This is a genomic window from Flavobacterium sp. KY-23415, assembly GCF_055384985.1.
In genome coordinates, this window is sequence record NZ_AP044001.1 from 1,095,761 (window position 1) to 1,211,103 (window position 115,343).

General features: G+C 31.3%; 93 protein-coding genes, 2 tRNA genes, 1 pseudogene and 1 riboswitch (2 of these 97 running past the window's edge). Of the genes and pseudogenes, 32 read left to right on the forward strand and 64 right to left on the reverse strand.

The annotated features are described in order from the left end of the window. Nucleotides 1-50 carry the 5' end (the start) of a crossover junction endodeoxyribonuclease RuvC gene (gene ruvC / locus ACZ49Z_RS04960; protein WP_464307083.1) on the reverse strand. It extends 505 nt beyond the left edge of the window, so the window shows 50 of its 555 coding nt (coding positions 1-50); its start codon is at nt 48-50; its stop codon lies beyond the left edge, outside the window. Nucleotides 51-104: 54 nt separating this feature from the next. On the opposite strand from ruvC, the gene ACZ49Z_RS04965 reads away from it, so the two are divergent. Together ACZ49Z_RS04965 and ACZ49Z_RS04970 are read left to right on the forward strand one after the other, a co-directional pair. Then, nucleotides 105-1,064: a lysylphosphatidylglycerol synthase domain-containing protein gene (locus ACZ49Z_RS04965; RefSeq protein ID WP_464307084.1), complete on the forward strand. Its 960-nt coding sequence runs from the start codon at nt 105-107 to the stop codon at nt 1,062-1,064. After that, entirely contained in the window at nt 1,058-2,158 is a 1,101-nt protein-coding gene (locus ACZ49Z_RS04970) for a glycosyltransferase family 2 protein (RefSeq protein WP_464307085.1), read from the forward strand. Before ACZ49Z_RS04965 ends, ACZ49Z_RS04970 begins: the two co-directional genes overlap by 7 nt. A gap of 1 nt (nt 2,159) precedes the next feature. Here the strand turns inward: ACZ49Z_RS04970 and ACZ49Z_RS04975 are convergent, their stop codons facing one another. The 3 genes from ACZ49Z_RS04975 to ACZ49Z_RS04985 all read right to left on the reverse strand — a co-directional run bounded on the left by ACZ49Z_RS04975 (nt 2,160) and on the right by ACZ49Z_RS04985 (nt 4,462). Then, on the reverse strand, nt 2,160-2,678 hold the full coding sequence (locus tag ACZ49Z_RS04975) for a hypothetical protein (protein ID WP_464307086.1): 519 nt from the start codon (nt 2,676-2,678) through the stop codon (nt 2,160-2,162). Nucleotides 2,679-2,781: 103 nt separating this feature from the next. Next, nucleotides 2,782-4,101 (reverse strand): energy transducer TonB, encoded by a 1,320-nt coding sequence (locus ACZ49Z_RS04980; protein ID WP_464307087.1) that lies wholly within the window; start codon nt 4,099-4,101, stop codon nt 2,782-2,784. After that, on the reverse strand, nt 4,094-4,462 hold the full coding sequence (locus ACZ49Z_RS04985; RefSeq protein WP_464307088.1) for a BlaI/MecI/CopY family transcriptional regulator: 369 nt from the start codon (nt 4,460-4,462) through the stop codon (nt 4,094-4,096). Before ACZ49Z_RS04985 ends, ACZ49Z_RS04980 begins: the two co-directional genes overlap by 8 nt. Nucleotides 4,463-4,576: 114 nt before the next feature. Between ACZ49Z_RS04985 and ACZ49Z_RS04990 the strand changes: the two genes are divergently transcribed. Beyond that, a complete protein-coding gene (locus tag ACZ49Z_RS04990) occupies nt 4,577-5,077 on the forward strand; it encodes a DUF456 domain-containing protein (protein ID WP_464307089.1) in 501 nt (166 codons plus the stop codon). On the opposite strand, the gene ACZ49Z_RS04995 is transcribed toward ACZ49Z_RS04990, so the two are convergent. Together ACZ49Z_RS04995 and ACZ49Z_RS05000 are read right to left on the reverse strand one after the other, a co-directional pair. After that, entirely contained in the window at nt 5,074-5,448 is a 375-nt protein-coding gene (locus ACZ49Z_RS04995; protein ID WP_464307090.1) for a hypothetical protein, read from the reverse strand. The genes ACZ49Z_RS04990 and ACZ49Z_RS04995 overlap by 4 nt on opposite strands. Before the next feature lie 119 nt (nt 5,449-5,567). Continuing rightward, on the reverse strand, nt 5,568-6,692 hold the full coding sequence (locus tag ACZ49Z_RS05000; protein WP_464307091.1) for an agmatine deiminase family protein: 1,125 nt from the start codon (nt 6,690-6,692) through the stop codon (nt 5,568-5,570). A 172-nt stretch (nt 6,693-6,864) separates the two neighbouring features. Here ACZ49Z_RS05000 and ACZ49Z_RS05005 point away from each other — a divergent pair, with 172 nt between their 5' ends. Together ACZ49Z_RS05005 and ACZ49Z_RS05010 are read left to right on the forward strand one after the other, a co-directional pair. Further along, on the forward strand, nt 6,865-7,848 hold the full coding sequence (locus ACZ49Z_RS05005) for a sensor histidine kinase (protein ID WP_464307092.1): 984 nt from the start codon (nt 6,865-6,867) through the stop codon (nt 7,846-7,848). Then, the gene (locus ACZ49Z_RS05010; RefSeq protein ID WP_464307093.1) at nt 7,845-8,561 is read left to right on the forward strand and encodes a LytR/AlgR family response regulator transcription factor; all 717 of its coding nucleotides are present in this window, start codon (nt 7,845-7,847) and stop codon (nt 8,559-8,561) included. The genes ACZ49Z_RS05005 and ACZ49Z_RS05010 overlap by 4 nt, the downstream gene beginning before the upstream one ends. A gap of 35 nt (nt 8,562-8,596) precedes the next feature. On the opposite strand, the gene ACZ49Z_RS05015 is transcribed toward ACZ49Z_RS05010, so the two are convergent. The 6 genes from ACZ49Z_RS05015 to dnaE all read right to left on the reverse strand — a co-directional run bounded on the left by ACZ49Z_RS05015 (nt 8,597) and on the right by dnaE (nt 15,710). Then, nucleotides 8,597-8,670 (reverse strand) — tRNA-Asp (locus ACZ49Z_RS05015). Nucleotides 8,671-8,944: 274 nt separating this feature from the next. Further along, nucleotides 8,945-9,018, reverse strand: a tRNA-Asp gene (locus tag ACZ49Z_RS05020). 85 nt (nt 9,019-9,103) lie between these two features. Beyond that, complete coding sequence (locus tag ACZ49Z_RS05025) at nt 9,104-10,030, reverse strand: DUF58 domain-containing protein (RefSeq protein WP_464307094.1); 927 nt, start codon at nt 10,028-10,030, stop codon at nt 9,104-9,106. Between the two features lie 84 nt (nt 10,031-10,114). Next, nucleotides 10,115-10,432, reverse strand: a complete 318-nt coding sequence (trxA, locus tag ACZ49Z_RS05030; RefSeq protein ID WP_464307095.1) for a thioredoxin — start codon at nt 10,430-10,432, stop codon at nt 10,115-10,117. 110 nt (nt 10,433-10,542) lie between these two features. Then, nucleotides 10,543-11,127: a peroxiredoxin-like family protein gene (locus ACZ49Z_RS05035; RefSeq protein ID WP_464307096.1), complete on the reverse strand. Its 585-nt coding sequence runs from the start codon at nt 11,125-11,127 to the stop codon at nt 10,543-10,545. A 62-nt stretch (nt 11,128-11,189) separates the two neighbouring features. Beyond that, entirely contained in the window at nt 11,190-15,710 is a 4,521-nt protein-coding gene (dnaE, locus tag ACZ49Z_RS05040) for a DNA polymerase III subunit alpha (RefSeq protein WP_464307097.1), read from the reverse strand. A gap of 210 nt (nt 15,711-15,920) precedes the next feature. Between dnaE and ACZ49Z_RS05045 the strand changes: the two genes are divergently transcribed. From ACZ49Z_RS05045 to ACZ49Z_RS05060, 4 genes and pseudogenes are all read left to right on the forward strand, one after another. Further along, the gene (locus ACZ49Z_RS05045) at nt 15,921-16,151 is read left to right on the forward strand and encodes a hypothetical protein (protein WP_464307098.1); all 231 of its coding nucleotides are present in this window, start codon (nt 15,921-15,923) and stop codon (nt 16,149-16,151) included. 67 nt (nt 16,152-16,218) lie between these two features. Beyond that, nucleotides 16,219-17,040, forward strand: coding sequence for a GLPGLI family protein (locus tag ACZ49Z_RS05050; protein WP_464307099.1), 822 nt, complete (start codon nt 16,219-16,221; stop codon nt 17,038-17,040). Next, nucleotides 17,041-19,650, forward strand: a complete 2,610-nt coding sequence (locus tag ACZ49Z_RS05055) for a peptidase associated/transthyretin-like domain-containing protein (protein WP_464307100.1) — start codon at nt 17,041-17,043, stop codon at nt 19,648-19,650. Between the two features lie 99 nt (nt 19,651-19,749). Continuing rightward, nucleotides 19,750-21,261 (forward strand): annotated as a pseudogene (locus tag ACZ49Z_RS05060) (IS1182 family transposase); the annotation flags it as partial. Nucleotides 21,262-21,480: 219 nt separating this feature from the next. Here the strand turns inward: ACZ49Z_RS05060 and ACZ49Z_RS05065 are convergent. Beyond that, nucleotides 21,481-22,182 carry a DUF6252 domain-containing protein gene (locus tag ACZ49Z_RS05065; RefSeq protein ID WP_464307101.1) on the reverse strand — a complete coding sequence of 234 codons (702 nt, stop codon included), beginning with the start codon at nt 22,180-22,182 and terminating at the stop codon, nt 21,481-21,483. A 170-nt stretch (nt 22,183-22,352) separates the two neighbouring features. Here ACZ49Z_RS05065 and ACZ49Z_RS05070 point away from each other — a divergent pair, with 170 nt between their 5' ends. From ACZ49Z_RS05070 to ACZ49Z_RS05080, 3 genes are all read left to right on the forward strand, one after another. After that, the gene (locus tag ACZ49Z_RS05070) at nt 22,353-22,880 is read left to right on the forward strand and encodes a 30S ribosomal protein S16 (RefSeq protein WP_464307102.1); all 528 of its coding nucleotides are present in this window, start codon (nt 22,353-22,355) and stop codon (nt 22,878-22,880) included. A 22-nt stretch (nt 22,881-22,902) separates the two neighbouring features. Continuing rightward, entirely contained in the window at nt 22,903-23,430 is a 528-nt protein-coding gene (rimM, locus tag ACZ49Z_RS05075) for a ribosome maturation factor RimM (protein ID WP_464307103.1), read from the forward strand. Between the two features lie 78 nt (nt 23,431-23,508). After that, nucleotides 23,509-24,168 (forward strand): tRNA1(Val) (adenine(37)-N6)-methyltransferase, encoded by a 660-nt coding sequence (locus ACZ49Z_RS05080; protein ID WP_464307104.1) that lies wholly within the window; start codon nt 23,509-23,511, stop codon nt 24,166-24,168. A gap of 79 nt (nt 24,169-24,247) precedes the next feature. Here ACZ49Z_RS05080 and ACZ49Z_RS05085 read toward each other — a convergent pair whose 3' ends face one another. From ACZ49Z_RS05085 to ACZ49Z_RS05155, 15 genes are all read right to left on the reverse strand, one after another. Beyond that, nucleotides 24,248-24,874, reverse strand: a complete 627-nt coding sequence (locus tag ACZ49Z_RS05085) for a response regulator (protein WP_464307105.1) — start codon at nt 24,872-24,874, stop codon at nt 24,248-24,250. A gap of 103 nt (nt 24,875-24,977) precedes the next feature. Further along, a complete protein-coding gene (locus tag ACZ49Z_RS05090; protein WP_464307106.1) occupies nt 24,978-26,006 on the reverse strand; it encodes a hypothetical protein in 1,029 nt (342 codons plus the stop codon). Nucleotides 26,007-26,173: 167 nt separating this feature from the next. Further along, a complete protein-coding gene (locus ACZ49Z_RS05095) occupies nt 26,174-28,135 on the reverse strand; it encodes a leucine-rich repeat domain-containing protein (RefSeq protein WP_464307107.1) in 1,962 nt (653 codons plus the stop codon). A gap of 36 nt (nt 28,136-28,171) precedes the next feature. Continuing rightward, the gene (locus ACZ49Z_RS05100) at nt 28,172-28,639 is read right to left on the reverse strand and encodes a hypothetical protein (protein ID WP_464307108.1); all 468 of its coding nucleotides are present in this window, start codon (nt 28,637-28,639) and stop codon (nt 28,172-28,174) included. 102 nt (nt 28,640-28,741) lie between these two features. Next, complete coding sequence (locus ACZ49Z_RS05105; protein WP_464307109.1) at nt 28,742-29,398, reverse strand: DNRLRE domain-containing protein; 657 nt, start codon at nt 29,396-29,398, stop codon at nt 28,742-28,744. An 18-nt stretch (nt 29,399-29,416) separates the two neighbouring features. Further along, nucleotides 29,417-29,632, reverse strand: a complete 216-nt coding sequence (locus tag ACZ49Z_RS05110; RefSeq protein ID WP_464307110.1) for a hypothetical protein — start codon at nt 29,630-29,632, stop codon at nt 29,417-29,419. Between the two features lie 140 nt (nt 29,633-29,772). Beyond that, nucleotides 29,773-30,261: a hypothetical protein gene (locus ACZ49Z_RS05115; protein WP_464307111.1), complete on the reverse strand. Its 489-nt coding sequence runs from the start codon at nt 30,259-30,261 to the stop codon at nt 29,773-29,775. Nucleotides 30,262-30,350: 89 nt separating this feature from the next. After that, nucleotides 30,351-31,805, reverse strand: a complete 1,455-nt coding sequence (locus tag ACZ49Z_RS05120) for a T9SS type A sorting domain-containing protein (RefSeq protein WP_464307112.1) — start codon at nt 31,803-31,805, stop codon at nt 30,351-30,353. A 127-nt stretch (nt 31,806-31,932) separates the two neighbouring features. Further along, on the reverse strand, nt 31,933-34,770 hold the full coding sequence (locus tag ACZ49Z_RS05125; protein ID WP_464307113.1) for a sensor histidine kinase: 2,838 nt from the start codon (nt 34,768-34,770) through the stop codon (nt 31,933-31,935). 118 nt (nt 34,771-34,888) lie between these two features. Next, entirely contained in the window at nt 34,889-35,506 is a 618-nt protein-coding gene (locus ACZ49Z_RS05130) for a response regulator transcription factor (RefSeq protein ID WP_464307114.1), read from the reverse strand. 79 nt (nt 35,507-35,585) lie between these two features. Continuing rightward, a complete protein-coding gene (locus ACZ49Z_RS05135) occupies nt 35,586-37,043 on the reverse strand; it encodes a T9SS type A sorting domain-containing protein (protein ID WP_464307115.1) in 1,458 nt (485 codons plus the stop codon). A gap of 90 nt (nt 37,044-37,133) precedes the next feature. Next, nucleotides 37,134-38,180 carry a T9SS type A sorting domain-containing protein gene (locus ACZ49Z_RS05140; protein WP_464307116.1) on the reverse strand — a complete coding sequence of 349 codons (1,047 nt, stop codon included), beginning with the start codon at nt 38,178-38,180 and terminating at the stop codon, nt 37,134-37,136. A gap of 44 nt (nt 38,181-38,224) precedes the next feature. Then, nucleotides 38,225-41,050, reverse strand: a complete 2,826-nt coding sequence (locus ACZ49Z_RS05145) for a sensor histidine kinase (protein WP_464307117.1) — start codon at nt 41,048-41,050, stop codon at nt 38,225-38,227. Between the two features lie 11 nt (nt 41,051-41,061). Beyond that, nucleotides 41,062-42,405, reverse strand: a complete 1,344-nt coding sequence (dgt, locus tag ACZ49Z_RS05150) for a dGTP triphosphohydrolase (protein ID WP_464308046.1) — start codon at nt 42,403-42,405, stop codon at nt 41,062-41,064. A gap of 199 nt (nt 42,406-42,604) precedes the next feature. Beyond that, nucleotides 42,605-42,799, forward strand: a riboswitch (cobalamin riboswitch). Beyond that, nucleotides 42,761-42,913, reverse strand: a complete 153-nt coding sequence (locus ACZ49Z_RS05155; protein WP_464307118.1) for a hypothetical protein — start codon at nt 42,911-42,913, stop codon at nt 42,761-42,763. Its footprint overlaps the riboswitch before it by 39 nt. A gap of 69 nt (nt 42,914-42,982) precedes the next feature. On the opposite strand from ACZ49Z_RS05155, the gene metE reads away from it, so the two are divergent. Then, nucleotides 42,983-45,307, forward strand: a complete 2,325-nt coding sequence (gene metE, locus ACZ49Z_RS05160; RefSeq protein WP_464307119.1) for a 5-methyltetrahydropteroyltriglutamate--homocysteine S-methyltransferase — start codon at nt 42,983-42,985, stop codon at nt 45,305-45,307. Nucleotides 45,308-45,380: 73 nt separating this feature from the next. Here the strand turns inward: metE and ACZ49Z_RS05165 are convergent, their stop codons facing one another. From ACZ49Z_RS05165 to ACZ49Z_RS05180, 4 genes are all read right to left on the reverse strand, one after another. After that, nucleotides 45,381-45,605, reverse strand: coding sequence for a hypothetical protein (locus ACZ49Z_RS05165; protein WP_464307120.1), 225 nt, complete (start codon nt 45,603-45,605; stop codon nt 45,381-45,383). 113 nt (nt 45,606-45,718) lie between these two features. Beyond that, nucleotides 45,719-48,106, reverse strand: coding sequence for a ribonucleoside-diphosphate reductase subunit alpha (locus tag ACZ49Z_RS05170; RefSeq protein WP_464307121.1), 2,388 nt, complete (start codon nt 48,104-48,106; stop codon nt 45,719-45,721). Nucleotides 48,107-48,283: 177 nt separating this feature from the next. Next, complete coding sequence (locus ACZ49Z_RS05175) at nt 48,284-49,261, reverse strand: ribonucleotide-diphosphate reductase subunit beta (protein ID WP_464307122.1); 978 nt, start codon at nt 49,259-49,261, stop codon at nt 48,284-48,286. 268 nt (nt 49,262-49,529) lie between these two features. Then, a complete protein-coding gene (locus ACZ49Z_RS05180) occupies nt 49,530-50,096 on the reverse strand; it encodes a DUF3109 family protein (RefSeq protein WP_464308047.1) in 567 nt (188 codons plus the stop codon). Nucleotides 50,097-50,232: 136 nt separating this feature from the next. Between ACZ49Z_RS05180 and ACZ49Z_RS05185 the strand changes: the two genes are divergently transcribed. From ACZ49Z_RS05185 to ACZ49Z_RS05195, 3 genes are read left to right on the forward strand one after another with little or no spacing between them, the layout of a single operon-like run. Beyond that, on the forward strand, nt 50,233-50,808 hold the full coding sequence (locus tag ACZ49Z_RS05185; protein ID WP_464307123.1) for a MarC family protein: 576 nt from the start codon (nt 50,233-50,235) through the stop codon (nt 50,806-50,808). A gap of 15 nt (nt 50,809-50,823) precedes the next feature. Continuing rightward, the gene (locus ACZ49Z_RS05190) at nt 50,824-51,024 is read left to right on the forward strand and encodes a hypothetical protein (protein WP_464307124.1); all 201 of its coding nucleotides are present in this window, start codon (nt 50,824-50,826) and stop codon (nt 51,022-51,024) included. A gap of 24 nt (nt 51,025-51,048) precedes the next feature. Beyond that, nucleotides 51,049-51,657, forward strand: a complete 609-nt coding sequence (locus ACZ49Z_RS05195) for an FAD-dependent oxidoreductase (RefSeq protein ID WP_464307125.1) — start codon at nt 51,049-51,051, stop codon at nt 51,655-51,657. A 284-nt stretch (nt 51,658-51,941) separates the two neighbouring features. Here the strand turns inward: ACZ49Z_RS05195 and ACZ49Z_RS05200 are convergent, their stop codons facing one another. From ACZ49Z_RS05200 to ACZ49Z_RS05220, 5 genes are read right to left on the reverse strand one after another with little or no spacing between them, the layout of a single operon-like run. Continuing rightward, nucleotides 51,942-53,303, reverse strand: a complete 1,362-nt coding sequence (locus tag ACZ49Z_RS05200; RefSeq protein WP_464304430.1) for a transposase family protein — start codon at nt 53,301-53,303, stop codon at nt 51,942-51,944. Next, nucleotides 53,291-53,641 (reverse strand): hypothetical protein, encoded by a 351-nt coding sequence (locus ACZ49Z_RS05205; protein ID WP_464307126.1) that lies wholly within the window; start codon nt 53,639-53,641, stop codon nt 53,291-53,293. Before ACZ49Z_RS05205 ends, ACZ49Z_RS05200 begins: the two co-directional genes overlap by 13 nt. Continuing rightward, nucleotides 53,628-55,211 (reverse strand): S41 family peptidase, encoded by a 1,584-nt coding sequence (locus ACZ49Z_RS05210; protein WP_464307127.1) that lies wholly within the window; start codon nt 55,209-55,211, stop codon nt 53,628-53,630. The genes ACZ49Z_RS05205 and ACZ49Z_RS05210 overlap by 14 nt, the downstream gene beginning before the upstream one ends. 7 nt (nt 55,212-55,218) lie before the next feature. Then, a complete protein-coding gene (locus ACZ49Z_RS05215; RefSeq protein ID WP_464307128.1) occupies nt 55,219-55,644 on the reverse strand; it encodes a deoxycytidylate deaminase in 426 nt (141 codons plus the stop codon). Further along, nucleotides 55,644-56,237, reverse strand: a complete 594-nt coding sequence (locus ACZ49Z_RS05220) for a HupE/UreJ family protein (protein ID WP_464307129.1) — start codon at nt 56,235-56,237, stop codon at nt 55,644-55,646. The genes ACZ49Z_RS05215 and ACZ49Z_RS05220 overlap by 1 nt, the downstream gene beginning before the upstream one ends. Nucleotides 56,238-56,412: 175 nt before the next feature. Between ACZ49Z_RS05220 and ACZ49Z_RS05225 the strand changes: the two genes are divergently transcribed. Beyond that, entirely contained in the window at nt 56,413-56,844 is a 432-nt protein-coding gene (locus ACZ49Z_RS05225; protein WP_464307130.1) for a tellurite resistance TerB family protein, read from the forward strand. Between the two features lie 46 nt (nt 56,845-56,890). Here the strand turns inward: ACZ49Z_RS05225 and fbp are convergent, their stop codons facing one another. Beyond that, nucleotides 56,891-57,895, reverse strand: a complete 1,005-nt coding sequence (fbp, locus tag ACZ49Z_RS05230; protein ID WP_464307131.1) for a class 1 fructose-bisphosphatase — start codon at nt 57,893-57,895, stop codon at nt 56,891-56,893. A gap of 178 nt (nt 57,896-58,073) precedes the next feature. On the opposite strand from fbp, the gene ACZ49Z_RS05235 reads away from it, so the two are divergent. The 6 genes from ACZ49Z_RS05235 (at nt 58,074) to ACZ49Z_RS05260 (ending at nt 69,014) form a co-directional block, all read left to right on the forward strand. Then, entirely contained in the window at nt 58,074-59,144 is a 1,071-nt protein-coding gene (locus tag ACZ49Z_RS05235; protein WP_464307132.1) for a T9SS type A sorting domain-containing protein, read from the forward strand. Nucleotides 59,145-59,341: 197 nt separating this feature from the next. Continuing rightward, complete coding sequence (locus ACZ49Z_RS05240; RefSeq protein WP_464307133.1) at nt 59,342-59,821, forward strand: N-acetyltransferase family protein; 480 nt, start codon at nt 59,342-59,344, stop codon at nt 59,819-59,821. Nucleotides 59,822-59,845: 24 nt separating this feature from the next. Continuing rightward, nucleotides 59,846-61,099: an aspartate kinase gene (locus ACZ49Z_RS05245; RefSeq protein WP_464307134.1), complete on the forward strand. Its 1,254-nt coding sequence runs from the start codon at nt 59,846-59,848 to the stop codon at nt 61,097-61,099. Between the two features lie 191 nt (nt 61,100-61,290). Further along, on the forward strand, nt 61,291-64,689 hold the full coding sequence (locus ACZ49Z_RS05250) for a hypothetical protein (RefSeq protein WP_464307135.1): 3,399 nt from the start codon (nt 61,291-61,293) through the stop codon (nt 64,687-64,689). Nucleotides 64,690-64,755: 66 nt separating this feature from the next. Continuing rightward, complete coding sequence (locus tag ACZ49Z_RS05255) at nt 64,756-68,256, forward strand: T9SS type B sorting domain-containing protein (protein WP_464307136.1); 3,501 nt, start codon at nt 64,756-64,758, stop codon at nt 68,254-68,256. A 2-nt stretch (nt 68,257-68,258) separates the two neighbouring features. Beyond that, nucleotides 68,259-69,014 (forward strand): enoyl-CoA hydratase/isomerase family protein, encoded by a 756-nt coding sequence (locus ACZ49Z_RS05260; protein ID WP_464307137.1) that lies wholly within the window; start codon nt 68,259-68,261, stop codon nt 69,012-69,014. 13 nt (nt 69,015-69,027) lie between these two features. Here ACZ49Z_RS05260 and ACZ49Z_RS05265 read toward each other — a convergent pair whose 3' ends face one another. Beyond that, complete coding sequence (locus tag ACZ49Z_RS05265; RefSeq protein ID WP_464307138.1) at nt 69,028-69,630, reverse strand: 2OG-Fe(II) oxygenase; 603 nt, start codon at nt 69,628-69,630, stop codon at nt 69,028-69,030. Between the two features lie 88 nt (nt 69,631-69,718). Here ACZ49Z_RS05265 and ACZ49Z_RS05270 point away from each other — a divergent pair, with 88 nt between their 5' ends. Then, nucleotides 69,719-70,171: a 6-pyruvoyl trahydropterin synthase family protein gene (locus tag ACZ49Z_RS05270; protein WP_464307139.1), complete on the forward strand. Its 453-nt coding sequence runs from the start codon at nt 69,719-69,721 to the stop codon at nt 70,169-70,171. Nucleotides 70,172-70,224: 53 nt separating this feature from the next. Here ACZ49Z_RS05270 and ACZ49Z_RS05275 read toward each other — a convergent pair whose 3' ends face one another. The 5 genes from ACZ49Z_RS05275 to ACZ49Z_RS05295 all read right to left on the reverse strand — a co-directional run bounded on the left by ACZ49Z_RS05275 (nt 70,225) and on the right by ACZ49Z_RS05295 (nt 76,986). Then, entirely contained in the window at nt 70,225-70,911 is a 687-nt protein-coding gene (locus ACZ49Z_RS05275; RefSeq protein WP_464307140.1) for a hypothetical protein, read from the reverse strand. Between the two features lie 84 nt (nt 70,912-70,995). Continuing rightward, nucleotides 70,996-73,128 carry a prolyl oligopeptidase family serine peptidase gene (locus tag ACZ49Z_RS05280; protein ID WP_464307141.1) on the reverse strand — a complete coding sequence of 711 codons (2,133 nt, stop codon included), beginning with the start codon at nt 73,126-73,128 and terminating at the stop codon, nt 70,996-70,998. 276 nt (nt 73,129-73,404) lie between these two features. Beyond that, entirely contained in the window at nt 73,405-73,977 is a 573-nt protein-coding gene (locus ACZ49Z_RS05285; protein ID WP_464307142.1) for a type 1 periplasmic binding fold superfamily protein, read from the reverse strand. Between the two features lie 26 nt (nt 73,978-74,003). After that, nucleotides 74,004-76,382, reverse strand: coding sequence for a TonB-dependent receptor plug domain-containing protein (locus tag ACZ49Z_RS05290; protein WP_464307143.1), 2,379 nt, complete (start codon nt 76,380-76,382; stop codon nt 74,004-74,006). Nucleotides 76,383-76,653: 271 nt separating this feature from the next. Then, entirely contained in the window at nt 76,654-76,986 is a 333-nt protein-coding gene (locus ACZ49Z_RS05295; protein WP_464307144.1) for a hypothetical protein, read from the reverse strand. Between the two features lie 143 nt (nt 76,987-77,129). On the opposite strand from ACZ49Z_RS05295, the gene ACZ49Z_RS05300 reads away from it, so the two are divergent. Next, on the forward strand, nt 77,130-77,930 hold the full coding sequence (locus tag ACZ49Z_RS05300; RefSeq protein WP_464307145.1) for a TIGR00266 family protein: 801 nt from the start codon (nt 77,130-77,132) through the stop codon (nt 77,928-77,930). Nucleotides 77,931-78,015: 85 nt separating this feature from the next. Here ACZ49Z_RS05300 and ACZ49Z_RS05305 read toward each other — a convergent pair whose 3' ends face one another. The 3 genes from ACZ49Z_RS05305 to ACZ49Z_RS05315 are packed head-to-tail and all read right to left on the reverse strand — an operon-like array spanning nt 78,016 to nt 86,727. Beyond that, on the reverse strand, nt 78,016-79,881 hold the full coding sequence (locus ACZ49Z_RS05305) for an OmpA family protein (RefSeq protein WP_464307146.1): 1,866 nt from the start codon (nt 79,879-79,881) through the stop codon (nt 78,016-78,018). Between the two features lie 17 nt (nt 79,882-79,898). Then, nucleotides 79,899-80,834 (reverse strand): PorP/SprF family type IX secretion system membrane protein, encoded by a 936-nt coding sequence (locus ACZ49Z_RS05310; protein ID WP_464307147.1) that lies wholly within the window; start codon nt 80,832-80,834, stop codon nt 79,899-79,901. 55 nt (nt 80,835-80,889) lie between these two features. Beyond that, a complete protein-coding gene (locus ACZ49Z_RS05315) occupies nt 80,890-86,727 on the reverse strand; it encodes a T9SS type B sorting domain-containing protein (RefSeq protein ID WP_464307148.1) in 5,838 nt (1,945 codons plus the stop codon). Between the two features lie 159 nt (nt 86,728-86,886). Between ACZ49Z_RS05315 and ACZ49Z_RS05320 the strand changes: the two genes are divergently transcribed. Further along, entirely contained in the window at nt 86,887-87,648 is a 762-nt protein-coding gene (locus tag ACZ49Z_RS05320) for a UDP-2,3-diacylglucosamine diphosphatase (RefSeq protein ID WP_464307149.1), read from the forward strand. Here ACZ49Z_RS05320 and ACZ49Z_RS05325 read toward each other — a convergent pair. The 3 genes from ACZ49Z_RS05325 to recJ form a co-directional block, all read right to left on the reverse strand. After that, complete coding sequence (locus ACZ49Z_RS05325; RefSeq protein WP_464307150.1) at nt 87,637-88,296, reverse strand: peptidoglycan-binding domain-containing protein; 660 nt, start codon at nt 88,294-88,296, stop codon at nt 87,637-87,639. The genes ACZ49Z_RS05320 and ACZ49Z_RS05325 overlap by 12 nt on opposite strands. A gap of 84 nt (nt 88,297-88,380) precedes the next feature. Next, nucleotides 88,381-89,649, reverse strand: coding sequence for an MFS transporter (locus ACZ49Z_RS05330; RefSeq protein WP_464307151.1), 1,269 nt, complete (start codon nt 89,647-89,649; stop codon nt 88,381-88,383). Beyond that, nucleotides 89,642-91,342 (reverse strand): single-stranded-DNA-specific exonuclease RecJ, encoded by a 1,701-nt coding sequence (gene recJ / locus ACZ49Z_RS05335; RefSeq protein ID WP_464307152.1) that lies wholly within the window; start codon nt 91,340-91,342, stop codon nt 89,642-89,644. The genes ACZ49Z_RS05330 and recJ overlap by 8 nt, the downstream gene beginning before the upstream one ends. Before the next feature lie 677 nt (nt 91,343-92,019). Here recJ and ACZ49Z_RS05340 point away from each other — a divergent pair. Together ACZ49Z_RS05340 and ade are read left to right on the forward strand one after the other, a co-directional pair. Further along, the gene (locus tag ACZ49Z_RS05340) at nt 92,020-92,463 is read left to right on the forward strand and encodes a hypothetical protein (RefSeq protein ID WP_464307153.1); all 444 of its coding nucleotides are present in this window, start codon (nt 92,020-92,022) and stop codon (nt 92,461-92,463) included. Nucleotides 92,464-92,865: 402 nt separating this feature from the next. Further along, nucleotides 92,866-94,488 carry an adenine deaminase gene (gene ade / locus ACZ49Z_RS05345; RefSeq protein WP_464307154.1) on the forward strand — a complete coding sequence of 541 codons (1,623 nt, stop codon included), beginning with the start codon at nt 92,866-92,868 and terminating at the stop codon, nt 94,486-94,488. Between the two features lie 55 nt (nt 94,489-94,543). On the opposite strand, the gene ACZ49Z_RS05350 is transcribed toward ade, so the two are convergent. From ACZ49Z_RS05350 to ACZ49Z_RS05400, 11 genes are all read right to left on the reverse strand, one after another. After that, nucleotides 94,544-94,876, reverse strand: a complete 333-nt coding sequence (locus tag ACZ49Z_RS05350; RefSeq protein WP_464307155.1) for a HopJ type III effector protein — start codon at nt 94,874-94,876, stop codon at nt 94,544-94,546. After that, nucleotides 94,876-95,301 carry an OsmC family protein gene (locus ACZ49Z_RS05355; RefSeq protein ID WP_464307156.1) on the reverse strand — a complete coding sequence of 142 codons (426 nt, stop codon included), beginning with the start codon at nt 95,299-95,301 and terminating at the stop codon, nt 94,876-94,878. The genes ACZ49Z_RS05350 and ACZ49Z_RS05355 overlap by 1 nt, the downstream gene beginning before the upstream one ends. Before the next feature lie 554 nt (nt 95,302-95,855). Continuing rightward, on the reverse strand, nt 95,856-96,464 hold the full coding sequence (locus ACZ49Z_RS05360) for a hypothetical protein (protein WP_464307157.1): 609 nt from the start codon (nt 96,462-96,464) through the stop codon (nt 95,856-95,858). Continuing rightward, on the reverse strand, nt 96,454-97,728 hold the full coding sequence (locus ACZ49Z_RS05365; protein ID WP_464307158.1) for an RHS repeat-associated core domain-containing protein: 1,275 nt from the start codon (nt 97,726-97,728) through the stop codon (nt 96,454-96,456). Before ACZ49Z_RS05365 ends, ACZ49Z_RS05360 begins: the two co-directional genes overlap by 11 nt. Before the next feature lie 265 nt (nt 97,729-97,993). Further along, a complete protein-coding gene (locus tag ACZ49Z_RS05370) occupies nt 97,994-98,419 on the reverse strand; it encodes a hypothetical protein (RefSeq protein WP_464307159.1) in 426 nt (141 codons plus the stop codon). Then, the gene (locus ACZ49Z_RS05375) at nt 98,406-102,002 is read right to left on the reverse strand and encodes a DUF6443 domain-containing protein (protein WP_464307160.1); all 3,597 of its coding nucleotides are present in this window, start codon (nt 102,000-102,002) and stop codon (nt 98,406-98,408) included. The genes ACZ49Z_RS05370 and ACZ49Z_RS05375 overlap by 14 nt, the downstream gene beginning before the upstream one ends. A gap of 75 nt (nt 102,003-102,077) precedes the next feature. Further along, entirely contained in the window at nt 102,078-105,122 is a 3,045-nt protein-coding gene (locus ACZ49Z_RS05380) for a hypothetical protein (RefSeq protein WP_464307161.1), read from the reverse strand. A gap of 145 nt (nt 105,123-105,267) precedes the next feature. After that, nucleotides 105,268-105,780 (reverse strand): hypothetical protein, encoded by a 513-nt coding sequence (locus ACZ49Z_RS05385; RefSeq protein ID WP_464307162.1) that lies wholly within the window; start codon nt 105,778-105,780, stop codon nt 105,268-105,270. An 845-nt stretch (nt 105,781-106,625) separates the two neighbouring features. Next, nucleotides 106,626-107,303, reverse strand: a complete 678-nt coding sequence (rsmI, locus tag ACZ49Z_RS05390; RefSeq protein ID WP_464307163.1) for a 16S rRNA (cytidine(1402)-2'-O)-methyltransferase — start codon at nt 107,301-107,303, stop codon at nt 106,626-106,628. 7 nt (nt 107,304-107,310) lie between these two features. Then, a complete protein-coding gene (locus ACZ49Z_RS05395) occupies nt 107,311-107,670 on the reverse strand; it encodes a DoxX family protein (RefSeq protein ID WP_464307164.1) in 360 nt (119 codons plus the stop codon). Between the two features lie 4 nt (nt 107,671-107,674). Then, complete coding sequence (locus tag ACZ49Z_RS05400) at nt 107,675-108,547, reverse strand: hypothetical protein (RefSeq protein ID WP_464307165.1); 873 nt, start codon at nt 108,545-108,547, stop codon at nt 107,675-107,677. 184 nt (nt 108,548-108,731) lie between these two features. Between ACZ49Z_RS05400 and ACZ49Z_RS05405 the strand changes: the two genes are divergently transcribed. The 4 genes from ACZ49Z_RS05405 (at nt 108,732) to ACZ49Z_RS05420 (ending at nt 113,409) form a co-directional block, all read left to right on the forward strand. Further along, nucleotides 108,732-109,328 carry a thymidine kinase gene (locus tag ACZ49Z_RS05405; RefSeq protein WP_464307166.1) on the forward strand — a complete coding sequence of 199 codons (597 nt, stop codon included), beginning with the start codon at nt 108,732-108,734 and terminating at the stop codon, nt 109,326-109,328. Further along, nucleotides 109,329-111,767: a bifunctional UDP-N-acetylmuramoyl-tripeptide:D-alanyl-D-alanine ligase/alanine racemase gene (locus ACZ49Z_RS05410; protein WP_464307167.1), complete on the forward strand. Its 2,439-nt coding sequence runs from the start codon at nt 109,329-109,331 to the stop codon at nt 111,765-111,767. A 95-nt stretch (nt 111,768-111,862) separates the two neighbouring features. After that, nucleotides 111,863-112,264: a large-conductance mechanosensitive channel protein MscL gene (mscL, locus tag ACZ49Z_RS05415; RefSeq protein ID WP_464307168.1), complete on the forward strand. Its 402-nt coding sequence runs from the start codon at nt 111,863-111,865 to the stop codon at nt 112,262-112,264. Between the two features lie 155 nt (nt 112,265-112,419). After that, nucleotides 112,420-113,409 carry an aspartate-semialdehyde dehydrogenase gene (locus tag ACZ49Z_RS05420; RefSeq protein ID WP_464307169.1) on the forward strand — a complete coding sequence of 330 codons (990 nt, stop codon included), beginning with the start codon at nt 112,420-112,422 and terminating at the stop codon, nt 113,407-113,409. A 75-nt stretch (nt 113,410-113,484) separates the two neighbouring features. Here ACZ49Z_RS05420 and mtgA read toward each other — a convergent pair whose 3' ends face one another. The 3 genes in view from mtgA to ACZ49Z_RS05435 are tightly spaced (at most 3 nt apart) and all read right to left on the reverse strand, a layout consistent with a single transcriptional unit that may run on beyond the window. Continuing rightward, nucleotides 113,485-114,216, reverse strand: a complete 732-nt coding sequence (gene mtgA, locus ACZ49Z_RS05425) for a monofunctional biosynthetic peptidoglycan transglycosylase (protein ID WP_464307170.1) — start codon at nt 114,214-114,216, stop codon at nt 113,485-113,487. A gap of 3 nt (nt 114,217-114,219) precedes the next feature. After that, nucleotides 114,220-115,332, reverse strand: a complete 1,113-nt coding sequence (locus ACZ49Z_RS05430; protein ID WP_464307171.1) for an NAD(P)/FAD-dependent oxidoreductase — start codon at nt 115,330-115,332, stop codon at nt 114,220-114,222. Then, nucleotides 115,332-115,343, reverse strand: partial view of a DedA family protein gene (locus tag ACZ49Z_RS05435; protein ID WP_464307172.1) — the 3' end only. Its footprint extends 681 nt past the window's final position; the window shows 12 of its 693 coding nt (coding positions 682-693); its start codon lies off the right edge, out of view — the gene reads right to left on this strand; its stop codon occupies nt 115,332-115,334. The genes ACZ49Z_RS05430 and ACZ49Z_RS05435 overlap by 1 nt, the downstream gene beginning before the upstream one ends.

Below are 115,343 nucleotides of genomic sequence, written 5' to 3' on the forward strand. Positions count from 1 at the left end.
ATTATTGTTGTTCCTGGGTCTATTCCTAATATGATACGTTCGTTTGCCAATATTTTAGTTTAAAAGTTTTAAGTTTAACGCGTAAAGTTTGTTACTTTGCGGTAATGATTTCAATTCCTCACAAAGCTAAGCAATTCCTTGTATTATCAATTAAACTTTTAATTGTATGTATAGCTTTTTATTATATTTATTGGCATTTTCAAGAAAAAAAAAGCATCAACTGGTCTGTAATTCATCATTATTTAAATTGGAAAACACTGCTTATTTTACTTTTACTTTCACTATCAAATTGGTTACTAGAAATTTTAAAATGGCAAAATCTGGTTGATTCATTTAAAAAAATATCGTTCCTAGAAGCTACTAGACAAAGTTTAGGTTCATTAACTGCTTCCATTTTTACTCCTAATAGAATTGGAGAATATGGAGCCAAAATGCTTTATTTTCCTAAAGATGAAGCGAAAAAAGTGCTGTTTCTAAATTTTATTAACAATTGCTCACAAATGTTAGTTACTTGTTTTTTTGGGCTTTTAGGTTTTGTTATTTCTACATTAACAATTAAATCGAATTATGCTTCTTCTTGGCTTTCCTTTAAATTAAAAACAAGTCATTTTTTTATTTTTACTTTATTAATTATACTTTCTTTTTTAGTGATTAAGTACCGAAAAATTGAACTCTATGGTTTTTCACTTCAAAAATTAATAAAAAAAATTAGAAAAATGCCGTCACACTTATGGAAAACAAATTTCCAACTAGCTATAATGCGGTATTTACTTTTTTCGCATCAGTTTTATTTTTTATTAGTTACTTTTAATTGCGAAATCGATTATTCTAATGCTTTAGCTACAATTTTTATCATGTATTTTTTGGCTTCCATAATTCCGAGTATACAATTTATTGATGTAGCGATAAAAGGTAGCGTGGCTCTTTATTTATTTAGTTTTCTAGGTATTGAAAACACAAAAATTATTACTATAACATCGTTAATGTGGGTATTCAATTTAGTAATTCCTGTATTAATAGGTGTTTATTTTGTTTTACGTTTTAAAACACAAAAAGAATGCTAACACTCCTTTTTATCTTATTAATCATTTACACGTTTGCTATTGGCTTACTTATTTTTGGTTTTCTCAAAATAGCAAAACAAAAACACAATACATATAGCCCGAAAACGAAATTTTCAATTGTTGTTCCTTTTAGAAATGAAGCTGAAAATTTACCCAAATTATTACATTCCATTTCACTATTGAATTATCCGAAAACGCTTTTTGAAGTTATATTAGTAGATGATGATTCCGAAGATGAATTTCTTATTAAAGAATCATTATTTCTTTTGTCTATTGTTAAAAATGAAAGAAAATCTAATTCTCCAAAAAAAGACGCTATTGAAACCGCTATTAAAATAGCAAATCACGATTGGATTATTACAACAGATGCAGATTGCTTAGTTCAAAAAAACTGGCTGTCTTCATTTGACAATTTTATTCAAGAAAAAGACCTTAAAATAATTGCTGCTGGTGTTTGTTATTTGCCCAAAAAAGGATTTTTACACGATTTTCAAACTTTAGATTTCCTCAGTTTGCAAGGTGCCACTATTGGAAGTTTTGGAATTAACAAACCTTTTATGTGCAATGGTGCTAACTTTGCCTATAGAAAAGATTTCTTTATCGATTTACATGGCTTTGATGGTAATGCTACAATTGCAAGTGGTGATGATGTCTTTTTACTACAAAAAGGAGTACAACATGACGCAAAGTCAATTGGCTTTCTATACAATCGAGATAGTATTGTAGCTACGCAAACAATAAATAACTGGAAAGAATTATTCATGCAGCGTGTACGTTGGGCTGCAAAAAGCACAGGTTATTCTTCTCTTTTTGGAAAAGGAATTGCTATTCTAGTATTTTTCACTAATCTATCTTGGGTAATTATATTCTTATTATGGCTATTCCAATGCTTCAATCAAAACTTTTTTATGTTGTTTTTTGGCATTAAATTTTTAATTGATTTTATTTTAATCATGCGAGCTTCTAGGTACTTTCAATGTAAAACAAATTGGTTTTTACTTGGATCTCTTTTTTATCCTTTCTTTAGCACAAGTGTTGCTTTGTTTTCTTTATTTGGAAGTTATAATTGGAAAGGAAGGCATTTTAAAAAATAGTTTATTCCGCTATATTAATAACTACTGGCAAAACAAATTGTGATTTCACTTTCATACCTCTTTTTATTGCGGGTTCAATACGTGGAAAATCAGAAAGTTTTTCCTGAAGAATACTATCAATAACCGAAATATCATAGGAAACTACACCTTCTGGTTTTTGGGTTTCAAATTGAATACTAGCATCAGCATGTATCGTCACTTTTACTTTAATTGTATCAATTTCTGGATACATTATTTGCAAAGTATCGACACCTATTCTAGATTGAATATTTTGAATAATATTATCAAAAAAACACCTCTTTTGCAATTCTGTATCAAGAATAGAATCACATGAAAAAGCGGTAGGAAATTCATCTACTTCTTTCCAATTAATTTTTTTTAATTCTTGTTCTAACAACTCTTGCTCGTCTGGAGCTTTTTTATCAAAATACTGACAAGAATTTAAACTTAAAAGAAATATAAAAAGACTAATTTTTTTCAAAACTGGATATTTGCTGTAAAAATAGCAAGAATTTTTCATTACCGAGCTTCTTTACTGTTTAAATGATTTTATAAAATCTTTTTAAAGCAAAAAAACCCGTTTCATTTTTTTTTACGGGTCTTTTTCTAGAATATCTAATTCTCTATTTCTTTATTGGTTTTGGTGATGTTGGAGGAGGAGGCACTAAATCGTTTTTTGAAGTATGTACTTCGGCTTGCAATTTAAACGTTAAAGGTATGCCATATCTAACACTTACATTTTTACCATTATGCAATGCTGGTTTAAACTTAGGTAACAAAGACATAATTCTTTTTGCCTCATTAACTAACAACCCATTTGGGTCATTTGCTTCATCTTTAGACCTGGCCACCAACTGATCAATATTTCCTTCTTTATTAATTACAAACTGAATAAAAACTGTCCCTTGAATATTTTTTTTTGCTGCTTCACTTGGATAGACAAAATGCTGCTTAATATGCTGCTGCATTTCTTCATTAAAGCAACTCATAATTTCGTTTTTGGGAGTACTTTCACATGAAAGAAATGAGGGAATCTGATCTACAGCTCCAAAGGAAAGATCTTCTTTTACATTTTTCTCTTTTTCCTGAGCAACTAACTCAATTGAAAAGAACATAAAAAAGATTGCGATTAAAGGCATAACTAGTGAATACTTTAGCATTCCGCTTTTTTTTGATTTTGATTTTTGTAACATAACGATTCGTTTTTTGATTAATGATTGATTTAAAAAATTATTTGTAAATGCGATATTCTCTACTTGAAAAACCTGATTTATAATGCTTTGATAGTATTTTATTTTATTATGACAAACAGTTATTTGATCTGCTTCAAATTCATGCACTTCGGTTATTTTCTTTTGATAAAAAAGAAGTAGCGGATTGAACCAAAATATAATTTTCATAACCTCTATAAGCAGCAAATCTATGGAATGCTTCTTCTTTTTATGCACTAATTCATGCCTTAGAATAATTTCAAAATCTTTAATTTGATCTCCAATAAATATATAATGCAAAAAAGAAAAAGCATCACTTGAATCTTTTAATCTATTCAAAACTAATCCGTTAAAATTTTCTTCTATTGAAGTTTTAAGTAATTTCTGAATCTTCATTAATCGCAACAAAAAGAAACCAAAAGAAATAATTGCACCTATTAGATATAAAACTACAATCAAATTACTCTGAAAAAAAGATTTATGTGTTATTTCTTTCATAGCAACTTTTAAATTTGAATTGACAACTATTTCTTTAAGCCCAATAAATTGTTGTTCTGGATTTTCTAATGAAACTTTTAGAAAAGGCAAGAGCAAAGAAATCATCAAGCTGAGCAACAAGTACATCCTATTCCAACTAAAAAAGGTTTCATTCTTCAGTACTAACTGATAAATTATTAAAAAACCAACTTGAAGAAAGATTGTTTGAAAACTATATTGTAAAAACTCACTCATCTTTCTCCTTTTTAATTTCTTTCAATAATGCTTCAACATCTTTAATATCTATATCATTTCTTTTCACAAAGAAAGAAACCATGTTTTTAAATGATCCTTGAAAATAATTGTCCATCAATTTATTTAATGACGAATTAGAATATTCCGATTTCTTAACTATTGGAAAATAAATATAACCTTTACCTTCTTGCCTATGTGAAACAAATTCTTTTGTTTCTAAAATTCTTATAATAGTTGAAACAGTATTATAGGCCGGTTTTGGTTCTGGAAGCTGCTCTATTATTTCTTTTACATTTCCTTCATTCAATTTCCAAAGAACCTGCATTAACTCTTCTTCTGCTTTTGTTAATTGTCTTGTCATTTTTCAACTAATTTTTTAGTTTACAAATTCAAATATAAACTAATTTTTTAGTTTTAACTAATTTTTTAGTTAATTTTTATTTTAATATATTTATACCTTAACAAGCATTACACTATGGAATATTTTCTTTTAATTACAGGTTTTTGTTTAATGATTATAGGTGTTTTAGGAAGTTTTATACCTGTATTACCGGGACCACCAATAAGTTGGATAGGAATATTACTTCTTTATTTGTCACCACAAATCAAAAACAATTATTGGATTTTAGGAATCACTCTTATAATAGCTCTAATTGTTACAATTCTAGACTATATAATTCCAGCGCAAGGAACCAAAAAATTTGGAGGCAGTAAATATGGAATTTGGGGAACAAATATTGGGCTTATTGTTGGCATAATATCTCCAATTCCTTTTAGCTTCCTAATTGGTCCATTCCTTGGTGCATTTATAGGAGAATTAATCCACGACACCAAAGATCATAACAGAGCACTAAGAGCAGCGACAGGATCTTTTCTAGGGTTTCTAGCAGGAACATTTATTAAGTTCCTTATATCCATTATTTACTTAGGCCTTTTTCTTAGTATTGTTTGGGACAACTGGAATATATGGTTCTAACAAGTGGTATATTTCTTAAAATCATTTAATCTAAGCGAATCGATTAAATCGCACGCAATTTCAAAATCTTTTTCATCCATTAGCATTTTAATTTTCTTTTCTTTCCATTTAAAAACAACATAAAATCTTGTTTTATTCATCCTGAAAAACAATAGATATATTAAACCCGCAAAGTAAATAGCCATTACACTGCCTGGAATATAAATAGGGAGAAAAATCGCTAAAAAAATTAACAAATAAACCACCAATAAACTTTTAGTTATTACGTTACTTTTCAAATGAAAAGCTACTGAATCAATATCAAAATAATTTATTTCGATATTTTTCCTACCTTTTATAACTACCTTTTGATCAACCAATTGCAAATTCATAATTTAATTATTTTAATAATTATCTAATAAAGGTAAAAAGGTATTTAAAATTAATCTTACATGAAAAATAGACATTTTGTTAAAGTTTCAATACAACTTTAACAAAATAGCTCTTAATTTTATTCAACTGGCTGTTGCTGAGTTACACAATGCACCATACCTCCATATTCATTTAAATTTCTAACATCTATCCCAACAACAGTTCTATTTGGAAATTGCAACTGTATAATTCCATTGGCTACACTGTCATTTAGATCGTTATAATTTGGCACTAAAACAACATTATTTGCAATGTAAAAATTTGCATATGATCCCTTATATCCTAAATTTTTTCCATAAGCAGTAACAACATTATCCTTTGTTAATGGCAACTCCACAATAGAATAAGACACTCCATTTTTATTTTTAGCAGTATACAATGCATCAATATCTTCTTGAGGCACTTCCCATTCTAATAAATCAGATTTACTCATAGTAATTAAAGTATTTTGATTTACAAACTTTGCAAATCCATCTATATGCATATCTGTTATTTCCAAACCAGAAATACCATTTAACCAAATAAAATTTATCACACCATAATATTTCTTTAGAATTTGTTCAGCTTGATCTACTGTCATTCCAGGATTTCTATTAGAATTTAAAATTGCGCTTTTCGTAGCCAGTAAAGTTCCGTTACCATCGATCTCTACAGCCCCTCCTTCAATAGTCATTAGATTATTCAGATTTAAAACTGTGATTCCTTGACTTAACCCAATTTTTTTTGGAGTATCATCACATTTTGCATAATTGAATTTATTTCCCCAACCATTAAACCCCCAATCTTCAACTACTAGCCTACCATTTTCATCTCTAACATATATTGGCCCACTATCTCTAGACCAAACATCATCGGTTTTAAGAATTTTCAGATCTATATTAGCCATATTTATTCCTGCGTTATTCAGCAATCCTAAAATTCTATTTTTTTCAACACTATCATAAACTGCGATATGTACTTTCTCACCACTCACTAAAGCCCTAGTCATTTGAATCCACGTCGGATCAAGACTATTTCTATATCCAATTCCAAATTGATATTGATGTGGCCAAAATAACCATGTTCCCTCATGCGCTTCACTTTCTTCAGGCATTGTATATTCAATTAAATCAGATATATTGTCAGCAACCTCATCTTCTTCTCCTGAACTACAAGCAAACAAACCAAAAACAACTAAGGCTAAAATTAAATTTATTTTTTCCATTTTTAACATATTTCTAATTTAACAAAACTTTCCTTTTATGAGATTGTAAAACTAGATCGAGAATCGATTTGAACGAAATAAAATCCACCAAACTGAATATTTTAGGACTAAAAAACTTAAATCTTATACTTTTTCACTTTTGATTATCAATAACTTTGTATTTTCAAAGACAATGAAACATATTTTTTATCACATTTTATTTTGGATTTTTATTTTCTTATTCATTCTTGATTATTTTATTCATGAATACAATACTATTGACGCATTAATTCTAACCGTAATCGAATGTACTTTATATGCTATTATTAGCTATTGTAATCTATATTTTCTTATCAAACGCTTTTTAATCAAGAAAAAAACATGGCAATATGGAATTAGTATTTTAACATTTCTTTTCATAATTTTCATCCCTTATCAGTTTTTAGGTCTTGGAAAAATCCTTTTATATGAAAAAGAAATAGAAACATTTATTTCCTTTTCACTAAACTATTTTATGTTTATTCTAATTTCATTATTGTATTGGTATGTTTTATTGTTTCAAAAAGAAAAACACAAAACCCTTGAATTTGAAAACATGAAACTACACTCAGAGATCGCAATACTTAAATCAAAAATAAATCCTCATTTCCTTTTTAACTCTTTAAACAACGTTTACTCACTAACGTTAAACAACAAAAACGAAGAAGCTTTAAAAACAATTGAAATTCTATCAAAAATTCTTCGCTATTTTATATACACAAACACTGAAAAACCAACCTCTATACAAAATGAAATTGAGATCATTAAACAATATATTTCGTTTAATAATATTAAAAAAAACACAGAAAAGATTTCCTTCAACATTAACAATTCTGTGGACTATAGTAAATACGAAATAATACCACACATTTTAATTACAATTATAGAAAATGGCTTTAAACATAGTGACATTAGAAACAATAAAGATGGCTTTTTTAATTTCAATCTGGACATTATTAAAAACACTTTACACATAAAATCAAACAACACTTACTCCGTAAAAAGCACAAAACCAGGAATAGGAATGACTATTTTAAAAAAACAATTGGAGTTTTTTTACAAAAACAACCACACTTTAATTATTGATGATCAAAATTTTCAATATTCATTGACTTTAACTATAAATCTTTCAAAATGAGAACTTTTACCTGTATAATTATAGAAGACGAACCATTAGCACAAGAACTATTAGAAAATCACCTTTCATATTTTCCAAATATTCAAATTATTAAAAAATTCCATAACGGGATTGATGCATTAACATTTCTTAGTTCAAATGAGACAGATATTTTATTCCTAGATATAGAAATGCCAAATATGAATGGTATTGACTTATTAAAATTGATAAAAAAACAACCTCAAACCATATTCACTACTGCATATTCCGAATATGCACTAGAGAGTTACAATTACAATGCTGTAGATTATTTATTAAAGCCAATTACATTTAATAGATTTTGTATAGCAATAAATAAAGTATTAAATATTTTAGAAAAAAACAAAGATTCTGACAAAAGAGAATATTCAGAGTTTATTTTTGTTAAATCAGATTTTAAAGCGGTAAAAATTATACTCAGTGACGTTTTATATATTGAAGGAATGCAAAAATACATTAAAATTTACCACAAAGACGGATATACCACTACACTAATGAGTTTGTCTAAAATCACTCAAGTATTAAATCCTAAGATTTTCATGAGGTGTCAGAAATCTTTCATTATAAATATCACAAAAATAAAGAGTATTGAAGGTAATTTCGCTCATATTGAGAATAACTTTAAAATACCACTTAATAAAAACGGCAAGATAGAATTGATTCAAAAAATTGATCCAAATAAATTATTACAATAAAAAAAGCAACCCAACTGGATTGCTTTTTAAAGTAGCGGTCTGGACGGGACTCGAACCCGCGACCCCATGCGTGACAGGCATGTATTCTAACCAACTGAACTACCAAACCTACTCTGTTTTTATCTGGGTGCAAATGTAAGCAAAAATTCTAAATTTGCAACCTTTTTTTTATTTTTTTTTTAAAATTATCTAATACCGTTTATTTAATCAAAAAAGCCATCCAAATTCTGAAAAAAATATTCAGAATATATGGAAAGCTTTTCATTGGTCTAACTACTAAACCTGCTACGAGTTACAAAGTCGTAGCGTAAACAACACAACTATTTTAGATACTTTTAGGGGGCAAAAAAGCACCTCATCTCTGAAGTGCTTCCCCAATTTAGCGGTCTGGACGGGACTCGAACCCGCGACCCCATGCGTGACAGGCATGTATTCTAACCAACTGAACTACCAAACCATTGCTCTATTGCGGTGCAAATATACAACGCTTTTTCATTTCTCCAAATGTTTTAGATAAAAAAATCACAACTTTTTTTCAAAAATCAAACAAACCTCTGTCTTTCAACCAAATATGTAGTAATTATTTTTTCAAAATTTTCTCCTACTGAAACAGGAACATATTGAATTCTATATCTTAGACATGTATTTTCAATTTCTTTAAAATAACCTAAAACCTCTTTCTCATAATCATCTTTAATATTTTCTGCAAACAAATGAATAGCCTCACCAGATTCAACATCAATAAATTTTTTAGGGGTGTTGTCAAAATCAAAAAATAATTCTGTTTTTGCATCATAAACATGAAAAACCACCACCTTATGCTTATTATGCTTTAAATGCTGTAAAGCTTTAAAAATTTTATCTTGGTCTTCATTTTGAAACATGTCTGTAAACAGAACAACCATGGAACGTCTGTGAATATTTTCAGCGATTTGATGCAAAAAAGATACTGTATCTGTAGTTTTTGTTTTTTTAGAATTTTGCAACATCACTTCTAACTTATCCAATATCATTCTATGATGCCTATCACTTCCTTTTTCTGGTGCATAATATTCATATTGATCTGAATAAACACTTATTCCCACTGCATCTCTTTGCTTCTTTAGTAAATTCATTAATACCGCCGAAGCAAGAACAGAAAAACCAATTTTACTTTTATAAAATTCTTGATCTGATTTTAAAACAGGATAATGCATTGAAGAAGAGTTATCTAAAATTAAATGACAACGCAGGTTCGTTTCTTCTTCATATCTTTTTGTGTAGAGTCTATCTGTTTTTGCAAACAACTTCCAGTCAATATGCTTGGTACTTTCTCCTGGGTTATAAATTTTATGCTCAGCAAACTCGGCTGAGAAGCCATGAAACGGACTTTTATGCATTCCTGAAATAAACCCTTCCACTACTTGGTTTGCCAACAACTCTAAATGCTTAAAGCTGGCAATTTTTTGTAACTGATTTTCAATCTTCATGACTCAAATATACTGAGATAAATTCTTTAATCACAAAAAAAGGTCTAACTTTCGTTAGACCTTTTGATTTTATTTTATTACCAATTATAACAATACATCGATTGCGTCTGTATATGTTTTTTTGGGAGCAACTCCAACTTGACGAGCAACTACTTCTCCATTTTGAAAAACTAAAACTGTAGGAATGTTTCTAACACCGTACTTAGCTGCAAACTCTTGGTTTGCATCTACATCTACTTTTCCTACTACTGCTTTTCCGTCATATTCTGCAGCCACCTCATCGATAACTGGCCCAACCATTCTACATGGTCCACACCAAGCTGCCCAAAAATCTACTACTACTGGTTTATCTGATTTTAATACTACTTCTTCAAAAGTAGCATCTGTTATTGCTAATGCCATATCTTTTATTATTTATTTTTTTATTAGTAAGAAACAAATTTAATCAAATATTTGAATTTGAGCATGCTCTTTAAATTAGTTTTACTTATACAACTATATTAAAAACTAATTTATAGTGATTTTAACACTGAGAGCAATAACTCACCATTTAATCTTTTCGAATAATCTGGATTAATATACAAAAATTCAATTTCTTGTTTCTCATTAACCACATAAACCGTTGGAACGGGCAACCATGAACTGTTTTTGCCTTCTGAATATTTCCCCAACATTTTTCCATATTTCTCTGGAGTAGCAAAAGCAATACCTACCGCTTTTGAAAAGTTACCTTCACTATCAGAAAACAACATATAATTCAACTTATCCTTTCCTTCTGTTTCTCTTAAAAAAACAGGAGCATCTGGACTAATTGCAACAATTTGATAACCTAATTCTACAATCTCAGATTCTATTTCTTGCATTTCGGATAATTGCGCATTACAGTAAGGACACCAACCCCCTCTATAAACAACTACTACCGTCTTCTTAGAGAAAATCGAATTTGTTTCTTCATTTCTTCCATTTGTATCTGACAATTTAACATTTGGAATTTTTTCACCAATCAACAAAGGAGTTATATTTTCTGGAGCATCAGCAATTTGAGCATTCCCTAAAAACGAAAAACTCATCAATAAAATTGCAATTATTTTTTTCATGTTTCTATTTTTGAGACCAAATTTAAAGCACTTCCTTTTAAACTAGTGTTAAGTAGCTAACACTAATTGAGTTTGAAATTAATCTGCATTGCTTCTAATTCTTGAAGCAATTCGTTTGAAATTTTCACCTTTATCTTTCGACTTGGCATTACCAACTTAGTCACTACCTTAACCTCTTCTACTTCTGTAATTGATGGAGCAATTTCAACTTGTTCCATAACCTCATCTGTTTCCGTTTCATCACTCACATCGATAACTTCATTTTCAACTACTTCAACAACTTGTTTCTTAACGGTTTCTAATTCCATAACTTCAATAGTTATAGGGTTGTCTCCAGTTTCTTTTTTAAACAATTCAAACAATGTTTGTATCAAAGATTCCTTTAGCTCTACAACATTAAATTGCAAAATCAATTTTTTAGCAAATGTGGTTAAAACATCTTGCAGGTATTGAATTCCTATAAACTGCACTCTTGGGTCTCCTTTTTTTCCTTCTGCATTAGTCCACCCTTCTTTTACAGACAATTTCATAAAAGTAAAGTTATTTTGAATTAAGAAGTGTCGGTACTTCAAATACTCTTCTCCAAAAATTCTAAACTCATAACTCTCATCATAGCCTTCCAAAGTAAACATTCCCCAACCTTTTCCATTTTTTGCTACTCGGTGTTCTACCCTTGTAATAATTCCTCCAATACTCACGTTTTTACCAACTAAACTACTTAGATCTTTTAATTGCTCTAATTTTGTATTACAGAAATATTTCATTTCATACTTATAATCATCTAAAGGATGACCCGAAATATAGATCCCAACAACATCTTTCTCTTTCGCCAATTTTTCCATTGTATTCCACTCTTCACATGGAGGCACAACAGGCTCTGGAATTTGAACTTCCGAAGCATCTCCAAAAAGACTTACTTGAGAGGAATTTTCATTTTCTTGAAATTTAGCACCGTACTTGATCGCCTTTTCATAGAACGTAATTCCATCACCTTCATCATGAAAATATTGTGCTCTATGCGTATCTTCAAAACAATCAAATCCTCCTGCTAATGCTAAATTTTCGAAAGCTTTCTTATTTGCAGCTCTCAAATCAATTCGTTTCGCTAAATCGAATATAGACTTATATTTCCCCTCTTTTCTATTTTCAACAATCGTATTTACTGCTCCTTCCCCTACACCTTTAATCGCACCCATTCCAAATCGGACAGCATAATTTTCGTTTACTGTAAATTTATAAAATGACTCATTCACATCTGGTCCCAAAACAGCCAATCCCATTCTTTTACATTCTTCCATGAAAAACGAAACTTGCTTAATATCGTTCATATTATTAGAAAGTACGGCTGCCATATATTCCGCTGGATAATGCGCCTTTAAATATGCCGTTTGATAGGCTACCCAAGCATAACAAGTAGAGTGCGACTTATTGAAGGCATAACTTGCAAAGGCTTCCCAGTCTTTCCAGATTTTTTCTAAAACAGTAGCATCATGTCCTTTTGCAGCTGCTTGCTCTACAAATTTTGGCTTCATTTTATCCAAAACATCCTTCTGTTTTTTTCCCATTGCCTTACGCAAGACATCGGCCTCACCTTTTGTAAATCCTGCCAAAGACTGAGACAAAAGCATCACTTGCTCTTGATAAACAGTAATTCCATAAGTTTCTCCTAAATATTCTTCACAGGCGTCTAAATCATATACAATAGGCTCTTCTCCATTTTTCCTCCTAACAAAAGAAGGAATATACTCTAATGGCCCTGGACGATACAATGCATTCATTGCAATTAAATCTCCAAAAACTGTAGGCTTTAAATCCTTCATGTACTTTTGCATCCCTGGAGACTCATACTGAAATATTCCAACGGTTTCACCTCTTTGGAACAACTCATAGGTTTTTACATCATCAATTGGAAAAGTGTCAGGATCCAATTCAATCCCTAATCTATATTTTACTAACTTAACGGTATCTTTAATTAATGTTAGGGTCTTCAGACCCAAAAAGTCCATTTTCAGCAATCCGGCACTTTCTGCAACTGAGTTGTCAAATTGTGTAACATACAAATCAGAATCTTTTGCTGTGGTTACAGGAACGAAATTTGTAATATCAGAAGGTGTAATAATTACCCCACAAGCGTGAATTCCTGTATTTCGCATGGAACCTTCTAATATTTTTGCCTGCTGAATTGTTTCACCAGCTAAATCACCTTCATTGGCAATTGCAATCAATTCTTTTACTTTATCAAACTCATCAGATCGTAATGCTTTTTTTACATCATCTTCTTTTTCTGAAATAAAACGTGCCAAATTCCATTTTGAAGGCATCATTCCAGGAATCAATTTTGCAATTCTATCGGCTTCAAAAAGTGGCAAATCTAATACTCGTGCTGTATCTCTAATTGCCGATTTGGTTGCCATTTTCCCATAAGTAATAATCTGAGCAACTTGATTGGCTCCATATTTATTGATTACATAATCCATTACACGACCACGACCTTCATCATCAAAATCAATATCAATATCGGGCATGGACACACGGTCAGGATTTAAAAAACGCTCAAAAAGCAAATCATACTTAATCGGATCAATATTAGTAATTCCCAAACAGTATGCCACAGCAGAACCTGCAGCCGAACCACGACCAGGTCCAACTGAAACATCCATTTTTCTAGCTTCAGCAATAAAATCCTGCACAATCAAGAAATAACCAGGATAACCAGAATTAGAAATGGTTAGTAATTCAAAATCTAAACGCTCTTGTATAGAAGGTGTAATTTCACCATATCTTCTTTTAGCTCCTTCAATTGTTAAATGTCTCAAATAGGCATTTTCACCTCTAACACCACCATCTAGCTCATCTTCAGGATTAACAAATTCAGCCGGAATATCATATTTTGGAAGTAATACATCTCGATATAGTGAATAAATTTCAACTTTATCAACAATTTCTTGAATGTTTATTATTGCATCAGGAAGATCTGCAAATAGTTTTTTCATTTCCTCCTGCGACTTAAAATAATATTCCTGATTAGGCAAACCATATCGATAACCACGACCACGACCTATAGGTGTTGCTTGCTTTTCACCATCTTTCACACACAATAAAATATCGTGTGCATTCGCATCTTCCTTATTTACATAATAAGTGTTATTGGTGGCTATTAACTTAACATTGTGCTTTTGAGAAAACTCTATTAAAGTCTTATTAACTCTATTTTCATCTTCTTGATTGTGACGCATAATCTCCAAGTAAAAATCATCTTGAAACTGTTCTTTCCACCAAATCAATGCTTCTTCCGCTTGGTTTTCCCCTAAATTTAAAATCTTACTTGGAATTTCTCCATATAAATTCCCAGAAAGAACCATCACATCTTCCTTGTATTGCTCAACTATTTTTTTATCTATTCTTGGCACATAATAAAACCCATCAGTATAGGCCAATGAAGACATCTTAGCTAAATTATGATATCCTTTCTTATTTTTTGCCAACAAAACAACCTGATAACCATTATCTTTCTTCGTTTTATCTTTATGATCTTCGCAGATATTAAATTCACAGCCTACAATAGGTTTTATTTCGATATCCGTTGGTTCTTCACCCGCTTCAATAGCTGCTTCAATCTTTGCTTTTGCACTTTTATTATGATTCATAACTGCACTTACAAAATGAAAAGCCCCCATCATGTTTCCAGTATCCGTCATAGCAACAGCAGGCATTTTACCCTTAACTGCTGCAGAAACCAAAGCTGGAATAGCGATAGTGGATTGCAATACCGAAAACTGTGAATGATTATGCAAGTGCGCAAACTTTGCTACTGAAAAATCTTCTTTATCTGCTTCTGAGATTGTCGTTTGTATATTCTCCTGTTCAATTTTTTGCAACCTCTGTCTGATCTTATCAGAAGCTGCTTTCAAATTGATATGCTTTAACCCAATGAGCTGAATTTCTTTTGGATTATGCTCTTTAAATCTAACAAAATAATCAGGAGTAACATCTAATTCTTCCTTTGTAAAAACCTGACGATTAATTAACTCTAAGAAACAACGTGTTGTTGCTTCCACATCGGCTGTAGCATTATGAGCCTCAGCAAAAGGCTGATGAAACAAATACTCGTGCAGTTCTGTCAATGTAGGCAATTTAAACTTCCCTCCACGTCCACCTGGAAGCTGTAGCAATTCTGCAGTAACTTCTGTACAAGTGTCTAAAACTGGCATATTTGCCATGTCTGACTCTATATTCATTCGATGGAACTCACACCCCATGATATTAACGTCAAAACCTACATTTTGCCCAACTATATATTTTGCTTTAGACAAAGCAACATTAAATTTCTCTAAAACCTCCAACAAAGAAACCCCTTGTTCATCTGCCAATTCTGTAGAAATTCCATGAATACGTTCTGCATCATAGGGAATATTAAAACCTTCTGGTTTCACCAAATAATCTTGATGTTCTACCAAATTTCCCATTTCATCATGCAATTGCCAAGCTATCTGAATACAACGCGGCCAGTTATCTGTATCTGTTATAGGAGCAGACCAACTACGCGGTAAACCAGTCGTTTCTGTATCGAAAATTAAGTACATCTTTCTTTAAATTAGGTAAAAACAAAGATACTGTTTAAAAAAACTTGATACAATTTTAATTGTTAACAGGAGATTGTTTTTTTAACACAAATTACAGAAAAAACATACCTACTGTTAAATCTAATTATTTTAACACAAATTAAAGTTTTTTTTCACTTCATTTGTTCTATAAAATTTACAAAAATAAAAAAATTAGTATTAATTAGTGCATTGAGTGTATCGTTCTTCATTCAAGCCAACACAAAGGAAGTTTCTAAAGTAGAAGAAACTAAAATTAAAAAAAATGAAGAGAAACCAATTAAATTTACTATACGATGTAAGTATAATAATTACATTGGAGAAGCACCTGCTGGAACTAGTTTCGAGGGATTATTAGCTATAGCCAATCAGGTTTGTTCAACAGATAAACCTGAAAACGTAAATCCTAACGCTTCTTTATAAGCTAATTAATCACTAATTACTTTTATCTGGGATTAAAATTTAATCCCAGAAACTAAAAACTCTTTAAATGAAAAAAACTTTTACATATTGCAGCCTTTTTATTGTTATTTTTATTAACGCACAAGAAAAACAAGGTATTGTAAATTACGGATATATTAAAAGTTTACTATCAGGGCAAAAACAAGGAGAGGAATACAGAGCCCAATTACTTTTTGACAGTAAACATTCCTATTTTGTATCCGAAAAAGATTCTTTAGAAAATAATATAGAAAAAACACCAGAAGTAACAATTACTGAACCTAGTGAGGAAAATGACAATGTAGGTGTTATAAACCTCAGTGGTTCTAATTCTAGATTAATCACCAACTATGTAGGGAATCAAGTGTACTTTGACAGAGAAAAAGACACTTTATGGTCTTATGTAATGGGTATGGGAAATATTTATGTCAAAGAAAAGAGACCCACTATTAACTGGAAATTTGAAAAAGAAACCAAAAAAATAGGTAATTACACTTGCAAAAAAGCTATTGCAACATTTAGAGGTAGGGATTACACTGTATGGTACACTACAGCAATACCAATTCCTTACGGTCCTTGGAAATTAAATGGGCTGCCTGGGTTGGTTTTAGAAGCTTATGATAGTGAGTATAAAATTTACTTTTATTTTAAAAATATAGAATATCCGTTAAAAGACACTATTAAAATTGATTTTATTAAACAGGATGTAGAAGAAAAGTTTACCACATGGTTTCCTTATAAAACTTATTTAAATCATGCTAAACATATTATAAAAACAAAAAAAGAACGTTTTTTAGTTGCACTAAAAGATTACCCAGGAGCTTCCGTTAGAGTTGAACTTGAAGAACAATATATTGAAATTGCAGAATAAATGAAGTATATTTTACTTTTTTTATATTCTTTTTGTTTTTGCCAAAACTATACTATTACAGGAACAATAAAAAGTAATAACAGAAGTATTGATAATGCCTCTGTTATTGTTTTAGATGCCAACGAGTCTGTTTTAGGCTATGGCTATTCTAATACTAAAGGGGTTTATACTATTTCAATTACTTCTAATGAAAATAAAAAAATCACCATAAGTGTTTCTAGTCTAGGTTATGAAAAAAAAGAAGTAAGCCATATTTTACAAGATGACAGACTGATAAACCAATCCATTGAACTAATTGAAAAAATTGAAGTTTTAAATGAAGTAGTACTTGAAACGGAACAAAAAATAAAAATAAACAGCGATACTATTACCATTAAAACTCAATATTTCACCAACGACACCGAACAAACCGTAGAAGATGTTTTAAAACGGATTCCAGGCATTGAAGTTGAAGAAGATGGAACAATCAAAGCGAATGGAAAAAGAATTGAAAAACTTTTACTAGAAGGTGATGATTTATTCGATAAAGACTATAAATTATTATCTAAAAACTTAGATGGAAAAGTACTCGATGCCGTTCAAATTTTGAAGAATTTTGAAGATAATCCTATTTTAAAAAGTTTAGGAAATTCGGATGCTATAGCAGTTAATCTGAAATTGAAAAAAAATTTGTTAAATATTTGGTTTGGAAACATTACTTTAGGATCTGGAGTTGTTTCAGAGAATCGCTGGAAAGAAAACTTAAATATTGGACTTATTCGAAAAAAAATTAAACTTTTAAATCTTGCCGATTACAATAATTCAGGTACAAAAGCCAGCAGTCAGATTTCTAAAAGCTTTACTACTTTTGATATTTATAGGCAAGATCGTTTTGAAAAAGAAATACGTAATACATTTAATTCTTCTAGCGGAGAAAACACTACTTTTAGTGATTCGCAAAGTATTTTTAACAATGCTTTTTTTAATACTTTAGCATTTAACACTAAGATAAAATCTAATTTATCTTTGCGAAGTGTGAATTATTTTGCACTCGATGAACAAATCCAAAATAGTTTTAATGCAACTGAATATTTAGTAGCACCTGCTCCAATAGCTTTAACAGAAAACAAGAATTATTCGTTGCAAAATAAAAAAATAGGTGGCGAAATAGAACTTAAATACAGTTTGAATCCTAAGAATTATTTTACTGCCAATATCATTTTTAAAAACAACCTCAAACGTATTCAAGACAACATTCTATTTAATGATGACTTGGTAGGTGTAGTTTCTAGAAACAATAATTATAGCTTTTACAATCATTTGTACCAGACCCTTAAAATGGGACGTAATAAAGTATTGATTAACTATTTATACTTTGGAACAGATCATTTGACTGAAAACAATCATATTACTTCTCCTTTTTTAAATACTTTCTTTAATGTAGATATTAATACTCTTATAAAAGAACAAGTTACAAACGCCATTACTTATTCAGGATTTAAAAGTAAATTAATTATTAAATACAACAAAAAAGCAGAACACGTTATTGCTGCACGATTAGAGACCAATACTGAAAAAAATGAAAATGACTTTTTAGTCTCAACTAATTTGAATCCTACTTACTCTAATAACCTTACTCTAAAACAAAACATTCTAGGTTTAGAAAACGGTTTTAAATATGAATTTACAGAAGATTTCAAATTTAATTCTACTATCAAACTTGATATTACCAATTATAACACCAATACCATCAATAAAACCTACCCTTTATTAAATACTTTCAATTCTTTAAGTAATTATTTTAAAAAAATAGGGAACATTTCTATTAGTCATAGCTATAACAATTTTTTATCTGGTCTTACTTCACTCATTGAAAATTATCAATTAACAAGTTATCGTAATTTTTCAAAAGGAACTAACGAAATTCCCATATTAAAAAGTAATACTTTTTCTATTAGTCATGGGAACAATAGTGTTTTAAAACGTTTTTTCCTATTTACTGATTTGTCTTACACAAAATCAGAAACTATAACAACGCAAGAAAGCACCATAACAAACAATTTTGTATTCAACAATACAACATTTACAAATGGAGGTGATTCTTATCGACTACTTTCCAATATAAAATTTTTCATTAGAAAAATACAAATGGCGACCAAACTAGAAACCCAACAAAATTGGGTTACATCTCCCATAAAAGTAAACACAACAGATTTTACCAACATTAACACTCTATTTAGCTCTTATATTATATCGGGAACTACTTATTTAGAAAAACCCTATAATTTTGATTTTACGGTTACTCAAAATAGGAGTTATACTACCTTTAATGATTCCAAAACCAGCAATATAATTACAAAAGGAAATTTTTCAACAAATTATAAGTTTTCAGAAACTTTTATTATAGCTATAAAAAGTGATTTGTATTGGCTTGACCAAACCTATTCTTTTTTAAATGCTGAATTAAATTATACCCCAAAAAAAAGTAAATTTTCTTATCGAATGGTACTGAATAATTTATTTAACGAAAATGAATTTAAAATTTCCTCTTTAAATGAATACACTAAAACAACCAGAAGCATCCCTTTAATTGAACGCTATGTTTTATTAACAGTGAAATATCGATTTTAATCAAAATAAAAATGAGGCTGTCCAAAAAGTAATGACAGCCTTTTTTTGTTGTATTTTATCTCTAAAATTAGTATCTTAGAGTTGACACAAAAATACACAATGGCTAAGATAGTTTTTAAAAATCAAACAGGCAATTCTCCAGAGTTATTTCCTATCAATATTTTCGATAGAATACCGCAAAACCATCCAGTTCGCTTAGTGGAACAAGTTGTTAATCAGTTAGATATAAGTGAAATATTGAAAAAATATAAAGGAGGTGGTACTTCAGCTTACCATCCAAGAATGATGATTAAGGTTTTGTTTTACAGTTATTTATCTAATGTATATTCTTGCAGAAAAATTGCAAAAGCACTTCAGGAGAACATTCATTTTATGTATATTTCGGGCAACTCGACTCCTGATTTTAGAACGATAAACGATTTTAGGGGTAAAGTTCTAAAAAATCACATTCAAACTCTTTTTGCAGAAGTGGTAAAAATGTTGGTTGAAATGAAATATGTAAGCCTAGATGTTCAGTATATTGATGGTACAAAGATAGAATCTAAAGCTAATAAATATACTTTTGTATGGAGAGGCTCCATTGAGAAATATAAAGAAAAACTAGAAATTAAAATTAGTCATATTTTATCAACTATTGAAAATAGTATTCAATCTGATAATCAAGAACTAAATATAGAAGAATTACCAAAATCAATAGATTCGGAAAGATTAAAAGAAAAGCTTTCGATTCTTAATAAAAAGCTCAAAATGCCTACCAAAAAGCAGGAAAAAGAGTTACAAAAACTTCAAGAGGAGCATCTTCCAAAGCTTGAAAAATATGAAAAAGACTTAGCTACAATGGAAAATAGGAACTCTTATAGTAAAACGGATCCCGAAGCTACCTTTATGAGAATGAAAGAAGATCATATGAAAAACGGTCAATTAAAACCCGCTTACAATCCGCAAATATCTACAGAAAATCAATTCATTACACATGTATCTGTTCATCAAACAACAAATGACACTACAACCTTAAGTTCTCATCTTGAAGGTTTTGAAAAAGCTTATCAAAAACAGAGCAAGGAAATCGTTGCAGATGCAGGTTATGGCAGTGAAGAAAATTATCAAATGCTTGAAGAAAAAAAGGCTGATGCTTATGTTAAATACAACTATTTTCATCAAGAACAAAAAAGAAAGATAAAAAACAATCCTTTTCTTGTTCAAAACTTATTCTACAACGAAGAACACGATTTTTATGTTTGTCCAATGGGGCAAATTATGCAAAAAACAGGAGTAGGAAAACGTGAAACCAGTACTGGATATGAATCACAAATTACATATTATCAAGCCAAAAGATGCCAAGGATGTCCTTTACGAAGTCAATGTCATCAAGCAAAAGGTAATAGAATTTTATCAGTCAATCATCGATTAAATGAATTAAAAGAAAAAGCAAGAAAGCTACTAATGAGTGAAAAAGGACTAAAACATCGAAGTAAACGTCCAATAGAGGTAGAAGCAGTTTTTGGTCAACTTAAAAGCAATAATAAATTCAATCGATTCACAATGAAGGGATTAGAAAAAGTAACATTAGAGTTTTTACTAATGGCCCTTGGACACAACTTTAGAAAAATGAATGCAATGAAGGTAGACTTGCCAAAATTTGTTTTCAAAACCAAAATTCACACTTATCTAGCCTATTTTAAAACTAAAATTTGCCTTGTTAAAGTAACTCAAAGTTATTTTGCTATTATTTTTTCTTCAAAACAAAATAGCTTAAAAATAGCTACATAAAAAAAGCTGTCCTTTTCGGACAGCCCCATTTAAATATTTGTTAATTTATAAACTACAAAATTAATTTATTGGTACTTGATAAAAAATTCCTTCAGAAAATGTAACCACTTCACCATCTGAATTTACTGCATTTAACTGAAAGTTACCAGTAATAGTTCCATTTTCTATTTTTTCAATTACAACTTTACCATTACTCTGCTGCACGTTTAAAACTTTATATTTTGCATTATTTGCACCACCTTGCACAGTAACAATGTCACCTGCTTTATAATTAGCACCTCTAGCTTTTATTGATAATTTAGAAATGGCACCTAATCCATTAACTTCTTCTATTTTAAAAACCAAACCAGCTCCTGTACTTAATGGACTAATACTTGTTGTCATGGCAGAATTATTTAAAACATAACCTGTACCCGCACTAATCGTTTCATAACCAAAAGCAGGTCCCAAAACTATACTTGTTTTATATTCCGCTACATTCAAACCTGTCCCTACAGCATAACTTGCCGAATTCAATAAATTCTGTGTTCCAAAAGTATAAGAACCAACACTTAGAGCACTTGTTTTTAAAGTTAAAACTTCAGATCCACGATATGCTTTAATAACTAATCCACCATTAGCGTCTAGAGAAACGCTTGTTTCCTTAGCTTTCCAACTAACACTATTAAATTTTGCCTGTAACGTTGGAGTATTATCTTCCGTCTCATTAACACATGATGTCAACAAAAACATCCCTAACAAAACTATTACTATTTTTTTCATTATAAATCTATTTTTAAACCGATAAGAGACAAAAATAATTTTTTTAATTCAAACAACACCTAAAAAAGACAAAAATATTTGCATTAATGGTAGCAAATTGTAAAACAAAGTTTTGTATATTTGCCGACTTAAATAACTGAGGTCGGGTACCTCTAATTAATCAAAAGATTATGCCTGTAAAAATTAGATTACAAAGACATGGTAAAAAAGGAAAACCTTTTTACTGGATCGTAGCAGCTGATGCACGTTCAAAAAGAGATGGTAAATTCTTAGACAAAATCGGAACTTACAATCCAAACACTAACCCAGCAACTATCGATTTAAATTTAGATAGCGCTGTACAATGGTTACACAATGGTGCTCAGCCAACTGACACTGCAAGAGCTATTTTATCTTACAAAGGTGCTTTATTAAAACACCATTTAGATGGAGGCGTTCGCAAAGGAGCTTTAACTCAAGAACAAGCAGATGCTAAATTAGCAGCTTGGTTAGAAGAAAAAGCAGGTAAGGTTAATGCAAAAAAAGACGGTTTAAGTAAAGCGCAAGCTGATGCTAAAGCTAAAGCTTTTAAAGCAGAACAAGAAGCAAATGCAAAACGTTTAGCTGCTCAAGCTGAAGCTGCAAAAGCTGCTGAGGCTGAAGCTTCAACTGAAGAAGCTCCAGTTGTTGAAGAAAACAATGAAGAAGCAGAAGCTTAATTTTTAATATTAAATCGTAATAATGCATAAAAAAGAATGTTTCTATTTAGGTAAAATTGCGAAAAAATTTAGCTTTAAAGGGGAAGTTTTAATCTATTTAGACACAGACGAACCCGAATTGTATCAAAATTTGGAATCAGTATTTGTTGAACTTAACAAATCGCTGGTTCCATTTTTTATTGAAAAAAGTGCACTTCATAAAGACAAATTTTTACGTGTTCGATTTGAAGATATCGATTCTGAAGCAGCTGCCGACGAAATCATGAATTGCGAAGTCTATCTCCCACTTTCCATGCTACCAAAATTAGAAGGAAATAAATTTTATTATCATGAAATTATAGGTTTTGAAGTTGAAGATGTTCGTTTAGGAAATATTGGTATTATGAAAGGGGTAAATGATAGTAATGCCCAACCTCTTTTTGAAATATCAAAAGAGAATATTGAAATACTTGTACCAATGATTGACGCTTTTATTGTAAAGGTTGACCGTCAAAACAAAAAAATCATCCTTGACACACCCCAAGGCTTAGTTGATTTATATTTAGGTTAAAAACAATTTCCACATTCTTTTCCCATGAGCTCTACTTTCAATTTTAAACAATTTAGGATAGTGCAAGATAGGTGTGCAATGAAAATAGGCACAGATGCAGTATTACTTGGAGCATGGACTCCTTTAATCAATAATCCATATTCTATTTTAGATATAGGAACAGGCACAGGTATTTTATCTTTAATACTTGCACAAAGAAGTAACGCTGCCCAAATCGACGCTATTGAGATTGAAGAAAACGCTTATGAACAAGCAACAGACAATTTTGAAGAGTCTCCTTGGAATGACCGTTTATTCTGTTTTCATGCTGGCCTAGATGAATTCATGGAAGAACCAGAAGATGAATATGACTTAATTATTTCTAACCCTCCTTTTTACACTGACGATTATAAGACCGAAGACAAACAAAGGGATTTGGCACGTTTTGAAGATGCTTTACCATTTGAAGATTTAGTTGAAGCCGCAGATTTATTACTTTCAGAAAATGGTATATTTTCCGTTATCATTCCTTTTAAAGAAGAAGAACCATTTTTAGCTTTAGCTAAAGAATTTGAATTATATCCACTGAAAATAACTCGAGTAAAAGGAACACCTACAACGGAAACCAAAAGAAGCTTATTAGCCTTTACAAGAATCCAACAAACTCCCTTAATTGACGAATTAATCATTGAAACGGCTCGTCACCAATACACTCCTGAGTATATTAATCTTACCAAAGATTTTTATTTAAAAATGTGATTTTATTGTATCTAAAAAGAAATTCATTATAAAATCCAAGCCTCAACTTTTTAACTTACACACTTTGTGGGATAGTGTTTCATTTAAATACATTTCTTTTATTTGAGTTATATATCGATATGATTTCATCTTTACTATTTACATGCAACTTATCATATATTCTTTTGATATGTGTTTTTACTGTATTAAAGCTAATTTCAAGTTCGTTTGCAATACTTACGTAAGTTTTCCCTTCTGCCAATAAAGAAAGTACTTCATTTTCTCTGTCTGTAAGATCTTGTTCTTTTTTTTGCTGAAACGATTCTACTATTAAACGCGCAATTTTATTACTCATAGGTGCACCACCATGATCCAATTGTTCAAGGGCTTCTATAATTCTTTCTTTACCGCTTACTTTAGTAATATATCCTACAGCACCTGCACAAAGCGCTTCAAAAACAAAATTTGATTCCTCATTAACAGTAACTACAATTACCGAAACATCAGAAACTAATTCTTTTATCTTTTTTGTTCCTTCAATCCCATTGATACCCGGCAAGTTAATATCCATAAAAACCACATCTGGGTCTAAAGCTACAATTTCTTGTAGAGCTTCTTCACATGATGAAAAACTACCTACCACTTCATATTTATTTGAAGCACTTATGATCTCTTCATATGTCTCTCTAACTAACTGATAATCTTCAATTAAAACAATTTTTTTCATTTATATATTAAAATAAAAAAGTTCAGATTCTTTTTAAAATCGTTTGTTAATATAACAAAAGTAAAAAAAGTCGCCTTTAAGACGACTTACTAATGTTATAAATTTATTTCACGGCTATGCATTTGGCGGTAGAGTAATCTGATCCATCTGTCAAGTTTGTTTCAACGCCATTTTTCCATAATTTAGCAATTCTTCCTCCATTTACATCTTCTTCTCCAACAACATACACATCGTTGTCAATAACTACTAAATCTTGAACCCGATTATTATTATTAGAATTTGATAATTGAGTTTCTACACCATTTTTCCACAATTTTGCGATTCTATTGGTTTCATTCCATTGATCACCTGCCACATAAACATCATTTCCACTCACTACTATACTTTTCGTATCGCCATTAAAATTATTCGACAAAGGATATGCCTGTACCAAATTATTATCTGATAAATTCTTTTTCCAGTATTTGCACTTATTATTCTCTCTACCTGCGACATATATTGCGTTATTCGCTATATCAATATCCTTTAAATAAGTATTTAACACTCCATCTGTAATTCTAATTGCAGCACCATTTTTCCAAACCGTACCAACAGCAATATTATTTATTATTTCATAACCAACAATAAAAACATCATTATTATGAACAAAAATAGCACTTGTACCTGCATCATTTGTACCATCTGTAATATTTGTAACTTGACCATCTACCCAAAATTTCACTATATCATTTCCTAGAGATTGAAACTCATAATAGGAAATATATTTTTTCCCATTAGCTAAAAAAAGTCTTAAATTTTGAGGATTACTCCCTAATTCTGTAAGCGTAGTAATCTGACCGTTTTTCCATAGTTTGGCTGGATAAGTATTTCCAAAGCTAGGTGTTTTTTCTTTAAAAAGCACATATACATCATCTCCCTGTATTTTAATATCCTGTATATATGTTTCTTGATTTAATTCCGAAATAGTGGTACGATTGCCATCTTGCCAAAGAATCGTTTTATCAAAATTATTTATAGAATTTTCTATCCCAACATATACTTTTCTATTTACTTGATTTTGATTAGTAGCATCATCATTTGAACAAGAAACAAATACTAGTGTGACGCTTAAAAAAAACGCTATTTTTTTCATTTTAAATATTTTTCAAATTATTATGCAAATATCACATTTGAATGAATACAAAAAATCACCCAAAATGGGTGACAAATTAAATCCAATTGATTCTGAATTAATTAATTTAAAAACTTAAAAATAAAACACTTAAAAAGAACAACTACCAGAAGAACAATGTAGTTACTTTATTCCCGACTATTTAAATCGTATAATTCTTTTCGCCAAACTTCCATTTTTTTTTCTGGCTTTTTCTTAGAATTATAAAATGCATTATAGTATTTATAAAACAATTTTTCCGAGTGTTTATATCCCCCTTTTCTTTTATATTCCAACTTTAAATAATCTTTTATATTACTATCATTTAAAATTCCAATTCGTTTAAAATACTCAATCATTTCAACTGTTTTAAAATGACTACTCAATACCACTTCACGAATAGATATTTCTTCTGTATACTCATAAGAAGATTTAGGCGCTATAAATGACCAAAAACCATGATTGTTTTTACTATAAGAATGTCTACTAAAAGTTAAAGGCGCTTTTAAATCAATATTTTGATAATCAATTAAATACCTATATAACACAGGTATATTTAAATAAATACTTTTATAGAATAATTCTGAAATATCTCCTAAGTTTTTTGACCCTATAGAATCTATAATAATTTGAATTTCTTTTAAACACATCTCATTTTGAACATTTTTTAATCTTTCTAATTCACTTTTACGTATGCTTTTTGATTTTAGTTTTTTAATATATTGCGAACTAATAACACCCCTGCATTTATAAATTTTGTCAACTAATAATGAAATATATCTTTCTCTATCTTTTCTGTATATAGTATCTGGTTTGATGAAAGTTTTACAATCTTCACTAAAAAAAGTTTGCTCATCTTTATCCCAAAAATTTTCATATACTCCATAATTCAAGTCATCAACTTGAATACAGAATAAATCTGGATTATTAAATGCTTTAAAATTATTGCTGTATTTACTAAAAATATTAGCTCTGTTTTGTGTAATATTCAAATTATTCCCATTTGCTATGTCTAATTCTCTCAAATTATTATTAAAACAGTAAATTTTTGTTAGTTTAGGATTTAGAGACAAGTTTAACCTAGATAAACGATTGGAATTTACTATTAACTCTCTCAACTCTTTATTTTCAGTTACATTTAATTCTTCCAATTCGTTGAAATTACATATTAAATAGGATAATTTTCGGCAACTATTTACTTGCAAACTCTTGAGCCTATTAAAGCTACAATCTAATTTCATTAAAGAATTAGCATTTTCAACTTTTAATTCTGTGATGAAATTATTTGAACATTCTAATTCTTTTAAAAAAAAGTTGTTTTCAAAATGTAATTCAGTCAACTTATTATAAGAACAATCTATTTTTATAATCGCTTTAATATTTCCAGTATAAAGAATAGAAAGCATATTATTATTACAAGTTAAATATTTTAAATTTATATTATTACAATTTAATTCGGTTAAAACATTATTAGCACAATACAGTTGTTCTAGATCTAAGTTGTATTCTATATTTAATTTATCGATCTTATTTTCATTGCAATTAAGTTCTCTTATATTTTTAAGCCCATCGATATTTAAACTAGTAATATTGTTTTCTGAACAGTTAATACCTGTTAGCGATTTATTATTTCTAAGATCTAAAGATTGTATCAAATTCTTGGAACAATCTAACGAAATAATTGATTTATTACTTGAAAGGTTTAAGCTCAAAAGATTATTGTTTTCTATTGATAATTCTTCTAAAACTAAGTTTTTAGACAAGTCTATCTCGTTTAAATTACACCCATCGGCAACAATTTTTTCTAAAAGCATGTTTTTTGACACATCCAATTTTTTTAAATTATTTCCTGAACAATTTAATTCTTTAATTCTAACAAAGTTTTCAATTCCTTCTAAACTTTTAATACCCTTATAACTTAAAGATATTACCCCAGTATATGTTGATGCTTCAGAGAATTGAATTTCTCCATCATTATTTTTATCAAGAATTGGATTATACCAATGTTTCTCTAATAAAGCTTTTTTGAAGTTTTCATCTGGGATATTAATTGTTTGAGCACAAAAAAAATTAAAGCAAAAGCAAAAAATAATTTTAAATATTATTTTCATAGTGTCGTTTAGATAATGTAAACTCAAAAAAATATTTTAGTTTAACTTTTCAATCTTTAAAAGACTTACTTGACAACTGTATTTATCTAAACTTACTTTACCTGTAATTTTAACTTTATCACCCAATTTAATTTCTTTCTTGTCATTGTCAATAATTATAAAATCTTCATTTGAAAATGTTTCTCCTAACGCTTTAATTTCATTTTCGCTCGGATTATCACTACTACCAATACTTATTATTGCTTGTCTTATACCGTTGATTTTTTCACAATTTGAAACTAACAACAATTGATAATTTCCCGCTATTGCCATGGTATTACTTGGTATATTAATGTTCCCTTCTATTTCTACAATACTATCTTGAAATTGATCTTGGCAAACTTCGCAATAATTTAGTACTTTCCCTTTAAACTCTTCTTTTGGTTTATTTAATTCAAAGTATAAAAACACTAGTGATCCAACAAATACAATACTTAGTAACAGAATTTGAATATTTTTTTTCATTCTGAATGTCTTTTTAAAAATTATGATGCAAATATCACATTTAAACGAATACAAAAAATCACCCAAAATGGGTGATTAAATTTTAAAAAAACGTATCTCATATTAGTAATACTCAATAATAATTTTAGGTCTTTTAAAACTATTTTGATGTTCACTTGAAGCTATCATTAATATATTTTTATCATCGTAATAAACATTCTCTTCTTGCAATTGCAACATAAATCCACCTTTTTCAACGCTAAATTCAAGATCTTTAACCAACTGAGTAACATCAATTTCTAGATTAGAATTATAAGAAGAAGGTTTAGGCACTGCCACTCTATTTGCGGGTGAAGCAACAGGTTGATTATTCCAAGTTATGGAATTTTCGTTCCAACTTGTCATTGCTCTTTTAATAAAAAAAGAAGAATTTCCTAAATGACTTTTAAAATAACTCGATGTGTCATTAAAATACAAATATAATGTTGCTTTTTTTATTGGTCTATAAAACGCTCCTCCCCAATTAAAATTTATAAAAACCCTATTGTTATTCAAAAAATCGTCATCATCTGCTGGATTAATTTGATATTGTGCTAGAAGATGTAAATCAGGAATTTGACCATAATTACCATTGGAGTTTAACCTAGACACAACTGCATCTTCACTTGCAAACATGGTAGTAGTTCTAACAGTATCACTTGGGTATTCATTAATACATGAGGTAAACGTTAAAGATACCACCAAAAACAGAAACATCTTTTTTTGTATAAAACTATTCATAATGATTATAATTTTTAATTAATCAAGGTTCAAACCGCCACCACTCTCTCCGTGGCATAAAATTTGACACTCATTACTATCGTAAGCAAGCCTATATCTAGCACATTCCTCTTCTCTTGAAATTCCAGATTGACAAAATTCAACTTGACCAATAAGATAAAAACCTGACCCTAAAATGTTTTTTTGTTCCTTTTTTGAGATACTAAATTCTGTAAATTTTTGTTTGATTTTCATATTGATTGTTTATTTAAAGTTATTCATTAATTTTACAATTAAACCACAATCGCCCTAAAGCTCATTAGTATATCAACAAGCAAAAAATTGCACAATTGCAGTGCTTTTTTAACCTCTATCTTTTTTAAGTAATTAAAATTCTACTGAGAAACTCTTTTTAAAATTAAAAAGTTAGGCCCAAATGCAGAGCTACTATTCACTTCACTTTGCGCATTATAGCCATCTTTATTTCCGACTGTAGCAATTCTTTTTAATTTTAATGTTTGCTCATCTAATTGTAATACCTGATACTTAACGGTAACATTTTCAATTGTATTAACAAGACTAACGATATTGTCTGTTAAAAACCATGTTCTAACATACTCATCCATTTGACATTGGCTTGAAAAATAGACCTCCTTGTTTTCTGTTTGATTAAAAGACATATAATCTTTTTTTGAACTACAGCCGTGTGACCAAAGAATATAATTTTCTTCTTGCTCAATACCATTAGGAAAGTAGGCACTTTTATAGAATTCCCAAGTCCCAACTATTGATGGCTCTACTGTTGTTTTATCATCATCTTTGGAACATGCTAAGAATACAATTGAAACTAAAACAAATACAACTCGAATTAAAACTTTTTTCATATTTTGTGATTTATTAAATTAATATACTTTTTTTAGACAGCATCATTAAAATAGTTAATGATACTGTCAGCTTTATAACCAACCCTTAACTATTTGATTATTTTCTTTACTCCTACTTTTCCATCCACACTATATACTTTCACTAAGTACATTCCTTTTAATAAACTTGCAGTGTTAATCGTTTGGTTTGTTGTAGTCATAATTTGTTTCCCATCTAGAGATAGAATTTCTATATTAGCAATTTCTGCATCATTAATTTCTACATTTAAAATGTCTTGTACAGGGTTTGGGTAAATAGAGATTTGATTGTCTAGTTGGAAATTTTTAGAGAATAATACTGAGGATAAATTGAATACTTTTACTTTATTAGGATCAAAATTAGATCCTATCACAGTTCCATCACCTGATAAGTTAATTGAATTTCCAATAACATTACCTGACAAACCATTAATTGTTGCTACTTGTTGCCAATTTTCAGATAGATTTTGAAAAATTAATATCCTACCTGAACCGGTACCGTTTTGAGCATTTAGCGGAGCTCCAACTGCCAAAACATTTCCATCACTAGATAAGGAAACTTTAGTTCCAAAATTTTCGCCTGCAACACCCGAATTTAAACCATACAAACTTTGATTTAATAAGCTCCATGTTCCAGAAACATACTCATAAACTTTAACTCTGCCAGAATTTGTTAAACCATTTGTATCGTTATAAGGTTCACCTATTGCTAATTTAAGTCCGTCAGACGATAATGAAACACTTGATCCTGAATTATCTCCTACATATTCCCCATCCAATGGTTGTCCAAGAGGAAGCCATGATGAACCCGACAAGTAAAAGACTTCAACTCGACCAGTTGCAGTAATACCATTACTATTTTTATTTGATGACACTGCCAATATATTACCATTACCTGATAATTCAACAATAGAGCCTAAATTATCAGTTGCAAAAACCCCTCCTATCTCTTGACCTAGTTGAATCCAACTGTCAGAAATATTCTCATAAATACTAACAGCTCCTGAAGTGGTTAACCCATTAGATGTTTTAAACTTTTTCCCAACGGCTATTCTTGTTCCGTTAGAAGACAAAGAAATACTAATTCCAAAAGCATCATTAAAGGTAGCTTCTGTAATTGTTTGACCTATTTGTTGCCAATTTCCTGATTGATATCTAAATACTTTTACGTACTCATTTGTACTATTAGAAAAAATATTTACTGCAGAAGCTGCTAAAATTGTTCCGTCATCAGAAAGACTTACCTTGTAACCAAATTGCTCGGAAGATGCCATACCATCTAAATCTTGTCCTAATTGCGTCCATACACCAGAAATGTTTTGAAAAACTCTAACACTTCCTGAATTTGAACCTCCACCATCATTATTATATGCGCCAACTGCTACAATATTGCCATCCTCTGAAAGAGCAATTGCAGTACCAAACGAATCTCCAAAAGCTTCTCCATTTATATCTAAACCTACTTGAGTTTGCGCATTAACTATTCCTGTAAAAAAGAATATAAAAAGTACCGTAATTTTTTTCATTTTGAGATCTTTTAAAATTTTGGCACAAATATCTTTTTTAAAACAACACAAAAAATCACCCAAAATGGGTGACAAAAAATGAATAGATTTTCATAAACACAAAAAGGAAATCTATTTTTAGGTCAATTTATTTGGAGTAAAAATTATTTTGAAGCTTACAAATAAGCACAATTTTTGTACCTTTTTTAGATTCTATTTCTAAGGTCGCATCTATTCTATCTGCACGGTTTTGCATGTTATTCAAACCGTTAATTCTGTGCAATTCGTTCTTTTTAAAACCAATTCCGTTATCTATTAACGTTATTATTAAACACAAATCTTCTAATTCAAACTGAAGTACACATTCTGAGGCTTGCGAATATTTGAGCGTATTAGTCATCGCTTCTTTAAAAAGCAATAAAATTTGCCTAGCCCAATAGTAAGGTAACTTAAATTCTTCTGGACGAAGTTTGTTTGTTACTTCAAATGCTATCGTACTAAAAGCAAAAAGCTCTTCACCAAAATCTTTTAAATAATAAATCAACTCATGTACCTCATCATTTTTACTGTCAATACTCCAAATGAAATCTTTTATACCAAAGTATAAATCTTGAGCATCTTTATTAATTCTACTTATTTGACGGTATTGCTTTGAATCCTTATCACTTTCATTTTCTTTCATTAAATTAGAAAGCATGGTAATTCCAGCTAATTTATTACCCAATTCATCATGAAAATCTTGCGCTACATTGCTTCTCACTTGGGTTAACTCTCTTTGGAGTAAGTCATTTTTTGTAATCACTTCTGTGAGATAAAAGTTTCTTTTTTGAGTTCTTTTATATCTTATATATACAATGCTAGTTACAATTAATCCAGATAAGAAAACGAGTAATACATAGCTCCATGTTTGTTTGTACCAAGGAGGAACAATCTTAAAATTGTATTTATTTGAATAATTCCAATCTGAATTTAACAATTTTGTTCTAAATTGTAAGGTATATTTCCCGTTTTTATAATTACTGAAATTTAATTGATTACTCGTAATTTCCTGCCAATCTTCATTATTTAATTTAAATTCACTAATAACGTACCCATCCAAAAAAGAAATAACATCGACATCAAAAACTAATCCTTTATGTTCAATATTTAAGATTGGTTTTTCATTAGGAAAAAACACTTTTTTATTGTCGATCTTAAAAGCTCCTTTGTTACCTATTATCCAAATATTATGCTCATTATCTTCATGAACCCGCAACGTAAATGTTGAAACTCCTTCTTCTTTATAATAAAAATTATAGAGTTGATTATTTTTAAAAACCGAAAAGCCCTTTTGTGTGGCTAACCAAATAACACCGTGATGATCTAAACAAAAAGAATTGATACTTGCTCCTGCTAATTCATTATTTTTTGTGTGATTAATAATTATATCTTTTTCAAAAGAAAATAAACCTTCATTTGAAGCTAACCATAACTTATTATCAAAAAACACTATATCTTTAACATCATTGTTAGCCTTTTCACCTTTAGTGTTTAGTATGACTTTAAACTGACAACTATTAATATCATAAATATATAGACCATTAACAGTGGCTAAAAAAACCATTTTATCTTGAATGAGTACCTTTCTAATCTTTTCTTTTAATTTGTATTTTTTTATCCTATTTTGAAAATTAATTATTAAATCATACTCAAGATAAGAAATTTTCACACCTTCTCTTTCTACAAAATCTTGTTTTTGAGAACTTACTACAATATTATTTTCAAGTTTTTCATCTAATTCATCTGTATATTTTTTTCTAGTATATACATTAATTTTACTAGTGTTATTTGTTCCAAACTTCCATAATTCTTCTTCAAAAAAAAGGGTATCTATAGTCTTTGTTTTTTTATGCAAAGTGAACAGCTTATGAGAAGTAATGAAATAGAGTTTATCATCATCTTCTGTTATATCTATTATATTTTCAGATATAAATTTTCTATTTGAAACAAATCTATCTTCATTTGCTATTTTGAACAATCCAGCTCCATAAGTACTCACCCAAACAAAATTATGATTATCGATTAATATATCACTAACTAACTTTCTGTCTATTACTTCACTGTCAAAAAAATGTTTTTCTTTTGTATTTAAATCTAGAAAATAAAGAGCGTCTAATTTTGCGTTTAAATTAAAAAGGACTAAAATTAATCGATTGTTTTTAGAGTAAGACTTTTTAATCACATAATTATCTAAAGAAATAGATTCTGTTTTAAGTATTTGTTTGTTATTAAAAAAAATGATTTTATTTCTTGTAGTTACATAAAAGATTTCTTCATTTAAAACACCAAATGTTTCAATACAAATTGCATTTAAAAAAGGAAAAACGCTTTGCAATTTACCATTCTTTAAAGTGTAAATACCTTTAAAATACTTGGTTCCATCAAACGAATTGCTTTCAATAAAATCGTTAAAAAAATAAATTTTTCCATCAATCACTTCAAAATTTGGGTAACAAAATTTTAAATCTAGATTTTTTTTATTTACTACATACAAATTATCTTTATTGATGTAAAAAGCTTTTTCAGTATAATTAAAATTCTTATCAAAGTGAATATAATAATTCCCTTTTACAAATAACCCATCTTTAAACTTCTTTACCTTACTTAACTTTAGCTTTTCTCCAAAATTTACAAAAGACTCACTATTAAATAATTGCAATCCTCCACCCCAAGTAACTGTAGCTAGTGTGTCTTTATTATAATTAATGACATCAATTACAAAGTTTGAAAATAGCCCTTGTTGGATTGTGTATTTTTTAAAATTATTTCCATTAAATCTGGCTAGCCCATCATCTGTCCCCAACCAGATATACCCTTTGGAGTCTTGCTCGATGCCATAGCATAAATCATGAGGTAGATTGCTGTTTAATGTTGTATATGGTGTTATTTTATATTGAGCATTTGCTACAAAAAAAGCAAACAGTAATAATAACGTTATTTTTTTCACTTTTCTCTATTTGAAGTTTGAAAATATACGATAAATATAGCGAAGTGTTTAACAATTATCCAAACATAGTCAAAAATGACAACAACTATTTGACTCAATGCATTATAAAAAATTTCTTTTAGTTTTTATTATTTCTATTGTATATTTCTATAACCTCGTCTTTACTATTCACATGTAATTTTTCATAAATATTCCTTACATGTGTTTTAATTGTATTAACACTCACATTTAATTCTTCACCAATAGAAGCATAACTCTTTCCTTTTGCTAATTGCGTTAGAACCTCATTTTCTCTATCTGAGAGTTCATTTAGCTTTTTCTCCTGAAAAGATTCCACCACCATTCGTGCTATTTTTATACTCATTGGCGCACCTCCTTGATTGAGCTGTTCTAATGCCTCAATAATTTTCTGTTTACCACTCACTTTTGTAATATAGCCTACAGCACCAGCGCAAAGCGCTTCAAAAACATAATTAGATTCTTCATTTACAGTTACTACTATTACCGCAATTTTAGGGAATTGCTTTCTAATAATTCTAATCCCTTCAATCCCATTGATACCTGGTAAATTTATATCCATAAAAACCACATCGGGAGCTAATTCTTCCAACTTTGGAATAGCTAATTCGCAGCTTTCAAAATCACCAATTACAATAAAATCTTCTGTTGAATTGATTATTTTTTTATAGGTATTTCTAACTAATTCATAATCTTCAATTAATACTATCTTTTTCATTTTATTCCAATTTTAATTTAATGTAAAAAACCATAGTAAAACTATGGTTTTTTACTAAAAATAGCTACCAACTATATTATTATTCTTTTATTATCTTTTGAATATCTATTTTCCCTTCCTTATCTTCAACTTTCACAAAATATACACCCTTTGCAATCGTTTCTAAAGAAACTACATTGGTATTTTCCTCTTTTTTAACACTCTTCCCTTCTAAAGTAAACAACTCTATATTAGCAATTTCTTGGTTATTTTGCAGTTGTACATTTAATACGTCTTTTGCTGGGTTAGGATAAATTTTTATATTTTCAGTAACAAACTGATTTGCATTTAATACGTTAGCAATATCATATACCATTACTCTATAACTCCCATTTGGTCTACTCCCTAATGCTATTCTATTCCCATCAGATGTTAATGAAAGTGCATCTCCTAGACGAGAATTAGAAGTTCCATCAAAGGAAGTTTTTTGAACCCATTCGTTCCCTACTAAAGAATACACATATACTTTTCCTCTAAAACTTTGCCATCCATTGGCAGCAACTGCCAATACAGTTCCATCATCTGACATTGCTAAATTATATCCAAAATAGTTATCTTGTGCTTCACCAATAATAGTTGTTGAAAATTCCACCCATGATCCAAAAACCAACCTAAAAGTTCTTACTCTCCCAACATAGTTAACATTATTTACACTAGCACTAACACAGCCAATGGATAATAATGTCCCATCTTGATTCACAACTACATTAGACCCAAATCTTTCAGAAGCATCACCAATTAATGTTGCACCTACTTGTTCCCATAAAGATGTACTCTCATTCCATTTAAATATTTTTGTTTCACCTTGATTAGAAGACTTACCAGGAATGCCAATAACAAGAGTAGTTCCATCTTTACTAAGCATACAAGAACGACGACCAAAATCCTTACCGCTTTCATTATCATAGAAATCATTTCCCATTTGTTCCCATTGAGAATTAGTAGAATTAAATTGAAAAACCCTTACTAATCCAGAGTTCGTTATTCCGTTTACATCTGCTAAATATCCAGAGATAGCCAAACGATTTCCATCAGCACTTAATGAAATTTTTTCTCCAAAAAGATCTGTTGTGTTTACACCCTCAATAACATTTCCTACTTGTTGCCATTCTGAAGTAGCAACATTATAATCATAAACATATACTTTACCAATACCAAATGGCTGAAAAAATCCACTAAATGGAGCTCCAACAGCAACTCTATTCCCATTATTTGAAATACTTAAACTAGTTCCAAATCGAGAAGCTTCTATAGGCTCGTTGTCTAATACATTAACAGCGTACCAACTACTCGATAGCGAATATTCTGTTACTATGCCATTATTATTGTTTGGATAATCTGGCATTCCAAACATCAATCTGCCTCCATTGCTATTTATCGCAATATCTAAACTTAATTCTTCACCAAAACTACCGTTAATAAAATTTCCAATTGCGGTTTGTGCATTTGCAGTTACAAATCCAAAGTTTAAAATTAAAAAAAGTACTGTTTTTTTCATAAATTTTATTTTTTTACAAAGTTCTGCATTCTTCCAAAATAGAAAATCACCCGAAATGGGTGATTTTCTATTTAATAAACAATCTTTTGATTATTGTATAATTATTTTTTTATTTGCTGTTCCTGAATTGGTAACTACCTCTACATAGTACATACCTCTTGATAAAGAAGCTGTATTTACCTTAGATGAATTAGTAGTTACAACTTGTTGTCCTAAGTTATTATACACCGTTATTGTCTTTAATTCTAAATTATTTTCTAAATCTATTTGAAAATGTTCTTTTGCTGGGTTTGGAAAAATTATCACTTGTTTGTAAAATTCAAAATCCTCTGTACTTAAAGCACAATATGTATTATAAGAAGCGGTTGCGTCTTTATTTGTCCAGTTAGCAGTACTATAAGCAACATCATCTACTTGAATACAACTTAAATTTGGGTTGTTTGAAGCAAAAAAACTTAAATTTGCAATATTATTATTATTCCCATTTGCAACATTTAAACTCATTAATTGATTATTATAACAATAAAGCTTATTTAAAGCATGGTTTTGACTTAAATCCAAACTAGTTAATAAATTAAAAGAACAATCAAGCTCAATCAATTCTGTGTTTTGACTTAAATCCAAACTAGTTAATAAATTAGACGAACAATCAAGCTCAACCAATTCTGTGTTTTGACTTAAATCTAAACTAGACAATTGATTATTATAACAATAAAGCTTATTTAAAGCATAGTTTTGACTTATATCTAAACTTGTTATTTGATTATTACCACATTTAAACTCCATTAACCCTGTATTTTGGCTCAAATCCAAACTAGTTAATAAATTAGACGAACAATTAAGTCCAGTTAATGATGTAAAAGCTTCTATGCCTGTTAAATTATAAATATTTCTATTAGAACAATTCATATATCCTGTAAATGCAATTGCTTCTGTGATTTGTATTTGCCCATCCTGATTTGTGTTAATTTCAGCATTATTTATTAAATATGTATGAAAATTCGAATCTGGAATATTTACGTTTTGAGCATGATTGTAGCTTGTGAAAACTAAGATTAAAAGGAGTAGTGTTTTTTCATTTCGATGTGAATTAAATTTTTCAGCAAAATTCCTAAATTTAATACCACTACTTTTCACCCTAAAAGGGTAAAATTTCTATACCTGAATAAAACCTTATTACATTACAAAAGATAACCGATAAATTTTATTTTTGTTCCTTTACTTCCATCTACTTCTAATTTCCCGTGTATTTTTGAGGCTCTTTTCTCCATGTTAATTAATCCGTTCTTACGTTTTAAATTATCAATATCAAAGCCTTTTCCATTATCTGAAAAAGTAATTTTTAGTTTATTTATTTTCAGCTTAATTTCTAAAATACAACTAGTAGCTTCAGAATATTTTAGTGTATTCGTCATGGCTTCCTTAAACAACAAAAGCAATTGCCTAGACCAATAATAAGGTAGCTTAATTTTATTATTTTCAATTTCTACTTTAATATTAAATTCTATTTTACTAGATAAAAAAAGTTCTTCTCCAAAATCTTTAAGATAATAAACCAATTCATTCAAATCGTCATTTTTACTATCTATACTCCAAATAAAATCTTTTATTCCAAAATAAAGATCTTGTGCATCTTTGTTAATTCTTGATAATTGGCTAAACCAATCGGAAGCCTTAAAATCCTCATCTTCAATCATCATTCCAGAAAGCACTGTTATTCCTGCTAATTTATTCCCTAGTTCATCATGAAAATCTTGAGCTACATTTTCTCTAACTTCACTTAATTCTTTTTGCAAGTTTTCATTATTGATAATTGTTATCCTCAATAACTCATTTCGTTCTTTTACTTGTTTAAAACGAAAATACAAAAACAAAGTGAGCAAACTTGAAACTATTAGTGTCATTAAAGAATAACTCCACCAACGCTTATACCAAGGCACTTGATTTCCAAAAACATACTTTCTTGAATAATTCCAATTACTATTTATATTTCTTGTTCTAAATATAATATCATATTCTCCATATTGAAATTTTGTAAAATCTAAAACATCTGTTTTTAATACTTCCCAATCATTTTGATTGATCTTATATTCTGTAACAACTTCATAATTATCATAAGAAATAATATTTACAACAAATTTATTCTGTATTTTTTCTATATCTAAAATTGGACTAGAAACAGGAGAAAAAGAAATCTTGTTATCTATTTTCATACTCCCATTGTTCCCAACTAACCAAATTTGTTGAAACTCATCTTCTACAATTTTTTGAATGTAGGAGGAGTTTCCTGTTTCATTTTTATAAAAACTATAAAAAAGATCATCTTTAAACAATGAAAAACCTTTTTGTGTACCTAACCAAAGTATTCCATGACTATCCAATAATAAACAATTAATACTTAACGATAGTAAGCCAATATTTTCATTAAAATTCCGAACTCTATTCCCTTCAACAACACTCAAACCATTAATTGTCGCTAAGTATATTTTTGATTGATCCACAACAACATCTCTTATATCGTCATTTAAGACACCTTGTTTAGTCGTAATTTTTCTCTCTAATTTTAGCGTATTTAAATTATAAATAAACATTCCTTTGTTGGTGCAGGAATATAATTTATTTTCTTTCTTTAAAACCTTCCTTATAACTCCATTAAAATGAAATTTATATTGTCTATTATTTTTATTAATTAAAATATTATTATCACCGTGCTTAATAACAAAATCAGCATCCTTAAATACTAGATGTTCAAAGCTAGATGTCTTAATATTAGTTTTAAGTATTTTCCGAATTAGAGATTCCTCTAAATATTCTTTTGTTTTTACAAGAACAGTATCTTGGGTTAAATCATCGAATTTCCAAAGCGATTGCTTGAACAATAAAGAATCTCTTTCATTACTTTTGGTATCTAGCCCGATTATTTTACTCGATGTTAAAAAAAATATTTTTGATTTAACATGAATCACATCATAAATATTATTATTTAAAAAGTCACTCTCCATTTTAAAGCGATTTTCTAACGAAAGCACAAAAACCCCTGACCCATAAACACTAATCCACACATTGTTATCTTTATCTATAAGAATATCACTCACTTGTTTTCCTCCAAGTTCATTTTTTGTAACATTGAAAAAAGATTTCTTTTTAAAATCCCAGACAACTACTTTTTCCGCTTTTCCTTTATTTTCTTGAACAACTAAAGCTATAGTATTCTTTTTTACAAATACTTTTCTTATAGTACAATTCTCAAAGGGAAGTTTTTCAATATTCAATATTTCATTATCTGTAAAAAAAATAATTTCATTATTAGTAACTGCTAAAAAGGAATTTTCGGCAACTTTTTTTATATCATTAATATATTTATCTTTTAGAAATGGAAATACCGGTTTAACATCTGTTGGGCTTATTACTTTAAAAACTCCTTTTAATATCTCGTTAGAAAAAAGAACATCATTAAAAAGATAAACTTCATTATTGATGATTTCAAATTGAGGTTTTACAGTATTTTTATGTTCTTTGCTCGTTGTTGGCGTAAGTTCCTTATCTAAACAATAACTAACTATCGTTTCTTTAAACTCATTGTTCTTTTTTGAATAAAAATGATATTTATGCCCCACACCTTTTGCAAACAAAAAATCCTTTAAATTTTCAATTTTATTAATCTTAGATTTCAAATGATTTTTATAGGGAATGATTTTGTTATTTTGTATAATTTGCATCCCACCTCCCCAACTTGCAACAGCATAGGTTGAATCGTTTATTTCACAGATATCAATAACATAATTTGAAAAAAGACCATCATTTATTCGAAATGTTTTGAAATTTTTACCATTAAACTTCACCAAACCGTCATCTGTACCAATCCAAATATACCCTTTACTATCTTGAATAAGCCCATAACATAAATCATGCGGCAATCCATTTGATGTATTATACTGCGTAATTTTGTACTGAGCATTACACCAAAAAAAAGACAAAAGAAATAATCGGATTAAATATTTTTCCATTACAGTGAATCTTAATTTCTGTTTCCTTCTATAATGTTATAGATTTCTAGTGCTTTCCCATCTGTAAGAAGTGACACAAAATGACATATGTGCAACAACTGATCATAGACACTCTCTTTTTGATACTGAAACCTTTCTGGTAATAATTTCAAAATTATAGTATCATAATTAGATGCTTTCCCTTCTGTTTTATTATGATAGGCAGTACAAAACTTATCTAATAGAGTATTTATTATTCTATACCCTACAACTTCTTTCTGAACCACGTCCTTGCATTGGTACACATTATCAATACTAATCTGAATAATATCATTCATTTGCGCTTTGTATTGGCTTTTATCCATTAAAGAATAAGGAAAATCTCCATTTAAAATAGCCTCTTCATTTTCCATAAACACATTAACAGCATCACTAATCAAGCTTCCAATTGCCAATGCTCTTAAATAACTAACTCTATCTTCTTTTGTTGTTAGTTGATGGTACTTTTTAGTATCGATTCCATTACTAACTAACTTTATTAAATATTCTAAAGCAAATTCTTCTTGAATTAATCCCAGATTAATCCCATCTTCAAAATCAATTATAGTATAGCAAATATCATCTGCTGCCTCGACTAAATAAGCCAATGGGTGACGTTCAAAACCAATATCATTTGCTGATTTATTAGAAATTAAACCCAACTCATTGGCTACATCTAAGAAGAAAGCTTTGTCTTGCTGAAAAAAACCATATTTTTTATCACAAATTCGAGTAGTAGGTTTCTTTGGCAAACTTTCCTTAGGATATTTCATAAAAGCCCCCAAAGTGGCATATGAAATACGCAATCCTCCTTCAATGCCTTCTCTAGAAGTTGCTAAAACTGAAAAACCGTTTGCATTTCCCTCAAAATCAATAATATCTTGCCATTCCTTATCGGTAAGTTTTTCTTTGTATTGTTGCCCTCTTCCTGTTTTAAAGTATTCCCCAATTGCCTTTTCTCCAGAGTGACCAAAAGGAGGGTTTCCTATGTCGTGTGCTAACGAAGCAGCTGCAACTATAGTCCCAAAATCATTCATTTGATAACCGTGTTGTTCTGCTAAATACGGATGTTTTTCAAGAACTTGCTTCCCTACTAAGCGACCAATCGATCGTCCAACAACCGAAACTTCCAAACTATGTGTCAACCGATTATGTACAAAATCTGTCTTAGACAGAGGAATAACTTGTGTTTTATCTTGTAGGCTTCTGAAGGCTGATGAAAAAATAATTCTGTCATAATCTACCTCAAAACCTAAACGTGTATCATTTTGATCTTTTCGCAATCTTTTTTTGGTATCTCCTTGACGTTTTAAAGACAATAATGCTTCCCATTTCATTCTATTTTTCATTCCTCTCTATTAAGATTTAAACTTTTTTATACAAACTTCAAAGATACAGAAATAGAAAGGTTTTTAAACTAGAATTTGAATTGCTTCACTAAAGCTCTGTTACAGAAATAACAAAATAAAGACGCGCTAATGTTTTTTTAACTATATTTTGTAATACTTTTGCTTAATCATTAAGTTCTTAATTTATTTCACTTCAACCAATAAAGGTTTTACTTAACTGTAGATTAATAGGGAATCGTGTGCAAATCACGAACTGTCGCGCAACTGTAAGTAACAAACGCAAGTTTTTATCTGAAATAGGTTCCACTGTTTGCAATTGCAAATGGGAAGGACGGTAAAAATGTTACAAGTCAGGAGACCTGCCTTCTATTGAATTGACAATGCTTTCGCGATTTGAAGCAATAGTCAAGGATTGATAATCATAATACACAACAAATATTTGTAATACTTTGTTGTGCATTTCTCTATTATATTTATCAAGACTTCCTATTTTCATTTCAACAAATCATTAGAAATGCATGAAGAGCTTTTATAACTGGTTTTTTCAATTTTAAAAGCAAAAAAAATGCGTACAAACAATCTTGGTTACCCGCGAATTGGTAACAACAGAGAATTAAAGAAAGCCTGCGAATTATATTGGTCAGGCAAAATTACAGAAAACGAGCTAAGAGAAACCGGAAGAACGATTAGAGACAAAAACTGGCAGCTACAAGCTAAAGCCGGTATTAATTTAATCCCTTCTAATGATTTCTCTTTTTATGACCAAGTCCTTGATCTAACATTGACTTTAGGAGCAATTCCAGAGCAGTATCTAGAGTTTTCTAAAACACATTCTGAACTAGATCTTTATTTTGCAATGGCAAGAGGTTTTCAGAAAGAAGGAATTGATATTAAAGCAATGGAAATGACGAAATGGTTCGATACCAATTATCACTACATTGTTCCAGAATTCTCTAGAAATCAAAAATTCAAATTATTTTCTAATAAAATAATAAATGAATTCAAAGAAGCAAAAACATTAGGCTTAACTACAAAACCCGTGCTTATAGGTCCTGTTTCTTATCTTCTACTTGGAAAAGAAAAACAAACCGGATTTCATAGAATTGAATTAATAAACAATTTACTCCCAGTTTATTTCGAAATTCTTGAAAAATTAGAAAATGAAGGTGTTAAATGGATTCAATTTGACGAACCGTTTTTAGCGTTAGATTTAACTGACATTGAGCGTTCAGCTATATCACGCACCTATAACGAAATTAGTCATAAATTTCCAAACATTAAAATCATAGTAGCTAACTATTTTGATTGTTTCGGTGAAAATTTAAGAACGGCATTATCGCTACCTGTACATGCATTGCATTTAGACTTAGTACGTTGTCCTTCGCAATTAGATGATATATTAAACTCAAAATACCTTTCAGAAACCACTCTTTTTTCTTTAGGAGTTGTTGACGGAAGAAATATTTGGAAAAATGACTTTAAAAAATCACTTTCTCTTATTCAAAAAGCAATAGAGGTATTAGGAGAAGATAGACTAATTATAGCTCCTTCTTGTTCCCTTTTACACTCCCCATGTGATTTAGAAAATGAAACAAACGAAGCAACACTTACACCAGAAATTAAACAGTGGCTTTCATTTGCAAGACAAAAGATTGACGAAGTAGTCCTCCTAAAAAAACTAGCCTCAAAGGAATTACAAACAAATAATAGTCCAGAGTATCTTGAAAACACAGTTGCCAATGAAAACAGAAAAACGGCAACAATAATACACAATGACATTGTTAAAAAACGTGTTGCATCAATCTCTGAAAAAGATTCAAAACGGGAAAATGTATTTTCAATTAGAAGAAAAAAACAATCAGAAGCACTACAACTCCCATTATTTCCAACCACAACAATTGGCTCATTTCCACAAACAACTGAAGTTAGAAGTTGGAGAGCAAAATTCAAAAAAGGAGAAATTTCTCAATTAGAATATGACAGTTTAATTCAAAAAGAAACAGAAGAAACAATTCGTTTTCAGGAAAATTCAGGGATTGATGTTCTGGTTCATGGTGAATTTGAACGCAATGACATGGTAGAATATTTTGGAGAACAATTAGACGGTTTCACCTTTACAAAAAACGGCTGGGTGCAAAGCTATGGTAGTCGCTGTGTCAAACCACCTATTATATACGGAGACGTTTCTCGTCCAAAACCAATGACAGTCAAATGGTCTGAGTTTGCACAATCTTTAACTCCTAGATGGGTAAAAGGAATGCTAACAGGCCCTGTAACCATTCTTCAATGGTCATTTGTTAGAAACGACCAACCAAGAGCGACCACTTGTACTCAAATAGCTTTAGCAATTCGAGATGAAGTAATAGATCTTGAAAATGCAGGAATTAAAATTATCCAAATTGATGAACCTGCAATAAGAGAAGGACTTCCTTTGCGCAAAGAAGAATGGAACAATTATCTAGAATGGGCAATAAAAGCATTCAGGATCGCAGCAAGTGGTGTTAATGATGATACTCAAATACACACCCACATGTGTTATAGTGAATTTAATGATATTATTCAAAACATTGCAGACATGGATGCTGATGTAATCACAATTGAATGTTCACGTTCACAAATGGAGCTTTTAGATGCCTTTGCTAATTTTAAATACCCAAACGAAATTGGACCAGGTGTATATGACATTCATTCTCCACGAGTTCCTTCTAGCGAAGAAATGGTTTTTTTATTAGAAAAAGCAGCTGCGGTAATCCCAGCCAATCAATTATGGGTCAACCCCGATTGCGGTTTAAAAACACGCCATTGGGACGAAACAAAGAAAGCATTAATTGAAATGGTTAATGCAGCAAAAAAAATGAGAAAGCTTATTGAAAAAGAAGCACTTGTATAGAAACATGCAAAAAAAACAGCCAAACGAACTCGTTTGGCTGTTACATTTAAAACAATATTTTTCAAGATTAATATTATGGTTTGTCATTTGCTAAAAAGAAATCTCTTGTCTTTTTAGGATATTTTTGATAGCTAATATCACTTGGATTTTCAATTACCGATTTAATTGTGATTTCATCACCTAATTTAAACTTAGACATAACATGCTTATAATCTAACAAATAAGCACCACAGAAAAAATTCCCTTTTTCATCTTGCTCAATAATCCCTGTGTGCACTCCTTTTTTTTCTCTAGACATGGTGTTATATTTTTTACAAAGGTACGAAATATCTACTTATGTAATGAAACAAAAAAAAACAGCCATCATGTGATGACTGTTTAACATACCTATTTTCAATATTTTTCTATCTATTAAGACCCACACATTTCACAATCTTCTGGACCAGCATTTCTAGAACGTTCAATCATTGCTTTAAATTCTGCTGGAGACATTTCTGCTTCAACTTCTACAGCTACAGGCTCTACTTTTTTATCATTATTCAACGTAAACTTAATAGCATCTACAGCTGATTTCGTTCTTAAATAATACATTCCCGTTTTCAATCCACTTTTCCATGCATAAAAATGCATTGAAGTTAACTTTGCCATAGTAGCTCCTTCCATAAACAAGTTTAAAGATTGAGATTGATCTATAAAATAACCTCTCTGACGAGACATATCTATAATATCTTTCATACTCATTTCCCAAACTGTTTTATACAAATCTTTTATATCTTGAGGAATATTATTTATATTTTGAATAGAACCATTATTACGCATTACCTCTTGTTTCAGATTCTCATTCCACAATCCTAACTCTACTAAATCGTGCAACAAATGCTTATTTACAACAATAAATTCGCCAGACAATACTCTACGTGTATAGATATTTGAAGTATATGGTTCAAAAGCTTCATTATTTCCAAGAATTTGAGACGTAGATGCTGTTGGCATTGGTGCTAACAATAGCGAATTACGAACACCATTCTTCATTACTTCTTTACGAAGTGAAGCCCAATCCCATCTACCAGACAATTCTTCATCCTTAACACCCCACATATTATACTGAAACTCTCCTTGCGAAATTGGAGAACCTTCAAATGTTGAATATGGTCCTTCTTCTTTAGCCAATTCCATAGAAGCAGTTACTGCAGCAAAATAAATCGTTTCAAAAATTTCTTGATTTAATTTTTTAGCTGCATCACTTGTAAATGGCATTCTTAACATTATAAAAGCATCTGCCAAACCTTGAACTCCTAAACCAACAGGTCTGTGTCGTAGATTTGAATTTTCTGCTTCTTTAACAGGATAATAATTTCTATCAATTACTCTATTTAAATTGCGGGTAATTCTTTTTGTAACATCATATAAAAACTGATGATTAAAAACACCATCTTCAATAAACATAGGTAATGAGATAGACGCTAAATTACACACCGCAATTTCGTCTTTAGAAGTATATTCTAAAATCTCTGTACACAAATTTGAGGAACGGATTGTTCCTAAGTTTTTTTGATTCGATTTTCTATTTGCTGCATCTTTATACAGCATGTAAGGTGTACCGGTCTCGATTTGCGACTCTAATATTTTTTCCCAAAGCTCTCTCGCTCTGATTGTTTTTCTTCCTTTGCCCGCATTTTCATAACCAATATACATCTCTTCAAATTCATCTCCATATACATCATACAAACCTGGACATTCGTTAGGACACATTAAAGTCCAAGTAGCATCTTCTTCAACACGTTTCATGAATAAATCACACATCCACATGGCAAAGAATAAATCACGCGCACGCATTTCTTCTTTCCCATGATTTTTCTTTAAATCTAAGAAATCAAAAATATCAGCATGCCATGGCTCAATATAGATGGCAAAACTACCTTTTCTTTTTCCACCACCTTGATCTACATAACGAGCAGTGTCGTTAAAAACACGTAGCATTGGAACAATTCCATTAGAAGTACCATTAGTTCCACGAATATAAGAACCTGTAGCTCTAACATTATGAATAGATAAACCAATTCCTCCAGCAGATTGAGAAATCATTGCTGTTTGTTTTAAAGTATCATAAATACCATTAATACTATCATCCTGGACTGTCAATAGAAAGCACGATGACATTTGTGGCTTTGGAGTACCTGCATTGAACAATGTTGGTGTTGCATGTGTAAAGAACTTTTTAGACATCAACTCATACGTTTCAATAGCAGCTTCAATATCGTTTAAATGTATTCCAATGGAAACACGCATTAACATGTGTTGTGGACGCTCTACAATTTTTCCATTTATTTTTAAAAGATAGGAACGTTCTAAAGTTTTAAACCCAAAATAATCGTAATTAAAATCGCGATTATAAATTATGGTTGAGTCTAATCTTTCAGCATTTTCCATTATGACTTGATACACCTCTTCAGACAACAAAGGAGCTTCTTGACCTGTCCTTGGGTTTATGTAATGAAACATTTCTGTCATAGTTTCTGAAAATGACTTTGTGGTATTCTTATGCAAATTAGAAACTGCAATACGCGCTGCTAATTGTGCATAATCAGGATGTGAAATAGTCATAGACGCAGCTGTTTCAGCGGCTAAATTATCTAGTTCGGAAGTAGTAACTCCATCATACAACCCTTCAATTACACGCATTGCAACTTTTACAGGATCGACTAATTCATTCAGTTCATAACATAAAAATCTAATTCTATCAGTAATTTTATCAAACATTACTGGCTCTCTTCTTCCGTCTCTTTTTACTACATTCATTACTTTACTACTGATTTAATTTGGTTAATAGCCAAGATTATTTTTCCTTCCTAATCTTGATGGAAGTAAATAGCACTTCTTCAAATACTATTCAAACTACCGAATATTATTTAGCGTGAAGAATAGCAGTTCTTCAGCACTAAATTTGATTCTTTATTTATTTTTCTTTGTTTAAATCTAAAAATCTGCGTCAAAGCTAATTTTTCCAGAATCTGAATCTGTATTCATTACTCCAGCTTTTTGATATTCTGCCACTCTTTTTTCAAAGAAATTAGTTTTTCCTTGCAGAGAAATCATATCCATGAAGTCAAAAGGGTTAGAAGCATTATAGACTCTTTCACATTCCAATTCTACTAATAACCTATCAGTAACGAATTCTAGATATTGTGTCATTAAAGTTGCATTCATTCCTATTAAACTCACAGGAAGTGACTCTGTAATAAACTCTCTTTCAATATTTAATGCATCTATAATAATTTCCTTAATCCTTTCTTTTGGCACTTTATTTATTAAATGATGATTATGAATATGCACTGCAAAATCACAATGCACACCTTCATCACGAGAAATCAACTCATTAGAAAAGGTTAAACCAGGCATTAATCCTCTTTTCTTTAACCAAAAAATAGAACAAAATGCCCCCGAGAAGAATATCCCTTCCACCGCTGCAAATGCGATTAGCCTTTCAGCAAAAGAATCAGACTCAATCCATTTTAATGCCCATTCTGCTTTTCTTTTGATTGCTGGAAAGACTTCAATAGCGTGAAACAATTTATCCTTTTCTACCTCATCTTTAACATAAGTATCGATCAAAAGAGAATAGGTTTCACTATGAATATTCTCCATCATAATTTGAAATCCATAGAAAAATTTAGCTTCAGCATATTGCACTTCATTAACGAAATTCTCTGCTAAATTTTCATTTACAATTCCATCAGATGCTGCAAAAAAAGCTAAAATATGCTTAATAAAATATTTTTCATCTTCATTCAATTTCGTGTTCCAGTCTGTGATATCTTGATGCAAATCTATTTCTTCAGCAGTCCAAAAACTTGCCTCCATTTTTTTGTACCATTCCCAAATATCATGATGCTTAATTGGAAAAATAACAAAACGGTCCTTGTTTTCTTGTAAAATTGGTTCGACTACCGACATAGTTCTTTGATTTAAACGTATTTAATTATTGATTTATTGCGTTAATAAGGGGATTACAAAGTTTGCAATTTGTAATGAAAAATAAAAGCCAAACTTATTCACAATTAGTGCAAGTTTTTAACAACGAGTAAAGTTTTTCTTACTCAAAAAAAAGATTGTAATTTATTGTAAATCAAAAAGTTATAAAAAATTAAAAAAACAACTTCAACACCTGTCAGTAGCAGTAAAAGCATTTGCTAAGAGGTGTTTTTGAGTCAAAATTAAGAGGCTATTTTTTCATATCTTGAGCCACATTTTCTAACTCATCATACCATTGTTGCCCAAATTTTCTAACTAATGCTTCTTTGACAAATTTATAAATCGGCACTTCTAGCTCTTTTCCCAAAGAACAAGCATCAGAACAAATATGCCATTTGTGATAATTCACTGCAGCAAAATCAGAATATTCTTTCACACGTATTGGATACAAATGACAAGACACTGGTTTCTTCCAATCAATTAATCCTTGATTATAAGCTTGTTCAATTCCGCATAATGCCGTTTCTTTATCAAAAATAACATAAGCACAATCTCTTCCTTCTATCAACGTAGTTTCAAACTCACCATCTTCAGAAGTCACAAAAACACCTTGCTCTTCAATTGCTTTTATCCCTTCAGGACGCAAAAAAGGCTTTACTTTAGGATAAATATCTTTTAATATTTTAGTTTCACTCTCCTCTAAAGGCGCTCCAGCATCACCATCTACACAACAGGCTCCTTTACAAGCAGAAAGATTACACACAAACTCTTTTTCTAAAATTTCTTCCGACACAATAGTTTTATTCAACTGAAACATAAAAACAATATTAAAAATGCAAAGGTACACTTTTGACGGTAGATTCAATATCAGAAAACAAGAATAATCTATTAACAGCCTAGATGAAGATTTTTTCTCATTCATATTCTATATCTTTGTAAAAATATTATTTGTCATGGAAATAAATTGGAGAGACATTTTCACAATAAGCATGATTTTATTTGCTGTAATTGACATCATTGGAAGCATTCCTATAATTGTTGATTTAAGGAGTAAAGTTGGACATATTCAATCTGAAAAAGCCACTTTTGTAGCAGCAATCATTATGATTGCATTCTTATTTGTTGGAGAAGAAATTCTAAAACTAATTGGCATTGACGTAAACTCATTTGCTGTTGCAGGTTCTTTTGTCTTATTTTTTCTTGCCTTAGAAATGATCCTAGGCATTCGCCTTTACAAAGAAGACAACCCTACAACTGCTTCCATTGTTCCAATTGCATTTCCTTTAATTGCAGGAGCTGGGACAATGACTACACTTTTATCTTTACGATCAGAATATGACAAAATCAACATCATTATTGCTATTCTCATCAATGTAATTGTTGTTTATGGTGTTCTAAAACTATCTGGAAAAATTGAAAAAATTCTTGGTCAAAATGGGCTTGGAATAATAAGAAAAATATTTGGTGTAATTCTTTTAGCTATAGCTGTAAAATTATTTGCTAGCAATGTTAAAGGTCTTTTTATATAACATAAAACATTTGAAATGAAAATATTTAGTATCATCGTAATTGCAATCGCAACATTATTAATTGCATTTAATTTCACAAAATTAGATTTCAACAATCTTTTTAATGGAGACAGCACAGTTGCCTTAATTGGAATTGTATCTAGTCTTTGCGCAATCATTTTAATGTCAATTTATTTAATTTCTAAAAAAATAGAAGACAAAACAAAGAACAATTAATTAAACTTCTTTTATAAAAAAACAATGTTTGATGTATTAATAATTGGTGGAGGTGTTTCAGGAGTTTCATGTGCACTTTTATTAGGATCTGCAAAACAAAAAGCTTTCGCAACGGATAAAAGCATAGGAATAATTACACATCAAAAAGCATGTTCGCTTCAGAATGCAATTTTCAATAACGCCTACGGTATCCCATTTGGAAAACTAGGTTCAGAGTTACTTACAGAGAGCCTAGAACATTTAACAATAGCCTATCCACATGTTAAACAATTACAAGAAGAGAAAGTTTTAAAAATTTCTGGAAAATCAGGTAATTTTGAAATCAAAACAAACAAAAGCACATATAATTCAAAAATAGTTGTACTTGGTATTGGCTCTGCAAACCCTCTGAATATTGAAGGTTTAGAAAATTATGTAGTTCCTCATAGAAAAGCAGCTCCTGAAAAAAACAGAATTCAATTGAGAAACAATGATCATTTGGTTACTGACGGTATTTATGTTTGCGGTACTTTAGCAGGTCATAGGAGTCAATTAGCTATTGCCTCAGGAAGTGGTGCAAGTGTAGCTGGAGACATTTTAACTTTATGGAACAATGGAAATCATGCACAAGTCCATGATGCCATTGGAAAGTAAATATTTTCACAAAACAAAGAACGCCCATATTGGCACAAAAACAGACAAAATAAAAATTAAAGAAAGTAGCATAAAAAATAGTGCTACTTTTTTGTTTTGCTTCAAACTAGGCAAATTCAGAAGTAACAAGATTTTTTGAAAAATACTTTAAATAAAAACCTCAATTCATATTAATATAATTGAGGTTTTTTATTTTGTAGTAAAAATTATATGTTTTTATGATTTTTAAATTTGATATTTCTCAACAAGACGCACTTTTCCTATAAAGTATTTTTTTGAATACTTTACGCTGCTAGTTGTGTTTGATTTTTGTAAATTCTTCTTCCTATTTCTTTAGCATTAGCTGTATGTATTCCGAAAAAAATCCAAAGCATTTCACTTTTCTTGGTTCTAGCTTTTATCTTTCGTAAATTATAGTGCTCTTTTTCTTTGCCAAAACTACCTTCTAATCGAGTAGCTCTTTCTTTTTTAATTTCTGAGGCTAGCTTCTTTCTATGCTCTTCGTGTTTTCCAGCTTTTCCTTTTCTAACAAAGTCTGTTTGTATGTTATTTGTGGACGAAAAAGTTCTGTTTTTATTTGTGGCATAAATAGCATCAGCTCCAGTAATTCTTACTTTAGTTTTAGTTAGATTTTGTGCGCAAAATATACTGTTTTGAAATCGAGTTCCTTCGTTAAAGGCACGGTATTCTATATGTTCTATAAAATTGATTCCATCAATTTGAATTTTATTTACTTTTGCTCCAAATTCTACTTGTTTTACTTCTTTACCACGCACAATTGGGCGAATATAACTTTTATTTATGCTAACAATTCTATCGGGAACGCTTTTTCCTGTTGCAAAAATTTTTGATTGTTGTTGGTAAATAAGACGGATTATTCTGCGTTGTTTGCTGTATTTTGTGGTTGGCTCAAAGGAATATTGATTTTCAATTTTACTCAATTCTCCATTAAGTTTATATAATAATTTCAGAAGACCACGAGTCATTTTTGTTCGTTGCTTTGCTGTTTTTTTTCTTTTTCTAGAATACTCATTGTAGCGTTTACACCAATCAATATATTTGGTTCTTGGAAGTTTTATTTTTAAAATGCCACATAATGATTTCATTTGATTATAATTCCACACAATACATTCCCAAAGTAGTTTCTCATTGGTAGGAAAACGCAACTCACTCTCATAACAAGTGGCATCTATCAAGACTTTGTCTAAATCATTCATATAAGGTAGCCAGCTTTTAGCTAATGTTTCTTGAACTTTTCGAACATCTAATTTTTTGGCTAATTCCATTCTTATTTGGCTAACTATTTTAAAATTTGTAAGCGGGGAATCTAGAGGTAATACAATATCACAAAAGTATTGCATGTAAACATTTCCGTTTAACAACTCGATTAGTTTAGCATCAGAACAACCATAATAGTTTTTTAGCATCATCAAGGCAATCTTACCTTTAGTACTAAAAATGCAATCTGGACCTTTTTTGCACGCTTTCAATTTAAAACTTTGAGAAAGTTCTGAAAAAGGTGTAGCTAGATGAATTTTACCTAAATCAGACTTTAGAAATTGCTCATAAAAAACATTAAAATCTTCATTGATAATATTTAAAGGCAATTTGTGCTGAAATTCACTTATTCGTATTATTTTTGACATACATATTTAAAAGAAAACCCCGTTTTTGACTCTTTTTGAGCATTCTCGGGGTTTATTTCTTCTAAAATACAAATTAAATAACTGATAAGCAAGTATTTATTTAATTGTGAATGTGCCAAACTAAAAAAACTTAGTAAAAAAGAAATTAAACCAATCGCTATTAGTTTCAACTTAGCGCTTCTACCAATAACAAAAATAGTCGGCTCTAAAGGGTTTTGAAAGTGAAGATTATAAATATATTTTTCTAAAAGAAAAAAATTAAGCCAAGCATAACTACCAATACCCATTAATAGTAATAAAAAAGAAATGATCAATGTTATTGAACTATTTTTTTTCATTTTTATTTCCAAAAACTTTCTTAATCATCGTGTCTTCTGAAAGAATAATTTCATAATAACTAATATCATCATATATTTGCCTAACAAACTCTGCATATAGATATTTTTTTATTTTTTCCTTCTGATCAAAATTCAACAATATACCACTATCTGTAACATATTTTTTAAAGGCATTCAAATACTTATCAGAACCTGTAATTTCTTCTTTTAGTTCTTTTGCCGAGTAATTGCTTAACTGTTGTCTTTTTCCATCTAATTGTTCAAAAACGAAATAACTAACAAAGCCAGTTTGCATAAAACTAAAAGTAGCATCTTCTCCTTGTTTCACTTGGAAAGGAACGAAAATATCTGGTGTAATTCCACCACCTCCATATACCGTTCTACCTCTCTTTGTCTTAAACTTCAAACTATCGGCGACTTTAATACTATCTGCTTCATAAAGTTCTCCGCTTTCAAAACGTTTCTCAAATTCATTAAAATAATCATTCCCTTTATCGGAATACGGTTTTTGAATCGAACGTCCTGAAGGAGTATAATAACGTGCTACTGTTAAACGAACAGCAGAACCATCTCCCAACGGCATCTCTCTTTGCACCAAGCCCTTTCCAAAAGAACGACGCCCCACAACTACACCTCTATCATTATCCTGAATTGCTCCAGCTAGAATTTCACTTGCCGAAGCACTATTCTCATTAATTAAAACATAAACTTTACCCTCTTCAAAGTCTCCTTTTTCTGTCGCAAAAGTTTTATCTACTTTCCCCTTTTTATTCTTTGTTTTAACTATCAACTCTTTATCTTTCAAAATATCATCAGCAATTGCCACTGCCATTTCAAGATAACCACCTCCATTATCTCTTAAATCAATCACCAACTCTTTCATGCCTTGCCTTTTTAAAGAAAGTAAAGCTCTATGAAACTCATCATAAGTAGTTTCTGCAAATCGATTAATTTTTATATAACCAACATCATTAGAAATTTTCAAAGACACGTCTACACTTTTTATAGGAACAACATCTCTTTTTACTTTAATTTTTAATTTCTGATTCGTAGTTTTTCTATAGACAGTCAAAGCAACCAAAGAACCTTTCTCTCCTTTAAGCTTTGAAAACAAAGTATCATTGTTAATCTTCTTATTATACAACTGAAAACTATCGGCAAACAGCAATCTATCACCTGCTTTAATACCCGCTTTCTCAGACGGACCATCTTTTATTGTTTTAATTACTGCAACACTGTCCTTATACATATAAAAATTAACACCAATACCCACAAAATCACCTTTCATGTTTTCGGTTACAGATTGCAATTCATTTTTACTAATATAAACAGAATGTGGATCTAAACTTTCTAGAATTCCGTTAACAGTCAAATCAACAATTGAGTCTGAATTTACATCATCAACATAATCTCTTTCAATAAAATCAATTAATTTGTTAAGTTTATTCCGTTTGGAATTTTTACCAATATAATCATTACTTCTTGACGAATTTAATCTATTCCCCAATAGCAAGCCAATGGCAAGAGCCGATGCAATAATAATTGGAAAATATATTTTATTCATCTTCATATAACAATTAATTTAAATCTTCTAACAATTCAACCTCTACTCCAGCTTGCCTTAAAAAATCAACTCCAGAAGTATCTTTATATTCTTCGTGATATACTACTCTTTTAATTCCGGCTTGATGGATCAATTTACTACAATCTTTACAAGGAGAAAGTGTTATATATAATGTTGCATCCTCACAAGACTGTGTAGAGCGTGCTACTTTTAAAATCGCATTTGCCTCTGCATGGAGCACATACCATTTTGTAACATTATCATCATCTTCACAACAATTTTCCATTCCAGAAGGAGTTCCATTATAACCATCGGAAATAATCATTCTATCTTTAACAATAATCGCACCAACTTTTTTGCGCTTACAGTAGGACAATTGCCCCCATTCTTTTGCTATTCGCAAATAGGCTTTGTCATATTTTATTTTTTTCTCTTTCATTATCTATTCCAAATTTCGCTACTAATAATCATAGGTATAACTACACCAATTATAAAAGCAGACATTACTAATGCCCAATCTCTTTTAGAAAACCTAAAGAAAGTTTGCACAATATAAGACAATATTAAAACCACGAAAACCACAATTATTTGTGCAGCTTCAATACCCAAAGCAAATTCTAATAAAGGCAATAATTTATCAGTTGCACTCCCTGGCAAAATAGTTCCAAAATAATTCGAAAACCCTAAACCATGTATAATTCCAAAAGAAAGAGTTATTACTGTGACTAATGAAACTGTCTCATTTTTAGTTGTTTTACCAGCAGTAAACAAATGAAAAACAGCAGTTACTAGAATTGTTATCGGTATTAAAAATTCAATTAATTTCGGGCTTATTGAAACCACTCCATAAACTGCTAAAATTAACGCTAACGTATGCCCAATGGTAAAAAGGGAAACTAATAAAAAAATTCTTTTCCAGTCTTTAAAGGCATAAGGAACCATTAAAGCTATTAAGAATAACACATGATCATAGGCTTCAATATCCAGAACATGGTTAATACCGATTTTAAAATACGACCAAAATTGCGACATAATTATTATTTTTTTTGGGGATTTCAAACTTACAATTAATTTTACAAAAATAGAATTCGTTTTCTACATCTTAACATTAATTTCGATAAATAAAAGCTTTATCAATTAAATTTTAATTTTTGTTTGTGTCAAAAAATAAATAATGCTTAATTTTGCCCAACTTAAAACAAATATTATGTCATTTTCAGATTTATTTGATAACGAATTTAAAAATAGAAATAAGGGTCATTTTTCTGCTATTGTTAGAGTTGCCTTATCGGATGGTGAATTAACAATTGAAGAAAAAGAATTTTTAGACAAATTAGCTGTTCGACTTGAGATTTCAGCTGCCGAATATGAAGAAATTCTAGAAAACCCAACTAAATATCCAATTAACCCTCCTGTTCTTCACATACAAAGATTAGAACGTCTTTACGATCTTGGAAGAATGGTATATGCTGATCATGTTTTAGGACCAAAACAAAAACAAATTTTGGTTCGTTTTGCATTAGCTTTAGGTTTCACTCCTAGTAATGTAAACTATATTGTTGATAAGACATTATCGCTTTTAATTTTAAATGTTGATTTAGACACCTTCATTTACGAAATTCAACACATGAATAAATAAAAAAAATCTCCGAGAAATCTCGGAGATTTTTTTTATTAAACTATTTTTAAGCATTTTCCATAAACTCTTCTGCTTTTTCAACCATATTTTTACTTCCACAAAAGAAAGGAACCCTTTGATGCAATTCTGTTGGTTGAATTTCCATAATTCTATTAAAACCGTCTGAAGCTTTCCCTCCTGCTTGTTCTGCTAAAAAAGCCATTGGATTACATTCATATAACAAACGCAATTTACCATTAGGTGCTTTTGAACTTGTAGGATAAATATAGATTCCTCCTTTTATCATATTTCTATGAAAATCTGAAACTAAACTACCAATATATCGAGAAGTATAAGGCCTATCTCCTTCTTCTTGTTGACAATATTTTATATAATTTTTGACACCTTGAGGAAAATGTATATAATTACCTTCATTTATTGAATAAATATTTCCGTCAGGTGAAAATTTCATATCGGGATGCGATAAATAAAACGTCCCAATTGCAGGATTCAAAGTAAACCCATTCACTCCGTCTCCTGTTGTATAAACCAACATTGTAGAAGTTCCATAAATAACATATCCTGCTGCTACCTGATTGACTCCAGGTTGTAAAAAATCTTCAAGTTGCACTGGCGTTCCTACGGGTGTTACTCTTCTAAAAACAGAAAAAATTGTTCCTACCGAAACATTTACATCAATATTTGAAGATCCATCTAAAGGATCCATTAAAACAACATATTTATTATTATGGCTGTTATCGCTTCCTGCAACCGTGATAAAATCATCGTTTTCTTCAGAAGCAATTCCGCAAACAATTTCTCTATTGATTAATGTTTGAATAAAAGTTTCATTTGCAAAAACATCTAATTTTTGCTGATCTTCTCCCTGAACATTTTGCTCACCAGCTGCACCAACAATATCAACTAATCCAGCTTTATTCACTTTATAATTAACTACTTTAGCAGCTAAACGAATTGAATTAATAATTCTTGATAGCTCTCCTGTTGAATATTGAAAGGAATTTTGATGCTCGATTATAAATTCTCCAAGGGTTGTATTTCTTTCTTCCATTACAATTATATGGTATGGTTGTGTTTATCTGGCAAATATCGCCTTTTTTATAAAAATACGAATCCATTTCTTTAATTTTTATAATTCAAATCAATATTTTTATTCTTGCCAAACTTCTTGTCTTATTCATCACAAAATTATTATTTTTAACACTTAGAAACACTAGCCTTTTAAAAAAATGAAACAAAAACTACTATGCCTTTTCTCTGGTTTTTTTGGCTTACCAATTTTTTCTCAAAATATTTTAAATGCAAATGGCCCTGGAAATACTTATGAAGAGATAAATAATTTTCTTGCTCCAGGATATAATGCTATTGAATCACCCGAACAACTCCCTAATGGCAATCATTCCGCTTTTGGAAGGCATATTGACGAAATTTTTGATCAAGAAAGCAATAAATTTGTATTTCGATTTCTTTCACATATACATGAAGACAATGACGTTTCAACAACATCAAATGACAGACAAAGAGTAGAAATTAAAACATTCGCTTCTTCTCCAGATAACATGAAAGCGACTTTAGGAGAAATAGTAACTTATAAATGGCGATTTAAAATCCCAGCAAATTTTAATCCATCAAATGGTTTTACTCACATTCACCAAATAAAAGCAGTTGGAGGCGACGATGCCAATCCAATTTTCACATTAACACTTAGAAAAAAGAGTTCAGGTATTGAAAAATTAGAATTAATACATGATGAAGGGAGCACATCAAATGCCTTTGAACTATCCAACATCAACTTATCTAATTTAAAAAACACTTGGCTAGAAGTTACTGAAACCATTTTTTTTAATGAAAATGGCTCAATTACTATAGAAATGAAGAGAATCAACGACAATAACATCCTTTTTTATTACGAAAATCTGAACATTAAAACTATTCGCCCAGACAATGTATTTGTTAGACCAAAATGGGGCATCTATAGAAAAATTAAAAATTCATTAGGAGAAATTTTAGACGACTTAAAAGATGAAGAAATATTTTTCTCAGATTTCTCAATTAATGAAAACAGCTTACACATAAATCATTTTACTTCCGAACAAAAAATTTTAAATTTTAATGTTGTTGACGAAACCCTTGAATTTACAAACCCTATTAATGATGAGATTTGTATTTATAATAACTCTGGTATAGAAATAAAAAAAATAATTTCAAATAGTAATAAAATAGACATATCAGAATTAGCAAAAGGCGTTTATTATTTAAAAACGAAAGAAGGAAAAGGAATTCGGTTTATTAAGATTTAAGTCTACTTTTAGTTAACTACATGTAAAAGAGTTTTATTAAAAAGCGAACAAGAATATTTGTAATAAAAATATAATATTTTGTTATAAAAACACACAAAATGTTTTAAATTTAAAAATATGTTTAATTTTGTCGTTGTAACTTAATTTATATTTAATATTAAAATACGAGCAAACAACATTATATTAGCTACAAAAAAATGATAATAAGAGAAGGAAAAAAGGAAGATATGAAATCTGTATTGCAGCTTATCAAAGAGCTTGCAGTATTTGAAAACGAACCCGATGCTGTAGAAATTTCGGCTGAGGATTTAGAGAGAGATGGCTTTTCAGAACACCCTCTTTTCAAAACATTCGTTGCAGAAAGTAATAGCGAAATTATAGGATTAGCATTATATTATTATCGCTATTCTACATGGAAAGGAAAAACCATACACTTAGAAGATCTAGTAGTGAAAGAAAACAAAAGAGGAACAGGAGCGGGTTTTGCATTATATTCTGAAATAATTAAACAAGGTAAGAAAGACAAAGTAAAACGCATTGAATGGAATGTCCTTGATTGGAATACAAATGCAGTGCGGTTCTATGAAAAAAGTGGTGCTAAAATATTAGATGACTGGAGAGTCGTTCAAATGAATGAAAAAGGAATCGATGAATTCTTAGAAAAAAATAAAATCTAACTTAAAATCTTAATACGCTTAAGAATGAAAATTTTCAAATTTGGTGGAGCGTCTGTAAAAGATGCAAATGGAGTTAAAAATGTAGCTTCAGTTTTAGAAAAAACAGGTCATGAAAACACACTGATTATTGTTTCTGCAATGGGAAAAACAACCAATGCACTTGAAGAAGTAATAAAAAATTACATAGAAAAATCAAATAATTTAGCTAGTTCTGTTCAAGAAGTTCGAAAATACCACAATCAAATATTAATTGACCTATTTGATGAAGAAGACCATGAAGTGTTTTTTGAAGTAAATGCTCATTTTGACGATTTAGAATATTTTCTAAGAAGTAATAAATCAGCAAACTACAACTTCGTTTATGACCAAATTGTAAGTTATGGAGAAATCGTTTCAACAACAATTGTTAGTCATTATTTTAACCATAGAGGTTTAAAAAACACGTGGTTAGACGTTCGAAATTTCATTAAGACAGACATCACCTATAGAGATGCAAATGTTTACTGGGATCAAACAGAATTGTTAATCTCTAAAAAAATCGAAAAAAACACGCTCTATATTACTCAAGGATTCATAGGAGCTGACCCAAATAATTTCACAACTACATTAGGAAGAGAAGGTTCTGATTATACAGCTGCCATTTTTGCTTATTGTTTAGGTGCTGAAAGTGTAACTATTTGGAAAGATGTACCAGGAGTATTAAATGGTGATCCTAGATTTTTTGAAGACACTGTACTTTTAAATCAAATTTCATACAGAGAAGCAATTGAATTAGCATTCTACGGAGCTAGTGTTATTCATCCAAAAACACTTCAACCACTACAAAGAAAAGAAATTCCACTATATGTAAAATCATTTATAAACCCACTATTACCAGGGACTAGTGTTTCAAAAGGATTAGATTTAGAACCTCATTTACCTTGCTACATCATCAAGAAAAATCAACTTTTATTATCTTTATCTTCTTTAGATTTTTCTTTCATTATGGAAGAACATATAAGTGAAATTTTCTCATTATTCCATCAATATAAATTAAAAGTAAATTTAATTCAAAACTCTGCGATTAGCTTTTCTGTTTGTATTGAAGACAAGTTTAACAACTTTAATGATGTTAAAACCATTTTAGAGAAAAAATTCAAAATTTCGTTTAACGAAAATGTATCTCTATATACTATTCGCCACTTTAATGAAGATGCTTCTAAAATTGTAGAAACCAATAAAACAGTTTTATTAAAACAAATTTCTAGAGAAACACTACAAATTATCACCAAGGAATAAACTACAAATTTAATAATAAGAGAGTCTTGTTCTGTTAGCCTGTGAATTACAACTTTGTAATTTCATTCTTAGTGCAAATAGAACAAGATTTTTTTTATTGCAACAAAAAACCAATTTATAAAAACTGATTACAGAACTAAAACTTTACCACAATAAATACTACTTTTGAAAAATTCGAGTTATACTACTATATGATACAAAAGTGTTTACTATGGATTTTTCTACTCCTATTTTCAGGTGTTTTTGCACAGGAAATAGAAACACTTTATTTATCAAAAAAAATAATCCCAACAAGAGACACCATTTTTATAGAAAAGGTAAGTATTAATGAAGCTTTTTTTGAAATTTTCGACAAAAACAAAACAAAAATAGACACTAGCTATTATAAAGTAAATTTTCAGAAAGGATTTCTTTTATTCAATGATAATTATGTCTCAAAAGACACCCTCGAAGTAAATTATCTAAAACTACCCGACTTTTTAACAAAAGAGTATTCTATATATGACGATTCTCTAATTGTTCCAAATGAAGCAGGACAACTATATACTATAAAAAAAGAAGACAAACAAAACTTTAAACCTTTTGATGGTTTGAATACTTCTGGGAGTATTTCAAGGGGAATAACTGTAGGGAACAATCAAAACACGGTTACTAATTCAAATTTAGACTTACAAATAACAGGTAAAATATCAGACAAAGTAAGTCTTAGAGCTTCCATTCAAGACAGTAACATCCCAATACAAGAAGGCGGATATTCTCAAAAATTAGATGAATTTGATCAAATATTTATCGAGTTATTTTCAGATAAATGGGCTATAAGAGCAGGAGATTTATTTTTAGAAAATCGAGAAGCTACCTTTTTAAACTTCAATAAAAAAGCGCAAGGAATTTCCAGCAAATTCACATTAGGAACACCAGAAAACAAGACTTCCATTTTTGCAGCAGCTGCACTAGTGCGAGGTCAATATGCACGCAGTTCCTTTGTAGGTCAGGAAGGAAACCAAGGCCCTTATAAATTAAAAGGAAACAATGGAGAACTTTTTGTTTTAGTCATTTCGGGTTCAGAAAGCGTCTATGTTAATGGAATTTTATTAGAAAGAGGAGAAAACAACGACTATGTCATAGATTATAATGCAGGTGAAATAATCTTCACATCGTTATTCCCAATCACTTCAGAAATGAGAATTACTATTGAATACCAATATACCGATAGAAACTTTACACGATTTTTAGTGTACTCAGGAATAACACACGAAAAAGAAAAGTTTAAGATTGGAGGATATGTATATTCTGAAAACGATGTAAAAAATCAACCAGTACAACAAAACCTTTCAGAAGAACAAGTTGCGCAGTTAATAGCAGCAGGTGACAATCAATCTTTAATGAATGCTCCTTCAGCCTATATAGATACATATTCTGAAAACAAGATTCTATATAAAAAAATAACACAAGGAACTACAACAATTTTCGAGTTTTCTAATGATCCTAATGAAGAACTGTATAATGTTCGGTTTTCCTTTGTTGGAGAAAACACAGGAAACTATAGACTCGCAAACAGTAATGCAATTGGTAAAATCTATGAATATATTGCTCCTGTTGCAGGAATTCCACAAGGCAGTTTTGAACCAACAGTCCCTTTAATTGCTCCAACCAAAATTCAAATAGCTACGCTTATTGGAGATTACTCACCTACGGAAAAAACCAAAATAGCTTTTGAAATAGCCGTTAGCAATAATGACAAAAACTTGTATTCAACAATAGATGATGAGGACAATAAAGGAATAGCTGCAAAGGTTAATAGCACAAAAAGACTATATACTGGGAAATATGATATTAATAGTTTTTTAGACTTTCAGTTAGTAAATAAAGATTTCAAAACCATTGAACGGTTGTATAATATTGAATTTAATCGTGATTGGAATTTAAGCACACCATTAGGCAATCAATCCCTTTTAACAACAGGATTAAACATTAATTTAAAAGAACATGGCAGCACAAAATATCAATTTGAGAAATTAGATTTTTCGAGAAATTTTTCTGGATCAAAACACCATGTATTAACTAATCTAAAGTTTAAAAAAACAATTTTACATAATAATTTTAGTGCTTTAAAAAGCTCCAGTGATTATGCAAATTCAAAATTTATTAGAAATCAAACAAAAACAAAACACCATTTTCAAAAAAACTGGATAGGTGCTACATTTCGATTAGAAAACAATGAAGAAAAATTAAGTACTACAAACGAACTAAGTAAAATCAGTCAACGATTTACAGAATATGGTGCGCTTATTGGCAGAGGAGACTCTACCAAAATATATGTAGAGCTAGGCTATCTCAACCGTGTAAATGATAGTATAAAAAACGGCGCATTAAAAAAAGTAAATCAATCAGATTCCTATTATTTAAAATCACAATTAATTAGGACTGACAAAAGCAATCTAAATATTTATTTAAATTATAGAAATTTAAAATATACAGAAACAGCAAAAAAAGACGAATCATCTTTAAACTCAAGAATACTATACAACTCCTCATTTTTTAAAGATTTAATACAAAGTGTAACCACCTACGAAACCAAATCTGGAACAATTGCACAACAAGAATTCACCTATTTAGAAGTTGAACCTGGTCAAGGTGTTTATACTTGGAATGACTATAACAATAACAACATACAAGAATTACAGGAATTTGAGATTGCTCCATTTCCAGATCAAGCAAAATATGTTAGGATATTTTTACCTAATCAAATTTTTATTAGAACACATCAAAACAAATTTTCACAGTCACTCAATTTTAATGTCTCTATATGGCAAAATGAAAATGGAATTAAGAAAATACTTTCTTATTTCTATAACCAAACATCTTTTTTAATTGAGCGAAAAATAATTAGAGACGAAAACAATTTTGATTTAAATCCATTTTCAAACAATAAAAACAATATTGGCTTAAATAATAGTTTTAGAAATAGTTTGTTCTACAATAGAGGCAAACAAAAACATTCAACAACCTATACTTACTTAAATAATAGCGTAAAAAGTTTATTAAATATTGGAACACAACAAAGCAACATTTATTCTCACCAATTACAATACACACATTTAATTGATGATAGTTGGCTAACCCAAATAAATGGAAGTATTACAAAGTCAAAAAATGATTCCGAAAATTATAGTAGTAGAAATTTCTCAATAAAAAGTTACGATATAAACCCAAAAATTTCCTATTTATTTTCAAAAAATGCAAGTTGGGATATTTTTTATCAATATAAAAATCAAGAAAACACGATAAATGCACTGGAGTCATTAAAACAAAATAGAATGGGAACATCATTCACATTTAGTGGTAAAAAAGGATTTACATTAAATGGAGAATACTCTTTTTATAACAATATTTTTCAAGGAAACTCATTATCTCCAGTAGCTTTTCAAATGTTGCAAGGGTTACAAGCAGGAAAAAATAGTGTATGGCGATTCTTTTTACAAAAAAGCATTACTCAGTATTTAGATTTAAATATTAACTACCAGGGTAGAAAATCAGAAACAAGTAAAGCAATTCACAATGGAAGCGTTCAGTTAAGAGCTTATTTTTAATTTTTTAACAGAAAAACTCCACTAAACTTGTTATCTTTACGAGTTTAAAATTTTGTCCCTATAAAAATGAAAAAATTAGCTATCCTATTAACCCTGCTTTTATCGAGTCTATTTTCTTTTTCACAGTTAAGTAACAAACACTGGTTACCTCCTTTGCATGCTAGAGCTGGTGCAGTTGTGAATGATCATTACATTTATTTATCTACCCCTTTTATAGACTCTTTTGAAGTAAATGTAACCACTGGAGACGGAACACCCATTAGTGGCTCACCTTTTACAATTTCATTAACAAATCCAGTAAGGGTATTCATTGGCAACAATCAGCCTTCTTCAATGTTTGTAGGCATAAACAATATAAACACTATAGAATCAGACAAAGGATTAATTTTAACAGGTTCAAAAGATTTTTATGTAAGTCTAAGAGTTCGATCAACAAATCATGCAGAGATACTTGTTTCAAAAGGAAGAACAGGAAAGGGAACCCAATTTAGACTAGGAAGTATGCCTCAAGAATTTGATGGAGATGCAAGAAATTTTGTATCTAGTTTCATAGCAACAGAAGACAACACTACGGTAACCGTTTCAGATTACAATACAGATGTTGAGTTCGCTTCTGGAACTGGCAATATAACACTCGACTCACAAACATTTGTATTAAACACAGGGCAAAGTGTAGTATTATCAGGTTATACGGATATTGCAGGAAATTTATCTGGCTTTGTAGGAGCTTTACTTAATTCGGACAAACCTATTGTTGTAAATACAGGAAATGCATTAAGTGGTTTTGGAACAGCAATGGAAGGACAAGATTTTAATTTAGACCAAATAGTTCCGTTTAACCAGGTTGGTAATCAATATATTGTTGTTAAAGGAAATGGTAGTAATTTATCTGAACGCCCTTTAGTTATTGCTACACAAGACAACACAACTGTATTTATAAACGGAAATACAATACCCGTTGCAACATTAAATGCTGGAGAACATTTTCTAATCCCTTCCAGCAACTATATAGGGACTTTTCAACATAAGAACATGTACATAGAAAGCAACAACCCTATTTATGTATATCAATTCTTAGCTGGGAATAGCAGTGATGCAACCACAGGCTTAAATTTCATACCACCATTAAGTTGTTACTGGCAAAAAAGTGTGAAATTAATCCCGGAATTCAAAAACATAGGAAACATTTCTTATGACGATTCTCAAATTATAATTGTAACTGCAGCAGATGCAACTGTCACTCTAAATAACACCCCCGTAACAAGCCCACCACTAACTCCAGTTGGAAATTCTAACTGGAAAACCTATAGAGTCTCAAGCTCACTAACCAATATCATTGTAGAATCTACAGGACCAGTTGCTGTTGGTGTATTTGGCTCTGATGGTCAAAATGCTGGTTTTGGCGGTTATTATTCTGGTTTTGGAAGCGAACCAGAAGACACTAATATAACAATTTGTTCTAACAGTGTTATCGATTTATTTGATGCCATAGAAGGAAATCCAGAAACGGGAGGCTTTTGGACACCAGCATTAAGTAGTGGTACAAATATTTTTGATGCTAGTCAAGATAATGAAGGAACTTACATTTACAATTATGACATTGTATGTGACGGCTTAACGGTTAATGAAACAGTATCAATAAATGTAACTTTTGAACAATCACCATACGCAGGAACAAACACTTCCAAATCTTTTTGCGCTTCTGAAAGCCCTTTCGATTTGTTTGCGCTTCTAGGAACGACTGACAGCTCTGGAAATTGGTCATTAAATGGAACACCAAGAACAAACGGAATTATTGATCCGAGCACAGATGTAGCTGGAGATTATATTTATACCATTCCTGCTACTGCTGCCTGTGAAGCAGTTTCTGCAACTGTAACTGTAACTATTTTCACCTCTCTACAACTTGCGAATACAATCACCGACATTGAAACTTGTGATGATATTGCTGACGGAGACACAAGTGGTCAATCATTATTTATTTTAACCGATAAAGACGCTCAAATTACAAATAATGTTGCTGGTTTAACAGTAAAATATTATGAAGCCCAATCAGATGCTGACAACAATACTACAAACAACATCACATCAATTAGAGCTGCTTCAAATAAAACGATCTATTTCAGGTTAGAAAACACAGACGGCTGTTTTGTTACTGGTTCATTCAACTTAATCGTGAATCCGTTACCTATAAGTTCTAGCATCGTAACACTAAGCCAATGCGATACAGACAGTGATGCCATAACAGATTTTAATTTAACACAAGCAAACATCCTTATTGCACCAGATACTACACTCAATTTTAGTTATCACTCCACTCAGATTGGAGCACAAAACAATACAAATCTAATAACCAACGAAACAAATTTCACAGCGACAAACGGTACAGTTGTGTGGTCTAGAATTACAACCCAAAACGGCTGTATTAGAACAGCAAAAGTAAATCTTGTGGTTTCTACCACGACACTACCAAGTACAACTAATTTCGATTTATATGGGTGCGATAATTATATTAGCGGTGCCAATCCTGAAAACGACGGTTTTGACCTATTTAATTTCAATGACACAAATCCTTCTCTAAATGCTATAGAATATTTTAAAAACTTATTCCCTGCTAGTCAAAGACCTAATTTAGTAGTTACTTTCTATGAAAATGAAGCAGATGCTTTAGCAGAAGAAAATCGCATCATAAACATCACCAATTATAGAAACAACATTCAAAACACTCAAGTAATTTGGGTAAGAATAGACAGTAATTTGAACAATGCTTGCTTTGGATTAGGAGATTATTTAACCTTGCACGTAGTTCCTGTTCCAGAAATTAACCTAGGAGTAGATTTCACCCTTTGTGTTGATCCAATTACAGGATTAGGATCTCGCATGGTTGATGCAACAGCGACAGGAGGTTCTGGTAACTTCACTTATTTTTGGATACCAACCAACCCTGCTACAGATGGGTCTGGAAATGAAAGTCCTGTTTTTACAGTTACACAAGCTGGAACCTATTCTGTAACCGTAAAAGACAACACAACCAATTGTGAAAATTCTGATGTTATAAACGTCACTTTCTCTTCAGAACCTTCACAATTTGAAGCCGAAATCATCAACCCTATTTTCTCTTCAGGATTTTCTACTATTCAAGCCTTAGCTTCTGGCGGCTTTGGAACATACGAATATAGCTTAGATCAAATTGATTGGCAAATGAGCCCAATTTTTACAGATATTTCCAATGGAAGTTATATCGTATATGTTAGAGACATTCAAGGTTGCGGAATTTTATCTTCTCGTACATTATATGCAATCACCTATCCTAACTTCTTTACTCCAAACGGAGATGGCTATAATGACACATGGAACATCTCAAATTTACCAATATCCTTTGAACCAAAAATTTACATCTATGATAGATACGGCAAATTAATTAAACAAATTGATCCGTTTGGGCAAGGTTGGAACGGTCTTTTTAACGGACAACAACTACCTTCAACCGACTATTGGTTCAAATTAGAATATAAAGAAAACGGGGTTCATAAAGAATTTAAATCACATTTCAGTTTAAAACGATAGCAATGCAAGGACAAATAACAACTACAATTACTCATAAAATAGCAACAATATCTTTTTATCATCCAGCTGGGAATTCGTTCCCTAGTTCACAACTGAAAAAATTAACAGAAGAAATTACTAGCTTAGGAAACAATACTAGTGTTTCCATAATCATTTTAAAAAGCGAAGGCACAGGTGCTTTTTGTGCTGGTGCTTCGTTTGACGAATTATTAGCAGTTTCTAATCTTGAGGAAGGTAGTCAGTTTTTTTCAGGATTTGCAAACGTTATCAATGCCATGAGAAAATGCCCTAAATTAATTATTGGACGCACTCACGGAAAAGCTGTTGGTGGCGGTGTTGGATTGCTTGCTGCCTGCGATTATGTCTATGCAGTTCACACGGCAGATATTAAACTTTCTGAATTAGCTATAGGTATTGGTCCGTTTGTAATTGAACCTGTTGTAACCAAAAAAATAGGAAAAACTGCCATGGCAGAAATGACCTTAGAACCAAGTGCATGGAAAAAAGCAAACTGGGCATTAGAAAAAGGATTATATGCAAAAATTTTAAATTCTGTAGAAGAACTAGACACTGCGATAAACGAACACGCTCAGAGTTTGTCTAGTTATAATCCAGAAGGTTTGTTCGAAATGAAAAAAATTTTATGGGAAGGAACTGAAAACTGGGACACTTTATTAATAGAAAGAGCTAGTATTACTGGAAAACTTGTTTTATCTGAATTCACAAAAAAAGCTTTATTGCAGTTCAAAAAACAATAAAGCTTTAATCTCATTATAATTTCCTTGTTTTTAACCAACCTGTAATGCTAACCCTTTTCTGCTCTACAGGTTTTACTTCATGCTCTAAAATTTGACTTTCAAAAATAACCACCCTACCTTTTAATGGATAGATTGTAATTTCTTCATCTGGTTTATAAATAACCAATTCTCCACCAAACTCAGGGCTCCAATCCTCATGATTCAAATAACACACTATAGACAACCTTCTACTATCATCATTTTGAAAAGTATCTAAATGCCTTTTATAAAAAGTCCCTTTTGGGTATAATGCATAATGAAATTCTCGTTTTCTAATCCCTAAAAAACAAGTTCTGTTTACATAATCTGTAAATGCTGTAATTCTATCAAAAAAAACCTTTTCAGCGGGTACAGCTTCTTTTTCATCAATCCAGGAAATAAAATCTCCCCGAATTGTTTTTACAATTTGCTCATTAAAAACATTGCCAATTGCAGCTTTTTTAAACTCGTCTTCCTCATATTTTTGAAGCAAAATATTTCGTAGATTTTCAACTTCTACTTCATCAAAAAAAGTATCAATAACACTATATTGCTTTTCCAATAAGTCTTGAACAATTCTCTCAAATATATCCTCCATTATATTTTTTTTTAGGGCTACAAATATAACAGGAAATAAGTCTAATAGTTCCTTAAAAATAATTATTACCTTTGTTTTTTTATATATTATGAGTAAAATAAGAATTACAAAACAATTTTCATTTGAAACTGGCCATGCTTTATATGGTTATGACGGAAAATGTAAAAATGTTCATGGTCACAGTTATAAACTTTCTGTCACAGTCATTGGCACACCAATTACAGACAAAAACAATGTTAAATACGGAATGGTGATCGATTTTGGCGATCTAAAAAAAATTGTTAAAGAAGAAATAGTAGATCAATTCGATCATGCTACAGTTTTTAACAAAAACACACCCCATATAGAATTAGCCAAAGAACTTAGCGACAGAGATCATCATGTTATTTTGGTTAATTACCAACCAACAAGTGAAAATATGGTTATTGATTTTGCAGATAAAATCAGCCAGAGACTACCAAAAGGAATTGAACTTTTTTCTTTAAGACTTCAAGAAACAGAGACTTCCTTTGCAGAATGGTTTGCTTCTGATAATGATTAAAAAAAACTCGATTCCAATTAGAATCGAGTTTTTCATTTTTATTTATAATTTCATTAGAATTGATATCCTATTCTAATACCACCAAAAACATTGGTTGCAAATTCTGAGTTTTTAGATCCATTAATAGTATCTAACCCTTCGTTATTTCCAGACTTTCCAGAAACATCTTTGTCTTTAACTTTTGAAGATAAAAAATTTAATCCTGCTTCAACACCTAAAAATACTTTCTCAGCAATGTAATAGTCTGCCCCTGTAAATAAAGCAACTCCAAAACTTGAACTATTACCTTCTCTTTTTAAATAATTCCCATTTTCAGCAACAACTTCACTATTATCTTTTCCAAAACCTACTATTAAATCAGCACCTCCATAAGTAGATAATCTATTGGAACCAGCAAAATGCTTTTCAATTCCTATTTTTAAAGTATTGGTGTTAACTACAGTGGTCTTAGTCCCACTTACATTTATTGGAAAATTAAAACCAGAATAAGTATCTGAACCATCTCCTTCTGTTTTTTCATTATCAATTCCCAATCCTAATCTCAATCCAAGGTCTTCTTTTAAGAAATATCTAAATTTCAAAGCTCCTCCATTTAAATTAAAATTAGCATTGTTCAAGCCTCCTATTAAACCCACTTCTGTCGTAACAGTCCCCTCAGTAGGTTTATATGATCCTGAATCTTGTGCATTCACTGCACCAAACACGAATAGTGCAAAGGCACATAAAACATTTTTTTTCATGTAGATTATAAATTTATATTTGTTTGCAATACAAACGCATTTTATAAGCTATTAGTATAGTTTTATGTGCTTTTTTACAAAAAATTATTTCTTCAATTCTCTAACACCCATATTATACAAAGTAAACACCTGCATATCAGTATATTCTTGTATAATTGCGTTAACTGATTTTCCAGCTCCATGTCCTGCATTTACATCAATACGAATTAAAACAGGGTTATCTCCAGCTTGTTTTGCTTGCAATTCTGCAGCAAATTTAAAACTATGCGCAGGCACCACTCTATCATCATGATCTCCCGTTGTTATTAAAGTTGCTGGATATTTTGTCCCCGCTTTAACATTATGAACTGGCGAATAGCCTTTCAGATATTGAAACATTTCAGCGCTTTGTTCAGCAGTTCCGTAATCATAAGCCCATCCAGCACCCGCAGTAAAAGTGTGATAACGCAACATATCTAAAACACCTACTCCTGGCAGTGCTACTTTCATTAAATCTGGTCGTTGTGTCATGGTAGCACCCACTAACAAACCACCATTAGAGCGCCCTGAAATAGCTAAATAATCAGACGAAGTATATTTTTCTTTGATTAAATATTCTGCTGCGGCAATAAAATCGTCAAACACATTTTGCTTTTGCATTTGAATACCAGCATTATGCCATTTTTTACCATATTCTCCACCGCCTCTTAAATTAGCCACTGCATAAACACCACCGTTTTCTAACCAAACTGCATTTGCAATACTAAAACTTGGTGTAATACTAGCATTAAAACCACCATAACCATATAGCATTGTTGGATTTTTACCATTCAATTCAATTCCTTTTTTATAGGTAATAATCATAGGAATCTTAGTTCCGTCTTTTGAGGCATAAAAAACTTGTTTCGACTCATAATCTTCCGATTTAAAATCAACATTTGGTTTTTTATACACTTCCGATTTTCCTGTTTTCGGATCATAGGAATATATTGTTCCTGGTGTTGTATAGTTTGTAAAAGAGTAATACAATGTTTTTGCATCTTTTTTACCTCCAAAACCTCCAGCAGTTCCCACTCCTGGCAATGTTATATCGCGCACTAATTTACCATCGTAATCATATTGCTTAATGCTAGACACGGCATCTTTCATATATTCTGCAAAAAAGTAGCCACTACCCCCAGAAATAGACAATACATTTTCTGTTTCAGGAATAAAATCGACCCAATTTGCTTGTTTTGGTTTTGATAAATCAAACGTAACCACACGTTGGTTTGGAGCATTATAGTTGGTTGACAAAAAGAACTTTGTGCCAATATTATCAATAACATAACTATCACTATCAAAATTATCCACAATATTAACAATAGGTCCATTGGTAGTTAAATCTTTATAATACAACTCGTTACCAGAGGTAGAATTAGATCCAGAAATAATTAAATATTTCTCATCTTCTGTTAAATAACCACCAACATATCTTCTTTTTTCTTTTTGACCAAAAATAACTTTATCTTCTTTTTGAGACGTTCCCAGTTTATGATAATACAATTTATGTTGATCTGTTTTAGCTGAAAGTTCGCTTCCTTTAGGCTTATCATAACTAGAATAATAAAATCCTTCGTTTTTATACCATGAAATACCACTAAACTTAACATCTACGATAGTATCTCCTATTACTTCTTTTGTATCGGCTTTTAAAACCACAACTTTTCTCCAATCGCTCCCTCCTTCAGAAATTGAATAAGCCACTAAAGAACCATCTTTAGAAAAACTAACTCCTCCAAGTGATGTAGTTCCATCTTTAGAAAAAGTATTGGGGTCTAAAAAGATTTCTTCTTTACCCGATTCTCCTTTTCTATACAATACGGATTGATTCTGTAATCCGTCATTTTTATAGAAATAGGTGTAGTTCCCTTCTTTAAATGGTGCAGAAATTTTTTCATAATTCCATAATTTCTCCATTCTCGCTTTCAACTCTTTTCTGAAAGGAATTTTTTCTAAGTAACCAAATGTTACTTCGTTTTGAGCTTTTACCCAAGCTTCAGTTTCTGTACTTTTATCGTCTTCTAACCAACGATATGGGTCTTTTATTTCTTCTCCAAAATAAGTATCAACAGAATCAACTTTTTTTGTTTCTGGATACTGCACTGTCATATCTACCATTGCATTTTCTTTAGCTTCTTCTTTCTTACAAGCCACAAATGCAGTAGTTGCAAGGAGTAAGGTTACGCATTTATTCATTTTTTTTATTTTTTAGTTGTGAAACAAAAATAAGTATTTAATGTGTTAACTTATGTTAAACCTAAACTCAACATTAGAATTTTATTAGGAAAAATTTCTATTATAAATCGGTACAAGCACCATTTTTAAATCTTCAAAGGTTACAACTACATTTGAGATTCAAAATTTTCGTACTTCGTAACTATATAACGTCTTTACTTTCCCTTTATAAAAGATAATGTAGCATTTGGAATAAAAAAGAAGCCTCTGAAAATTCAAAGGCTTCTTTTGTTTGTTTTAGTCTATTGTAATTGGCAAAATCGCTGCTGCATCTGTAGATCCTCCTGCATTAGTAATATCTCCATTTGATACACCACCAGCAGACTTGTTCGGTAAATGTCTCAATGTTACTATTAAGTTCCCTGTTGTTGCTGCACTCCCTGCAACCAAATTAAACTTCACTCCAATTGGTTTGCCATTAGCGTCAACATTCATAGCATCATAAGTAATCGTTCCTAAAGAAGTTGGTAATTGATAAAAAACTTGATGAGAAGCCCCTTCTTCTTCCACTTCAACAGTTATATCTTCAGCTGGGCTTACTAACTCATTTAAAAACTGAACAGTTCCCACATAACTAGATCCTGCGACTAAATTACCTCCTGTCGCAGTAAAAACTGGTGCATTTGGACCATCTCCATCTAAATCTTTTGAAGTTAATACAATATTTTGCGAAGTACTCATTAATGTTATTTTTACAGTGGTAATTACCTCTTCTTCATTAACTGGAGCAGGTGTATCATCGCTAGAACACGCTGTAAAAGATAAAAATGCTAGAATAGAAAGTACTGAAAATTTTAAATTATTTTTCATAATTTGAATTGATTTAATGTTTTTTTTTAAAAATTTAATTTAACTTGAATTTGAAAATTCCTACCTATTTCATCAACAAAAAAACGCTGTTTATTAAGGTAATCTCTATACGTTGTGTTTAAAATATTTTGTACCGAAAATGCTGTCACTAAGCTATTCTTTTTTCCCAGTTGAAATGTCATTTCATTGTAAAAATGCAATAAATGATAAGCATCGGGCGAAGCACTAATTGGCACCAAAACAGGTGTTAACTCATTATTGACAACAATATTTGTAGTAAAATCATTATTTGGATATTGAGACTGTCGAAAAACGAACTCACTCTTTAATTCAGCTTTCCAATGATACCATTCTTCCTTACTATACTGTATTTTATTTCCAATTGTAGCAGGAGGAATATCAATTAAATCGGTATTATTCGTTAAATCGGTACCTTTAACATAAGCAAAACTTGCTTCGTGACTCAATTGGTTAGAAATATTCCATTTATAATTCACATCAAGCCCCACAAGTAGCGCATTGGTTTGATCAAACTCCCAAACTGGGAAAGCACCTCTAATGGTAGTTTCAAAACCAACAGGCTTTAGAAACATAAAATTAGAAACACGATTTAAAAAAGGATTAATCTCTAAAACAACCGATTGCCAACTTTTCTTAAAAGTAGTATTCACTTTTAAGGCCTGTTCTCTTTGCAAACGCAAGTCACCCAATTCAATTTGCCCTGTAGAATGATGCAAACCGTCGCTAAACAACTCCGAAGGATTAGGGTTTCTCGAAGCAAGACCTATATTTAAAAGCCATTCCATTTCATGATGAAACAATTTTCTAAAGCCAACACTACCCGTAAAATTATGATAACTAAATTGAGGTTTTGTTAACCATTGATTCCCTTCTTCATTAATGATAAAATGAGAAAAGCTATCCGAATAACCACGCTCTTCCCATCTTGACTTTAAATAATACTTAGTAGCATTCATTTGGGTAAAATCATAACGTAAGCCAGATTCTAATGTTAACGAATTCTCTATTTTATAATTTACAATTCCATATGTCCCTATATCTACTTTTTGATAACTCGGAATTAATGGACGAATTCCTGTATTTGGGTTTGCAAAATTATCCTGAAAACCGAAATTTCCTCCTAATTTTATTTTCCAATTTTCAAGAAATGTATTATAATCTAACAGAAAAGTATGTGTTGCCAATTGCAAATCTAAAGCCGCTTTATCATTAGTACTGTTTCTACGAACATCAAACTCTAAACGATTATTAAACTGAAAAGCATATTGCAAATCAAGCGAAGTATTATCACTAATCCATCGCTGAAAATTAAGCTTAAACAAATGATGCTGCACTTTTTGTTTTGGTGCTTCAATACCATAAGTAAATGGCTCAATAACACTCGGTTTTCTATTTGTTATCGAATTATACAGATCATTTATATTACCAATATGAGATGCTTTTATAATCCCAATCTGAGCATTATAGAAACTATACATGGCATTAAAATTGTATTTTTCATTTGCAAACCGAAAACCTCCTGAAAAATCTTGCTCTCGGTTTCCCGAATTAGACAAAATATAATCTGGCGTTTCACGATCACCTAAATACTTAAAAGTACCCAATACATTCCAGCTCCAACCATATACATTTCCTTTTTGTAAACTAGTGGTCATGCTACCTCCTCTGCCATTAGAAGAAAGATTCAAGATTGTTTTTCCAACCAAAGTATCTTTTTTTATTACTTGTGGATTAATGATCACAATTCCTCCAATAGCATCGCCTCCATATTGCAAAGCAGACGCTCCTTTTATAACAGAGATACTACCTGCCGAATTAATATCGAAATTAGGAGCATGTTCTGTGCCCCATTGCTGATCTTCTAAACGGACATTATTATTTATAATTGGCACTCTACTACTATGCAAACCATTAATAACAGGTTTTACTATGTTACTTCCCGATTTTAAAATTGAAACACCCGAAACTTCTTTAAGCACATCGCCCAATGATTGATTACTGTATTTTTCAATTGCTGATTTCTCAAGAACTTGCTCATTACTACTACTTGTCGTGCTATTATTCTTTTGTCCAACGGCAACTCCTTTCAAGACAACTACCTCTGGAAATAACTGACGATTGATTGTAGTATTTGAAGACAGTAATATTGTTTCTTCAATTATTTGATAACCTATAGAAGATATATATAGCTTTTGATTTCCTTTCGGAACATCATTTAAAATATAACTCCCATCTGCAATCGTAGCTGTTGTTCTATTGGCAATGTGCACATGAACATCTTTCAAAGGTAAACCGTTTTCGTCTGTAATCGTTCCATTGATTGTTAATTGGGCAAAACCAAAACAACCAAAAAACAAAAAGAATAAGATATAATTGAATCGCATTTTCTAAGTTTAAAATATAAACACAACATATTCTTTTAATACTATTAACAAGAATACATTTAAGGTAACCTCTTTAATGACTACCCTTTTTTAAGCTATCAGAATAAATAACTTAAATAACCATACCCCACTAAATATTGTAGTTTTTTAAAAGTCTATAAAGACAAACTAAAACAAATTCAAAAATATACTATGATAGAAAACAAACAGATGCTGTCTGAATCATCATGAATATATCATTAAAATAGTTGGTTAATAGGTTCTCAATATATTAAACAAATGCAGGAGGTCCTCTTAAATAGAAAGAGTTTCTGTTGAGTATGGTAATAATAGTTTTATTACCAAATAAGTAAGGAATTTCTAAAACAGGAGGAAATAACGAATAAGTAAAAATTTCAGGGGAAAGAAAACTTGCAAACTTAAAATCACAAATAGGACATTCTTCTTTTTCAAAAAGAATCTTACTAGAAAACACTTTAACCCCTTTATCGGTACCATTATCCCTATGAGAATGATGAGAGAAAAAATGCAACGATTGATAACTAACAGCAAACAATACCGCAAGCATCAAAACAAAATTCACTATTGCAATTTTTCTTTTCATTAACTACAAATATACTAAGTTTTATTGAAGCCTTACATTTATTTTTTTTTAAAATAACCGCAATAAGTTTTTTAATTAAAAATTCAATGGTAACATTTTAATCTCTATTCCGACTAATTTATAAACTTTAAACAAATTAGATTATGAGAGCACATGAAATAGATTATGAAATTTTTGGTGAAGAAATGCAATATGTGGAGATAGAATTAGATCCTCAAGAAGTAGTTATAGCTGAAGCAGGAAGCTTTATGATGATGGATAATGGGATTAAAATGGAAACCATATTTGGAGATGGTAGCCAAAAAGAAAGTGGGATTTTTGGAAAATTATTATCTGCGGGCAAGAGAGTTTTAACAGGAGAAAGCTTGTTTATGACCGCATATCAAAATGTAGAATATGGAAAGAAAAAAGTATCTTTTGCTTCTCCTTATCCAGGAAAAATAATCGCTATTGACTTAACAGAGTATCAAGGGAAATTTATTTGTCAAAAAGATGCTTTTTTGTGTGCTGCAAAAGGAGTAACCGTTGGTGTTGAATTTTCTAAAAAACTAGGAAGAGGATTGTTTGGAGGCGAAGGATTTATTATGCAAAAACTGGAAGGCGATGGTATGGCATTTGTTCATGCAGGAGGTACTTTAGCAAAAAAAGAATTAAAAGCAGGTGAAATTTTAAAAGTAGATACAGGTTGTATTGTTGGTTTCACAAAAGATGTAGATTACGACATTGAGTTTGTGGGAGGAATAAAAAACACTGTATTTGGTGGAGAAGGTTTGTTTTTTGCAACATTGAGAGGCCCTGGAATTGTTTACATTCAATCGTTACCATTTAGTCGTTTGGCTGATAGAATTATTCAAGCGGCACCTCAAATGGGAGGAAAAGATAAAGGAGAAGGAAGTTTACTAGGAGGGCTCGGGAACTTATTAGATGGTGATAATAGATTTTAGTTACAGCAATAAATAAAAATTAAAAGACCACAAAAGCAATTGCTTTCATGGTCTTTTCTTAATTAAAATAAAAGAAAACTGAAAATTATTTTTTGATAATTAAAAATTCTGAACGTCTGTTTTGAGCATGTTCTTCTTCTGTACATTCGTCACATTGAATTAATAATTCACTTTCACCAAATCCTTGTCCGCTAATTCTAGCTTTATCTATACCTTTAGAAATAATATATTGAACTGTAGATTTAGCTCTATTTTCCGACAAGTTTAAGTTATATTTATCCTTACCTCTATTATCTGTATGAGATTTTGCAAAAATCACCATTTCTGGATATTCATTCATAACAGCAACAAGCTTGTCTAATTCTTCAGCACCTTGAGCCGTTATATTGCTTTTGTTAAATTCAAAGAAAATAGGTTGAAGGATAACTTCTTTCTCTGTGATTATAGGCTTAATAGGTTCTAAGTATGCTTCAACAAGTGTTGAACCGTTACCAGATGCTGGTGATACAAAAACAGCATCTTCATAGCCCTCTTTTGAAACTTTAAATGAGTATTCCGTTTCACAAGCCACTTCAAATATTTTTTGACCAACATAATTAGTTGTATTAGTTGCTAAAATATTGTTAGCTGGATCAACTACATTAATTGTAGCGCCTTCAATAGCTTTTCTTGTTTCTGCGCTTTTCACGATAACAATTGCATTTACACCACAAATTGGATTTGCAAGATAAATATTATCGACACCTTCTCTATTACTTGAAAATAAGGCAATGTTTTTTGCAGCATTAAAACTAAAAGAGAAATCATCTTTTTCAGAATTAACAGGCTCACCAACATTTATTGCTTCTGTTCCTTTCGTTAAATCTGCAAGAAATACATCGTAACCTCCAAACCCTTGCCTAGAATCTGAAGTAAAATAAAGCAAATTATCCTCTGTAATGAATGGAAAACTTTCATTTCCGCCAGTATTAATTTTAGCCCCTAAGTTTTCTGGAGTTCCATATTCGTCTCCATTAACACTTACTTTCCAGATGTCTTCACCTCCTAATCCTCCAGGCATATCCGAAGAGAAATAAAGGGTTTTACCATCGTTACTAATACTTGGATTACGTAAAGAATATTCAGGACTGTTTAACGAAAGAGCTTTTGCATTTTCCCATTTTCCATCATTTTTAGTAGCTTTATAAAGATACATTCTACCATACTTTACATTTTTTTCTTTAACTTTCTCAAACTTGTTTTCATTAAAGCTTTCGCTAACATAATACATTGTATTACCATCGGCAGTCACCGCTACAGGCCCATCGTGCCATTTGGTATTTACTCCACTTACTAATGTTGCTTCACTAATTGTTCCATTCTCATTATAGGTTGCTTGATAAATATCAAGATAGGGCTCTTTGTTCCAACCATGACTTTTTCTAGCAGTATTTCTAGCACTGGTAAAATAGATTGTATTGTCGTTTGTTAAAACTCCTCCAAAATCTGATTTATCGCTACTAATATCAGAAGGTTTAATGTCAAATAATGGTCTTTGTGATTTTAATTTTGACAAATAATTCGGATTGCTTTTGTATGACATTGCTCTAGAATCATTTGGAGCTAAAGAAGCAAATTTTTGCATTTGTTTATTAGCTTCTTCATAATTCCCCTCTGCTTTTAACATTTGAGCGTATTTATAATACACTTCAGGTTTTTGATCTTCTTCAACCAATTTTGCATACCATTTTACAGCTTCTTTGGTATTAAAGACATTATAATAACTATCCGCTAATTGCTGATTGATATAATTATCATTTTGATTTTTATCAACCAATTTTAAATATTCATTAGCAGCTTCAACATATTCAAATCTATCGAATAGTTTATCTGCACTTTTCGTTTTGTTGTTTTGCGCACTTAGTATTCCACTAGCGATTACAAAACTTAAGGTTATATATAGTTTCTTCATGTTTTATCGCTTTTAAATTAGAAATATCGAGGTGAACGAGATACTTTTCTCGGGAAATTTAAATCGAACAACATTATTATCTCATGTGAAGAAGGTGTTGTTACTTTTAAGTCAGATACAATATGATCATATGCATATCCAATTCTAATGTTTGGAGTTATTGCATAATTAACCATTGCACCGTAACTATCATCTAGTCTATATGTAGCACCAATTTCAAACTTTTCATTGAATAAGAAATTTGTTGAAACATCTACAGATGGATCTACATTAAATGCAGATTTTAACATAAAGAAAGGTTTGAATTTTATTTTTTCATTCAAATCAAAAACATAACCTCCAGTTAAAAAGTAATGACTTGCTTCTGAGCCGAACTGATAACTATTATCTTGAACTCTTAAATCTAAATGTTTAGATTTAAGCATGTTTGGCACCGAAAAAGCTAGGTAGAATTTATTTGTGTAATAAAAAAGACCAGACCCAATGTTAAAATAGGTATTACTTACATCTTCAGAAAAAGCAGGATCACCAGAATTAGGCACAAATCCATTACCAATTTCACTAAACAATCCTACTTTATGAAAAGTTAAACCTGCTTTAATACCAAATGCTAATTTATGTTCTCCTCCTAAATTAAGAGTATAAGAGAAATCTCCATATACATTATTTTCTTCTACCGGACCAATTTTATCCGTAATTGCAGACAATCCTAATCCTACATTTTTACCTACAGGTGAGTGACCTGAAAGGGTACCTGTTGTTGGAGCATTTTCAATATCAACCCATTGCTTTCTATATAATAATCCAATTGCAAGATTTTCTTTGCTTCCTGCATAGGCTGGATTTATAACGTTCATATTATACATGTATTGTGTATAATGAGGGTCTTGTTGTGCGTTGGCATCAACAAAAGATAACATTATGCCCAAAGCTACTAAATATAGTTTCTTCATTTTATTTTAAATTTTTAAATACTGCCTTCATTAAGAAGGCAGTAAATTTTATTTTTTATTGTTGTCTGTTAATATATATCCAACCCGTTCTAGATTCCATATCTTCAAAATCAATAGAATAGTAGTAAGTTCCGTCAGGTAATTCATTACCATTATCGGATTGCCCAAACCATTCATCTTCATAGTTTGATTTCTCATATACTTGCTTTCCATATCTATTAAAGATTTTCAATGTTTTAACATTAAATCCAGATAAGTCAAAATAATCGTTTAATCCATCTCCATTTGGCGAAATACCTTTTTGAATAGTACATGCAATCACAGTTACTTGAACATCTACTGGAGATGCACAAAAACTTACATCTGGTGTAAAAGTATAAGTCCCTGTTCCTACAACAGAAGTGTTTATAGATGATGGAGACCACGTTCCTGTAACATTTTCTAACGATGTTGCAGGCAGAGCTGTATCTGTAGAGCCAGAGCATAAGTCTTCAATTGGATTGAAAGTTGGAGTAGATCTTGCCTCTACAATTACCTCTAGAGTTCCTGTACTAGCACACAAACCTGAATCTGGGTTAAAAGTATATAATGTTGAACCAAGAAGACTAGTATCGATTGAACTTTCTACCCAAGTTCCAGTAAATCCTTCAATAGATTGCGAAGGAAATGCGGGAGAAGTTGATCCTTGGCAAATAGTAATACTGCTAAAAGTTGCCTGAGTAGGAGCATCAATTGTGAAAGTTAACGGATCAGAAAAACAGCCTGTTGCAGTGTCATGAGCAACTAAAGTATAAGTTCCAGAACCAACTCCAGTAAATGTAGTTGACGTTTGTGTGGTTGAATTAGTTCCATCACTTAAAATATACTCAAAACTAGAAACAAAAATAGAATAATTCCCTACATCAGAATAATCCTCAGGGTCTATTGCTGTCCAATCAGCTGGATTCCAAGTTAATGTTGGTAAAACCGTTCCAGTTGCAATCCTTCTGTAAGTATAACCAACACCATTAGCAGGAGTAAATATTGAACCATCTGTTGTTCCCCAAGAATCAATATCAACATCTGCACTTGTAGCCAATCTAATGTTATCATTATTGTTTACTCCAGAACATGTTGTAAATGTTAAGTCTGGCGTTACAGTTGAGATATTAGCACTGTTACTTAATTTAATTACCACAACGTCATCATTAGCTAGCATACCACTTAATGGTAAATTACAATTTGCTACAGGATTACCATTAGTATGTACTTTAAGTTTATAATTACTTAAATCTACTGTTGCTCCAGTTCCATTATAAATTTCTACATAAGTTAATGACCCAGATTGAGCATCAGTAATTTCAGAAATAAATAAATCTGAAGGATAATTAGACTGAGAAATTAATGGTGATGTAACTTCTACTATAGCTGTTGGGTTTGCACAAGTGTCAAAATCAGCTGTTGGAACTGGCACAGAAGTTACTGCTACTGTTGCAGTTGTTCCTGTTAAATCAGCACTACATCCAGTGGTTGTATTTGTAATCGATATTAAGTCAATTGTTACACTACTTGTTGGAGCTGGAATAGTTAGTGTATAATTTCCAGACGCATCAAGCGTTATTGATTGATTACCCCCTCCATTAATTGTGTAGATTACGTCTGCATTTGCACTTCCGTTAAAGGTAAATTCAGCATCGCTACCTAAACATATAATATTGTTTGTAGCGATTAAACTGCTAACCTCAGGAAGTGGGTTCACAATTGCTGTATTAGTATCTGTAAGCGCAATATTACAAACTGAATCATATATATTAAGTAAAGAAAGCACCACGTTTCCAACTGCTGGATTAACTACAGTAATGGTAAGGTTACCACTTGCATCAAAAACAGCAGTGCCTGAATTACCATTTACGGTATAATCTAAAGAATAATTTGGTGTCCCTTGCACTGTAAATTCTATATCATTACCAAAACAAACTGGCGAATTTGAAGTTATTTGTGATACAGATGGAGAGAAATTAGTTATTACAATCTCAGTAGCATCTGTTATTACACATCCATTAATTTCAAAAATGAAATTGTTATATACACCCGCATTAAGATTCGGAATTATAATTTCACCTGCAGGACTTGCCGTAAAGTTTGCCGGCCCAACTGTTACTGTATCATCATTATATGTTATACTGTAAGTATCTCCAGAGCTTAAACCTGAAACGGTTATAGATGCGTTTGAGCTACCACATTCTTCATTTGAAAAAGTAAATGTTGGTGTACTTTGAATTGAGAATGTTGATTTGAAATTATTTCCACCATTATTCACAAGTACAGTGTCATTACAATCGGTTGTACTAATATTGTCTCCAACCAATGTATAATATACCTCAACTGTGTAATTTCCAATAGTTGGAACAGCTGTTAAATCAATTGACTGTGAAATATCTGTCCATTTTTGATCTCCTGGATTACAAGTTCCTCCTGAAGGGAAATTTCCAGTACCATCACAATCCTCAACAGTAGTTAATGGAACATCAATGAATGCACCACTAGGCCCTCCAGAAGTTAAATATACTCTATAGTGCATCGTTGCCGAACAAACATTTGAAGTGGTTATATTTTTAAAAGATTTCAATTGACCTCCTTTTAATAATAAGTTACCTGAATTTTGAACATAGTTACCAAAATCATTATTTGTAAATATATTAGACGCAGGTCCAATACTAGCTGCCCCAGAACCAGTTGTGTTAAAATACTCGCCTGGTGTAGTTGTCTGACAGTTTTCAATATTAACAGCGGTTGCAATAGCGTTAAATGTACAAGATGCTAAAATTTCTACATCTATTACCAAAACTTCTGCACATTGAAATGAAGCATCAGGTGTAAAAGTATATTGATAGATTCCTGATACGGAAGTATCTATAGTTGCTGATGGAGTCCAAACTCCTTGAACACCATTGTTTGAAGTGTCCGGTAGTGGTGGAGCTGTTGCTCCTATACAAAATGGTCCTGGCACTGCAAATGATGGAATTGTTTTTTCTAAAACTGTAATTTCAACAAAATCTGAAGTAGCACATAAAGCATTTGTATCAGTTGATTCTACTTGAATAGTATAAGTACCTGGAGCAGTTGGAGTAAACACAACTGTATTACCTGTAGTAGTATTTAATCCCGTACTTGGTGTCCAATTGTAAATTGAATTTCCTCCAGTAGCGTCTAAAGTTATTGTCTCATCAATACAAATAGTCGAATTTGGCTGAGTAATAACTACATCTGTAGTGGTAGACCCACCAGAAGTTATAGTTACAGAATAATCACACTGAGCTCCTGCAAAACCATCTATCATTAAGTAATAATTTTGTCCAGGAACAAGCCCAGTAAAATTCAAAGCATTCACACCAACATTCATTTGTCCATAACAATCTATAACATTTATTGGACCACTACCCGGTGTTACTGCACTGAATATCATGAATTGAATATCACTTCCATTGATACAGTTTCCTACTAATACATCCATAGAAATGGTAGTAGAAGTTGCTTGGAAAGTTAAGAATGAATTGTTCTCAATTGATCCACAAAACGCTGCGTCTAATTCTGGCCAATCTCCTTCGTCATTATATGCTAATGAAGTATTTCCACAATATCCGTTTAGATTACATACAGGTGCTGCTTCTGGGATTACATCTCCAGCAGGTTCCGAACCTCCACAACCAGGAAACAAAGTGTTGAATGGTTTTGGTCCAGACCAAAAACTTGAATCTCCACCACAATCTGCAATTACATAAAATTCGTAATTCGTATTTGGATTTAATCCTGTGGCAAGAAATGAATTTGTGCCTGTTACAGTTTGAGGATAACCTGTTACTGCGTTAGCATAAGGAGGAGTCGGGTAACCACTTCCAACTGGCTGTACAATAACTTGCCAAGTAGTTGCGGTTCCAGCTTCTGTCCATCCTAAAGTTGCTGTTGTGTCTCCAATGTTTGTTACTGTAAGATTCGTTGGGTAAGGACATGTTGGAGGCACAGTACATTGTATAGAAGCGTCCCATCCTGCTAAGTTAGTGAAACCATTTGAAGTGAAAACAAAGGTTAAACATCCATCAGGGGCTGTTGAAACTAAAATTGGAGGAAGTGTTGTTCCAGTATAAGTCCCAATAGGTGTTCCTGTTGCAGTACTTCCATTATATACTGTCAAACTGTCGCTAGTATCTAAATTAAAAGTATTAAAAAAAGCAATTACAACGTTTCCAGGTGTGTCTGGACAAATAGTTGTTGTTGTGTTTTGGTTCGGCAAATAGTTGCCTGTTGGTCCACCTTGATCATAAAAATGATCTCCTGCACAATAGTCAGGATCAGTGGTGAATGTTGAAATATTAGACCAATCTCCAATGTCTGTAGTGGTACATCTTGCTCGAACATATACATCATAAGTTGTATATGAATCTAAAGGAGTAGAATCAAATAGCAATGATACTGGATAAGAATATAAAGGACCATTAACCGTCACATTTTGATAAGGTGTAGTGACTGCTCCTGCTCCTGGAGGTGCAGATCCTGTAGGAACCACATAAATATCCCATTGTGTTGGTGTTCCAGCATGTTGCCAAGTAACATTACCACTTGTTGGAGAAATAGAAGTAAACGCAACGTTTGTTGGCTTAGGACATGTAGGGAAGGGTGTACAGGTAACATTTGCTGTCCAACCTGACCTTACAACAGAACCGTCACTTCTAAAACGGAAAGTTAAAGCACCTGTCGGATTCAACGCTTCAAAAGGACCAGGTATAGTGGTACCCCAATAACCACCTGCTTGACCGCCAGGCACATTTCCTGGTCCATTTGCACTTAATATTAATGCATTTGGATCTGTTGTGTCGCTGTCGTAAACATATAAGGCATCATAGTTAGACTCAGTATTGAATGAAGTGAATGTAACGGTTACATATTCACCTGCATTGGGAATAATTGTAACAATATAATCTTCATTATTGCCATAATCTCCAGCTATACCCCCTTGATCAATGAAATTACCTCCACAACCAGGAGGTAGTGCAGATGTCGTAAAACAATGTGGGCCTGTCCATGCACTTACATTGTCAGATCCACAAACTGCTCTAACATAATAGCAATAAGTAGTTAAACCAGAAAGACCTGTTAAATTATAAGTTGGTGTGCCTGTCGCAGTAACTAGCGTTCCAGTACCTTGAGTAAAACCGTTAGCTCCATATTCAATCTCCCATTGAGTTGCCGTTCCAGGACTAGTCCAGTTTAGTGTTGCAGAAGTTGCTAATGGTGTTGCACCTAAGTTTGTATTATCTAAACATTTAGAATCAATGTTCACATTATCAACAAACCATCTGTCTCCATTATCGTTTTCCATTACAAAAGCGACGTAAAGATTTTGACCAACATAAGCATTCAAATCTACTATTTTTTGAATATAAGTAGTTTGTTCTGCTAGTAATGTACCGTTCATTAACTGTGATTCATCCCATGTTGCAACTGTAGTTGTGAACGAAGATAAATTAGTTTGAGAGGTTGATGAAATTCTAATGGAAAAAGTACTTCCTTGAATTCCAGCCTGTGTTAATTTTGTATAAAAACGAAGTTGACCATTTGCAGGAATTAATACTTGAGGAGTAATGAGCCAATCTTGGGCTAATGTTCCGTCAGCTACGTTTTCTCTGCTTAAATAAGCCGCTCTAGTTCCTTGATATTGTTGTCCAGCAGGGGCAACTTGCCACTTTTGTGCAGTTCCAATGCCATTATCAAGTATTTTCCATGTTCCCGACGTCAAAACCCAGTCGTCTCCTGGAGGGTTAGGAACAGGTGACGAAGTCCCTTCAAAGCCTTCTGTTAATTGGCCAAAGGTTAGTAAGGTGAACATCGACATGAAAAAAAGTAATAATTTTTTCATTCTATAATTTTTTAGTTAAAATTTGATTAATAATCCAAAGTTAACAATAAAATGATGCTATTAAATATCTATCGGTAAAATGTATCAAAACTTCGATAAAACGCTAAATTAAGCTTATTTATTTTTCTTAATTTTGTGCAAATTAAAAAAAACATAACATTGGATAAAAAAAACAGAATATACTTTGCTTCTGATCAGCATTTTGGCGCACCCAATTTTGAAGAAAGTTCCAATAGAGAAAAAACATTCGTAAGATGGTTGGATGAAGTAAAAAAAGATGCTGATGCTATTTTTTTATTAGGTGATTTGTTTGATTTTTGGTTTGAATACAAGACTGTTGTCCCAAAAGGTTTCATTCGTGTTCTGGGAAAACTTGCTGAAATTAGAGATGCAGGAATTCCAATCTATTTCTTTGTAGGGAATCATGATTTATGGATGGATGATTATTTTGAGAAAGAATTAAATATTCCTGTATATCATGATAATATGGAATTTAGTTTTAATAATAAACTTTTTTTAATTGGTCATGGAGACGGGAAAGGTCCTGGCGACAAAGGCTACAAGAGAATGAAAAAAGTTTTCACTAATCCGTTTTCTAAATGGCTTTTTCGATGGTTGCACCCAGATGTCGGAGTGAGGTTAGCACAGTATCTATCTGTTAAAAACAAATTAATATCTGGAGAAGAAGATGTTACTTTTTTAGGAGAAGATAAAGAATGGTTAGTACAATATGCCAAACGCAAATTAGAAACTAAACATTATGATTATTTTATTTTTGGTCACAGACATTTACCTATGATTATAGATGTAGGCGAAAACTCCAAATATGCAAATTTAGGTGATTGGATAGGATATTTTACTTATGGGGTTTTTGATGGAGCATCTTTCGAGTTAAAAAAATTTGAAACTTTAGTGCAATAGATAATCAAGAGTTATCAAATCTATTTTTCCATTTGGAAATAATTCGTGCTTTTCTTGAAATTTTTTCAAAGCGTTTTCTGTTATTTCTTTAAAAATACCGTCACTAGGAATAGTAAACCCTTTTTGAATTAAACGTTTTTGAATTTCGAATACAAATGAGTTTGTATCCCCTATTTTTAAACTAAACTTTTCAGGATTTTGGTGATACATTTCTCTTAATTTCTGCTCTTTTATATATTCCAAATAGTTATCGGTACTGTATCCATATTCTTCAAACAACCTAATATCATTATCCTTTAACCCTTTTTGTTTTAATGTTGACGATTGAATTAAACGACTTTCATAAAATTTCACTGTACCTAGCTTTTTAGAATAATTCGCAAAAGCTGTTTTCGAATCATTGTCATCTTCTTTGGGGTTACGAACATCTAGATCATAAACATTCCATTGTATTCTGACAAAAGCATTTAAATCCTCAATAGCTATAAAATAGTTTTTTAAAAAATTTTGGTCATAATAATCTAAATCTGTTCGATCATTTATAACATAATCTATTCCAGGTGAATGAAAACGCTTATATGTTTTGTATTGACTATAGCCTACAATGGCTAAAATAACAAGTAGTAGTGTTATGATAATTTGTTTCATATGTGTTAAAGTTTATTTGTTAATCAGGAGGTTCAATCCTCATCCAAAAGTTTACATTAATAATCGCTTAATGCATAATAATCATTATTCCCCTTTTTCTAGATCTTGAATGTCCTTTTCTAAATCAAGTTTTCTGAAAGATGGCGATATTAATGCAGTTGTAATCACAGTACCAATTGTCATGCAACCCCCAAAAATCACAGCATTAACAACACCCATTAATTTTGCTGTAAGACCACTTTCAAATGCTCCCAATTCATTAGAGGAGCCTACAAATATTGAGTTAACCGAAGAAACTCTGCCTCTCATATTGTCAGGGGTGTGCAATTGCAAAATAGTATTTCGAATCACGACCGAAACCCCATCTGCAACTCCGCTTAAAAATAATGCCAGTACAGAAATCCAAAATATTTCAGACAACCCAAATATAATGATACTTAATCCAAAAATAAAAATAGCGGTAAGTAATTTTATTCCAGCATGTTTATTTAATGAAAAATAGGCGGCAATAATCATGGTTAGGATAGAGCCTATTGCAGGAGCTGCCCTTAATATTCCAAAACCTTCCGAACCAACTTTTAAAATATCTTGTGCAAAAATTGGCAATAGTGCTACTGCACCTCCAAAAAGAACAGCAAACATATCTAAAGAAAGGGCACCAAGAATGGTTTTATTTTTAAAAACAAAGCGAAGTCCTTCTTTTAAACTTTGCAAAACGGGCTCTCCAATTTTTGGGTTTAAGATTGGTTTTTTCGAAATTTGACTTAATCCGAATAAGGCAAAAAGAGTAAATGCAAAAACCAGACAAAGTGACCAATGCACCCCAATCATACCTATTGAAACTCCAGCTAATGCAGGACCAAACATAGCACCCATTTGCCACGTAGAACTGCTCCATGTAGCTGCATTTGGATAATTTTTCTTGGGAACAATTTGAGATAATAAAGAAAAAACTGTTGGACCAATAAAGGAACGAACTAACCCCCCAAGAAAAACTAGAATATAAATAACCCATAGAATATTTGAAGCTGTTAGTTTTTCTTTAATACTTGGAATCGTTATTAAAAAAAGGCCTAAACTAATAAATGAAAAACCAACGAGGCATTTTACCAAAAGTCCTTTTTTTTCATTTTGATCTACAATATGCCCTGCAAACAAAGCCATGCCTACAGCAGGAATGATTTCCATTAGCCCGATGAAACCTAAAGAAAATGGGTCTTTTGTTAAACTGTAAACTTCCCATTCAATAATTACAAATTGCATTGCCCAAGCAAACACCATTGCAAAACGCATTCCTAAGAAAAATCGGAATTCTTTAAATCTCAAGGCCGCATATGGATCTTTTTTAACCATTATTCTCTTGTATTGCTCTTAAATTAAGTTGTATAGATATATTGTTGTTCCATTCGTTTTCTTCAAGAGAATACGCAATTTGGAAACGTTTTTGATTTTTTGTCAAAGATACACTTTTCCCTAACCCAAAACCAATTGCTCCCAGACCTTCATTAATGTCTTGCTTTATAAAAAGTTTCAGATGTTCTCCCTCATTACCTAATGTTTTTCCATAGCCTGTATCATAGCAATTAGAAGACATGAAAACGGGATGCATGTTTTGTGGCCCAAAAGGTTCAAACTGTTTTAGTATTCGAATGAGCTTTGGTGTAATATCTGAAAAATTAATCTCTAGATCAATACCAATTTCAGGAATTGACAACTCTGGTGGAATGGTTGCTTTCACAACAGCCTCAAACGCATTTTTGAACGCGCTATAATTTTCTTCTTTTAGTGTCATTCCAGCAGCATACATGTGTCCGCCGAATTGCTCCAAATGATCTGCACAAGATTCTAAAGCATTATAAACATCAAAATTTTGTACAGAACGTGCAGATGCAGCAAGTTTATCTCCGCTTTTTGTAAATACTATAGTAGGTCGATAATAGTTTTCAACCAATCTAGAAGCAACAATACCAATCACGCCTTTGTGCCAATTTTCATTATAAACGACAGTTGAAAATGAATTTTGTTCATTGTTCTGTTCTATTTGTTGCAATGCTTCTTTTGTAATTTGTTTATCTAAATCTTTACGATCTGCATTGAATTTTTCTATCTCTGAGGCAAACTCAGTAGCCTGTTCTAAATTAAACTCGGTTAATAAACGAACAGCATAGTCACCATGTTTTATTCTTCCTGCAGCATTTATTCTAGGAGCTATAACAAAAACCACATCGGTTATGGTCAAGGTTTGTTTCTTTATGTTTTGAATCAATGCTTTAATTCCTGCCCTCGGATTTGTATTGATTACCTCCATACCAAATTTAGCCAAAACTCTGTTTTCTCCTGTCATTGGAACAATATCGGCAGCAATTGCAGTAGCAACTAAGTCTAAATAAGGAACAAAATCTTTAATTGACTGGTTTCTTTTTGAGCCAATAGCTTGTATCAATTTAAAACCAACACCACAACCACATAATTCATCATAGGGATAATTGCAATCCTTTCGTTTAGGATCTAAAACGGCAATTGCATTAGGCAGTATATCTCCTGGTCTATGATGATCACCAATTATAAAATCAATCCCTTTTTCCTTGGCATAATTGACATGTTCTATCGATTTTATTCCGCAATCTAGAGCAATAATCAAGGTAATATCATTATCTTCTGCAAAATCAATCCCTTTATAAGAAATTCCATACCCTTCTGCATAGCGATCGGGAATATACGTAGCTATTTTAGGGTAAATCGTTTTTAAATAGCTAGAAACTAACGCAACAGCAGTGGTTCCATCAACATCATAATCACCAAAAACCATAATGGTCTCCTTGTTTTCGATTGCTTTTTCAATTCTCTGTACCGCTTTATCCATATCTTTCATTAAGAAAGGATCATGCAAGTCGTTCAGAGTAGGGCGGAAAAAAGATTTTGCTTCTTCATAGTTAGTAACTCCTCTTTGTAGTAATAAAGTAGCAACAATTTCATCTACTTGAAGGGAGTTTTGTAGGGCTTGTATCGTTTCTTTTTTTGGCTTTTCTTTTAAATTCCAACGCATAATTTTAAAAATTTAGAATTCGACTTTTTTTCGGCTTGTAAGTTTGAAAGACAAATTTAGTATTAAAATTGAGGTGAACTTATTTTACCAATGCAAAATAGGTATTAAATTGCATTTTTTAGTCTTACAAAATTTTAGTTGTCTACTTGAATTCATAGGATTAATTAATGTTAATCTATTATTTACAAGAACAATTGATCAGCCAATAATCTTATCTTACCAAAATCAACTCACGACCTTTAACCCTCAAGATTAGTATTTTACTTTATAAAAAGTAATTGTAATAATTCACAAAACATCTGTCTTTTTCTAATCATTTAACCCAATTCTGTTAGTTTTCAATTATCTTTTTTATTTTAAATATTTAATTACTGATAAAAAAACAGATTAGTTTCTGAAAAAAAAACATTCCGAAAATTAATGAAGAAGAAGGTTACCCTTTCTTCCTATTCTTATTTTGACCTTTTCTTTTATACCAAGATTTACTCCTCTTATACCAAAATATCAAAAACTAATAACCTTTTTTAAGATTTTACCTTAGTAATTCCTCAACTTTGAATTGTAATAAAAATCTAAATATCGATTAAGTAGCTACAATCAAGTTTTGATTTACAAGGCAGATTCCGAAAAGCCTATTTTTAAATAGAGTAGGAAAAATTTATTTAAATTATTAAAAAATGTTTAAGAACAACGATAAAATTACGCTAAAAACGTCAGATGATTATTATTTAGCATTAACAAATGAGACCCAACTACATTTGAGTGAAGATCAAGACGAAGCAATAGTCTGGACAGTTAATTTCAATGAGAATAACACATTGGGATTCAAATTTCAACTTGAGATTGATTCTGTGGTTTATTTTATAAATAACGATGCGTTAAATGGTTATATATACCTTGTGACAGATTCTAGCTTAAGTGGAACAAACTGGAGCTGTGCACCAACATTAAATAATTCTGGATTAGAAAATACAGTTTTATTTGTTGCTTTAACCCAAAATGGGCAAAGCCGATTTATGAATGGGACTGGTTTTAATTCAGTATTAAATGCAGTCGCATTTCCATCATTAACCGAAACTATAACAAGTAATAGTTCAGTTTGGTCTTACAGTATTAAATAGATTAACAAAACTTTTGACCAATAGCTATTCCCTCAGGAAATTACAACAAAAAACTCATTTGATTAGCAAAATTAAATGAGTTTTTCTTATTTTTTAAGTACTATAACAAACACCTATTTTTATTTGGTGAAATCTTCTCTTACGTAAAAAACACACATACAAATTAAAAGCAAAAATTATAAAAATTTTTAAAACTAACTATAAGTGTAGGCTATAGGCTCGTAATATTTGTTGACGCTTTTTTGATTCTATTATCAGATTTTCAAAAGGATTAGTGTTTGACTTAATATGAAATTTTAAGCATAGGTTATAAAATCTGTTTTATGTGAAGCGACTTTTTTTACTCAATAACCTATCTGAAAAAAAATAAAAAAAGTATTTTTGAATAAATAAAATCAAATCATGCAAATTCAAGGTCAAATAGTTGACATTATCAATAAAAGAATCTACTCTGGTGAAGTTATCGTGATTAATGGAAAGATAAAAGAAATAATAGAGAAAGAGCATACTGTACAACATTTTATTATGCCTGGTTTTGTAGATGCTCATATTCACATTGAAAGTTCCATGTTGGTTCCTTCCGAATTTGCTAGAATTGCGGTGCTGCACGGAACAGTAGGTACAATTTCCGACCCACATGAAATTGCAAATGTTTTAGGAAAAGAAGGCGTTTATTACATGATAGAAAACAGTAAAAAAGTACCTTTAAAGTTTCATTTTGGAGCTCCATCGTGTGTACCTGCTACTACTTTTGAAACCGCAGGAGCTGTCATCGATTCAGAGGATATAAAAGAATTGTTAACGTCTTCGGATATTCATTACTTAGCAGAAATGATGAATTATCCTGGTGTTTTGTTTGATGATGCCGAAGTGTTGAAAAAAATAGCTTGGGCAAAACATTTTGAAAAACCTATAGATGGTCATGCTCCTGGATTGAGAGGAGAGTCTTTAGAAAAATATATAAAGTCTGGAATTAGCACCGATCATGAATGTTTTACCTATGAGGAAGCTGCCGAAAAATTATCGTTGGGCATGAAAGTCATCCTTCGTGAAGGAAGTGCCGCTAAAAATTTTGATGCACTCATTGATTTGTTGCCTAACAATTATGAAAACATGATGTTCTGTTCCGATGACAAGCACCCAGATGATTTAATCGTTGGTCACATCAACACGATTTGTGCAAGAGCAATTGCAAAAGGAATGGATGTCTTTAAGGTATTGCAAGTGGCTTGTATTAATCCTGTGAGACATTACAATATGAATATTGGGCAGTTGCGCGAAAATGATGCAGCCGATTTTATAGTAGTAAAGGATTTAATTAATTTCGAAGTTCTTCAAACTTTTATTGAGGGTGAGCTTGTAGCAGAAAACGGGGTTTCAAATATTAAAAAAATCAAATTCGATTGCCCTAATAATTTTAATATTAAACCCAAACAAATAGCAGATTTTGAAGTAAATAGTCTAGCCAAAACAATAAGAGTGATTGAAGCTTTAGAAGGGCAATTAATCACAAACGAAATTCATCATAAATCATTCATTCAAAACGGAAAATTAGTTTCTGATATTGAAAATGACATTTTAAAAATGGCTGTTGTCAATCGATATCAAGATGCAAAACCCGCTGTTGCATTTATAAAGAATTTTGGATTAAAAAAGGGAGCTATTGCTAGTTCTGTAGCACATGATTGTCATAATATAGTGGTAGTTGGCACAAGTGATGAAGAAATTTGCAATGCCGTTAATGTATTGATTGCCAATAAAGGAGGGGTTTGTGCGGTTAATGGCGATGTGCAAAAGGTATTACCATTGCCCGTAGCAGGAATCATGAGTGATAAAGATGCTTGGGAAACAGGCAGGCTGTATCAGGAAATTGACGCTATGGCAAAAGAATTTGGAAGTCTGTTAAAAGCTCCCTTTATGACGCTATCTTTCATGGCTCTTTTGGTTATTCCCGATTTGAAACTTTCAGATAAAGGTTTGTTTAGCGGAACTAGTTTCTCTTTTATAGACCTAGAAGTGAAATAAAAAAGATAGCAATTTAGAAAATTGCCATCTTTTTTCGAATGGATATAGTGGACCATTATACAAGAGCTTCTTTTTCAAATACTATACCATTCCAGCCAAATTTGAGAAAGTTTCTAATATTTTGATGATCATTTTCATTTGGTGTTTCAAGCACTTTTTGATAATGCTCTCCAAAAAGGGAAAGAGTTTCCAATTCGCTTAAAGAATATTTTTTCGCAAATGAAAACACTTTACAAGAACCATTATTGCTGTTTTCTTCGTTTGTAATCTCACCATTTTTAAAAGAAGTAGGTGAAAAAGAAAAGTGAGCATCTATTGTTTCTATTACTTCAGCAAAAACAATATTTTCAGATTGCTTTGCTTTGTTGAGGAGTTCTAAAATTGTCATTATTTATTATGAAAAAAAGTTTTTGTTTCAATGGTTGCAAATTTCCTAAACATTTCCATTACACCACAATATTTATCCACAGACAAATCGACTGCTCTTTGTAATTTTGGTTCATTAAGATTATTACCATAAAAATGATATTCAACAGTAACAGCATCATATATTTTTGGATGTTCTTCGGTTAAGTTCGCATTGGTTTCAATCTTAAAATCATCAACCTCTAGTTTCATTTTTTCAATTAACGAAGCAATGTCTAGACCAGAACAACCTGCTAAAGAAGCTAACATCATTGCTTTTGGACGCAATCCAGCACCTTCACCACCATTTTCTGCCCCTGCATTGATTAATAATGTTTCGCCACTAGGATTAGTAGATTCGAATTGCATTTTTCTTTTCCAAGTTGTAGTTACGCTATGTGTTGTCATTTTTATATCTAATATTTAAGAAAACAAATTTACAGAATCTTATCGAGAAGTCGATTGTTTGCTGTGTATTATTACATACCTAATCTAATATGTCGCATGAAGTAAGAAACCAGAAAATCTAAATTAAAACAGATACTACCTTTTGCTTTTTGCCATAGATGTACTAAAGAGCATTTGATTTTTTTTTGTGACAAACGTGTTTATTGTTTTCTGTTTGTCACAAAAAGTGTGGCATTTTTAATTTTAAAATCAATTTTGCCACAAAACTGTGATAATTTATTTTTAATAATAAAAAAAATCACAAGTGTTATTTTATAGAAAAAATTCGTTCGAAAATTTAATTTTACTAATTATTTCATTACATCCTTTTTTAGGACAGTATCTTTTGTATTACAAGAAAGTCTTGTAATATGCTTTTTACTTTATTGTAAAAACAACAAAACCACTCCTTTTTATAGAGTGGTTTTTGCTTTTTTTATTATTTGCTACGAGGTCAGGAGACCATCGTAGAGCTATTCGTTTTTATAGGAACTTCTCGAAGAGCTGGAGCTGCGCTAACGTTGCCGTGATATATCCGCGCTATCTGGGCACTCCATTTCATACGCTTTTAATTCTTCTAACTCTTTTGCTATTTTTAAAGACCATTCCTTTTGTTTTTCTTCGTTAAAATATACTTGATTATCATAAATATCATTATACTTATTACATTCTTCTATAAAGGTGTTATACTTTTTTTGATACACTTCTATTTCTTTAACATTTTTATTACTAAGACTATCATAAGCTTTTCTAATTTTCCGAGCATATATTTCAAATATGTCAAAGTGTAATTGTTCATGTGCTAATGTCTCTTTATCATTTACAACAGTCCACGATTTATTTTTTATAAAATAACATTTAATATCAAATTTTGGAACACCATTAATTGTTCTGCCATTTTCGGCTTTAATTTCTCCACTTGTTCTAGCTATAATAAATTGATTTATTGAGTCATTTCGTAAACCTTTAAAATCTTCCCAAATTAATTTGTATTCTGAACACCATTCAATTTTGTTTTTATCTTTTTGAAAATTATTTTGAGTTCTAAATAAGTAACAATTTATAGAAGCTAATGGGAACACCATTAAAAAAAGAATAATTGTTTTTGACATTTTATTTTTCATTTTTAATTACAAAGGTAGCTGAAGAATTATTTTTAGAGACAGTTCCTACACCAACATTCAACCTTTTCCAATCTATGCCTCTTTCTATAAAAAATCTTTCTATAGCTTTTGCTCTTGCTAACATTATATCTTCGAATGTGGCTTTTTTTCCATTTAAATAAGATTTGGTTTTGGTAGTCTCAGTACCAGTGGCTCCCCAAGCATTACCTAAAATCAATACTTTTAATTGTGGAAAATCTGTTAAAGTTTTTATCAAATCTAATAATATTTTATCATTTCCTAACTTATCATCTTTTTTCATTCTATCTGAATTAGATTCAAATGAGATTTTCCTGTCAATAGTAGTTCTATCTCCTTCTTCAAGTTTTTTATCATCTATAATAACAGAAGAGGGAAATGGAAGCACGGTTGAAAATGTTATTTCTCCAACATCAGAAAGAAAATTGATTTCAGGTGATTTTAATGCAATTCTACCACTAAATCCAGAATTAGGACATATATTACAAGGAGTTTCATTACTTGATTTTTCTTTTTTTTCTGCTGCTTTTTGTCTAGATATTCGCCAGCCAGTAGCTCTTGACCAACTTTTATCTCTTCTTCCACCAGGTAATAAATTGTCTTTTCCAAATACTATCTTGTTAAACGTTCTACATAACCAACCACACTTGCCTAGTCCATAAAAATCTATATACACAACAGGGTTGTCATCTGCAAAAACATAGGGAGACTGGTAGTTTACAAAATCAGCCATTGGATCCATAATCATAAACCGTGCCAATGCCGGGTCATAAAGTCTAGCTCCTAAATCATACATATTCAATCCTAGCTCTGTTTGCAATTCTTTACCGTTGTATTTATAGTTATAATTAGGTTGTGCATTATTAGAATTATACCCAGAATGTTTGAGTCCAAAAGGATAATAATGGCTTTCTTCTAATATTGAACTAATAAAATAATCTACGCAATTCTGAATTGGGACACCTTTATTATTATAACTGGTGGTGCATTCTTGTATGTATTCATCTCCTAATATTCCATTTTCATCAATATCGGAATAACTTACTCTAACATTCCCTAAGTGATCAGTATAATTAAATACATAACTGTATTTGTTTTCGTTATATTGATATTTCACATAACCTTCTGCGTGTGGGAAAAACTCTAGACGAGATCCTATATACTGGAATCCTGCCAAATAAGTAGTCTTATTGGTTACGGGTGTAGGGATAGGATTTGTCCATGTAGGTTCTGGTGTTGATGTCACTCTTTTTTCTAGTTTTGTTCCTGTTGCATTGTAAATATAGAAAAACTAAGGTAATGTTTTACACACTTTTTAAGACGTTACCTGACCAAGAAACTAAAAACCACATCTTTGCTACTATAGATGCTTTTATTGCTAAAAATAAAATACAATCTATTTTAAAGTAGTTTTCTTTAACTCTATAAAACAACAAAAGCACCCTTTTTTACAAGAGTGCTTTTTGTTTTTTTATTTACCACACGAAAGGATTCGTGCGTAGCCAAGGTTTTTATGAGTAAAAAATCTTAGTCATATAATGTATTATTGCATCAATTTTATTTAAACTCTCAATCTTCGCAATAATATCTTGAGTGTTATCCGCAGAATCCCATATTCCTTTTTTTAACTCTTTTTTTATTTTTTTCTTTACTTCTTCAATGGAACATTCGATTGGCTTATCTTTAATTATTAATTCTACTATTATTTTTTGATTAAAAAATATATTATACCCACCAAATATACCATATCCTTTAAGTTTTTTAGCATCTTCTATTTTGTGCAAAAAGCCTTCTGAATCAACAATATTCATGTTTTTATAAAAACCCTTCTTTAATGCTAAACTAGAACATATTAAAATATCATCTTCTGTTCTAGCTATATGCAATCCCGAAGAAGAAAAAGCTATTATAGGATATTTTAAATTATTCTTCATCATTTGTTCCTTCATTATCAGTAGTATTCTCTGTTTCTATATTTCTTAACATCAAAGAATGTCCTATAGTTGAAGTTATTGCTGTTTTAAACCAAATAGGACTACCGTAATAAGCCTGTTGTAATGTGTTGAATGCATTTGCACCATTACCATGTACAGATGTATGAAAAGCAGGACTTTTCATCGGCATTAAATTCCACATTTGATTTTTAAACTTCCAAGCTAAACCAGTTCCTGTTTTTTGCCCATTCCTTCTAAGTAGCCAATGATGTAAATGTTGACCTGGTTGTGCAAATCCTTTTGTGCCATAAAACCTTCTCCATCCAGTCCCTCCCCATGAAGAATAATTTTTAGTCATAGCTATTAAGCCTCCTTTTGCAACTCCTGTTATTAATGCTTTAACTAAAAAAACATCAGAAATTGCTAAACCCGTGTAAAGTGCTCCTTGCCAATAGTTCCCTTTTTGAAAGTGGTCAACTGCCGACCTACCAGAACCCCAAATAGGTATCATACTTTCCATCGTTCCAGGCTGTCCTACTGATTCTGTACTCTCTTCGGTCGATTCTTCCGAAGTTTTTGGACTATTACCTGTAACAACAACTTCATCTAATTGTCCATCTTCTCTAGTCCATTGCCCATTTTCATAAAGATACACACCTCCGCCAGTTGAAGTATATCTTGATCCTTCTGTAGGATCTTTTACGTTTTCTTCACATTCAGGGCATAATCCTGTTGGATCAATAAAGTATAGAGGATTATTAAAACCAAATGCATAAGGGGAGGCATCAGGAAAGAATTCAGCCATTACATCTATAGAGTTAAATCTACCTAAAGCATTATCATATTGACGATAATCCATAGCGGTAACATTCAATCCAAGTTCGTTTTGCCATTCTTGCCCATTGAATTTGTATTTTAGTAAAGAATTTGTACTATTTACGTTAGAATTGTACCCTTCATGTTTCAGTCCAAATGGGTAGTAATGATTTTCTTCTAAAATTGCAGAAACATATAAGTCTTGACATGGAGGAGGTGTTGGTCCTATTTGTTTAGGACATTCCTGTATGTATTCATTGCCTAAAATTCCATTTTTATCAATATCAGAATAACTTACCCTAATATTTCCTAAGTGGTCAGTATAATTAAATACGTAGCTATACTGGTTTTTGTCATACTTTACATAACCTTCTGCATGTGGAAAAAACTCTAATTTGTTGTCTTTATACTGGAAGCCTGCCAAATAAGTTGTCTTATTGGTTACGGGTGTAGGAAAAGGATTGGTCCATGTGGCTTCTGGTGTTGATGTCACTCTTTTTTCTAGTTTTGTTCCTGTTGCATTGTAAATATATGTAATTTTTTTATTTACATCGTTATTGAAAACAATCTCAGTGGGTAGATTTAAATGATTATAAACAATATTCGTTATTTCCTTATTTTTGTCTTGGGTCATATTTCCATTGGCATCATAGAAAAAGTCGTTATCGGTATTGATTCCGTCTTTGAAGCCCTGTGACGAATTGGAACTGTCATCTACTTTTACTAATTGGTTTTTAATAGTAGCATCATAGGTATAGACTAAGTTATCAATATTTGGACTATATCCAGGGTCGTTTACAGTACCAAATCGGTTTAATGTTTGAATATTTCCATTTTTATCATACGTTAAAGCTTCTTTATAATCGTTTGGTGCAGTTGTTTGCCCTACTTTGGAATAGTTGGCATTTAGCAATCGATTTAACCCATCATAGGTATATTCATATTTTCTCAGGGTATTATCTGTACTTGTTTTCCAGTAAGTTTCGGCTATGTTTCCGTTGAACAATGCTTTTGTAGCATCAGTTGGATTTTCATAGCTAATTTTAAAAGCAAATAAATCGGTACCTATATTGTTCACATCATTAATAGCTTTTAGCCATCCTCTAATGTTATAGGTGTAATCTACTTTTTGCAATCCATTAGTAGTTGGAGATAGATCTTCACCACCCACTTTTTTGCTAATGAGCTGTCCTAGCTCATCATAGGTGTTTTTGGTGATTAATTGTTCTGGTAGGCTGTTAATTTGCTGTTTATGCAGGGTTAAACGGTCTTGAGCAGAGTAGGAGAAACGATCGGTAATTGTTGTTGTTGAACCGTTGGTGTCATATTTATGCTTAGTAATGGTATATGCTGTTTTTCCAGCCCAATCGAGTTTGCTATCTACTTCGGTAAAACCACCTAAATAGGTGTCGGTATGACTGCGAATGGGTCTGTAACGATCATCATATAGCGTATAGGATGTTTCTGATGCGTTTGGCGCGTTGCTGTCTAATACTTTTGTCCATGAGCCTGTTAGTAGTCCTTTTAACTTGCTTGCTGTTGTTACTGTATATTGTCCTTCTACTTGTGTGGGTAGTGCTACGGATAAGAAATCATAATTATCATAGTAGTTTTTGGTTAAAATATCGTTGGCACTTAAAACAAAAGGATTACTTCCTACATTAATGCTGTTTTGATTGCCTGTTCTATGGTTTGAAGAAACACGCATTTGTTTCCAACCGGTTTGCGTTACGCGTCCAAAGGTGTCATATTGGGTGATCATCCAGCCAATGGTTGCACCTCCATAGGGTGTGAAAGCAGGTCCTGTGGCAACGGGTCGGTCTAGTTTGTCATAGACAATAAATTCCCATTGCTTGCCGGGTAGTTTTTTTTCTACTAAACGGTTGCGAGAATCATATTTGTATTGGTAGCCTAGATTATCTAAGGTTGTTTGTGAAACGTCTCCGTTTGCTAATGGTGGAATAACATAGGTAAGATTACCAAATTGGTCGTAGATATAATAGGTGTCGTGAGGTTCTGTTAGACCTTTGTTATTGATATTAAAAGAACGTTTTAGGACAACTTGTCCTTCTTTGTTTTTGTATTCTTCGGTGGTGTTGTTTTTTCCCGATGTCCAATTTTCGTCTTTTATAATGCTTTTGTATAATTCATTAGCATTAAAATAGCCATTATCTTGAATTAAAATATCAAATATCTTAAATGATAGATTCCATGTAGCTGTAGCTTGAAAAAATTTTACTTTATCATTAGTTTCATTGTTTTGGTAATCGAATTTTATTTCTTTACCGCTTCCCATTACCCAAGTATTTCCAGGAGCAGCTTGTTTAAAAACACGTCCTAAGGGTGACGCTTCTAGTTCTCTTTCGCTGAATGGATTAGTTGTCGTTTCAAAATTTGCATTAGCTGTTAGAGCTATATTATTAGTGCCATAGAAACTCATCACTTCATTTTGTTTGATATCTAATGATGGTGCAGTAGAGGATATGAAAGGTAAAAAATCTCTGGTTTGCCTTCCAAATTCATCATAGGCTATATGGGTAACAATGTCTTTCCCTGTGTTGGATTGTTGGTGTGCAATTTGTTGAATGGGTCTTCCTAGTCCATCGAAATAGCTCACTTGAACGGTGACATGAGCGGGATTGTTTACATCTATTATTGTTGATGTGCTGGGTTTTTTGTATGTGGTACTTTTTACCCAGTTTTGATCTTGACTTTGTCCTAGAACCAAAATGGGGATTAGTGATAATATAGTGAAAATTAAATTTTTCATATTACATAATGTATATCTTTTGGTTATGCAAGATGATAATTGTATCGTTTGTTTATGGTTTTTCTTCATCTTGAATTAGTTTTTATAGTGATATTCGTTCTCGCTTAAAATATTTTCGTCTTTATCTTTTACAAATTGTAAACGATTGAAATTATCATAATGATAGGTAATTTTTTCTCCTTTAGGATCGGTTACTGTGCTTATGCCAATGAGTGGTTTGTGAGTGTAGGTCGTAACCATAGCGTTTGGAAGTGCGGTTCGCAAAGCGTTTAGTGCGGTCATAAGACTGTTTTCATCATTGCCATTAGAGAGTGTTTGCAAATTGGCTTCATAGCTTTGCACTTGTGCATAGGTTGCGTTTTCAATTTTTGCGATGGGTAAGGTTTTGTTATAACCCCAAATCACAGCAGTTGGAACAGCACCTTCTATAGTAAACTGTGTAATATTTCCTTTATTGTCATAATTGTCATAGATTATTTTAGTTTCAGACGCAAGGTTTTCTTTTGAAATTAAAATATTTTTTGGTTGCAATAGATTGCTTGTACTGAGATCTTTTGCGAAAACTTTTTCTTCTTCAGAGATTTTTTGGCTGTTTTTAAAAGTTTGAATAACAATTGGAGTATTAGTCAAATTAGCATTTTTTAAATCATTTACAAATGGTTTTGCAGACATTTGAGTGTCTTCTGGAAAAAAATACTTTGTTTCAAAAACATTACCCATTGTTCCAATAGTTTTCTCTTTTGATATTTTTAGATGTTTATTACTTTCAAAATAATTAGTTTGAGTTTGAGTTATAGGAACACCGTTATTATATTCAATAGTGGTTAGTGAATTTAGAGAAAAGTTGTTGAAGTATTTTTTATAAGCTTGAACCCATTTTCCAGATAGATGATGAATAGTTACGTAATTATTATCATCTAAAGAAGTATTTGTGTTGAAATCTGTTATATCATTGTAGGTATATACTTTTTTCTTCAATAAAACGTTTTGATTTGAATATACACTTTCTACTAAAGGCCTACCTCTTAAAACACTTCTATCCATTCCATATAAGTTTTTAAAATTCTTATAAAGATTTTCCGGATATGCAGGATACATGTTGATGGCATAAACCCTTAAGTTTTGGGAATAGGGAGTTAGTTCATCAGGAAAATTTTCATAACTTGTAAATTCGTGTTCGATATAGCCATTGTTATTCGTTATTTCAAATACTTTTTTATAACCAACATTGTAGCTGTCTAATGTGTTTTCTTGAACGTTCGAACTTGATTTAATGAATAATTTTGAGGAAAAAGAAGAGCCATCTGTAAAATGAATATAATATATATATCTTGGCCAATTCATCAATATCCCTGAAGATTCACTTGAGTTTAAATTTGTAGTATATTTATATTCTCGTTCATTTTCAATTATGCCGTTTATGGAAAAATCATATTGTTTTTTTATCCGAGCTCCTCCACATATTCCACTATTATTTGTTAATACTGGTAAAAAAGAACTTGATGAGTTTCTCTCTATTCTCTTCCCATAATAATGAGGTTCATATTCAAAAATACTGTAGCCTTTGGTTGGATAAACTATTTTCTTTAACAAGCCTACATCATATTTAGAGATATTAGTATCTCTAAATGTATTATCTAATGTATAGTCTCCTGTAGAAACATCGTAAGTATCGTATGGAGCAAGTAAAAGATTATTGTCATTTCCATTCCAATACCCCCAATGATCTATTCCTTTGGTGTCATATTTTGGTAGATTATCGGTATTGTAATATTCAAAAGAATAAAAATTAGTAGAATCAAGTTCGCTAATTTTATGTAGAAAAGGTCTTTTATTTGTACCACCTAAATGCTGGTATTCAAAAGAGGTTTGTCTTATTAAATTGTTTTTGAAAAATGTTTGTATGTTGCTTAAAACAAACTCGTTAAAATACATATTAGCGTTGTCATGGTGTTTGATTGGGTATCCTAAATTTGTATAGTTTACAGCTATTTTATAGTCGTTATATACAACTGATTCCAATATTGATTTTTTTATCAGTGCAAAATATTTATTGCCATTAGGTGAGCTTGAGTTAATGCTCATACAAAATGATGGACTAGCACAATTTAGAACTTCATTACTTCTAACACCATCTTGATTGTAACTCTCTAAGCTTAAAAGCTGAGCATTATTTATAAAAACATTATTTGGGACACCATGCATATTGCAAAATAATTCATGATTTTCTAAACTTCCAGATTTATAATTGAATGAAATTCTATCATTATTGGTTAGAATTACTTCAGAAATACTAAATGAGTTAATATATGGGAATCCTGAAAAATAGTCATACATACTTGCTCCAGATTCGCTTTTTTGATATGTAACTTCATATTTAGAGAAATCTCCCCCAAAAACATATTTTATCCCTTTTCCATCAATAAGCGTTATTTTTGAACTAGGAGGAATACAAAAACTATTACCACCGTAGGTTTGCATTTCTGAAATGTCTACTTTTAGATCTGGATCATTAGATTTTACTAACACGATACCATTATTCCCAATCATAAATTCCCCATTTAAACCCATAATTGAAAATCGAAATAAATCTGGTTCTCCCTCATATCCCTGAGAAGAAGGACCTATACGCCAATCTATGCCATTGCCGACAACAGCACCAGCACCACTATTAAGATCAAAAAGCTGCACGTTTGTGTATTGGTTTAATCTAACACCAGTTAAAAAACCATGCAAGTTTTGTCCACTCCCAAAAGGAGAAGAACCATTTTCTAAAGGACTACCAATATACTCGTCAGGAATATTGTTTAAACTGCGAGTTATTCGACCTCCCAAAAATAGTGACCAATTTACACCTGCAATTTCGGATTTTTTGTGTGGGACAAAACCAGATGAATCATAGCTAAGAATTGCTTCAATCGTATTATCATTGGAAACTGGGAAAGATGCAATTGGGATATTTAAATCAATATTCCCAACATGTAGATTTGTTGGTATATTGCCTTTTTTTTCAAACGCATGCGTTTCGGGGGTTTTAATCTCAACTTTGTTAAATGTGCTTAATTGACAAAATGCTACTTGCGCACATGCAATTAATATTAGTGTTGTTATTTTTTTCATTTTTTTTTATTTTATTATTTATTAACCTTCACACTTCCGTGTTGGGTATTGATTCTAATTTTAATAAGACAAATTCCATGTGGTAAATCACTAATCTCCATGGAAATGGGTTTTATCTCCATAAACTAAGGAATTAGAAAGCATCCTAAATATAGCCACCGTCTTTGGTGGGTGCAATGCTAAGGAGCCTTTCCATGCCGCTTCCTCCAATGGTTCTCTGCCACATTTCTTGTCCTTTGGTATTGAGTTTAATAACCCAAAAATCTTCTAATCCTTTGTTGTAGTCTTTTTTGTCGATTCCTTTATCTGACAAAGAAGTGCCTCCAAGAATAAAACCACCATCGTGGGTAATGGCAATGCTTTGCAATAGGTCTGCTTTGTTGCCTCCAAAGCTTTTTTGCCAATCCATATTGCCGTGTTCGTCCATTTTCCAAAGCCAATAATCCAAATCGCCTTTGTTTTTTTCTTCTTTGTTTCCGTTTTTATCGGAAATGGAACTTCCAGCCAAAATGAACCCGTAGTCTGGGGTTGCAATGGCGTCATAAAGGTATTCGGCATGCTTGCCACCATAGGATTTTTCCCAAAGGATGTCTTGGGCAGACATGTAGGTTGCGCTAGTTACTAGTGCAAGCGTACAGATTTTCAGTTTGCTATACATAGATGTAAAAAAATAATATGCTTGTAATTAGGCTACAAAGCTAAATGATTATTGTTTGCGTGTCAATGCGTATTTATACGTAATTTTCATACTTTTTGGCTGTTTTTTTTCGTAGAAATACGTACGTATTTCTACGATTTCTTTTTTATATAGATGCTAAAAAGGAAAAAAGGTTGGGAGGTGTTTCATTTTTTTATGTTGTTTCTGTAATAGTAGTTTTATAGTTATACGTTATTCAAGATTAATAAGTTACAAAAATGTGTAAGTTTTTTTTTCGTTTGTAAAAATAATGAGTTCGTTGTAATTTTCTACTATAAAAAAACAAGTTGTACTCGAAATTCTTGAATTTCGAGTTGCTTTTTGAAAATAGTTGCGTTAGCTTTTGGTTTTTTAAAAATAAAATAGTATAAATTTTGTGGTAAATGGTGTAATTTTGATTTGAAATGGATGCTGTGACAATTTTTATTTTGAAACACAAAACGTCACGGTTTTTGTGTCAATTTTAATTTGAAATGGATAATGTCACACTTTCTGTGACAAAGTGAAATGTGTTACTGTTTTTGTCACAACAATTTTGAAGTAGCATATTATAGTCATCGCAAAAAAAATGCCAAGGTGGGGGTTTTGTTTTTTAGTATTCAAAAATAACTTCCAAAGTTTGCATTGTTTTGAAAACCTATAAAGATAATACAAACAAGTTGCCATGAAAATAGCTGCTATTAACCTGACGAAAGATAATAGACTTATCTACTTTGTATAAAGAGATTAAGTTGTTTCTGTTTGTTGTTCTATTGCTTTACCCAATAAATAAGAAGGAATTATTTTTCACAAATGGCAACGCTAAATTATTTTGAACTTTTCCCTGCCACACAAATTACAATTTCTCCTTTTGCAGGTTTGGCTTCAAAATAGTGCAGTACTTCTTCAGCAGTGCCTCTTACTGTTTCTTCATGCAGTTTGGATATTTCACGAGAGACAGAAACTCGACGATCGGCTCCGAAATATTGAATATATTCTGTTAGGGTTTTGTTTAATTTGTGTGGAGACACATAGAAAATCATGGTTCGGGTTTCTTCTGCCAGTGCTAAAAAACGAGTTTGTCTCCCTTTTTTGTCGGGCAAGAAGCCTTCAAAAACAAACTTGTCATTAGGCAAACCACTATTAACCAGAGCAGGCACAAAGGCAGTGGCTCCTGGCAAGCATTCTACAGGCACACCGTTTTCTACACAAGCACGTGTTAATAGAAAACCAGGGTCCGAAATGGCAGGTGTTCCTGCATCGCTAATTAAAGCAATGGTTTCTCCTGCTTGCATTCTTTTTACTAAGTTTTCGACAGTCTTGTGTTCGTTGTGCATGTGGTGACTGTGCATTTGCGTTGCAATGTCGAAATGTTTTAATAGTTTTCCGCTATTACGGGTGTCTTCGGCTAATATTAAATCGACTTCTTGCAGTGTTTTTATGGCTCTAAAAGTCATGTCGTCAAGATTACCTATTGGCGTTGGAACTAAAAATAATTTACCCATTTTCTCTTTATTTCCCTGTTTTTTTTCCTAATAAATAAGAAGTTAATAATAAAATCATTGCAACTGCTGCTGTTCCTTGTGCACCATCTTTTACCATGAAGTGTGCGAAAAAAGCAAGAATTATTTCAAAGAAAAAAGCTGCATAGGCCCATTCTCTCAGTGTTTTATTAAAATTGAATACTATAGTAATGATGCCTATGATTTTTAAAACAGCTAAAGGGTAAATTAAATACGTAGGATAGCCTAAAGTCTCAAAAAAACCTTTTACCATTTCGTAATGATTAAAATACAGGGTTGCAGAATAAAGCATTATAGCACAAAACAATACGGTGCATACCCAATAGGCTATTTTAAAATACTTAGTCATCTTTTTAATTGAATTTTTTTTCTATGATTTCTAGAAAACGCATTTCATATTCTTCGCAACCCGCCCAATTGTTATAATCTGGCTTAATAAAATCGTTAATAAAACCAGTTACTTCTTCAAAAGTGTCGAAAGTGTTTAGTTGCGATAACACACGGTTAAAGTCATCTGAACTTCCGCCAAATAATTTTTTTTCAAAGGCTATTCTGTCATTCAGTCCAATGCTAATCCCTCTTGTTAATCGGTCATTTAATGACATTGTTTTGGGTTCGTCTATTTTGCTAGGTTCTTTTTTGATGGAAACCGTTTTATCTTCAACAACAGCGTTTGGATCTTCTTTTATGATGGTTTTAGCAACTGGCTCGGGTTCGTTAAAAAGAGGAGTTTCTACTTTTTCAAAAACAGTTTCGGTTACTTTCGCTACTTCTTGTGGAATGTCTTCTACTTTTACGAAATCTATTTCTTTATAGTCATCTACAAGAACACCATCAAAAATATTCGATTGTATGGCTGTGGGTGCTTCTAAAACAGGTGCTTCTAAAACAGGTGTTTCTTCAATGACAGATGCTTCTTCTTTCCTTTCTTCTACCACAGGAACTGTTTCATTTGGCATACTGTTATTCACTTCTGCTTCAACAGTTGTTTCTACAATTGGTTTTTCAATAATGGGTGTCGTAGTCGCTTCTAGTTTTTGTTCGAGTGCTTCTATTGAAATTTCTTGTTTTGCTATTTCAATGTTTTCTTCATAAAAACGAAGAACGGTTAGTTGTTCATATAATTTTCGAGCTTCTTCTTGCAGTTGTTTAGTTTCGGAACGGTTTTTAAGCTTTAAAACACGATGAGCAATACTGATTAATTCGGCTTCTAACTTTTTTTTCATAGCTTTATTAAATAGAAATTGAATATAAAAATGGGTTAATATAGTGGTTGTTAATTTTTTTCTACTGCTTAAATAAATTGAGCACTTACTTGTTTTAATAGTTTGTCCTTATTGTAAATTTGTGTAAGTTTGTTCATTCTACAAAAGTAGTAGAAAATAATATTAATCGACCGAAAGATACAAAATGTTTCTAGAAAATACCGTAAATCAATCTGAACAATTTGGCTGGATAGAAGTAATCTGTGGTTCAATGTTTTCTGGAAAAACAGAAGAACTAATTCGACGTTTAAAAAGAGCGCAATTTGCAAAACAGAAAGTGGAAATTTTTAAGCCATCGGTAGATACACGCTATGATGAAGAAATGGTAGTTTCGCACGATGCCAATGAGATTCGGTCAACACCTGTTCCTTTGGCAGGTAATATTCGCATTTTAGCACAAGGTTGCGATGTTGTTGGTATTGATGAAGCACAATTTTTTGATGATGAAATTGTTTCGGTGTGCAATGATTTGGCGAATAGTGGTATTCGCGTTATTGTTGCGGGTCTTGACATGGATTTTAAGGGCAACCCTTTCGGACCCATGCCAAATTTAATGGCCACCGCAGAATATGTTACTAAAGTACACGCTGTTTGTACTCGCACTGGGAATTTGGCTAATTATAGTTTTCGCAAAACCGAAAATGATAAATTGGTAATGCTAGGAGAAACCGATGAATATGAACCTTTAAGCCGAGCAGCCTTTTATAAAGCATTAAAGGAAAGCAAAGAAGCTAAAAAATAAATGAATTTTTCAATTAATAGTATTATAAAAGAGATTGATGCTCAATCTGTTGGTTTTTTCGATGACTTTATTGTCGAAAATATCTCTATTGATAGTCGTTCGTTGCAAAATAATTCTGGAACTTTATTTTTTGCTCTAAAAGGGCAAAATCATGATGGCCACCACTATGTGAAAGAACTCATTAGAAATGGTGTTTCTTATTTTGTTGTGAATGCTATTCCAGAAGGCTTAGAAAATAGCGCTAATTTTTTAATAGTAGAAGACACTACAAAAGCCTTGCAGGAAGCCGCAAGATATTACAAGAAACAATTTAAGTTTCCAACAATTGCTATTACGGGTAGCAATGGCAAAACAATTGTGAAAGAATGGTTGAATTTTCTTTTGAGCCCAGATTATTTAGTAGTTAGAAGCCCTAGAAGTTACAACTCGCAAGTGGGCGTTCCCTTATCTATTTTTGGGATTAATGAAAACCACAACTTAGGCATTTTTGAAGCTGGCATTTCCAAGCAAGGAGAAATGAGCAAGCTAGAAGCAATCATTCAACCAACTGTTGGTGTTTTTACTCATATTGGGACAGCTCATGATGATGGTTTTACTAATAGAGAAGAAAAAATAATTGAAAAAACACAACTTTTCAGACATTGTGAAGTGGTGATTCTTCAAAAAAACGAGGCAATTGAAAAACACATTAAAAAACCAATTTTCACATGGAGTTTTGAAGATCGAAGTGCTGTTGTTTTTGCTGAAATTGAAGCACAAAAGAACAACACAACATCTTTAAAGATACACTATAAAGGAAGTATCGTTTCTTTAGTCTTTCCTTTTCATAGTCGCATTGCTGTTGAAAATGCAATGACTTGCGTGTGCACACTGCTTTATTTGGGTATAAGCGAAGATGTTATTGCGACTAGAGTTCAAAATCTATATGAAGTTGAAATTCGTTTGCAGGCTAAAAAAGGAATTAATGGTTGCATGCTAATAGACGACTCTTATTCTTCCGATTATCAGTCATTAAAAATGGCTTTAGATTTTTTAGAGCAACAAAAATTTTATCAGAAAAAGACCATTATCCTCTCAGATATCTTCCAAGGAGGATTGCCAACAACAACTTTATATCAAAAAGTAGCGCTGGCTATTCAAAATAACAAAATTGATAGAATTATAGTTATTGGAGAAACCATCTCTAAATACCTGAAGGAGTTGCCAAACCTCATTTCGTTCGCTTCCACAGAAGAATTTTTAAAACGATTTAACACCGATTCCTTTCAAAACGAAACCATCCTAATAAAAGGAGCTCGTAGTTTTAATTTTGATGAAATTGTCGTGCTATTAGAAGAAAAAAAGCACGAAACTGTCTTGGAAATTAATCTTGATGCCATTTCTAATAATTTAAATTTTTACAAATCGAAGATTAAACCAGAAACTAAAATTATGGTTATGGTTAAAGCGTTTGGTTATGGGAATGGAGGGTATGAAATTGCAAAACTATTAGAACATAATAAAGTAGATTATCTAGGAGTTGCTTTTGCCGATGAAGGAATTGCCCTTAGAAATGCAGGAATTAAACTGCCAATAATGGTTCTTAACCCCGAGAATAGTAGTTTTAACGCAATGATTGCTTATGATTTGGAACCTGAGATTTATTCTATTACAGGGCTAAAAGCTTTCTTAGAGTTGGCACAACAAAAAAATATTGCGTCCTATCCTATTCACATAAAATTAGATACTGGAATGCATCGTTTAGGTTTTGAGTGGGAGGCATTAGAGGAATTGATTTTACTCTTGAAAAATAATAATTTCGTTGAAGTTAAAAGTATTTTTTCTCATCTTTCTGCCTCAGACGATCTTGCTTTTACTGCTTTTACTGAACTTCAGTTTGAGCGATTTAGAAAGTATTCTGAAAAACTGATAACAACATTAGACATTAAACCTATTCGACATATTTTGAACACCTCTGGAATTTTTAATTACAGTGAAATGCAATATGAAATGGTGCGACTAGGTATTGGATTGTATGGTGTGGGAAATTCTGAAATTGAAAACAAAAACCTTCAGAATGTGAGTACTCTAAAAAGCATCATCTCTCAGATTAGAACAATTCCTGTTGGTGAAAGTATTGGTTATGGCAGAAAATTTATGGTAGAAAAACCAATGAAAATAGCAACCATTCCAATTGGCTATGCAGACGGCATTCGCAGAGCATGGGGTAATGAAAAAGGGTATGTTCTAATTCAAAATCAAAAAGCAAAAATAGTGGGGAATATTTGTATGGATATGCTGATGGTCGATGTTACTAATATTGATTGCACTTCTAGTGAAGAGGTCATTATTTTTGGAGAAAATCCTTCTGTAATTGAAATGGCAAAGCAATTGGAAACAATACCCTATGAAATACTAACAAGTGTATCTCAACGGGTAAAAAGGGTATTTTATCGATAGTTCTATGTCGTCAAAAAAAATAATTTATTACTTTATTTTTTTTAAATTAGTTTAGCAGAAAATAATTATAAATAAATAACTAAAAACAATTAATTATGTTAAAGGAATTTAAAGATTTTGCAATGAAAGGAAACCTAGTAGATATTGCTGTAGGTTTTGTTATGGGAGCTGCTTTTAACAAAGTAGTTTCATCATTTACTGGAGGAATTGTTTCTCCGCTAATTGGTTTAATTTTCAGTTCCGATTTTAAAGATTTAAAATATGTACTACATGAAGGCGTTGCCAATGCCGAAGGAGTTATTGAAGGAGAAGTAGCTGTTTTGTGGGGAGAATTTTTAACCAATGTCATTGATTTTGTGATTGTTGCTTTTGTAATGTTTATGATTGTAAAAGGTGTAAATGCATTGAAGAAAAAAGAAGTTGAAGCAGCACCAGCACCAACAGGACCTTCTCAAGAAGAATTATTAGCTGAAATTAGAGATTTACTAAAGAAATAGTGACCGCTACATTATATATTCTAACTAAACCCCGATTTTTCGGGGTTCTTTTTTTTATAAAATGCTATATTTCCTTTAAATTTTGTGAAATTTATAATTTGAGATAGACGAACAAAATTTTATTCTATACTTTTGTTGAACTAAATTTTATAAAGATGAAAGTTGCCGTAGTAGGTGCTACCGGAATGGTAGGCGAAATAATGCTTAAAGTGTTAAAAGAGAGAAATTTTCCTGTAACAGAATTAATTCTTGTGGCTTCAGAAAAGTCGGTAGGCAAAGAAGTAGAATGGAACGGAAAAACGTATAAGGTGGTTGGTTTGCAAACTGCTGTAGCGATGAAACCAGAAATTGCTTTGTTCTCTGCTGGAGGAGAAACCTCTTTAATTTGGGCTCCAAAATTTGCAGAAGTTGGAACAACAGTTATTGATAATTCTTCGGCTTGGAGAATGGATGCCACCAAGAAACTTATTGTACCAGAAATTAATGCAAGCGCATTAACTAAAGAAGATAAGATCATTGCTAATCCAAATTGCTCCACGATTCAAATGGTAATGGCATTGGCTCCGCTACATTCAAAATATAAAATTAAAAGAGTGGTGGTTTCAACCTATCAGTCTATTACAGGTACGGGTGTAAAAGCAGTACAACAACTAGAAAACGAATATGCAGGAGCGCAGGGAGAAATGGCCTATAAATATCAGATTCATAGAAACGCGATCCCTCAGTGCGATGTTTTTGAAGCGAATGGATATACTAAAGAAGAGATGAAACTGGTGCGTGAAACACAAAAAATTCTAGACGATAGAACAATTGCTGTTACTGCAACTGCTATTAGAATTCCTGTTGTTGGCGGGCATAGTGAAGCGGTAAATGTTCAGTTCGAAAATGATTTTGATGTGTCTGAAATTCGTCAAATATTGCACGAAACTTCTGGGGTGACTGTTCAAGATAATTTAGACACGTTTACCTATCCAATGCCTTTATATGCAGAAGGAAAAGATGATGTTTTTGTGGGTAGAATTCGCAGAGATGAAAGTCAACCAAACACTGTAAACATGTGGATTGTTGCGGATAATTTAAGAAAAGGAGCAGCGACAAACACCATTCAAATTGCAGAATATTTAGTAGCCAATAGTTTAGTATAATTTAACTTTATACAACAAACCCAAATTGCACATTAGAATTACTAATATGTAATTTGGGTTAAATTTATCAAGGCTTTAATACTCTAATTTTGTAAACCCAATATATTTACTAATTTTAGCTTTTCTTCCATTAATATATGAAGAAGAATTTGATGCCTTATATTTTCTCGGGTTTGGAAGAATGACTGCAATACCAGCGGCTTCATATCGTGTTAAATCTTTTGCTTGTTTATGATACCAGTATTTAGATGCTGCCTCTGCACCATACACACCGTCTCCCATTTCGATACTATTTAAATAGACCTCCATAATTCGTTCTTTACTCCAAACAAGTTCAATTAAAAAAGTAAAGTAGGCTTCTAGTCCTTTCCTCACATAACTTCTTCCTTGCCAAAGAAATACATTTTTTGCAGTTTGCTGAGAAATTGTACTTCCTCCTTTTATTTTTTTTCCTTTTTTATTACTTTCATAAGCTTTTAACATCGCATTTAAATCGAAACCATTGTGCTCTAAAAACAATCCATCTTCACTGGCTATAACTGCTTTTTGAAGGTTTGGTGAAATATTTTCAATAGACACCCAATCATGCGAACACTTCATTTCTTTCCCTTCTGCCTTTTGTTCAAAAGCCCTTATTATCATTAAAGGCGTAAAAGGAACAGGAACAAATTTATACAGCAATACAAAAAACAAACTCACAATATTAAACCAAAGTATTGATTTCCATATAAATCGAAACACTTTTTGACCAAAAGTTCGTTTTTTTGCGGTAGTTTTTTTCTTTTTTGGAGTAGTTTTTTTTGCCATAAATTATACTAAATCTGCTAATTCTTTTCCTATTAAACTCCCAATTGCAACACCCATTCCTCCTAATCGTACTCCGCAATAAACATTTTGAGACATTTGTTCCACAATTGGCATTTTATAATTACCAACTCCCATTATCCCACTCCAACGGTGTTCAACTTCGAATTGATAATTCGGCAAAATTACAGTTTTTAACAACTCCTCCAACTTGTCTTGAATCTTTTTTGTTTGATTCAACGCTGTAGTAGTTTCTCCTTCAAAATCAAGATTTCTTCCTCCTCCAAAGAGAATTCTATTTTCGATATTTCTGAAATAATAATAGCCTTGATCCAAATGAAACGTACCTTTTATATCGAGATTCTGGATGGGCTTAGTAATTAGGACTTGAGCTCTAGCGGGTCGCACTTCTCCTTTTGTTAATTCTCCTGCAAAACCATTTGTAGCAAACAACAGTTTATTCGTTTTAAATGTGATTTCATTTGCAACAACCTCAACACAGGTCTCTAGTTCTTGATAATTAATCACACACTGCTGATTCAAAATAAGAATATCTTTTGAAATAGCTTCTTTCAAAAGCGCTTGCATCATATTTCCAGTATCAATTTGCCCTTCAAAAGGATTAAAAATCAAATAGTTAAAAATATTTTCAAAACCGAATCTATCAATTTGTTTTGAAAAAACATCTGCTTTAAAAATAGGTTTTAAAACATCATTAATGAAAGGCAATTTTTGAAGACATTCCTCAAAAAAACTTTCATCTTGCCTAAGAAACAACTCATAACCACCATATGGTTTAAAATCGATCACATCATCCCCCAATCTATTTCTTAGTAATTTCAACCCATTTATTCTTTTCTGAATTAATTGAATCACCTCTTCTTCCGAATGGTTTTTTAAATCTTCGATAATTTCAGAAACACTACCAAAACAAGCAAATCCTGCATTTTTAGTACTTGCTCCTTGGGGCAACATTCCTTTTTCAAGAATTACAATCTTTGATGTTGGAAATCTTTCTCGTAATTGAAGGGCACAATGAATACCAACTATACCACTTCCTACAATAGTAAAATCTATATTGGTAAACCAATTTTTTAATTCCCAATAACTAAGCTGCATTATTTATCTGT

What these genes read in the sequence shown, in the direction of transcription:
- ACZ49Z_RS04970 (WP_464307085.1), top strand. Translation starts at nt 1,058, where the DNA reads ATGCTAACACTCCTTTTTATCTTATTAATCATTTACACGTTTGCTATT.
- ACZ49Z_RS04990 (WP_464307089.1), top strand. Translation starts at nt 4,577, where the DNA reads ATGGAATATTTTCTTTTAATTACAGGTTTTTGTTTAATGATTATAGGT.
- ACZ49Z_RS05330 (WP_464307151.1), bottom strand. Translation starts at nt 89,649, where the DNA reads ATGGTTAAAAAAGATCCATATGCGGCCTTGAGATTTAAAGAATTCCGA.
- ACZ49Z_RS05065 (WP_464307101.1), bottom strand. Translation starts at nt 22,182, where the DNA reads ATGAAAAAAATAGTAATAGTTTTGTTAGGGATGTTTTTGTTGACATCA.
- ACZ49Z_RS05325 (WP_464307150.1), bottom strand. Translation starts at nt 88,296, where the DNA reads ATGAAACAAATTATCATAACACTACTACTTGTTATTTTAGCCATTGTA.
- ACZ49Z_RS05430 (WP_464307171.1), bottom strand. Translation starts at nt 115,332, where the DNA reads ATGCAGCTTAGTTATTGGGAATTAAAAAATTGGTTTACCAATATAGAT.
- ACZ49Z_RS05350 (WP_464307155.1), bottom strand. Translation starts at nt 94,876, where the DNA reads ATGACAATTTTAGAACTCCTCAACAAAGCAAAGCAATCTGAAAATATT.
- ACZ49Z_RS04985 (WP_464307088.1), bottom strand. Translation starts at nt 4,462, where the DNA reads ATGACAAGACAATTAACAAAAGCAGAAGAAGAGTTAATGCAGGTTCTT.
- ACZ49Z_RS05025 (WP_464307094.1), bottom strand. Translation starts at nt 10,030, where the DNA reads ATGAAGATTGAAAATCAGTTACAAAAAATTGCCAGCTTTAAGCATTTA.
- ACZ49Z_RS05100 (WP_464307108.1), bottom strand. Translation starts at nt 28,639, where the DNA reads ATGAAAAAAAATATTCAAATTCTGTTACTAAGTATTGTATTTGTTGGA.
- ACZ49Z_RS05400 (WP_464307165.1), bottom strand. Translation starts at nt 108,547, where the DNA reads ATGAAAAAAAAGTTAGAAGCCGAATTAATCAGTATTGCTCATCGTGTT.
- fbp (WP_464307131.1), bottom strand. Translation starts at nt 57,895, where the DNA reads ATGGAAGAAAGAAATACAACCCTTGGAGAATTTATAATCGAGCATCAA.
- ACZ49Z_RS05205 (WP_464307126.1), bottom strand. Translation starts at nt 53,641, where the DNA reads ATGAAAAAAAATAGTTCAATAACATTGATCATTTCTTTTTTATTACTA.
- ACZ49Z_RS05035 (WP_464307096.1), bottom strand. Translation starts at nt 11,127, where the DNA reads ATGAAAAAAATAATTGCAATTTTATTGATGAGTTTTTCGTTTTTAGGG.
- ACZ49Z_RS05110 (WP_464307110.1), bottom strand. Translation starts at nt 29,632, where the DNA reads ATGAAAATCAAACAAAAATTTACAGAATTTAGTATCTCAAAAAAGGAA.
- ACZ49Z_RS05185 (WP_464307123.1), top strand. Translation starts at nt 50,233, where the DNA reads ATGGAAATAAATTGGAGAGACATTTTCACAATAAGCATGATTTTATTT.
- ACZ49Z_RS05145 (WP_464307117.1), bottom strand. Translation starts at nt 41,050, where the DNA reads ATGGAAAAATATTTAATCCGATTATTTCTTTTGTCTTTTTTTTGGTGT.
- ACZ49Z_RS05250 (WP_464307135.1), top strand. Translation starts at nt 61,291, where the DNA reads ATGATACAAAAGTGTTTACTATGGATTTTTCTACTCCTATTTTCAGGT.
- ACZ49Z_RS05235 (WP_464307132.1), top strand. Translation starts at nt 58,074, where the DNA reads ATGAAACAAAAACTACTATGCCTTTTCTCTGGTTTTTTTGGCTTACCA.
- ACZ49Z_RS05305 (WP_464307146.1), bottom strand. Translation starts at nt 79,881, where the DNA reads ATGAAGAAACTATATATAACCTTAAGTTTTGTAATCGCTAGTGGAATA.
- ACZ49Z_RS04965 (WP_464307084.1), top strand. Translation starts at nt 105, where the DNA reads ATGATTTCAATTCCTCACAAAGCTAAGCAATTCCTTGTATTATCAATT.
- ACZ49Z_RS05380 (WP_464307161.1), bottom strand. Translation starts at nt 105,122, where the DNA reads ATGAAAAAAATAACAACACTAATATTAATTGCATGTGCGCAAGTAGCA.
- ACZ49Z_RS05005 (WP_464307092.1), top strand. Translation starts at nt 6,865, where the DNA reads ATGAAACATATTTTTTATCACATTTTATTTTGGATTTTTATTTTCTTA.
- ACZ49Z_RS05120 (WP_464307112.1), bottom strand. Translation starts at nt 31,805, where the DNA reads ATGAAAAAAATTACGGTACTTTTTATATTCTTTTTTACAGGAATAGTT.
- ACZ49Z_RS05245 (WP_464307134.1), top strand. Translation starts at nt 59,846, where the DNA reads ATGAAAATTTTCAAATTTGGTGGAGCGTCTGTAAAAGATGCAAATGGA.
- metE (WP_464307119.1), top strand. Translation starts at nt 42,983, where the DNA reads ATGCGTACAAACAATCTTGGTTACCCGCGAATTGGTAACAACAGAGAA.
- trxA (WP_464307095.1), bottom strand. Translation starts at nt 10,432, where the DNA reads ATGGCATTAGCAATAACAGATGCTACTTTTGAAGAAGTAGTATTAAAA.
- ACZ49Z_RS05420 (WP_464307169.1), top strand. Translation starts at nt 112,420, where the DNA reads ATGAAAGTTGCCGTAGTAGGTGCTACCGGAATGGTAGGCGAAATAATG.
- ACZ49Z_RS05255 (WP_464307136.1), top strand. Translation starts at nt 64,756, where the DNA reads ATGAAAAAATTAGCTATCCTATTAACCCTGCTTTTATCGAGTCTATTT.
- ACZ49Z_RS05265 (WP_464307138.1), bottom strand. Translation starts at nt 69,630, where the DNA reads ATGGAGGATATATTTGAGAGAATTGTTCAAGACTTATTGGAAAAGCAA.
- ACZ49Z_RS05375 (WP_464307160.1), bottom strand. Translation starts at nt 102,002, where the DNA reads ATGAAAAATTTAATTTTCACTATATTATCACTAATCCCCATTTTGGTT.
- ACZ49Z_RS04980 (WP_464307087.1), bottom strand. Translation starts at nt 4,101, where the DNA reads ATGAGTGAGTTTTTACAATATAGTTTTCAAACAATCTTTCTTCAAGTT.
- ACZ49Z_RS05220 (WP_464307129.1), bottom strand. Translation starts at nt 56,237, where the DNA reads ATGTCGCAATTTTGGTCGTATTTTAAAATCGGTATTAACCATGTTCTG.
- ACZ49Z_RS05270 (WP_464307139.1), top strand. Translation starts at nt 69,719, where the DNA reads ATGAGTAAAATAAGAATTACAAAACAATTTTCATTTGAAACTGGCCAT.
- ACZ49Z_RS05315 (WP_464307148.1), bottom strand. Translation starts at nt 86,727, where the DNA reads ATGAAAAAATTATTACTTTTTTTCATGTCGATGTTCACCTTACTAACC.
- ACZ49Z_RS05215 (WP_464307128.1), bottom strand. Translation starts at nt 55,644, where the DNA reads ATGAAAGAGAAAAAAATAAAATATGACAAAGCCTATTTGCGAATAGCA.
- ACZ49Z_RS05105 (WP_464307109.1), bottom strand. Translation starts at nt 29,398, where the DNA reads ATGAATAGTTTTATACAAAAAAAGATGTTTCTGTTTTTGGTGGTATCT.
- ACZ49Z_RS05195 (WP_464307125.1), top strand. Translation starts at nt 51,049, where the DNA reads ATGTTTGATGTATTAATAATTGGTGGAGGTGTTTCAGGAGTTTCATGT.
- ACZ49Z_RS05370 (WP_464307159.1), bottom strand. Translation starts at nt 98,419, where the DNA reads ATGATGAAGAATAATTTAAAATATCCTATAATAGCTTTTTCTTCTTCG.
- ACZ49Z_RS05115 (WP_464307111.1), bottom strand. Translation starts at nt 30,261, where the DNA reads ATGAAAAAAGTTTTAATTCGAGTTGTATTTGTTTTAGTTTCAATTGTA.
- ACZ49Z_RS05155 (WP_464307118.1), bottom strand. Translation starts at nt 42,913, where the DNA reads ATGAAAATAGGAAGTCTTGATAAATATAATAGAGAAATGCACAACAAA.
- ACZ49Z_RS05000 (WP_464307091.1), bottom strand. Translation starts at nt 6,692, where the DNA reads ATGGAAAAAATAAATTTAATTTTAGCCTTAGTTGTTTTTGGTTTGTTT.
- ACZ49Z_RS05275 (WP_464307140.1), bottom strand. Translation starts at nt 70,911, where the DNA reads ATGAAAAAAAATGTTTTATGTGCCTTTGCACTATTCGTGTTTGGTGCA.
- ACZ49Z_RS05285 (WP_464307142.1), bottom strand. Translation starts at nt 73,977, where the DNA reads ATGAAAAATAATTTAAAATTTTCAGTACTTTCTATTCTAGCATTTTTA.
- ACZ49Z_RS05310 (WP_464307147.1), bottom strand. Translation starts at nt 80,834, where the DNA reads ATGAAGAAACTATATTTAGTAGCTTTGGGCATAATGTTATCTTTTGTT.
- ACZ49Z_RS05225 (WP_464307130.1), top strand. Translation starts at nt 56,413, where the DNA reads ATGTCATTTTCAGATTTATTTGATAACGAATTTAAAAATAGAAATAAG.
- ACZ49Z_RS05010 (WP_464307093.1), top strand. Translation starts at nt 7,845, where the DNA reads ATGAGAACTTTTACCTGTATAATTATAGAAGACGAACCATTAGCACAA.
- ACZ49Z_RS05070 (WP_464307102.1), top strand. Translation starts at nt 22,353, where the DNA reads ATGCCTGTAAAAATTAGATTACAAAGACATGGTAAAAAAGGAAAACCT.
- rimM (WP_464307103.1), top strand. Translation starts at nt 22,903, where the DNA reads ATGCATAAAAAAGAATGTTTCTATTTAGGTAAAATTGCGAAAAAATTT.
- ACZ49Z_RS05170 (WP_464307121.1), bottom strand. Translation starts at nt 48,106, where the DNA reads ATGAATGTAGTAAAAAGAGACGGAAGAAGAGAGCCAGTAATGTTTGAT.
- ACZ49Z_RS05340 (WP_464307153.1), top strand. Translation starts at nt 92,020, where the DNA reads ATGTTTAAGAACAACGATAAAATTACGCTAAAAACGTCAGATGATTAT.
- ACZ49Z_RS04995 (WP_464307090.1), bottom strand. Translation starts at nt 5,448, where the DNA reads ATGAATTTGCAATTGGTTGATCAAAAGGTAGTTATAAAAGGTAGGAAA.
- ACZ49Z_RS05360 (WP_464307157.1), bottom strand. Translation starts at nt 96,464, where the DNA reads ATGAAAAATAAAATGTCAAAAACAATTATTCTTTTTTTAATGGTGTTC.
- ade (WP_464307154.1), top strand. Translation starts at nt 92,866, where the DNA reads ATGCAAATTCAAGGTCAAATAGTTGACATTATCAATAAAAGAATCTAC.
- ACZ49Z_RS05290 (WP_464307143.1), bottom strand. Translation starts at nt 76,382, where the DNA reads ATGCGATTCAATTATATCTTATTCTTTTTGTTTTTTGGTTGTTTTGGT.
- ACZ49Z_RS05055 (WP_464307100.1), top strand. Translation starts at nt 17,041, where the DNA reads ATGAAGTATATTTTACTTTTTTTATATTCTTTTTGTTTTTGCCAAAAC.
- ACZ49Z_RS05095 (WP_464307107.1), bottom strand. Translation starts at nt 28,135, where the DNA reads ATGAAAATAATATTTAAAATTATTTTTTGCTTTTGCTTTAATTTTTTT.
- ACZ49Z_RS05260 (WP_464307137.1), top strand. Translation starts at nt 68,259, where the DNA reads ATGCAAGGACAAATAACAACTACAATTACTCATAAAATAGCAACAATA.
- recJ (WP_464307152.1), bottom strand. Translation starts at nt 91,342, where the DNA reads ATGCGTTGGAATTTAAAAGAAAAGCCAAAAAAAGAAACGATACAAGCC.
- ACZ49Z_RS05180 (WP_464308047.1), bottom strand. Translation starts at nt 50,096, where the DNA reads ATGTTTCAGTTGAATAAAACTATTGTGTCGGAAGAAATTTTAGAAAAA.
- ACZ49Z_RS05210 (WP_464307127.1), bottom strand. Translation starts at nt 55,211, where the DNA reads ATGAAGATGAATAAAATATATTTTCCAATTATTATTGCATCGGCTCTT.
- mscL (WP_464307168.1), top strand. Translation starts at nt 111,863, where the DNA reads ATGTTAAAGGAATTTAAAGATTTTGCAATGAAAGGAAACCTAGTAGAT.
- ACZ49Z_RS05355 (WP_464307156.1), bottom strand. Translation starts at nt 95,301, where the DNA reads ATGACAACACATAGCGTAACTACAACTTGGAAAAGAAAAATGCAATTC.
- ACZ49Z_RS05165 (WP_464307120.1), bottom strand. Translation starts at nt 45,605, where the DNA reads ATGTCTAGAGAAAAAAAAGGAGTGCACACAGGGATTATTGAGCAAGAT.
- ACZ49Z_RS05395 (WP_464307164.1), bottom strand. Translation starts at nt 107,670, where the DNA reads ATGACTAAGTATTTTAAAATAGCCTATTGGGTATGCACCGTATTGTTT.
- dgt (WP_464308046.1), bottom strand. Translation starts at nt 42,405, where the DNA reads ATGAAATGGGAAGCATTATTGTCTTTAAAACGTCAAGGAGATACCAAA.
- ACZ49Z_RS05085 (WP_464307105.1), bottom strand. Translation starts at nt 24,874, where the DNA reads ATGAAAAAAATTGTTTTAATTGAAGATTATCAGTTAGTTAGAGAGACA.
- ACZ49Z_RS05405 (WP_464307166.1), top strand. Translation starts at nt 108,732, where the DNA reads ATGTTTCTAGAAAATACCGTAAATCAATCTGAACAATTTGGCTGGATA.
- ACZ49Z_RS05295 (WP_464307144.1), bottom strand. Translation starts at nt 76,986, where the DNA reads ATGAAAAGAAAAATTGCAATAGTGAATTTTGTTTTGATGCTTGCGGTA.
- ACZ49Z_RS05300 (WP_464307145.1), top strand. Translation starts at nt 77,130, where the DNA reads ATGAGAGCACATGAAATAGATTATGAAATTTTTGGTGAAGAAATGCAA.
- rsmI (WP_464307163.1), bottom strand. Translation starts at nt 107,303, where the DNA reads ATGGGTAAATTATTTTTAGTTCCAACGCCAATAGGTAATCTTGACGAC.
- mtgA (WP_464307170.1), bottom strand. Translation starts at nt 114,216, where the DNA reads ATGGCAAAAAAAACTACTCCAAAAAAGAAAAAAACTACCGCAAAAAAA.
- ACZ49Z_RS05410 (WP_464307167.1), top strand. Translation starts at nt 109,329, where the DNA reads ATGAATTTTTCAATTAATAGTATTATAAAAGAGATTGATGCTCAATCT.
- ACZ49Z_RS04975 (WP_464307086.1), bottom strand. Translation starts at nt 2,678, where the DNA reads ATGAAAAATTCTTGCTATTTTTACAGCAAATATCCAGTTTTGAAAAAA.
- ACZ49Z_RS05190 (WP_464307124.1), top strand. Translation starts at nt 50,824, where the DNA reads ATGAAAATATTTAGTATCATCGTAATTGCAATCGCAACATTATTAATT.
- ACZ49Z_RS05385 (WP_464307162.1), bottom strand. Translation starts at nt 105,780, where the DNA reads ATGTATAGCAAACTGAAAATCTGTACGCTTGCACTAGTAACTAGCGCA.
- ACZ49Z_RS05240 (WP_464307133.1), top strand. Translation starts at nt 59,342, where the DNA reads ATGATAATAAGAGAAGGAAAAAAGGAAGATATGAAATCTGTATTGCAG.
- ACZ49Z_RS05135 (WP_464307115.1), bottom strand. Translation starts at nt 37,043, where the DNA reads ATGAAAAAAACAGTACTTTTTTTAATTTTAAACTTTGGATTTGTAACT.
- ACZ49Z_RS05090 (WP_464307106.1), bottom strand. Translation starts at nt 26,006, where the DNA reads ATGAAAAAAATAGCGTTTTTTTTAAGCGTCACACTAGTATTTGTTTCT.
- ACZ49Z_RS05280 (WP_464307141.1), bottom strand. Translation starts at nt 73,128, where the DNA reads ATGAATAAATGCGTAACCTTACTCCTTGCAACTACTGCATTTGTGGCT.
- ACZ49Z_RS05175 (WP_464307122.1), bottom strand. Translation starts at nt 49,261, where the DNA reads ATGTCGGTAGTCGAACCAATTTTACAAGAAAACAAGGACCGTTTTGTT.
- ACZ49Z_RS05080 (WP_464307104.1), top strand. Translation starts at nt 23,509, where the DNA reads ATGAAAATAGGCACAGATGCAGTATTACTTGGAGCATGGACTCCTTTA.
- ACZ49Z_RS05200 (WP_464304430.1), bottom strand. Translation starts at nt 53,303, where the DNA reads ATGTCAAAAATAATACGAATAAGTGAATTTCAGCACAAATTGCCTTTA.
- dnaE (WP_464307097.1), bottom strand. Translation starts at nt 15,710, where the DNA reads ATGTACTTAATTTTCGATACAGAAACGACTGGTTTACCGCGTAGTTGG.
- ACZ49Z_RS05130 (WP_464307114.1), bottom strand. Translation starts at nt 35,506, where the DNA reads ATGAAAAAGATAGTATTAATTGAAGATTATGAATTAGTTAGAAATACC.
- ACZ49Z_RS05050 (WP_464307099.1), top strand. Translation starts at nt 16,219, where the DNA reads ATGAAAAAAACTTTTACATATTGCAGCCTTTTTATTGTTATTTTTATT.